Genomic DNA, 115,343 nt, shown 5'->3' on the forward strand with positions numbered 1-115,343 from the left:
TGAAGGTTCTCTTACCTGGTGGGCGATCGGTGCCTCATTGATTGCATCCAATATTTCTGCTGAACAATTTATTGGTATGTCTGGAGACGGCTTTCGTATGGGGCTTGGTATTTCGACTTACGAATGGATGGCTGCAGCGACACTGGTGGTGGTTGCAACGTTCTTTATGCCTATCTATTTAAAGAATAAGATATTCACGATGCCTCAGTTTTTGCGTCAGCGATACAATGAGACAGTGAGTACAACTATGGCAATCTTCTGGTTGCTGTTATATATCATTGTTAACCTTACTTCCATCTTATATATGGGAGCGTTGGCAATCAATACAATCTCTGGAATCAATTTCTGGTTTTGTATGATTGCACTGGCTGTGTTTGCTGTAATCATTACGTTGGGCGGTATGAAGGTGATCGGATTTACAGACGTAATCCAGGTATTCTTCCTGATATTGGGTGGATTAGCTACTACCTACCTGGCATTGAATCTGGTATCTGATAAATTCAATACAACGGGTGTAATCAATGGACTTACTTCTATGATGCAGCAAGCCGACGATCACTTTCATATGGTTTTCAAGAAGGATAACCCTAATTATCTGGACCTTCCCGGATTGACCATTATGATTGGTGGTATGTGGATTGTGAACCTGAATTATTGGGGATGTAATCAGTATATCACACAGCGGGCTTTGGGAGCTGACTTGCCTACTGCAAGAAATGGAATTTTATTTGCAGCGTTCCTGAAGTTGATGATGCCTATTATCGTTGTATTACCTGGAATTGCTGCTTATGTATTGTACCAAAATGGTGAATTCCATCAGGAAATGACTGTAGATGGTGCAGTTCGTGCAGATCGTGCCTATCCTGTATTATTGAACTTATTACCTACCGGATTAAAGGGATTGTCATTCGCTGCATTAACTGCTGCTATTGTGGCATCACTGGCTGGTAAGGCAAACTCTATTTCCACAATCTTTACCTTGGATATCTACAAAAAATATATCAATAAAGAGGCTGATGAGAAAACACTGGTGTCAACTGGACGTTTGGTGGTGGTTGTAGCGATGGTAATAGCTATAGCTATTTCTGATTTTCTAGGTATAGAAAAAGGAGGATTTAAGTTTATTCAGGAATATACAGGTTTCTTCTCTCCAGGGATCTTTGCTACCTTCCTTCTTGGGTTTTTCTGGAAACGTACTACGTCTGCGGCGGCTTTATTTGCAATAGTAGGTGGTTTTATTTTATCTATCATTTTCAAGTTTTTGCCAGGTTGGATGGATTTGTCTTTCCTAAGTCCGATGGGATTTGCTGTAGTAAATCCGGAATCTGGTCTGTATGAAATTCCATTCCTGGATCGTATGGGTTTTGTATTCTTAATCTGTGTATTGGGTATGATTATTCTCTCATTAGCAGACTCTAAAAGTAAAAACAATCCGAAAGGTCTTGAAATTGATCCTAAGATGTTCCGAGTATCCGGAAGCTTTGCCATTGGAGCCGCAACAGTTGTTCTTATCTTAATAGTATTGTATAGCCGGTATTGGTAATATACTATATCGGGATTTTATGAAGCCGTAGGGATTTCCTTACGGCTTTTTGATTTTCCATCTTGTGCATAGCTCTATTCAATCAGCAGTTTGTGGTGAATTCCGATCGAATTTTGTTTGTGTGGTGAACTATGCGCAAGATGAAAAAGTGATCGGAGTTCTGATCAAAAAATGTTTTGCCGTGAGTTATGCGCAAACAAAAAAATGAACAGAACTCTGTTCAAAATAAAAAGTGATTGGAGTTGTATGTAATCCCTTCATTGCTTAAACAGATTGACTTATCTTTTCAAAAAAAGTTTTTGCAGCGAACTATGCGCAAAACTTAAATTGGAGTGACTCATGTTTTTGATTTCCCCGTTCTTGTTTTACGGTTCAGCCTCCTGCATTTACGCCTCACCTGCATTCGGATTTTACTCAAAAGGTTTATCAATGATCTTTGAATCAGATATTTATACAAACCCATTTGAGAACTATGAAAGGCAATTTTTTTACTCTACTCTTCTTATTGTTTACAGGCAATCTTCTTGCCCAACAATCTACCCAGACTATTCGGGGAAAAATTACAGATGCGGCTTCAAAAATGCCTATAGTAGGAGCTGCTATTATGGTACTAGGCACTAATCCTCCAATTGGTACCAGTTCGGATGCAGATGGTAGCTTCCGCCTTTCAAATGTTAAAGTTGGACGAGCTAGTCTGAAGATAACATTTGTAGGATACGAAGATTTGTTTTTGGCCGATGTGATTATAAATGCAGGAAAGGAAACCATTCTGGATCTAAGCATGACTGAGAGTCTTCACACATTGAATGAAGTTACAGTGACGTATAAGCGAAGTGAAGATAACAGAGTGACAAATAACGAGATGGTCACTCTCAGCTCTCGACCTTTCAATCCTTCCGAAACACTGAAATATGCAGGTAGTTTAGGCGATCCTTCCCGTATGGCAGCCAATTTTGCAGGCGTAAGTGGTGCCAATGACGCTCGTAATGACATTATTGTAAGGGGAAATTCTCCTTCCTCTGTGCTCTGGCGATTGGATGGCGTAAATATTCCTAATCCCAATCACTTTAGTTCCTTAGGTACGACAGGTGGTCCTGTGTCTATGTTAAATGCTAATCTTCTGGCTAAATCTGATTTCATGTCGGGGGCTTTTCCTGCTGAGTACGCTAATGCATTAGGTTCAGTGTTTGACCTAAGGCTAAGAAAAGGCAATGATGAAAAAAACGAGTTTTTGCTGCAATCAGGATTTAATGGTTTGGAAGTTGGTGCTGAGGGGCCCTATTCGAAAAAGTCAAAAGCTTCTTATCTGATTAACTATCGGTATTCAGCAGTTGCTCTGATGTCCAGTTTAGGGTTTGAGATAGCAGGTACTCCGTATTATCAGGATTTTACATTCAAGACCGATATTCCTGTTGGAAAACGAGGTACACTGACAGCCTGGACAATTGGAGGGAAGAGCCATATAAACTTTTGGGGTAAAGATGTGGATACAGAAGGAGATGCTTACGGAGATGAAAATGAGAATACGCGAGTAAAGTTCTCAACAGGAATAGGTGCCATCTCGTATGAACATCGTTTCTCTGACCGTACCTATGGTAAGCTGACCGTATCTGGTTCACGAACTACTCAAAACTACGAAGGAGACACTGTAATTTATAATGGTGAGAATTCAAAAGATATACTACAGGAAATTCATACCAATACAGCTAGCTTTACAAATGAAAAATTATCAGCCAATGCATACCTAAGTCATAAGCTTAGTGCACGAGATAAAATTTCTGAAGGGATTATTGCAGATCTAAGTCAATTTAATCTTCAGAATAAAGAATTGTATCCTGAAACAAAACAGTTGATTGGTAATAAAGGTAATACGTTGTTATTCCAGGGGTATGCACAGTGGAAGCATCGCTTTAATGAAAAGCTAAGTATGAATACAGGTGCTAGTGTGCTTCATTATCAACTGAATAACAAGACGGTAGTTGAGCCCCGTATCGGCTTTAATTATGCCTTGACTCCTGGTAGTTCTTTAAATATCGCGTACGGTTTACATAGTAATCTGCAGCCTATCCTGGTGTATTTCTATCAGACAAAGCAGACAGATGGTTCGTATACCCAAACAAATAAGAATCTGGATTTTACCCGAAGCCACCATTTTGTACTTGGCTATGAACGAAACCTGACACAAAATCTGCATCTGAAAGTAGAAGCTTATTATCAGTCATTATATGATGTACCTGTAGAGCAGAGACCGAGTTATTATTCTATCTTGACAGAAGGCGCAAACTTTAACCCAATTAGTGTAGATAGTCTGCTTAATAAAGGAGCTGGCCGGAATTATGGCTTAGAAGTTACGTTGGAAAAGTACTTCTCTAAGAATTATTACTTTTTGGTTACAGGATCATTCTTTGATTCCAAATACAAAGGAAGTGATGGTATTGAACGTAACTCTCCTTTCAATAGCAAATATGTGGTCAATTTGCTGGCAGGTAAAGAATTCCATATCGGGAAGAAAGATAATGTGCTATCCATAAACTGGAAACTGACTACTACTGGCGGAAGATATATTCAGGTAATAGATATGGCTCGTTCGGTAGAAATGAATACTACTATATTTGATAACAGTCAAGCCTATACCAAACAACAAAGTGCCTATTTTCGGACAGACCTAAAAATCGGTTATAAAATGAACCGCAAGCATTCTACACATGAACTGGCAATAGACCTACAGAATATAACCAATAATCAGAATATATTCCAGCAGGCATATAATCCCCGGACCAATCGTATTGGAACAGCCTATCAGCAAGGATTCCTTCCTATTCCTTACTATAAGTTGACATTTTAATTAGTTATACTATGAACACTATCAAAACAATTGCTGCAATCGGGGCTAATGGGCATTTGCTATTCTGGCGGTTAAGGAGTTAGTAAATAAGCGTTTTCATGTAAGAACCGTTGTGCACAACCCTGCCAAAGCACAGATGGTTCTGCCTTCTGATGTAGAATTATTCAGGCAGAGCTGACAGATGTTGCATCCCTGACTCAGGCATTATATAAGACAGATGTTGTAGACATTTGAAGTATTTGAGGCCGTTATTTGATTACTTTGAGAATAACCCCGAAAACTTTTATGCACAAGAATCCTGGAAGGATTTAGGTAACCCAGAAATAACGGCTGAAGAGTTTGGGCTCAGAATGAAGGGAGAATATGCTCTGGCTTAGATACAATCCATGTATCCAGAAATCAGGTAGTTTTTGTAATTTACAGAACAATTGATCTAATCTGAAGTAATCAACTAATAAATGGCAACAGAGAAAGTAATCATAGATGATATGAAGTATCGATGGGTCGGTATCCCATTGATTGGATTGGTTATGCATTTTTTCTCACATGATACAAGAGGCGTTTCTTGGTTAAGTATTGATTTTCTACAAGGTTGGCTTACTGCTTGTGTATTTACATTTTTATATTGGGTTGGTAACGCATGGATTTGGAAGAAACTTACACATACGTTTCCACATTACTCACAAACCCGGAAACGACTGCTTTTGCTTGCTCTGTATAGCTTGCTGTACAGTCTTATCGTGCCGGGAATGCTGGATGTGATACTTATGTATTTTACAGATCTTGCATGTACCTATGATTCATTTATGGGAAGTTGTCTAGTTGGGTTAATACCTACATTTCTGTGTTTGCTGATTTACGAAAGTGTATTCTTTTTTGAGTCCTGGAAAGCGAATGTAAAAAAGACAGAAGCACTGGCACGGGAAAATGTGCAGTCACAATTGGAGACATTAAAAAACCAACTAGACCCCCACTTCTTATTTAATAGTTTGAATACACTTGCCTCACTAATAGATGATCAGAATACCCCCGCTCAGGAATACTTAGAGCGCTTGGCAGATGTGTACAGATATGTCTTGGTAAGTCGCGAAAAAAATACGGTAACGTTGGAAGAGGAAATGGACTTCCTGGATGCCTACATCTACCTTAACAAAGTTCGTTTTCGGGAAAATCTGAAAGTGGAGAAAAAAATCTCTTCCAACGCTTATCAACAACAGGTGGCGCCTTTGAGTATACAAATGCTGGTAGAAAATGCTATCAAACACAATATAGTTTCCAAAGACAAGCCTCTTACTATAAAGATATCACAAGAAGATGATAACTATCTAGCTATAGAAAATAACGTTCAGGAAAAGATAACTTTTGAAAAATCTACTAAGGTAGGATTACAGAATATTATTAATCGTTATAGCTTGCTTACAAACAAACAAGTTAACATACACAAAAGTCCGGATCTTTTTACTGTTCGGATTCCTTTGTTACAAGCCATATGAAAACCCTTATTATTGAAGACGAATATCCGGCTGCAGAACGGCTCGAAAAAATGATTCACAAAGCAGATGCTGATATTCAGATTATAGGTGTACTGGATAGTATTGCTGCTGCCGGAAATTGGTTTTCTGTAAATCCGCTGCCAGATCTGATATTTTCAGATATTCAACTTTCAGACGGACTTAGCTTTCAGATATTTGAATTGTTCTCTGTAAAGGCTCCTATCATTTTTACCACATCATACGATGAATATGCTATCAAAGCTTTTAAAGTCAAAAGCATTGATTATTTATTAAAGCCAATCAAGCAACAGGATTTAGAAGATGCACTGGCAAAATTCAAAGAAATGCAAAATGTATTTTCTCCTTCTGACTATGCACTTCGAATAGAATCATTGCTGGATAATCTGCACACTTCCGGAAAAAAGTATAAGAATCGTTTTTTGGTCAAACAACATGATCAGTTGATTCCCATAGCTCAGGAAGAAATTGCCTATTTTTTGACGGCTAACGAGATGGTTTGTCTTATACGCAAAGACGGCCGACAATTTTTAGTAGACTATACATTGGAAGAGTTAGACAAGTTACTAGACCCGCAACATTTTTTTCGCCTCAACAGACAGTTTATTGCGTCACTGTCGTCTATCACCCGCATTCATACCTATTTTAATGGAAAGTTAAAGCTGGAACTAAAGCCCGAGGCCTCTCAGGAAGTATTAGTTAGTAGAGAAAAGGCTCAATTGTTTAAAGACTGGATGGAAAGCTAAATATCAGAATCAGCGTGGTTACTTATTCATTGAAAAAATAATTCATAGAAAGCTTACAGAAAACTACAAAAGATCCGTTAAAGAATAGAAATCTTTATTACCAAACTATTCTGTCTCTATACTATGAGGTTTTCAACCCTTGAAAAATCATTTATGGCAGCTATTGCCATTGCTGTTCCTTTATTTGTTGTTGCCTCCCGCTTACAGAATCATCAATTTCAGAAGGCTGCTCTTATGGCCAAGAAAGTTGTAGTAGCCACACGGGTAGATTCCAGTACAATAGTTATAACACCCAAAGGTGACTATGCCAGACAAAAACAGGAGGTATCAGCAGCTCAATCACGGTTAAAACAGCTTTATTTACAGGCAAATACACAAGTCGAAAAAAAGAAAGTGCTGGACTCTGCCGGACGTTATCTGACAGACGCAATTGTGAACCATTTAGTCCCACATTGGTATGGTACTCCCTGGAGTTTTGAGGGATATACTGAAACACCCAAAAAAGGTGAAATTGCCTGTGGGTATTTCGTTTCTACAGTACTCAACCATGCCGGGCTAAAAATAAATCGATTCAAGATGGCTCAACAAGCCCCTGATAGTGAAATAAAAACCCTACATCAACAACCTATCGGAATTTTCTTTAACGCAGAAAGTGTCTCTGCTTTTCAGGATTCGGTGAAGACCCTACTTAAAGAAGGATTATACATTTTTGGTCTCTCCAATCACGTTGGATTCTTGTTGCATCAAAAAGGACAGGTATATTTCATCCATTCCAGCGGATATTTTCCTGACTATAAGGTAGTCATTGAACATGCATCGAATAGCCCTGTTTTATATTACCCCCAAGATTGTAGGCTAGGAGAGATCACTCCTAATGAAAAGTTGGTAAAGCAATGGTTATTAGGGGAAACCGTGGTAGTACAACAATAGGTTGAAAAGTATTAGATCTCAGATTACTCCTGAAGAAAAGGGAAATTTTGATTAGAGATACAGATAGACACAAATAAATGGATTTCTGATCAGAAGATGTTTTAACCAGAGTTTTGATCATGTGGGAAGAAATATCAAAATATTGATTATATTTTACAATTATCAGAATTCTGATTGTCCCACAAAAGTATCAGAACTCTGATAATCGTTTTATTTGAACTAAACTCTGGTTATTTTATGCTTTGGATTTTCTTTAATGTACAGTATTAGCCTTCTGTCGCAAAAAGTATTCTTAATAAGTAGTGAAAGCGAAGCTAATCAGATTTGCTCCCATACGTAAAGCCTGTTGGCGTTTATCTTCCGGATCATTGTAAACAGATTGATCCTCCCAGCCATTTCCAAGATCACATTCATAACTATAAAAGCAGACAAGGCGGCCCTGATAAAAAATTCCAAATCCCTGAGGTGACTTGCCATCATGTTCGTGTACTTTGGGCAGTCCCTTAGAGAACTCAAAACGCTGATGGTAAACCGGATGATTGAACGGGATCTCAACAAAGTTAAGTTCTGGAAATACCTTTTTCATTTCCAATCGTATAAACTTATCCAGACCATAGTTGTCGTCAATATGTAAAAAGCCACCTGAAATAAGGTATTTACGAAGGTTTTTAGCTTCTGCATCTGAAAATACCACATTGCCATGACCTGTCATATGGACAAATGGATAAGAAAATAATTCTGCACTACCTACTTCTACCACCTCTTCCTCAGGAGCCAGATTTAATTTCAGGTTTTGATTGCAGAAAGTAATCAGGTTCGGTAAGGATGTTTTGTTGGAATACCAGTCACCACCTCCATTATATTTCAACTTAGCGATTTTTAGTACAGGTTGTTGGGCTGCCAGGTGAAGTGTAAACAAAAGCAGGCAGAATGCGAAAACATGTTTATAGTGAGTATATCTCATATAATTACTTTTGATTAATAATGTTTAGAATATGGCAAGCCGCCATTGCTGCTGTCTCCGTACGTAAGCGACTTTCTCCTAAACTTACAGGAATAAAGCCCTGTTGTTGTGCCATTCCTACCTCTCTGGGTGAAAAATCACCTTCTGGTCCGATCAGGATACAGTATCGTTGATTGGGTTTGGCTATTTCCGAAAGATAGTATTTTTTCTGTTCATCCAGATAGCCTATAAACTTCTGATCCCAGAGGTCTGTTTTAGTAACGAATTTTTCAAAAGGAATGATATCTTGTATTTCGGGTAATTGTGCTTTCAGAGATTGTTTCATCGCTGAAACACAGATTTTTTCCAGTCGATCTGTTTTGAAATGCTTTCGTTCAGAATGATCACACTGAATAAAGCTAATTGTATCAATGCCCAGTTCCACACATTTCTCGACCAGCCATTCTGTTCGGTCTGGATTTTTGGTGGGTGCTACTGCTACATGAATGAAATAATCCCGTTTTCCATAATCCGACTGATGTTGCATTATCTGAAAGCGAGGTTTTTTTAAATCAGATGAGACAATTTTAGTAGTATATAAGTTGCCTTTCCCATCTGTTATATGTATGAATTCACCAGTCTCTAGTCGTAATACCTTTAAGGCGTGACGCGTTTCTTCTTCTGGTAATAGGGGTGAATCTGTTGTAAAATCAGGTGCGTAAAAAAGTAACACAGGCGCTTAAATGTTTGTTGTTTACCTGTCCAAAGGTACGATTTTCATACAAGAAAGCTATTTTTGAGAAAGTTGATAATAGTTTGTAATGTATTACATTAGCTCTAATCCTGGATCCCAGAATACTTTTTTGAAATTCTGCACCTGATTATCTTTTACCTCAATGCCTTCAGCCTCTAATAAAGACTGCATTCTGTCTGGCTTACCAAAAAAGTGCAGGCCTGTAAGGACGCCTTTATGATTGACAACCCTATGTGCAGGCACATCATCAATTGAATGAGCTGCATTCATAGCCCAGCCTACCATTCGTGCCGAACGTTTGGCCCCCAAATATTCTGCGATAGCGCCATAGGTAGTCACCCTGCCAGCTGGTACTAATCGCACTACCTCATATACATAATCAAAGAAATTCTTCTTCTTATCTTGTATGTCCATTTTGATTCGTATTTTGATTAAGCCAAAATCTTTCAGAGACTTTGTAAATGATCACAATTTAACCAATAAATAATATGCCTGGATTTGAATCTCCAAAATTCATTCGCACTTTCACAAATTCACCTGTTCTTTAACAACATATCATTCTTCTATGCAATCATCCCGTTTCTGGCAAACTACTACAGCGGTTGGCCTTTTCATTGGATATAGTGGTTATTATCTATGTAGGTCTAATCTGGCAGTAGCTACTCCTTTGATTATACAGGAATTTGGAGATCAGGGCATTGACAAAGAAATGATGGGCAAAATAGCTTCGGCTGGGGTGATTGCCTATGCTATTGGAAAGGTAATCAATGGATTGATAGGAGATGCAATAGGGGGAAAGCGTGTTTTCTTATTCGGAATGATTGCCTCTGTGCTAGCCACCATTTTATTTGGTTTAGGAGGAGGAATTCTGGTTTTTTTTGTGGCTGTAGTATTTAATCGGGCTGTGCAATCAATGGGATGGGGCGGATTAGTTAAAATTACAGCACACTGGTTTTCATATCGGAATTATGGGAAAGTTATGGGCTTATTAAGCCTGAGCTATTTATTTGGAGATATTGTCGCCAAATTATGGCTGGGCCAGTTAATCCGGTGGGGGCTAACCTGGCAGGAGTTATTTTTTGTGGCAGGAGGGACCTTGTTTCTCATTGCGCTATTTTGTCTGTGGGCTGTCAAAAATGATCCGGAGAGTATGGGATTTGATGCTCCTGAGGTTAACCCAAATAGTTTATTGAAGGACGATAGTAATGAAAAAAAAGCTTCGCTGGGAGAAATTCTTCGGACCTATTTTAGTAGTCTCTCTTTTATTCTGCTTCTGATTATGTCATTTGGCCTGACTGCTATTCGGGAAGCTTTTAACTTCTGGTTGCCTACCTATTTGTTTGAAGTTGCTGACTTATCAGAAGGGGCTGCTTCCCAATTCAGTTCATTATATCCTGTATTTGGTATGATATCTATACTTGCAGCAGGTTTTTTGTCAGATTCTGCATTGCGAGGTAAACGAAGTATTCTAATCCTGCTAGGATGTGTACCTATGACATTTGTCCTTATCTTGATGGCTGCTGATTTAAAAGGACAGATTGTACCTCTAATTCTTTCTTCTTTAATAGGTTTATTACTGCTTGGTCCTTACTCTTTTCTGGCAGGTGCTATGTCTATGGATCTGGGAGGGCGCAAAGGTTCTGCAACTGCTGTTGGATTGGTAGACGGCGTAGGCTATCTGGGAGGAACGCTTTCGGTTTGGCTGACTGGACGTCTGGCGCAATACAACGGTTGGAATAGTGCCTTTTGGGTGCTTGCCGTTATTACAGCATTAACAGCCATTGCTGCTGGTATTTTTTACTGGACTCAAGAGCGACAGAAGACAACTGAAATGGCTTATTCAGGGGAGAATTAATCACACCTTAATGGAATTATCCGGATAAAATTAGAAGTCAAAATACATTTCCGTGTGTTTGGCTAACTAAAAAACGAGCAAGAGGAGGCAGTGTTTTTAGAAAATGAACAGACATTGCTGTGAGCCGTTCATTGCCAAAAAGTTTTTGTAGATTACGCCCTATCCATACTCTTTTGGCAAATAATTTATTCCATTGCTGAGTATAAGTAGCCTCCAATTTTTCACGAGGCCATTTTTGTTCATCTGCTATAAGCAGTAAACCTGATAAAAGTTTAGCAGAATGGATTGCCATTGCCATCCCATTGCCACAGAGAGGTGTAATCATTCCTGCGGTATCGCCGGACATTAAAATATGATTTTCAACAGCTGTTTTTGGTGCAAACGATATCTCATTAATTACTTCAGGTTTTTCAAATAGAAACTTGGAATTGCTGAATATCTGACAAAGAAAAGGATTCTTTTGTACAATGCTTCTTTCCATCTCTTCGATGGATCCGCTTTTTTTTACGTTCTCACGAGTTGTGAGGTAGCAAAGATTGTATTTGTCTCCTTCAACAGCACTCAAACCACAATAACCATCTTTAAAATTATGAAGGGCTATGTAATTTGCTGGGAAGTCGGTCTGGATGTGATACTTTACACCAACATATGGAGATCGTTTATGTATGTAGCTACGATTTAATTGTTTATCCAGCTTTGCTCGCTTACCATAGGCTCCAATCACGAATCGAGCTGTATAACTGGTGTGGTCTGATAAAGTGACAGAGAAAGTGTCACTTGAAAAGATCACATCTTCCACACTTGTGCCAGTAATTATTGTAACTTGTGATTGTAGTGCTTTGAGATAGAGGTTATAATCAAGTGTATAACGGCTAATCCCAAATCCGCCCATATCTAAAGGCATGGAAAGCAGTGTACCGTTAGGCGCTGAAACCTGTAAATGGTTGATAGAAGAAGCTCCCCATTCCGTTGGATTAATATCTAGAGATGCTAAAAAAGGAAGTGTTTCATTGGAAATATATTCTCCACATACTCTGTGAAACGGATAGGTTTTCCGCTCTATTAATACTATTTTTTTTCCTGCTTTACTTAATACAATTGCATTAATCAACCCTGCTAAGCCACCTCCAATAATAAGAACATCATACATAACTTTTTATTACACTACTAAAGAATTACCTTACCCGAAAATTAAGATAAAAACCATTGAATAATACTATGTTTAGTAGAGATAATTATTTAACTAAACTTAAAAAACTGCAGAACTTAAGTTACAGACAATGATTTAACATTACGATAACAATACCCTGTAAAACTTCACTTATCTTGCAAAAGAAAACACGTTAATTATTTATGTTTGGATTAGAAGTCGGATTATTAATTCTCCTCTTGTTTTGTCTGTTCTGCGCCTGTGCTTTTGAGTTTGTCAACGGATTCCACGACACTGCCAATGCTGTAGCTACCGTTATTTATACCAACTCTCTTCAACCCTGGACGGCTGTTACTTGGTCTGGTATCTGTAATTTTGTAGGAGTGCTCACGGGTGGTATTGCTGTTGCTATGGGTATTGTTAATTTGTTACCTACCAATCTTCTCATCGATCAAAATGTCTGGCACAATGTGGCCATGATTCTGGCCTTACTATTCAGTGCGATTATCTGGAATCTGGGAACCTGGTATTTTGGTTTGCCTGCTTCAAGCTCACATACATTGATTGGCTCAATCTTGGGAGTAGGTCTTGCCTTTGGTTTAATGAATAACTCTGTTGAGTCTGTCAACTGGGGAAAAGCTGGCGAAATTGGTTTGTCTTTGTTGATTTCTCCTTTGTTTGGTTTTAGCATAACAATTGTTCTAATGTACATCTTGCGAAGAACGGTAGAGAACAAAGCAATATTTAAAGAGCCACCTAAAAAGCAGGCTCCTCCTTTATGGATTCGTATTATTCTCATTATCACCTGTACATTAGTAAGCTTTTTTCATGGTTCCAATGATGGCCAAAAAGGTGTAGGTCTGGTCATGTTAATTCTAATTAGTATTGTTCCTCTACGTTTTGCTATTGACAGCCGCCTGGATAAAAAAGAACTGCACACTCATGCTGCTTCACTACATGTATTAGTATCCAGTTTAGATACCACACGTTTGTCAAAAGAAGCGAAAGAAGCTATTACATTGGTTTCAAAAGAATTGGGAGAAATGGAACAGGCCATTCCAACAAAAGCAAATGAAGACATCGCTCCTGAAAAGAAACTTGAAATACGCAGAGATATCCTGTTGATCAATAAGCAAACAAGTATCATTAAGAAAGAGGTTGGACAAGAGGATACAAAAGCTATTGAGAAGGATATGGAGCGATTAAATGCTTTTACCAATTATGCCCCAACCTGGGTTACAGTGATGATTTCTATCTCACTTGGCTTAGGAACTATGATTGGTTGGAAAAGGATTGTTAGAACCATTGGTGAAAAAATTGGAAAGAGCCATTTGACATATGCACAAGGTGCATCCTCTGAATTAGTTGCTGCAAGTACAATAGGATTGGCTACAGGTTTGGGATTACCTGTAAGTACTACGCACGTTTTGTCATCAGGTATTGCAGGAAGTATGGTAGCCAGCAATGGTATCAAAAACCTTCAGCCTAAAACTATCCGGAATATTGCAATGGCCTGGATACTAACATTACCTGTAAGTATCTTCTTATCTGCAACCTTGTATGTGATTTTCCGTTGGATATTATAATAGAACTCCAGTCTATCTTCTATAATAAAAAATGCCCTGATAAGAGAATCAGGGCATTTTTTGTGTCTGAATAGTATCTTATCAGGTACTTACTGTGACAATCTGGTTGTTTTCTTTGGTATACAATGTAGTAATACGTTGGTTTCTTCCATCGAAATAGGTAGCATATTCTTCTGAGAATTGAGATCGTTTCGCAACAACTTCTTCAAAATTACCCTGAAGGCCAAGTATTAACTCACTCATCTCCCGAACGCTATGCATTTCATTGGTACTGGCATAATCAGCCAGATCTCTGTTTTTTACATAAGTAGCAAATAACGGGGCTGTATTTCTTTTTACCATTAACCGAAGACCTACTACTGCCGCAACGGAGAGATCTAATACATCATCAAATACAAAGGCTACTTCCTCAGGTTTTAGATTATAAGTTTGAAGTAAATGTTGAAGTGCCTCTCCTTTATTCTTTATTCGAAAATATACTGCATCAAAATGTTCTCGCTGAGCAAGTGCAATGCTGGAAAGGTTTTTTTCGCCAGTCATAATTCCTACAAAGGCATATTCCTGAGCATGGCGAAGCCAATGGCCAAATCGTAATAGATTAACCCCCATTGAGTCAAGTTCAGAAAACGGACTGCTTCCATCCGGAAACTTACTTCCATCTGTAAATACGCCATCCCAGTCGAAAAGATAGGCGCGAATTTTAGATACTTTCTGGATCAGTATTTCCGGAGAAGTGAAAACTTCTCCTCCATTTGCTGTAAATAAAGAGAGAATTGGATGCATAGAGTGTATATAAACAAAAAAGAGGAAAGAACGAAAGTACATACCAGATTGCAAAGATACTACAGGTGTGTACTTTCTTCTTTTCTCTTTTATATAATAATAGATCTCAGATTCTTAGATCAGATCCCACTTTGCCATATCCTGGATATCCAGCATACCCACTACCTGATCATTATCTGTAACAATGATTGTGTCGATTTGCTTTTCTTTAAAGATAGCCAGTGCTTCATTCAATAATGCATCTGCAGGAATAGTAGTTGGAGTCTTATATTCAAACGCAGACATTTTCTGGCTCATTAAGTTTTTACCATTAGATGCCAACTGGCGACGCAGATCTCCATCTGTAAAGATACCTAGCAAACGACCATCCTCTTTCATCACGCTAACAGCACCAAAACCAGACTGAGTCATTTGTACTACAGCATCCAATACTTCATCATGCAGTTTCACAACAGGATTTTTATCACTGATGATATCACGAACCCGCATAGTAACCAGACGAGTATGTTCAAAGAACTGTTGTGTACCTACTGTTGTAAAGTTATTGTCAGTTAAGATTTTCATTAACTTCCATGGTACAGTAATAGTATGGCAGCCCAGTTCGATAGCATTACGTACGTGTTCAGTATTACGTACAGAGGAGAACATTACTTTAGCATCAGAACCATAGTAGTTGATCATATCCACACACTCACGGATCAATTTCAGGGCATCATACCCCTGATCCTGCATCCGGCCTGCCAGTACACAAACATAGTTCGCTCCAGCTGTCATCGCCATATATGCTTGCTGAATAGTATATACCAGGTGCACATTGACCATCATACCACGATCACGCAGTGCTTTACAAGCTTTTACACCTTCCAGAGAAACTGGAATTTTAAATACCGTTTTAGCTGGATCAAGCCCCAGTGCTAATTGGCGTTCTGCATCTTTAATGATTTCGTCTGCTGTGCTACCCAACGCTTCAATCTGCAATACAGGCACAATTTTCGAAAGATTTACAATCATTGCATCTACATCCGTAACACCTTCACGGTGCATGAAAGTGGGAGTAGTTGTAAGGCCGGTCAGAAAGCCTAATTTCATCCCGGTTTCAATCTCTTTTAAGTCAGCAGAATCTAAGTATAATTCCATAGAGAAATAATTAACAAATAGTGATTTTTATAAATAATAGAGTGTTTTGCTTATTCCAGCATTGTTTTTCAGGTAGATAACAGTTTAGCAAAATAGGTTGTCATCCAGCGGGGCAAAGTTGGGGATTTTGATTTGATTTTTCCTAATTCTGCATACAAAACAATTCTGGGTGTTGAAATAATAGAGTTATCAATAAAAAGAAACCGATCAAATTTGGCAAAATGGTGATGTACATGAGTTATACCACCATTGAAATTAAGCTCAATACTGCCTGTATCTACATCATGCCCACCTTTTTCTACCCGTAAGGCAACCCTGCGTATACTTTCTGCAATAGAACCTATTCCCATATAAAACATATTGATCTCATAACCCTGTTTCTGAAACGCTAATGGCAAATCTATGCTACTTGGAAATGTAAAGTTGGTTTCATAGGCAAAGTCTTCGTGTTTTTCCAGCGCATCTGACCATCTCTTTTCAAATTCTCTGGCGGCAAGATGTTGTATTTGTTCCCAGGGAATAGCTTTGTATTTTAGACTTAATTCTTTTTGAAGAAGATCTCCATCAAATACATCTATATTGGCATTGACAAGCCATTTGGATAAAACACTTTTCCCTGCTCCATTTGGTCCTGCAATAACATAGAGTTGTGGTTTATCCATTTAGCACACGTACTACTGATTCTTTTCGGGTGTAAATATTAAAATGAATCAGGTGTTTGCTTCCATCTGCATATTCATTCACAAAATGAAATTCAGATTCACAACAGGTAGTATCTATGTAGGAAACAGGTAATCCTTTTTCGAATAACTCTTGTTTTATAGCAAGAACAGCAGGCAATAGCCTTTCTGTAAATTCACTTTCCGTTAATTCCCAGATGGGTTTGGATTCCTGCATATTCATATAAAATAAGTGATTGTTTGAAAAAGGATTACACCTTACTATTTGATATGATTAAACAGTAACTGCTTGTCTGTATTTTACCTCTACTTCATGTAGTTCAATCAAAGGCTTCAGAAACTCTTCCAGTTCATATACGCTCAACTGACTAGCTGCATCACAAAGTGCATGAGACGGATCAGGATGTGTTTCAATGAAAACACCATCTACACCAGCTGCTACACCAGCACGGGCAATCGTTGGCATTACCGGACGATTTCCGCCTTTTGGATCTGCACTTGGGATACCATATTTACGGATAGAGTGAGTAATGTCGAAAACAACAGGGAATCCGGTTTGGCGCATGAAATAGAAAGAACGAGGATCTACTACCATGTCATTGTAGCCAAATGTATACCCACGTTCAGTAAGGATAATCTGGTCATTTCCTGAGTCTACCGCTTTTTGAGCAGGTTTGCCCATGTTATCAGGAGCAAGAAACTGTCCGTGTTTAATATTGATTACTTTACCAGTCTTGGCAGCAGCTACCATCAGGTCAGTTTGCATACACAGATAAGCAGGAATCTGAATTATATCCAGTACTTCTGCTGCTTTCAATACTTGTTCCGGATAGTGAACATCAGACAGAAGTGGAAAACCAAATTCTTCTTTGACTTTGGCCAGTACTTCCAGACCTTTTTCCAGACCTGGACCTGTATAATAATCCAGAGAGCTGCGGTTATCTTTCTGATAAGAAGATTTAAAAATTAATGGGATGTTCAGCTTTTCAGTTACCTCTTTTAGTTTCTCAGCTGTACGCATCATAATGCTTTCATCTTCAATCACACAGGGACCAGAGATCAGGAATAATTGATCACTACCACATTCGATATCCGCCACTTTAACAATTTTCTTGCTCATAATTCTTTATAATGATAAATGTGTATGTAAACTATATCTTATCAAAACGACAATGTAAGCACTTTTGTGCCCTCTTAATCAGAATTTTGCTTTTCGGGCACGAATTTCTGTTTTTCTCACCGATAAAACAAAATTATAGCCAACTTATCGTTTACGGGTTTTTCAATTCTTACTTTTGGTATACTTTTTTGAGCTATTATAAAAACCACAAACTACTATGAGGTTAAAAACGATACTATTTACGCTTTTCTTATCAATAGGTTTTATCTATGCCAAAGGGCAGGATGTAATAAAAGGATCAGTCTCCCAAGAGAGATCTCAATTGAGTGATACGGTTGCCTTGAGTCAGGTTACAGTAGTCGGATATCAAAATAACAGATCTTTATTGGAGACGCCTGCTACAATTGGGGTGCTGAAGAATACAGATCTTCAACGTTTCTCAAATACTTCTTTTGTTTCTGCTGTGAATACACTCCCTGGTGTACGTATGGAAGAACGGTCTCCTGGTAGCTATCGGTTTTCGGTACGTGGTAGTCTGGTTCGCTCTCCATTTGGAATTCGCAATGTGAAATTTTACTGGAATGACATTCCCTTTACAGATGCAGGAGGAAATACATATTTGAATCTGATGGATTTCAATGCTATTGGAGCTATGGAGATCATTAAAGGGCCAGGAGGAAGCTTATACGGAGCAGGAACAGGTGGGACCGCATTGTTACAAAGTCCGGTTGCTGCACAAGGTACTACTATACAGTTAGGATCTATCGCTGGCAGTTATGGCTTGTTTGGAGTACATACCATGGTACAATCGGGGTCTGAAAAAATGAATGCAACAGCTTTGTATGCACATCAGGAATCAGATGGATACCGAAAACAAACCGCCATGCGTCGGGATATGGTTAGCCTGAGTACTAGATTCTTTAGCAGTGAAAACCGCACAATTTCAGTAAATACCTTTTATAGTGATTTGTATTATCAAACACCTGGAGGTTTGACCAAAGCACAAATGGATGCAGATCCGCGTCAGGCAAGGCCAGCTGCTGGAGTAAATAAAGGGGCTGAGGAGCAAAAAGCAGCTGTTTTTAACAAAACATTTAACCTCGGGGTATCTCAGGAATATGATTTTAACGCCAACTGGACTAATAAAACATCTGTATACGGAACCATTACACAGTTTGAGAATCCTACACTACGGAATTACGATAAACGAACTGAGCAGGGATTTGGAGGCCGCACAGTAACACAGTACCGTTTCGGAGGAGAGGCTATAAAAGGTAAAATCGTATTTGGGGGAGAGTTTCAATATGGATATACAGGCTTGCAAACCTATGGAAATCGGAATGGAAAAGTAGACACACTACAATATAATGATGAAATTCGGGTAAATCAGTATACTATCTTTGCTCAGACAGAACTGGATTTGCCACATCATTTTTTTCTGACAATAGGAGGGAGTTATAACAAACAGAACTATAATTTATTGCGATTCTATCCCGAAAACTCAGGTCCACAAAACCGACACTTTAATCCTATCTTTCTTCCAAGAGTAGCATTACTGAAACAATTAAATTCGAATCTGTCTGTATTTGGAAGTATTAGTTATGGATATTCTACACCAACCACAGACGAAATTCGACCTTCTACAGCCGCTTTTAATACTTCTCTGAATCCAGAAAAAGGGATAAATTATGAGATAGGCACACGTGGTAGTATACTAGGAGATATTTTAACCTTTGATATTACAGCGTTTTCATTTGGACTACATGAAACCATTGTAAGTCGTCGGACTGAGGCTGGAGCAGACTTCTATACAAACTCAGGTAAGACATCCCAGCAAGGTATTGAAAGCCGGATTGTTTTTCAACCACATATTCTCCAAAATGCTTTTGCCTCAACCAGAGTCTGGACATCATATACATACAATGATTTTCGATTCAAAGAGTATGTCCAAAGCAGTACAGATCTGAGTGGAAAGCAACTTACGGGCATTGCTCCAAATATCGTAGTCACGGGTTTGGATCTGGTTTCTACTATGGGTTTGTATTTAAATGCAACATTTAATTATACCGATAAACTTCCAGTAGACGATGCTAATACTTTTTTTGCAGCAGGATATAAACTTCTAGGAGGCCGATTGGGTTTTATGAAAGATATCAAACATTTTAATCTTAACGTCTTTGGTGGGGTGGATAATTTGTTAGATGAAAAATATAGCCTGGGAAATGATTTAAATGCAGTTGGCAACCGTTTTTATAATCCTGCTCCTGGTCGAAACTTCTACGGCGGACTTACATTAAAGTATAAAATATAGGTGTTCTTGCTGAACCTTTTGGGTAATCCCAGTAGCTTGTGCAAAACAAGTTACTGGGATTTTTTATTTCTACTAGTTTCCTATTCCTATACAAATCAGAAGTCGTTAGACAAAAATCTGTAACTTGCCTGCCCATTCCTGCATTGTATTATGGCTGAAAAACGTACCTCTGCTTTACTTTTTATATTCATTACTCTACTTATAGATGTTATTGGAATAGGTATTATCATTCCTGTAGTACCCAAACTAATCCAGCAAATGACAGGAGGCAGTGTTAGTGATGCCTCTGAATATGGAGGGTGGTTATTATTTGCCTATTCTATTATGCAGTTTCTTTTTTCGCCTGTACTGGGTGGCTTAAGCGATAAGTATGGTCGGCGTCCAGTGCTTTTAGCTTCTTTATTTGGATTTGGGATCGACTATCTGCTATTGGGTTTTGCGCCTAATTTAGGTTGGCTTTTTGCTGGACGACTAATTGCAGGAATAACGGGTGCTAGCTTTACAACAGCTGGAGCGTATATCGCTGACATCAGTAAACCAGAAGAACGTGCACAAAACTTTGGGATGATTGGGGCTGCTTTTGGGCTCGGATTTATTATTGGTCCTGCAGTTGGAGGAATATTAGGTCATTATGGCCCTCGGGTACCTTTCTTTGTTGCTGCCGGACTCAGCTTACTGAACTGGTTATATGGATACTTTATCCTACCAGAATCTTTGAAAGAAGAAAATCGCCGGGAATTTGACTGGAAAAGAGCCAATCCGGTAGGATCATTGCTACAATTACAACGTTACCCTATAATTATTAGTATGTTCGCATCGTTTGTGTGTATCTCTCTGGCAGGACATGCTACACAAAGTACATGGACTTATTACACGATGGAAAAATTTAAATGGGAAGAAGATTGGGTAGGATATTCACTAAGCTTTGTTGGGTTAATGGTTGCCATTGTGCAGGGGGGACTCAATCGGATTCTTATTCCTAAATTAGGATCCAAGCTGTCTGTATATATTGGGTTAGGGTTTTATGTCATAGGGTTTACCTGTTTTGCTTTTGCTTCAGAAGGATGGATGATGTTTGCGTTTATGGTGCCTTTCGCGTTAGGTGGACTAGCCGGACCTTCTTTACAGGGAATTATGTCCGGACAGGTGCCTCCCAATGAACAGGGCGAATTACAGGGAGCACTTACTGGTCTAATCAGTGTGACTTCAATTATTGGCCCTTTGCTGATGACCTACTTATTTGGCTATTTTACAAGTTCGCAGGCACCTGTATATTTTCCAGGAGCTCCTTTTATCATGGGAGCGGGTTTGACAGTATTAAGTATTATATTGGCTATTAATCCTTTATCTAAAATCAAAGACAACATACTCTTTGGCAGTGATAACACTGAACAACCAAAGCACTAGTGATACAGAAGATAAGGATACTGTTCTCATTATTATTTTATTTTTTTTATTGTGTATCGCAGAATATTCCTTCTCATTGTTGTAACTGAATGGATCTTCCATACAGCTTTTTCACAGGATATACCTATTGGTACATGGCGGACTCATGCTTCATATCAGTCTGCAAAGACGTTGGCTATTGCACGAAATACTGTATATGCAGGAAGTACAGGTAGCTTTTTTTCCTATGATAGTGAAACTACTCAACTACAGACTTTATCAAAGCTGGATGGCTTTAGCAATACCTCTATTAGCAAGCTGGCATATGATACTCAAACGGGTACATTAATTGTTGCATACAATGATGGCATTATTGACCTGCTTCAGGGCACTGAGCTATATACCATCACTTCTATTGCATCTTCGATCAGTATTACTACCAGCAAACAGAATAATCATATACTGATAAATAACAAGTTAGCCTATCTGGCATATGACTTTGGTGTGGTAGTGGTAGATCTTTTGTCGCATCAGATAAAAGAAACCTATCAGAATCTGGGAGTGAACGGAGCTACTCTCGCCATTTATGGAACGGCTATTTTGAATACAAAGATCTATCTGGCTACTGCCAGTGGAGTACTTTTTGCCCCACAAACAGGCGTTAACTTACTGGATTTTACCAGTTGGAACCGCATTTCTACCTCAGAAGGTGTTCCTGCTGGAGCTGCTACAATGATAGCTGTATTTGCTAATCAGATTTATGCCGTTTATGCTACCAATGAGATTTTTAAATTAGCTAATGAGAAGTGGTCAAAGGCAATAGAACTGCCTCAGAGTAAGCCTTTGTTTCTGAAGGTTTCTCAACAAAAGTTATTGGTCGGATATCCACAAAAAATAGTTGTGTGGAATGGACAAGCTGCTATAACATTGGCACATTCATTAATCTTATACCCTTTGGATGCTGAGTATACTTCCAGTGGCACTGTCTGGATTGCAGATGTTGTAAGTGGATTGTTGGGTAATGAAAAAGGTGACTTTCAACAATATGCTCCCAGCGGAACAATTCCAGGACCTTTTCAACGGCTGGAACATTGGGATAGTGAGATTGTTGCATTGCCGGGTGGTTACACAAACAGTTACACAGCAAAACAGGATACGGCTGGATTCAGTGTCTTCACTTCCAGTGGTTGGCAGAACTATATTTCACGATCCAATGATGTACCAAGACGTATTCCTGCTACAAAAGATCTGATCACTTCAACATACAATCCTGTTAATCAAACGTATTATGTCGCTTCTTTTGGAGAGGGTATTCTTGTCAAAAGTCCTGATAGCAACTGGCAGCGGTTGAGCGAGAATGGAGCACCACCTGCTTCAGCCAAAGTGACAGGAATGACAGTGGATACAAATGGAACATTGTGGGTTCTGATATACGGTGCATTTTCAGGTGAGCCTTCATTCTATGCAAGAACTGTAGAGGGTATCTGGAAAGCATATACCTTCAGTATTTTTGCTGCGCGACAAGCGCTTTCATTCGTAATGGATGACTATCAATATTTCTGGATGCAACTATCTTCTGGAGGATTATGGGTTTTTGATCCTGCTAATAATCGCGGGAAACTATTGTCGACCACTACTGGTCAGGGGGGATTACCCAATGCCAGTGTGTATGCAGTAGCTAAGGATTCGCTGGGGCAGATATGGGTGGGTACTGGAAGAGGTGCAGCCTATTTTTTCAACCCATGGGAAGTATTTGAAAGCCAATCAATAGATGCTATAACGCCTGTATACGACGGTCGGCAGGTACTTCGGGATGAGGTAGTGACCAGTATCTATATTGATGGTGGCAACCGCAAGTGGTTCGGGTCACAAAATGGTGCCTGGCTTTTTGATGCAGACATCACTAGTCAGCTGGCACATTTTACAAGTGCCACTACACCATTGCTATCAGATAATATTGTGGATATAGAAATACAACCTATAACTGGTGAAGTATTTTTTGCCACAGATGTTGGGTTGATCTCCTACAGAGGTACAGCTACAGCTGCTACAGCAACCCATAATCATGTTAAGGTATTTCCTAATCCTGTACGTCCGGGTTTTTCCGGAACAGTTGGTATTTCAGGACTAGCAGCAAATTGCATTGTGAAGATTACAGATATGGCTGGTCGCTTGGTATATCAGACGCGTGCCAATGGAGGGACTGCTATCTGGAATGTACAAAACTATAAAGGCCAGCGAGCGAGTTCCGGGATGTATCTGATCTTTTCGTCAAGTGATGATGGAACCGAAAAATTTGTAACCAAGATCGCCGTTATAGAATAAATCGCGATTTATTTCGTAATTTTAAGGTTAGTGTGTTATAATAGGATATAGAAGTATGATGAAAAGTATCTTGGCAGGAAGCTATATCCAACTATTCTATTTATTAAAATTCAGGAATTGATATTATGCTTTTTAAGACTCGTGGCATTGTCATCAACTATATTCGATTTAAGGAAACTTCCATTATTATAAAGATTTATACAGAGGAGTTTGGACTTCAAACCTATATAGAAAATGGAGCAAGAAGTTCAAAAGGGAAAAACAAGATGGCATTGTTTCAGCCACTTACTTTGCTTGACCTGGTAGTATATCATCGTGAGGGCGGAAACATTATGAGGCTTTCAGAGATCAAATGTTGTGATCCACTTACAGATGTGCCCTATAATTTTGTAAAGTCAGGCATTGCCTTATTTATGAGTGAGGTTTTTAACAAAGCTCTGAAAGAAGAAAGTAGTAATGAGTCTCTGTTTGAATTTCTGTACCAATCAATTCTGTATCTGGATCAGCAAACAGAACATTATGAAAACTTCCCTATTCAGTTTCTGTTAAGTTTTGCACAATATCTTGGGTTTGCACCTTCCGAAGCACGGGAGGTATTTGCCCAGATAGAAGAGTTTCAGTTATTAGATTATGCCAAAGAAGATGAAGAACGATTTGATAAACTAATTGAATCTCCCTATCATAAACATGTACCCCTTACCAATGGGCAGAGAAGACGTATTCTTGAATATGTACTTCTGTTTTATCGGTTACATGTCGACAATTTTGGTGAATTACGCTCTGTTTCCGTCTTGCGTGAAATGTTGGTTGGGTAAAATGGAGTAGGTCCAGGTTTTGTTCAATTCACTACTGAGTGGAAGATTATCACTGGAGTTGTACTCAAATTTTTTTCTGCGTTCTCAAAATCTGATTTCTACTCAGAAGAAAAAATATCACACCACTGATCAAATTTGAAAAATATCAGAATATTCATTACGGCCCTGAATTATCAGAGTTCTGATAATTTTTTTGTTTGACTGGAAGTCCGGTCAAAAATTCTGATGAACAGAACTTTGTTCATCAATGGATTGGATATATTAAAATGATAGTCTTGCAAAACAAAAACTCCTGCTATAGTAACGCAGGAGTTCAAAGTACTAATCAAAATAACTCTTCGTTATTTATCCGGATACAAAAGATATTTCTTGCGAATGGTGGCATATTTCTGCAAATCACTTTGCCAGGTAGCCCGGATTTGTTCTTCAGTCATACCTGCCAGAATCTGTTTTTTCAGTTCTTCACTTCCTGCCAGCAAATCAAAGTGTTTGGTGGTTAGAAAGAACTTGTTTTTATCTGGAGTCATGTTGTAAAAGTCAAGAAGATACTTTAGGGTCAAGTGACGCGTAGTATCTTGCCGATAATCCTTACCATAACATAATTGGTTTTCATGAGGTGGATTTTTAACAATTGCAGTTGTTTTGGGTGTGAATGTAAAAGATCCATAGATAGGATTTGGCGCTCCTGCTACCTGAAATGAAAAATCAGTTCCACGACCTAGACTAATAGTAGTTCCTTCAAAGAAGCAGATAGAAGGATACAAACGAATAGACGCTTCAGTGGGTAAACCAGGAGAAGGGCGTACAGGTAATACATAAGGGGTTTGATGAGTATAACCTTTCACCTGTATTACCTTTAGATCGCATTTAACGTTGTTAGCAAGCCATCCTTCTCCATTGATCATCTGAGCCAGTTCACCTACTGTGAGGCCATGCACTACAGGAATTTGGTGCATACCAATGAATGACTTAAAGGCAGGTTTTAGTACAGGCCCATCAAAGTAATGTCCATTAGGATTGGGGCGATCCAGTATCAGACACTTTTTTTTGTTTTCTGCACACGCTTCCATTACATAGTGCATAGTACTAATGTATGTATAAAACCGGGCTCCTACATCCTGAATATCAAATATGACTACATCTACATCCTTAAGTTGTTCAGGCGAGGGTTTCTTATTTTTCCCATAAATAGAAATAAGTGGCAGACCCGTTTTTTTGTCTATTGTATTACTTACATGTTCGCCGGCATCTGCATCTCCTCGAAACCCGTGCTCAGGTGCGAATATCTTTACAATATTTATTTTTTGGCTCAATAGTGTGTCTGCCAGATGGGTTTTGCCTACCAGAGAGGTGTGGTTTACAACCAGCGCCACTCTCTTCCCTTTTAAGTCTGCGATATACTCCTTGAATTGTTCTGCTCCTGTCTGAAGCGCTAAAACAGGTTTCTGGTTTACGGTAGAAGAAGGTTTTCTGACAGAAGTTTGCGAACTAACAGATGGCGAATGACAGGCGGTAGTTAAGATAAGCAGGCCTGTCAGGAGCGGTTGGTACGAAATAAACGACAATGAAAACATAAGAAAATACAATGATTTGAGATGCGGGAAAATACGCCGTTTATACAAAAGTAGCGAATTCAATCGAATCCTATCCATTGTTTATTTGATAAAAGCAATGTAACATTGGAGAAAAAACAGGGTGATTTACGTAATATGGATGTAATCCCATGTCTGTATTTTGTCTTTGGTGTAACATGATTTTGTCAGGTGACGGTATGGAATCATGTGAAAAAGTATAAACTATTACTATTATGAATATTGCGGCCTTTATTTCTGCCAGGATCAGACATACAGAAGGACAATCCTTTTCTGCTACCGTAGCAAAAATTGGAGTAGCCAGTGTTGCACTGGGACTAGCCGTAATGATTATCTCTTTTGCTATACTGGGAGGTTTTAAACGGGAAATCTATCAGAAGATTTTCAGCTTTGGGGGGCATCTGCAGGTATCCGAGTTTTCAATGAATCGATCCTACGAAGAGCCACCCATTACAATCAATACAGACCTGTACAAAAATTATAAGAATATTCCAGAGGTTGCTCATATACAAGGTGTTACTCAAAAGGCTGCCCTTATAAAAACAGATACTGAGGTGCAGGGGGTCGTCATGAAAGGAGTAGGATCTGACTTTGATCTACCTATGTTTGCTCCCAATCTGCGTGAAGGGAATTTTATACAATGGAAAGATACCAGTTTTTCCCGTGATATTGTGCTCAGCCATAAATTGGCCCGTCAGCTTAAACTGAAGATAAATGATGAAGTGCTGGTATATTTTATGCAAAATCCTCCACGAGTGCGTAAACTCCGGGTAAGTGGTATTTATGAGACGGGAATGGAAGAATTTGATGATAATACTGTATTCTGTGATATAAATCTTCTGCGTCGTATTAATGACTGGAGCCGTGATCAGGTAAGTACCTATGAGATATTTCTGAAGGACTTTACTGATATGGAAACTGGTACCAAGAAAGTATTTGACAAGATGGAGTACTCCATGAATCTGGTCAAAATCACTGATAAATACAATCAGATTTTTGAGTGGCTGCTTTTGTTAAACCGAAATGTTACTATCTTCCTTGCCTTAATATTATTTGTGGCATGCTTTAACATGGTGGCAATTTTACTGATTTTAATTATGGAACGTACTCAAATGATAGGTTTATTGAAAGCTGTTGGAGCACGCAACCTGAAAATTCAGGAGATTTTTTTATGGGGAGGATTACGGCTTATCGGTATGGGAATGCTATGGGGCAATCTGATAGGAATAGGCTTTTGTGCCCTTCAATATTTTTTCAAAATCATACCCTTGGATCCGGAAACCTATTATATGAGCACTGTACCCATTCAGTGGGATTTTCCTTTGATTCTTTTGCTGAATGCTGTAGTACTGGTTTTGGTGCTGGGCATATTAGTTATCCCAACACTTGTCATTACCCGAATTAATCCTGTAAAAGCAATCCGGTTTGATTAGTCTCTCAATCTGTTGAAAAAATGTATGCAGCGAATACGTTGGTTTCTATGGGTCTTGTGCATGCCACTGTCTGTATCTGCTTATACAGATATGGTTGTAGGTAAAAGAGATACCATGAAATTCATTAAAGTACATTTTTTGTATGGATCAAAGCCCAAAAAGGAATTTAAGTTCTTGGAAAAGAAATGGTTTGGAGGGATGCATGGTGGCCATGTAAGTATAGAAACAGATAGCATAGTAACTGGATTTGGCCCTAAAGGAAAATTTCATGTTTTTGGGTACAAAAAGAACTTTCATAGTCATTTTTTCTCTCAGGGAATGCTGGAGTGGATGGATGATTCTGTTGGGATGAAATATGTATCTGTTACTATTCCTTTAACCTTGATACAATACCAAAAATTAGATTCTATCCATAAAACTTATCAGAACTCACCACCTTATGATTACGCTTTTGTTGGAATGCGATGTGCTGCCGCTACCTATCATATCCTAAGCCAGTTGGATCTGGTGCCTGTTCGTGGCCATCATAGAATGGTAATCAACTATTTCTATCCCAAATTGCTTCGAAAACGCATTTTAAAGCTAGCTGTTGAAAAGAAGTATGCAATTCATCGGCAATCCGGAAGAATAACCCGTAAATGGGAAAAGGATTAATAGCTTAGTGTGGATTTACTGTTTTTTCTGCATATATAGCTGATGTAGTTCTGTAAGAAGAGGTGAGAGGCTAGGAAGAGTATCAGACAATGTAAAATTAATTGTATACACTTTGTTGTTAAGTTGTACCTCCAGCCATTCATTGCCACCAACCTTACAATCTGTGCAGGAAATATGATGAGACAATAAAGCTAATTGTTGTGTGTCGATCTTGTTTAGTAACTGATTCCAGATTACAGGATCTGTTTTCCAAGTGTAAGTAATAATCTTTTGTCCGTTGTTACTGATACGCTTTAGAGAAGATACCGATTGTTCAACAGACAGTTCTCCTGTGCAATATCCCATACATTCTGTGTAGCTTGTACCATTACGAATCACAATATTTGCCTGTTCACTATAAAACTGAACAGAAGTATCATGGTCTTTTTCACAGGCACCAAAGAGAGGAAGGACAAGGAGCCATTCTACATGCCATTTTCTCATACAACTTGGGGATTATTTACAGGAATAAGACACATTAAATATAGAAATGGTTGCAGTCTATAGAACATTATACTAGAAATACTACTTTTAGAGATTCGATCAACGATCTATATTTTATGTTAAAGACTATTTATGCCTATATACTCCTGGCTTTTTCTTTTGTCTCTGTATCATTAAACGCACAAACTACAGTTATTGTACAAGAGACTGATCAAAAAACTATAACAGAAATTGTTTCCCATCGTGACTCCTTAATTACCAAGGATCTTCCAATACGTATGGTTGCCATTGGTAAAATGCTGATAGGTAAACCATATGTTGCGAAGACACTGGAAACAGGTAAGGAAGAACAGTTGGTCGTGAATCTGCGGGGCTTTGATTGTACAACTTTTCTAGAAACAACACTGACACTAGCAAAACTTGTACAAATGGACAACCAGGATTTTACAGCCTATTGCCAGACATTAACAACTATCCGGTATCGTGGTGGGGAATCTGGAAAGTATACTAACCGGTTACACTATCTCACAGAATGGTTATCAGAAAAACAGAGAAGGGGGGAAATGGAGGACATTACGCAAAAACTGGGTGGTGTTCCCTATGAGAAGAAGATTGATTTTATGACAACTCATCCACAAGCTTATGTACAGCTAGCAGATAAACAAAACCTCGAAGCTCTTCAAGTCGTAGAAAGAAATCTGAATACACAAAAGCATTATTACATTCCAAAAGCATCCGTTGGGAAGATCGAATCTCAATTGCAGGATGGAGATATTATTGCCTTTACTACTAATATCAAAGGTTTGGATGTAGTGCATGTAGGCTTAGCCATTCGCAAAGGAAACCATGCTTATTTGCTGCATGCTTCGTCAGACCAGAAAAAAGTGGCTATAAGTACAGTACCAGTAGGGCAATATATTCTGAAAAATGCTGGGCAGAGTGGGATTATAGTTGCAAGACCACGACAGTGATGATTTCCCGAAATCAAGGCAATACACGAAAGTTATTGTCGTTTAAAAAAGATACTATTTTATCTGTTATCCAAGTTGCATTTTATAAAAGAAGAAAATAGTGGGTCCTCTGTAAAATAAGAGGTTGTCTAAATTAGTATTAAATAAGCGAACCTAAAAATATGCGAAAAATAGTTTTATTCTGTAGTGTTGCCTTTTTCTCCTGCCTTCTTTCCATGGCCCAGGTGGTTAACCCTGCCAATAAGAAGTTTAATGTTTATAAAATTGATATCAATCCTAATGCTACCAAAGAAGGAATCCGAGGTATTGCGGTGTTATTTAGTTGTGAGTTTCTGATTTCAGATGCTGAGTACAATGGTATGAAAGATAAGCAGGGCAAAGTACGTATGACATTCTATGCTGGTATTCGTGACGCCAGCAATGAGCCTGTTTATCAAGCGTATGATTTTCCGGGTTATAAGAAATCCAGTAACTATGTTGGTGTCCACTTTGCTGATGAAACTGTGCTAATGCCTCAAAACAAAGCACAGGGCTTACGAAATACAGGAATTGAGTTATTTATCCCATTTACGAGTACGGCATTGCCCGAAGGAGCAAGCAATATAACCTTCGCATTGAATGCCTATAATGAAAAAGCAGGGCGTTTTGAAAATATTCATACTCAGAAGGTGGCTATTACCAAGCCTGCTACCTATGCAGTTACATTACAGCCGCAGCAAATTGCCGTAATAGATAAAGCAGGAAAGCGTTACGAGGTTAGGCAGTTGGAACAAGACATCTTTGCACTGCCAGGGTCTAAAAAGGAAGCAAAAGATATTACCGCCTTTGCCAATGTGGATCTGAAAGACGAATTGCAGTTTACTTACTGTGAAGGAGACGTTATTCGGTTAAAACTTCAGAAAAGTATTGAGACCGGACTGATCCGATTAAATAAAACGCGGGTATTGCGTACTAAAGATGGCAAGCCGCTTCCATCCTTTGATAATGTAGCTGGAATAACCGGAGAATGGACTTTTGATACTAAAGCTGTTAAGACTACCTCTCTGAAAAACAATGGAGTAGAAATAGTGTTGGGCATTGAAAAATATAAAATTCCTGCGGTACAGCTATCTGCTTTCAAAGTTAATCCTTTTTCCACCCATGAAGGAGTGACCGGTACCAGTATAACATTTGACTATAAAGCAACTGTGGGAAGTAGCCTGCCTCCATTAACTGCCTGGTTGACCTATCAGCCCAGAAATACAGAAGAGATTGTAAATATCCGTAATGGCAAAGTAATTAGTGGACAGGCAAAGCTTGATTCAACCGGATTGCTTACCTTGAGCAAGTCATCTACAGGTGGAAAGATGGAGGTATTTTATCCTGCCTATCAGATTTTATTACAGGATCCTAATGTCCGCCAGCAGCCTGCCAAACAATTTTCATTACAAATTCACCTGGCCAACAACCCATACGTTATAGCCCGTAAGGAGGCCAAAACAGATCTGACCATACAAACAGTACGGGAAGCAGTATTACCTACTTTGTTAAAGTTGAAAGATACGTTAGTTGGTGGAGTCAATGGCGTTACTCTTTCACTTCCCTATACACTTCCCAAACTCTATTTCGATACCCGAGAACAGAAAGTCCTGGAAATTATAGATGGAGGTAAAGAAAATAAAGTAGCAGAACTGTTTCGGAAAATAACTGTACTAAATGAGGATGTAAAACGAATCAATCCCAATGCAAAAACTGCTGTAACTTATCAGATCAGTAAACCACAAAGTGCAATCAAAGTTTTCTTGCCGTACACGTCGTTGAATAAAGTGGAAGAGAAGCCATTGCCTTTTCGTATCTCCCTGAATATTACAGATGGTACTAACAAAGTAACTGCAGGTGAGAGTATCGCGTCCATTCAGTATCAGGTTGATCGTAGTAAGCTGCGATTTGTATCAGTAGGGATTGCCAATATAAAGTTAAAAGAAGCAAATACAGGTGATATTGCCTGGCGTATCCGGTCCAAGGACAAAATTCTATATGAATCAAAATTAATTCCTGCTGATAAGTTGATAGAGAATCTATACACAGATGCCTTCTACATACATGAAGATGACAAACTGATGGTGGAAATGTTAAAAGGAAAGAATGCTGAGAATCTCAAGGTGGCTGTTAGTTGGGAAAAACCAGTAAAAAGTCTGACTTCTGGTGAGCAAATTACTCTGGAGCCTTCCAAACTGCCTAACAATACAGATGATGGCGACACAAAGAGTTTAACGATAACATACACAGCTCAATAGAGTAACAAAAAAGCCTCTTACTTTCAGAGTAAGGGGCTTTTTTATGAGTAAATGTTGTTATGTTTTATTTCTTTCGGAGATAAATATTTCCACTGATAGTTTTTAGCACAAGCTTTTCTCCACCATTGTTTAACTTCAGATCCCGGTCATATTGACCTCCTACACGACTGAGTTCTCCATTTTTTGCTTGAGGAGACTCCAATGCAAGATTTGTGTATACATCACCTGTAATGGTATGAAGACTAAAATCACATTTTGTAGTTGCTGCGGTCTTTAAATCTATTTTTCCACTGATAGTTTCCAGTCGGTATTTTCCTTTCAGATAGTCTACCAATACATTTCCACTGATTGTTTTAACCAATAAAGCTGCTTGTTCAGGAATATAGATATCATAATCGATTATAATAAACACCTGTGGCCCCGAAGATATGTAGACTTTATTTTCATCATCCCAGAATCTATTGTCTCCATAATAATTTCCTCTACTATCACTTTGTACGTTTGTAGGGACCGTAGAAATAAGTTTCAGATCTTTAATGTTTCCTTTTATCTCAATCTGAGAATCTTTTGTAGTAGAGGACTCCAATACAAAATTGTCATTATTCGCATTATTGTTAATGTTGACAGATACCATGATGCCAATTTCATTTTTATCCCATGTTTTTATATGAATGTCTGAGGCATACTTAAGATTCAGATATATCTCTTTCCCATTCGTATAAGGAAACGTTTTTTCTACTTTCTTCTGAGCTGCCAGAGGAAGTGAACAGATAAGAAATAACAGGTAGAAGATTGTTTTCATAGATAGAGCGAATGTATACGACCAGACAGAGATGTGGTGTGCTTAACTGTCTGGTTGTATGGATTATATAAGTGATAAAGATATCTTCCTGGATGGTGATAATCTGTTATTTCTTTTTGCGCAGAAATACATTCTTGTAAGGAGACTCCAGATGTACTTCTACACCACCGCCATTGATTGAACCTGTTACAGTATGGCTGCTGATCTTTTCCAAATCGTCTTCTGATGAGGAGGGAGAGGATGATTTTACATCAAAATCTGTATAAATATCGCCATAACTTGATTCCATGCGCAGATTAGCTTTTGTATCAGAAGGGAGAGTTACATCCAGGTTATTGTAAGTAGCCACAATAGATATCGGTTTATCCTGATTGATCTTATCAAAAACGGCTTTGACTTTACCATATGTGGCATTTAACACAACAGGTCCGGTCACATTAGCCATTGCGACAGATGCGTATTCACTTTTAATCTCCAACTCGGATTTAAAGTTGCTAACTGTAATGTCTTTTGCAGACCATCCGGATGACTGTATGATCACATTCATCTTTTCAGGAATAAGAATTTTTACGTTATGATTTTTATTGGAAACACCTCTAACTACTACAGTGCCATTACTTTCCTGTATGTTCAGGCAATATCCATTGGTATTATCACTGATACCATCTCCGGAAATAAGTTTCAGCCCCTCTGTTCCTTCTTCATTTGTAAAACACTTGGTTCCTGTAACAATAATGTCTTTCCCTGTATGTCCTTCGACTGTAATATGTCCATGAATAGTTCCAATTTTAACTTTGTTGGCTGATTTTACTTCAAATTTAAAATCCTGTGCATAGCTAAGGACGGGAGCAGCAAGGAGAGTAAGGATAATGATAAACTTTTTCATAGTTGTTTGATCTTGTTTAGTCGATAATGGAATAGTTAATAGAGTCATTTTGATAATAATGAATAAGTAGTGATTGGATAATAATCTATTGGCCTGCATAAAAAATGCAGGTTTACTTCTAAGAACTTACTTTCTAAGAGGTTGTCTAAATAGACTGAAGTTCTTTGCGTATACTCTCCTTAATGTTTTGTGGAATAGGTTCTTTTTTCAGAAAATCTTCGATGGCTGGTTTTGCTTTTTTATCTTTCATGGCAATCATGATGTTGATCAGAGCAATCTTTACAGAAGGATCTTCCTGTTTTTTAATAGATTCAATCAGTGCAGTTCGTGCTTTGGAAACATCTTTGAATGTAAATAAGGCATTGGCTGCTGCCAGACGGACATTGGAATTTTCATCTGTATTAAGGGTTTCAATCAAAGCGTCAATTACTTCCGGACTTTTTTCTTTCATGTCATACACATAGTTCACTCCCTTGATGCGTTCACTGGCGGATGTTTGCTTAAGTTGTGATACTACAACTGTTTCCCGAAGTTTCTTCATCTCATTCTGCAAATCTGAAAGCTGTGGCTGACCGGATGGATTTTGTTTGCCACTGTAGAATCCTATCACAAACAATGTCACTCCAGCTGCAATACCTGCTGCCCATTGCCAATAGGCCATTCGTGGTTTAAGAGCAAGGACACGTGCTTCAGTTTGTATTTTGCGAGATAATTGAGCATCAAAATCTTCGCTTAGTTCCTCTTCCTTTTTCCATTCAGAAAACAAGCTAAATTGATCTTTGTATATAGCCAGATGTGCAGGAATATCTTTTGTTGTTGTGAAATACTCTTTTAACCTGCGTTCTTCGGCGATAGTAGTTTCGCCTTCCCAGTATTTCTCCAGTAGTGCTTCAATAACTTCCATGTATGTTCAATTGTATTAAGGTTTCTCGAAGTTTTTTTCGGGCGCGACACAGATTTACACGTACGTAGGCTTCATCTCGCTGAATAATTTCTGCAATTTCACTGAGTTCATATTCTTCAATATCTCTCAGCTGTAGTACAATGCGTTGTGTTGCTGGCAATTGTTCAATGATTTTCTCAATCAGTTTTTTGGTATCCTGAAGCTCAAATTTCTTGTCAGGCAATAGGGTAGAGGGCATGGTAACTACATGGTCACTGTGATCCTCAATGGACGAGAAATAATTCTTCTTGGATCGTAGCTTTCCCAGACACATATTTTTAGTGATCTGCATAGCCAGTGCTTCCACACTGTTATATGTGTCAAGTCGTTCGCGGATGTCCCACAATCGCATAAAAACATCCTGAACAATATCTTCCGCATCTGCCGAACTGCCCATGAATCGTTTGGCGAAACGGAAGAGTTTGTTTTTACTGGGAAGAACGCTCTGTTTGAAGTTTAGTAAGTCCATTTATATTGCCTTTCATAGTGTATGATACAAAATCAGATTGTTTGTTACAGGTAAAGTGAAAAAAATAATAAGAAGTTATATGTGAGCAGTTTGTAGCTCATATATAACTTCTTATGTAGAGGTATAGAAGGGGTTAAAATAAAAAATCCATCCAACATAAAATGTTGGACGGATAAAAGATAAACGATCAGTTATGTTTTATTGCTTGATGGCAACCGCTGTACATTGGTCGCTGCCTAAGTCTGTTATAGTAGCATTATAGTCGATTGTTAGTTTGCCACCACTAAGAGTACCACTACCTGAGATTGTTACAGTAATGGGTTCACCCTGATATTGGCCAGTAAACTCCTGAGAAGGAATTGTAATTTTATTTCCAGCTACAGTTGCTGTAGCATTGACACCTGGATAATAAAAATCCTTAATTTCAACTTCATTGTCGTCAAATCCCGCAGAAATGACAATTTCATACTCATATGGACTTCCGCTACATGTTTCTGTAAGATCAAATGTTCCCAGAAACTTATTTCGGTTTGCTTCCGGATCCGGATCATTTTTTTTACAGGAGCTCAGCAATGTAACTCCTAAGATAAAGAGAACCAATAATGGACGAAGGATGAAAGACGTTTTCATTGTGTAGTGTTTAGAATAGTAGTTGATTTGTTTGATGTACCAAAACAACTACTTTTTGGAGAGGTTCTCAATCCAGTGTTGAATCTACCTACATAAACAGTACATTAGTTGAGGAAAATGCCTGATGAATCGTAGAAGATAGAATAAGCTCCTGAAAAGGAGCTTATTAAAAATAAACAATAATTGTAGATTGAAATTATTGTTTATTGCCAATTGCTGTACATTCATCTATAGATGAATCATTAAACGTCACTTTGTAGTGAATTGTTAATTTGTTGTCATTTAAAGTGCCATTCCCGCTGATAGTAAAAGATCCGTCTTCTTCAAATGGATCCAGGACTTCCTGAGAAGGAATAGTAAGAGTGTTTCCGGAGATAGTTGCCTTTATTACGGTAAGTGGAAGATACAAATCCTCTATTTCAATTTCATTATGGGCCGTTCCCGAAGCTATAAATAATCCAACCTCTAAACTCAGATCGCCACAGGTTTCAATGAGTTCATATGAGCCTAAAAATTTCTCCCGATCAACTTTAGGGTCAGGATCATGTTTTTTACAGGAGCTAAATAGGGCTGCTCCGATCATGAAGCATGCCAGAAGAGAACGGAAAATGTGAAGCGTTTTCATAGTTAAGTGTTTTGTAGAAAATTTTATATGTTTCAAAACAATACTTTCTTGGTTGTGGAATCAATTGATTGTATGCTGATTAGGTGAGAATTCTATATTGATCGGGGAAAATGTTTGTTGAGCTGTAGTATCATCGTTGATTACTAAATCTTAGATTAGCCTTACTTATGTGACTTCTAGATTAACCTTGATACTATCAATAACTTTCTAGCTAGTATCTTCTTACAAAAGGCCTTCATCCATTTTTTTTTCCGTTTATACCCACATTCGTGCAACTTTCCTTTACCTATTGTAATCTTATTAGTAAAAAATTAACTTTCGTACATGGAAACCAAAACTGGAAAGATACTAGTCGTAGACGATGATACCGACGTGCTTAGTGCAGCACGACTTTTTTTAAAACGCCATTTTCTTCATGTAGATGTTGAAAGTAATCCAGAAAGTATACCATACCTGATTAATAATGATCGGTATGACGTGATTTTGCTGGATATGAATTTTACTAAAGATATTGGAAGTGGAAAAGAAGGGTTTTATTGGTTAGATCGTATACTGGAAATAGATCCGGCAGCAGTGGTTGTGCTTATAACAGCATATGGGGATGTTGAAATGGCTGTTCGAGCTATTAAAGACGGTGCTACAGATTTTGTGTTGAAGCCATGGGAAAATGAGAAATTGCTGGCTACACTAATTTCTGCCATGCGGTTACGCCAGTCACGTGAAGAAACAGCTACGTTAAAAGCAAAACAAAAAGGCCTGAATCAGGCACAAACTTCTTATACCTCGGATATCATCGGGCAAAGTCCAGCTATGCTTCGTGTGTATGAAGCAATTGATCGAGTAGCTGAAACAGATGCTAATGTATTGATACTTGGTGAAAATGGTACAGGAAAAGAACTTATTGCCAGAGCTTTACATCGGAAGTCTAAACGTACCGATGAGCCATTTGTTTCAGTTGATTTGGGTGCGATTAGTGAAACATTATTCGAAAGCGAATTATTCGGTCATACGAAAGGTTCTTTTACAGATGCCAAAGAAGATAGAGCCGGACGTTTCGAAACAGCTTCTGGAGGATCTATATTTTTAGATGAAATTGGAAACCTGTCTCTCCCTTTACAAGCCAAATTGCTTACTGTTTTACAAAGTCGTACTGTAACACGGGTAGGATCAAATAAACCCAAAACCATTGATGTACGTTTGATTTCTGCTACCAATATGCCTGTATATGATATGGTAAAGAATAAAACATTTCGTCAGGATTTGTTATATCGTATCAATACAATAGAAATTCACCTTCCTCCTTTACGGGAACGCCAGGAAGACCTGGTTCCATTGGCTGAGTATTATCTTCAACTGTATCGTAAAAAGTACAACAGATCTGTCAACACCCTGAGTCCAGCATTATTGAAGCGTATGCAAAAATATCATTGGCCAGGAAATGTGCGCGAACTGCAACATGCTATTGAACGAGCTGTGATTATGGCTCAGGGATCAGCATTGCAGCCAGAGGACTTTTTCTTTAGCAATGGGCATGAAGTACCTCAGGATGAAGAGAGTGCATTAGATGCTATGCCATTAGATGAAATGGAAAAAATGCTGATTCGGAAAGCCTTGAAGAAACACAATGGCAATATTACAGAAGCAGCTCAGGAATTGGGTCTCACTCGTTCTTCTCTGTATCGTCGTCTGGAGAAATATGGACTATAATATAGTAACTTTGTCTAATCCGGAGTTCAGTGAATGAGATGAAGATATATCTCCAGAAAAGATTTTACCCATTTCAAGCATACAGCTCTGAACAAGAGTAACTTTAGCGTATCTATCATTTCATTAATTGCATTACGGCGTGTTCAGAACTTTTAGTGCTGGTCTTATTATTCGGGTTCTGGCGTTGGTTGGGGCCATTTTTGCCAGTTGTTATACATTTCTGTTTTCTTTTAACTACCTGGTGGCGGTAGCCTTTCTGTTATTGATATCATTACAAACGTATAATCTGTATTTCTATGTTGATGGTACAAACCGAAAACTAATCCGGTTTCTGGAGTCAGTGAGATGGTCTGATTTTTCTATTGGTTTTGCAGCAGATAACAAACTGGGTTATAGCTTTCGGGTTCTGAATCAGCAATTCAATGAGGTGTTAGATGCATTCCGGCAGGCACGTGCAGAAAGAGAGGCTAACTTACAATACCTTAATGCAGTAGTTCATCACGTAAGTGTTGGATTATTGGCCTTTGATACAGAAGGTAATGTAGAACTTGTAAATAATGCAGCATTAAAATTATTAGGAATTTATCGGTTACGGACTTTAAGTGACCTTCAGAAAACACATCCCGAGCTTGTAGATCTGGTTCAAAAACTCCGATCTCAGAATAATGGCCTATACCAGACTCCCAGTGAGCAACAACTCTCCGTATATGCAACCGTAATACGTCTTCGTGGTAAAACAATCAAATTAGTATCCTTACAGAATATCCAGTCAGAATTGCAACAGAAAGAATTGGAAGCCTGGCAAAATCTGACACGGGTGTTACGTCATGAAATTATGAACTCTATTACTCCCATTACCTCACTGATTGCAACTATGCAGGATATTGTGACGTATGATCTGGATGTGAATTCTAATAATAGCGAAGCTGTAGGTGATCTTAAGGAAGCGCTACGAACAATTGAAAACAGAAGTGTTGGCTTACTGAATTTTGTCAATGCCTATCGTAATTTTACCAATATACCTAAGCCTGATCTGGCAGAAATGCAGGTTAGAGAATTAGTTGGGAGTATTGTACAGCTTATGCAAACTGATGCAAAGAATGCTGGGGTAAATCTTTCTTTTGAGATACAACCTGCCGATTTATCTGTATTGGCAGATAATGAACAGATTGAAATGGTGTTGATTAACCTTATCAAGAATGCCGTAGAGGCTTTATCCGGAAAAGAAGAGGCTTTTATACAAATAAGAGGGTATAAGGATGAAAATCAGCAAGTTTCTATCGACATCACAGACAATGGGCCTGGTATCATTCCAGAAGCTTTGGAAAAAATCTTTATTCCATTTTATACTACCAAGAAAACAGGCTCAGGTATTGGTCTTAGTTTATCCAGACAGATTATGCAAATGCATGGAGGCCTATTAAAGGTTGCTTCAGAAGTAAATGAAGGAACTACCTTTACCTTAAAGTTTAATAGCTGATACATGGAGGGTAAGTAAACTTACCTTCCATGTATCAGGTTTATGCGATTTCCGATAGTTTGGTCTGCATTACTCGTTCCAAATGAGCTTTCCAAAAAGAATAGCCATATGCTTTCCATCCATGACATCCCATAGGTAACTCGCTTAAGTCGTTTACAAATGGTTCAAAGTCAGGAGCTTTTTCACTAGGTAATTCAATGGCGAACTTATGAGCAACTTTTTCCGGAGCTACTCTAAAAAATGGATTCATTTGTGGCAACCGAAGGCTCCAGAATAAATCTTCCGTATAAACAATAGATGTATTCTTAATAACATATGAAAATCTACGGCTGTTTTTATAAAAGGAATTAACCTTTCTTAAGGAAAACCCTCCATTTTGTGCAGGAAAGCGTGGAATCATCCCAAATCTGCGCAGTAATTTTAGAAGAGAAGAGGATTGAATATATTCTTCGACAAAAGACTTGTTATAAATTACTGCTCCTATATAGTCATAGCCTAGCTTACACCAAGGTTCGAGTTCGGCCTTAAATGCAAAAGAGTCAAGATGAGCGAGTAAGATATATTCGTAATTCAAAAAACGTTCATAAAAATGAGGTGACACCAATAAACGTATGTATTGTTGATAACCTTTCCATGTAAATCGTTCAAAAGAGAAGTTAGTATGGCCTTGCTCTTTTCCAATCTGTTCATAGAAGCTTGTATCCAGGCCCTCTTGCGTCATAAATATAATAGGATACGACTCAAACAATCGGAAATAATAGCTCAATACCTGAGTTTCATCAGCATTAGGTTGTAACTCATATATAGGTATTACGACTGCCACTAATTTCTGCTTTTCCATGTATTCAGAAGGTTGTATGGTAGTTATGAAAACAATTAAGGGAAACAAGAAAGGGCTGTGTATTTAATCTTTTTATCCTTCTTAATTTTACTTATTTGGGATTAATTTGCCAAGTAACAGAAATATTTAATTTATGCAGCCACTACAAAAAAGATGTACTTGATAGCTTATTGGTATAGTTCAGTCATATAGTACAGATGCTTTAATCAACAGAGAATGAAACCACATAACTAACATTATGCACTCTTTTAACTACAAACTTTAAAATCAAATCCGAAACCTATTAAGAAAATCAAATATTCTTATTATAAGACAGGAGTTTGTATCTTTTTATTAATAAAAAAAAGGAAATTATGTAAACAGTTTTGTAGCGAAATTATACATCAAAATGCGTATTCTCTTAATAAATACTATCATTCTTAATGATATGGAAAAAGTGATGCTTCTTGTGTTGATTTTAACTAACCTTTGCCAGATTGTTAAATAGACCGAAAGATAAAGCCCTATAACATTACTGTCATAGGGCTTTATAAAAAGAATAATAGACTTTATCTTAAATATTAAAAGCTGCTTTTACGTTATCTACATAATCCAGTTTTTCCCAGGTAAATAATTCAACCTCTTTCTCTAGTTTTTTACCTTCTGGTGAAACAAATACCTTAGTTATCTTCTTTGGTTCACGTCCCATATGGCCATAGGCAGCTGTTTCAGAGTAAATAGGATTACGTAGTTTAAGACGAGTTTCTATTGCATAGGGGCGCAGATCAAAAATCTCTTCTACCTTTTTGGCAATTTCTCCATCTGTTAAACCTACTTTAGCAGTTCCATAAGTGTTGATATACAAACCGCAAGGTTTTGCTACTCCAATCGCATAAGATACCTGCACCAGTACCTCATCACACAAACCGGCAGCTACCAGGTTTTTAGCAATGTGACGGGTTGCATAAGCAGCACTACGATCTACTTTGGAAGGATCTTTTCCAGAGAATGCACCACCACCATGAGCACCTTTTCCACCATAGGTATCAACAATAATCTTACGACCTGTCAGACCAGTATCTCCGTGAGGACCTCCGATCACAAACTTACCAGTAGGGTTAATATGGTATGTGATCTCATCAGTAAACAATTTCTGAAGTTCTGGCTTTAATTTTGCCTTCACACGAGGAATAACAATGTTAACTACATCCTGACGAATCTTTTTAAGCATTTCCTCGTCTGAACCAAAATCATCGTGTTGAGTAGAAACAACAATCGTATCGATACGCTGAGGCTGATTATCATCAGAATATTCAATCGTTACCTGAGACTTTGCGTCCGGACGCAGATAAGGCATTAGAGAAAGCTCATAATTACGGATATAACTCATTTCCTGAAGGATCTTGTGAGCTAAGTCCAATGCAAGAGGCATATAGTTTTCGGTCTCTTTTGTGGCATAACCAAACATCATACCTTGGTCGCCAGCGCCTTGATCTTCAGGATTTTTTCTTTCAACACCCTGGTTGATATCAGGAGATTGCTCATGAATTGCTGAGAATATACCACAGGAGTTTGCTTCAAACATATATTCACTCTTGGTATATCCAATACGGCGGATTACCTCTCTAGCAATAGTTTGTACATCCAGATATGTTTTTGATTTTACTTCCCCTGCCAGTACTACTTGTCCAGTTGTTACCAATGTTTCACAAGCAACTTTGGATGTTTCATCAAAAGCTAAAAAATGATCAATAAGTGCGTCAGATATCTGGTCGGCAACTTTATCTGGATGTCCTTCAGAAACCGACTCGGAAGTGAATAGATACGGCATAGGTAATTAATAAAAGAATTTAAGAATGAAAGAATTACAAAAATTAAGTTAAAATGTATGTAAGAGCGGGTTCGTCTTAGTAATTGTAAGAAAGTAATTTCAAACAAGGATACAAATGCTACTTACGAAGTATATGTGTTATTAAATTCTTACAAATCTAAGAGTATTTTTGGGAAAAATAAAAGCGCATATATGCTAGGCATTTAAAATAAAATATCAATAGCCGCTTTGGTAAAAGTTGCCATAGGAACAGTTGACATAAGCCTCAGTTCTTCCGTAAATTTTGATTGTTCATCAAGAAAGTCAAAGATTCGTTCAATAGGATTATGCTGGTATAACTGAGTAAAGAACTTAGCTCCAGAATACCGTTTTTTTGTTAGTACATTCAATAGAATACTATCATATAAATGGAAGCGACTAGGCATATGTGTTGATTTGGTCAATGGTTCTACGCCAGTCTCCAGATTTCGAACTATAGTTTGCAGGTATCTTTGTGTACGGGCAAATGTGTAACCTGTTGCCGGACGTACATACCCTCCTGAAGTTCCAATTCTAATAATAGTATTATTTATCTGGGTTGTTATTTTACTATCACTCATAGGAATTATTCCAAACTCTTCTTCTTCTATGGTATATGCATCCAGACCTAATGTGTCTTTCAGATATTTTTTCAGTTCCACAGTATATTGTTCATCAGTTAGTATCTGGGAAGAGAAGATTGTAAACTCAATCAGTGCTTTTGTTTTACTGAAGGGTAGTATGTAGAAAAAACGGGCTGCGTCCCCATGTTGATTGATCCGGAAATCATGTAATGTAGCACAAGATTCATCAAAGTGGGGAGTGGGTGTAGTAATAACCCAGCCTTTGAAATGCTGTAAGAGAAAATGATTGCCTCGTTTGGTGAAATCAGGTTGAAAAGTACTATCAAAAATATAGGCTGCAGTAAAGGAAGCGTCCGGCGTTTGTACAATTGCTCCCTTATCAGTAGTGTTTATGGCAAGAATATCTTGTTGTATGAATGTAATATTAGGATGATCTGTTAATTGATTCCATATATAGTGATAAAAGTCAGCTCCTCTGATCATTTTGTAGAAGTAGCTATTCAGATGAAACCGTTTGAAAAAATCATCCCCAAAAAAATCTAATTTTTGCCATTTCCTATAGATTATTTTCTCAAATGGATTTTGTTCTCCTCTTTCCCAAAAGCACCAGGTTCTGTCATTGTAAGTCTTTTGTTCTTTATCCAGAATCAAAATCTTCTTATTGTTTAACACATTTGATTGACTTAGATAATAAGCCAGACTAAGCCCTGCCATACCACCACCTGCAATAAGGTAGTCAAAATGAGTAGTTGGATTTATGCTTATATCAGGATACACAAATAGATTTTCTTTTAAATTCAATGTTATCTGAATTGTTCAGTAAAGTTATACTTTTATCTGCCTAGTTTAGGCAAAGAAAAAGTAAATACAGATCCTTTGCCTGGCTCACTGGTTACACGTATAGTACCATTATTTTTCTCTAGAAGTTCCATGCAAAGTATCAATCCAAGTCCTGAACCTTTCTCATTGGATGTTCCCAGTGTAGTAAAATGATTACCTAACTGAAAAAGTTTATTAGTTGTTTCTGTGTTCATTCCTATACCATTATCAGCGACTGATATTTCTACTTGTTCAGGTGTTTCAGTTGCTAATATTTTAACAGTGCCTGCCTGATTGGTAAACTTAATTGCATTGACAAGAAGATTTCTCAATACCATCATAATCATTTGATCATCTGCAAACGCATATGTTCTGGGCGATACCTGATTCTTTATTACAATGGCTTTATCTGCAGCCATTGTAGCAATCTGTGCTACGCTTTCGTTGGTGAGATTATACAAATCTACAGGTGCTGGCATAAAATCAAGACGCCCCATCTGAAACTTTGCCCAGCTAAGCAAGTTCTCCAGTAATTTTTGTAGGTTCTGAGCTGCTTTATGCAGATGCAATGTCATTGATTTTTGATCTGCTTCGGCCAGATTCGGTTCCAACAGAAATTCAGAAAGGCGAACAATATTAGAAGTTGGTCCTCTTAAATCATGACTAATAATTGAAAAGAATTTATCCTTATTCAGATTTAATTCTGTGAGATTGGATTCCACCTTGAGACGTTCTTCTCTATCCCGGAAGAATATAAATAAACTGACTATACCAAAAAGCAAGGCAATGCTTGCAGATACAATATTTAAGTAAAGCGATCTTTTCTGTTGATTGATAGCCGCTCTACGGAAATTATCCATTTTAAGCGTTTCTAATTCTACTAGCTGAGCAGCAGTCTCTTTTATTCTGGATGTATATACAGAATCTGTTGGAGTGTTTTTCTTACTACTTCGATTCTGTTTTATCTTTTCCCAGCGATCTGTTATCAATTCTCCCAAAGTTGTAATATTTACTGTCTGATAGGGATCTGTTACAACAAAGAGAGCAATAGTATCAATTATATTTTCAACATTCTGATAGTCAATACTGTCATTTGGTGTATTATATGTGTAAGCTACACGTCCTGCTTCGTTTAGAAGAATAGTATGTACCAACGTTTCCGTATTATTTATTACTTGTTGCGATGCCATCATTTTTTCCAGATCGCCATCCTGGTTATAGAAACTTTTGTAGCTAAGATGCAACACAACAGCCAGAATAACTGTCACTATTAACAGTACAACAAGTATAAGACGATTCTTAGGAGGATTTTTTACAGATATGGATTTATTAAAAATTTCTGTTATTTTTTTCATTATTCTCTGCTATCGAAATAAGTATTCTTAAAAATACATTTAATTACAAGCCAATAGCTGTGCAAAACATGACATTACCTTACATTTTACAGAGAAGTTGTGAGTTAAGTGCTTAATCAAAAATAGAATATTTACAAACTAGAAACAAATAGACAATCTATTGAGAATGAAAGTGATAAAAATATAGTTGCTTTTTTGAATAGTACTTCCGTTTTACCTGTTTAGAGTATATTTTCTTTTCTTATTAATTTTGATATCATAAATAGAATCTAACCTACACCTACATTTTTTTTGTAAATATGAAAGCAACAGATTTTCCCAATATAATTATAAGAAAGGGTACACCTGAAGATATTCCATCCATGTTGAAGCTAGTCAAAGAATTAGCTGAATTCGAAAAGGCCCCACATGAAGTAGAAAATACAAAAGAGAAAATGCTGGAAGATGGTTTTGGACCACAACCAATATATGGATTGATTGTGGCAGAGCTAGAGAAGGAAATAGTGGGTATTTCTGTATATTATTTCAGATATTCTACATGGAAAGGAAAGCGATTATATCTGGAAGATATTATTGTGACAGAGCCACATCGGGGAAAAAAAATAGGACGTATGTTATTTAATGCGACCATGCAGGTTTCAATGGATACACACTGTAATGGAATGTTATGGCAGGTATTAGACTGGAATACTCCTGCCATTGAATTTTACAAGAAGTACAATGCACATTTTGATGGAGAATGGATTAACTGTAGTCTTAGCAAGTGGCAAATTCAAGAACAGCTTTCCTCTGCAAAGCATGAATAAACAAAGAGTATTGTCGTTAGACTATTCCAAGTTTGCCAAATAATAGATGTTTTTTTTAATTTTGTCGTTGTTAATAAAATATTTTTGCATTGATAGGTTGCTGTTAGTCAATAGAGTATTTGTACTTAAACAAAGAATAAGGTTTGGAAACAGAATACTACCTGGTTTTATTTTGCGTTATTCTAAAATAGTTAGAATAAAATATGTTATTTTTGCATAAGTAAAGATTTGTTTATAAGCAAATTTTAATTTTATAAAGAAAAAATTATATAACTAATTCCAGGTACCAAATTTTATTTTTTCACTCCATGGCTTTCAAACTTGATCAGATAGACCGTAAAATACTTGAAATTTTACAGGCTAATGCCAAAATTACAAATGCACAACTTTCCAAAGAGATAGGCCTTTCTCCAGCGCCAACACTCGAAAGAGTTAAGAAACTCGAAACAGCCGGACTAATACGAAGCTACCATGCCCAATTAGATACAGAGAAAATAGGCTTAGGCGTTACCACTTTTGTACAGGTAACTCTTGTTGGCCATAGAAAGTCATATATTGATGCTTTCGTACGTAAAATCAGTGATATTGACGAGATTATAGAATGTCACCATATTACAGGTAGCGGCGATTTTCTATTAAAAGTAATTACAAAGGATATCCCTTCTTATCAAAAGCTGATGCTGGAGAAGGTCAACGAAATCGAAGAAGTAGATAGTACACAGTCAATGGTGATTCTGTCTACCTTTAAGAATAGCAAAGTGCTGCCTATTCCGCCTGATAAGTAATAACCCTTATAGAGTTCCCTAGTCTGATAAAAAAATATTTTTTAATCAGATACTTATCTTTGTTTTCAACTTCAAACATTTTACCTCTTTTGACTACACCAGATCCTCAACCATGGAAGGTACTGGCATCCGAGTATATTGCCAAAGAGCCTTGGTTTACTGTTCGTAAAGAAAAAGTAGAAATGCCGAATGGCAGTCAGATCGCATCGTATTATGTATCTGAGTTTCCGGATTGGGTCAATGTAATTGCCATTACAAAAGATCAAAAGATAGTGCTTGTAAAACAATACAGGCATGGAATAGGTAAAGTAAGTTATGAGCTTTGTGCAGGTGTGTGTGATCCAACGGATCAGTCTCCGTTAGAAAGTGCTCAACGTGAGTTGATGGAAGAGACAGGATATGGAGGAGGTATCTGGCAGGAGTGGATGGTAATATGCCCTAATCCAAGTATACAAACAAATTTCACGCATTGCTTTCTGGCAACAGATGTAGAATGGCTTCAGGACCCAACATTGGAGCATACGGAAGATATAACGGTGCATCTGCTTACTAAGCAGAACGTGAGAGATCTGTTAAACAACAATGAAATTTTACAGGCACTGATGGCTGCTCCTCTCTGGAAATATCTGGCGTTATTTCCTTAAAGTGTAAAAGAAAATAGGCAATACTTGGTAGTATCGCCTATTTTCTTTTCTGTCTACGTTCTTCTTTTCTCAGCTCTTTTTCTTGTTTCTGTATATCTTTCAGATATCTCTCTGCTTCTTTACGCTGATCTGATTTCTTTTCTGCTCTTTTAACAACTACCTCCAGGTATTTCTTTGCTTCAGGCAAATTCTCCTCTTTATAATAGATCTTGCCAAGTGTAATCAATGCACTATGATAGTAGGCGCTTTCATAAGCCTTTGATAATTCAGAATATGCAATAGCCTTTTTAAACAGTGATTTTGCTACTTCTGTATTTTTGTGCAACTGGTATTCGATATATCCCAAATAATAGCTTGCATACCTTCCGCTTACTGCTTCGTAACCTGGCATATTCTGATCAATCTTTTCCAATATACTTCTCGATTCTTTTTCTACTTCTGGTATACGTCCCTGTGCATAGGCACTACGTGCATAATAGCGGTGGAAATAGGCGTTATCAGGAAACGTCTCATGTAGGTATTTCGAAAGCTCATAGGCTTTTTGTAGCTGATTTTCCACACTATAAATCCTCATCAGATGATATTGGGCTTCCGTTCGGGTATAAAAAGCGTTGTTGGAAACTTCTTTCAATTGCTTGATTCCTTCCTCTTTATTTCCTTTTGGAAATAGCCAAAGGATAGTTTTCAGAGCTGGAAAGTTTTCAGGGATCCAGTCTCTATAGTAGTTATAAAGTCCATCGCCAAACAAGAATTCCGGGCTAAGGTCTCCTTTGGAACGAGACTTCTCAAGGTATTTTAATGCATTTCTGGACGCCCAAGCCGCTTTTCCCCAATCTTTCCGGTCAGAATATAATCTACCTTTAAATGCATAGGCCGCAGCAAGGAAGAAGGATGCTTCTGTATTTTCCTCATTTTCTTCATAGAGCTTATCGGCCTTGGTAATAGAGGTATCCATATAAGCCAAAAATGTTTGGTCGTATTCTTCATTGTCTTCGTTAGGCATGATTTTCCACCAAGTGCTTAAACCCATGAGGAAATAGGGAAGTGGATGGTCAGGATATTTAAACTTGAACCAGCGGAATTCAGACTCAGCTTCGGCAAATTTGAAATTATACATATTGTTTACTGCATGAGTCGAAACAACCTGCATATCCATGTTTTCCAACAAGATTGGTGGACCTACATTTTTCTGGGCAAGTACTATGCAGGAATAGACCAAGGCAATAAGGGTAACAGTAAGCTTTTTCATTGTCTGATTTTTCTAGATCTCTCGCAATAATCGTACTACAATTATACATATAAAAAATTGTAAAAGCTTTATGTAATATTTCGCCGTTATTTTGTGTGTTTCAATTAGTTGTAAAAAAAATAAAGATTTATGTTTACTTTTAATCTATTTCATATACTAATATATGATACTGAAAATCTGATAGTTATAAAATTTAACTTGTTTTGTTTTTAGTTTTAACTACCTTTGCAACCGAAAACTTGCCTTTGTCAATTATGTAATAATTGAAGGCGATTTGTTCAAATAGTTTTTTTCTACTTTATGCGTAACAACCTAAGTAATGAAATCGCTGTATTGCTCAACGTCATTTTTGGTCGTTCTGGTTCGTTGGCAACGTTGCGTACTCCGTTTTCTGTAGCTGTAACGCAGAAACCTTTCCGCCCCAATTTTAAGATGTGGGCGGCTCGTTCGTACAAACCACTTACGGTATTTGTATTGTCCGCGTTGGTACTGCTTCTTTGTTATGTTAAAGCTGGTTTTGAGATTTTGAGTGTGGCTCAAACCGCTATCATGGCAGGAGCAGGTTGTATTATTTTAAGTATACTGCTGAGTCCGGAATGGACCAGAAAGGCAGTTATTAAATTTGCCAAAAGTGCCCTTTCTTTATCCTTGCAGTTATCTCCCAGCAAGGCATTTTCACATGTAGGCAGTCTGATTATTAGTATGAATGGTTTGATGTTGGTATATGCCAACCATCATAGCCAGTTTGCATGGACAGTTTATCCTACATTGTCTTTACTTGGTGGATTTGCATTAGGTAGTTCTGCTATTATGCTATTGATAAATGCATTGGATCGGGAAGATATACATAAGCCAGCAATGGTGCGTTCCGAGGTATTGAAGAAAGCACACCATCTGGGAGTAATGCCTGAAAGAATGGACGTTCTTGGCGGTGCTGTAGTAGCAGGAATACTTCTGGGTACAACTCTTGTCGAAATAAATACATCCAATATGGATGATTTAAGCCTTACAGCAGGTGTTGTTTGGCTACCAGTAGTATTGGCATGGTGTGGCATATGTACATCTGTTGTGATGGGTTATGTGCTAAAACATGCAGATCTTCCTGCTGCTATTAAACGTATACTGAATGTTTTGGTAATGATGGTAGTAGCATATACATCTGTTGTAACCATGATGCCTGCCTATTGGGTGGTAGAAGGAAAAGAAATTCTATCATCTGAAATCTTTCTTGCTGCTGGTATAGGTACTATTGGTAGTTTTCTTTTATGGGAAGCTAACTATGCCTATCAGTGGTTACGTACCCATTATTATGATTGGGTAATAAACAAGCTGCAAAAAGAATTCTGGTATTTACGTCCGCTACGTCATCTGTTTCGTATTATTTGTCTTACTATTCCAGTTATACTAATTGGATGGTTTATGAAACAGGCATTCGACCATGTTGGCTTATATGGAATTATAATTGCAACAATTGCATTGTTGTCTAATCTAAATGTGCAGTTGCCATTCAAAAGAACGATCACAATTTGATTTCAATTCACACTCATTTTATAAATAGCGGGCAAAATTATTTGTCCGCTATTTATATTTTTGCACCTTCATTCAATCCTCCTATTTTATGGTGCAGATCAAAGACAAGCAATTTGACATCTATATTCCTGAAAGTCGCATTCTGGAACGAGTTTCGGAATTGTCAAATCAATTGAACCAGGAATATGCTACCAAAGAACCAGTTTTTATTTCAGTACTGAATGGTTCTTTTATGTTTGCTGCAGATCTGATGAAAAGAATTTCTATTGCCTGTCATATCTCATTTATGCGGGTTAGTTCGTATGAATCTACTCAAAGTACAGGAAAGATTACCGAAATCATTGGCCTTCAAGAGAGTATTAAAGGTCGTCATGTAGTTATTGTAGAAGACATTGTTGATACAGCATTAACTATGTCACAGTTACTGGTTCAACTAAAACAGCACGAACCTGCATCATTAGAAGTCGCTACACTCTTATGCAAACGTGAAGCCATGCAGAAAGATATAAAGTTAAAGTATGTTGGCTTTGACATTCCCAATGCATTTGTGGTAGGTTATGGCCTGGATTATGATGGCTTGGGCAGAAATCTGCCAGATTTATATGTAGTAAAAGAGGAAGACTTCTAATCTCTCAGCTGTTCTATCAGATAAATAGAACAGCTTTAGTTTAAGGTCTATAAAGGACTACTTTACAGATAGCTTCTGACTGCTAACCAGCTTCTGATTTATCTATTCTAAAATCACTGTTTTTCATGTATCTTTGAATAAATTTAAAGAGGTAGAACCAGGGTTCTCAAGACTCTTCTCATTAGGAAATAACTCAGCGCAGTAAATTCAAAATCAAGAGAAACCAGTAAACAGCGATTAACCTAAATGCAGTTACATCAGTTAGAGATCAAAGGATTCAAAAGTTTTGCAGATAAGGTTCTCATCAATTTTGATAATGGTATTACAGGCATTGTTGGACCAAATGGATGTGGAAAGTCAAATGTAGTCGATGCTATTCGCTGGGTGTTAGGTGAACAAAAGACGAAGAATCTCCGATCTGAAAAGATGGAGAATGTTATCTTTAATGGGACAAAGCGCCGAAAACCTCTGCAAATGGCAGAAGTATCCCTGACTTTTAATAACACCAAAAACATTCTGCCCACTGAATACTCTCAAGTCACAATCAGCCGTCGTTATTATCGTGTAGGGGAAAGTGAATATTTGCTCAATGGGGTTCCCTGTCGCTTGAAAGATATCAATAACCTGTTTATGGATACAGGTATTGGTCCTGACAGCTATGCGATCATTGAGTTGAAGATGGTGGATGAAATTCTCAATGATAAAGATAACTCACGACGTGGATTGTTTGAAGAGGCAGCCGGTATCTCAAAGTTTAAAGTTCGTAAAAAAGAGACACTGAAAAAACTGGAAGATACAGATGGTGATCTGGAACGGGTAGAAGACCTACTTCATGAAATTACCAAAAATATGAAGTCTCTGGAGCGCCAGGCCCGCCAGGCTGAAGAATATTTCCAGATCAAAAATAAATACAAGAGTTATAGTGTAGCATTGGCTCATCAGTCTGTAAGTCGTTTTCAGGAAACACTGGATAAGTTAAAAGGGCAGTTGGATGCTGAAAGTGAAAAGCGTATACGGGTGCAGGCAGAAACAGCTCAAAAGGATGCTGGTATTGAAAAGCTGAAAGCTGATTTGTTAAACAAGGAGAAACTACTGGCATCACGTCAAAAAGCCTTGAATGAACATGTAAACCTGATCCGGCAACATGAAAGTGAAAAGAAAATTAAGAATGAACGCTTAAAGTTCCTGACAGACAAAGCACATTCGTTACGAAATCAGATTACAGAAGGACAACGCCAAAAGACAGAGGCCGAAGAGAAGATTACAAGACTGGAAGCAGAAAAACAAGGAATTGAAAGACAGGCCAATGAACTTATTGCTCAAGTGGCAGAACTAAAAAGTGAATACGAAGCACAAAAGGTAGCTACTGCTGAACTACAGCAACAGCTTACCAGCAAAAATGCTGCATTCCGCCAACGGCAGGATGAATTGTTTTCGTTGACAAAATCACTTGATATCAAGCAGGTTCAGATCTCAACCATTAAACAGGAGTTGGAGAAAACAACTTCTGACAATGCTGCGCAAACGGCTGATCTGGAAGCTATGGCAACCACATTAGGTGAAGCAAATATGCAACTCCGCCAGAAGATGGACGAATTGCAGCAGACTCAGCAGGAGATTGAAAGTATACAGGATCAACTGGACTCGCTGGAAACTGAGAATGAGTCTATTCGCCAGGAACAGATCACTGCACAACGGCAGCTGGATGCAAAGCAGAATGAATATAATCTGACCAAGTCAATGGTGGATAGCCTGGAAGGTTTTCCTGAGGCTGTACAGTTTTTAAGTAAAAATCCGAAATGGGATAAAAAAACGCCATTGGTATCGGATATCATTGCCTGTCCGGATCAGTATCGTGTGGCTCTGGAAAATTACCTGGAAGTGGTTCTGAACTACTATGTGGTGGAAACATCGGAAACTGCTTTCTCTGCCATTGCCTTATTAAGCGAAGCTGGCAAAGGTAAGGCTAACTTCTTTATTCTGGAAAAACTTCAGAATGCAACCTATCAGAAGCCGGATGCTATAGGGCTTCCTGATGGAGCTGTTTCTGTGCTGGATATTGTAGAGTATGATAGTCGTTATCAAAAACTGGCTGAACATCTGCTGGGAAATGTATTTATTGTTCCAGACCTTGCCATTATATCTAATAGTACTGGTAATCTTATCTTTCTTACAGAAAGTGGAAAGGTGATTAATCGTTCAGTAAGTATATCAGGTGGATCAGTAGGATTATTTGAAGGAAAACGGATCGGACGTGCTAAAAACCTGGAAAAGCTTCAGGATGAAATAGAGAAACTTCGATATACTATCGATAAAATAATAACCCGCCAATCAGACCAAAAAATTGCCAGAGAAGAGTTGCTGGTACGCAAAAATAGTATCCAACGCAAGGTGCAATCACTTCAGTCAGAGATTAATGATCTTAACCGTCAGCAGATTACCTTAAAAGCTCGTCAGGAACAACTGACACTTATGTTACAGAACCAGTCTTTGCGACGGGAAGATTTTCTGAATCAGCTGGAAACATTAACGGAAGAACTAGCTATATCTCGTCCTCAAACGGAAGCGAAACAAGCTGAACTCCGTGAAGTGGAACGGCAGATTATGGATCTGAACGAGGAACTGACATCACAGAATGAACAAACTTCTGTAAAGTCCAATGCCTATAATACTGAAAATATCCGACTGATTCAGCAGCAAAACCGGCTGAATAGCATGGAACAGGAAATTCGTTTCTCTGAGGATACACTAAGAAATAGCCAGTTTCGCCTTCAGAATAATCAGAATGAACTGGAACGTACAGAAACAGATATTTCGACGCTAACTGAGGCAGAGGAAGTAGGGGATGAGGAACTGGTTGAGATGTACAAAGAGAAAGAGGCGATTGAAGCAGGGCTAAATGAAGCAGAAAGAGATTATTATGCCTCAAGAGGGGAAATTGATAAAACAGAAAAAGAAGTTCGTGATCTGACAAGACAACGTGAACTGGCAGATAGCCTAACTATGGAGTTGCAAGGGAAACGAAATGAAACGCAACTACAGATTACAGCTATTAAAGATCGTTTGTCTGTTGAGTTCAATGTTAATCTGGATGCACCTGAAGAACCTTTAGAGGAAGTAGTAGAGCAGGAAGCAAAAGAACCACAAATAGATGAGAATGGAAATCCGGTTGTTTCAGAAGAACCTAAACCTGCGGCTTCTAAAAGCAAGATTGGTAAAACCTGGAATTTTGAAGAAGCAAGAACTTTGTTTGGAGAGCGTGAAGACGAACTTCGTACCCGGGTGAATGAATTAAAAGCTCGTCTGGATCGCCTGGGACCTATCAATCCAATGGCACTAGAGGCGTATGAAGAAATCAAACAACGGTTTGACTTTATAAACGGACAGAAAAATGATCTGCTAAATGCGAAGAATTCCTTGCTGGCTACCATTTCGGAGATAGATACAGTTGCCAGAGAAACATTTATGACTGCATTTACAACTATTCGGGAGCATTTTATCCGTGTATTCCGTTCGTTGTTCTCAGATGAAGATACCTGTGACCTGAAACTGGTCGATCCGGAAAATCCATTGGATTCCAGCATTGATATCATTGCCAGACCAAAAGGCAAGCGTCCTTTGACAATCAATCAGCTTTCTGGTGGAGAGAAAACATTAACAGCTATCTCACTGTTGTTTGCTATCTACCTGTTAAAGCCTGCGCCGTTTTGTATCTTTGATGAGGTAGATGCCCCACTGGATGATGCCAATATTGATAAGTTCAACAATATCATCCGTAGGTTTGCCAATGAATCACAGTTTATCATTGTGACACACAATAAACGTACAATGGCATCCACTGATGTGGTTTATGGTATAACTCAAACAGAGGATGATACAGGGGTATCTAAAGTGGTTCCTGTAGATTTAAGGGCTTTGGCATAAATAAAGGTTTTATAGAAAAAGTACACAATACGTTTACCTTTGGTGAAAATGGTTAATAATAGATTGTTTTTTGTCTATTGTTAACCATTTGTCTTTTATTATGCGTAGAGTTATTTGTATTTTATTCGTGTTTCTTTGTTTTGCATACGTTGGTTTTGCTCAGGATTTCTCAAATCTGAAAAACTATTCGTTATCTGCAAAAGAAGACTTTAAGAAAGCAGAGTCAGTAGTGCTTGAATGTAGTAAATATCTTGTAAGTCATCCCTTGAGTGAAACAGACCTTAATAGATTGTATGCCGTCCAGTTCATTATGCGATGGATGGAAGGTACGCCTGATTTTAGTTTTTCACTGGATGAAACAGCGGTGAAACTATCAAAGAGTAATACGGCTCTGCTAGGAATATATTTGGGAGAAATGAGTCAGCTTGCCATTCAGAATCCGGAGATGAGTAAAGATGCAAAACAGATAAAACTGAATGCCATAACTTCTGTACTGACTTACTGTGAAGACTCTTCCAATAGTGTAAAACTTGATAAAGAACTGAAGAAGCTTATTGACGCAAAAAATAAAGGAAAGTTGAAAGAGTATTTAAAAGTTTAGTTAAGACAACAGAAGTCTCCTTTGAGGAGTTTTCTAAGCTATTTTCAATGATACATATACACCCATCCCTCTTTCAGCCTATGTTAGAGGGATTTGTTTTATAACACTATTTAGGAGAATGGGTATTTTGAACGCTTTACTTGAGACTTATCTATAGGCCAACTCGTTCATCTACAGAAGAAAGAGAAGATGTAATGGTTATCCTGGAAAAATTTGTGCTATGGTGAGATGGAACAACAGCACCACTGTTTCGGGTAACGTAAACAAATGGAATGAAACGAGTTGTTGTTTCTGTCGGTTTGGGTAAAGATAGCGTTGTACGTTTCAGAGCCTTTTGTATTGTAGTTTCTTTCTGAAAATCGGCTTGCTTTATTTGTTTGACAAAGTATAGAGCTTTGAATAGTTCAAAGTCCATAAACTCATACTGCTCTTCCTGCTCAAGTCTCTTCCAGATATCATAGGCTGCCTTGGCACGGATACGCACCTGGTCACGTTTTAGTTCTTTGAGAATATATTTAGCTGCATTGTCTTTATCCTTTTTCTTTTCCAGCACAGCCAGATGATACTCATTGCGTTTGTATTGGGCATTGACCTCTTTATACTCTTTCTCTGCTTTTTTGAGTTGTTTGTCTCGTTCTTTGGAGGCAGGTTGAGCTTCCAGTTCCGCTTTTTGTTGAGTGGCATGAGCCAGTAGGGTAATGAGAAGAGTCTGGTTAGCAAGTGATTGCTCCTCATCTTTTTGAATGGCTTTGATACGTTTCAATAGATGGTGAAGCTGCTCATTTAAACGAGCTTCATGCGCCAATAGACGGTGGTATTCAGATTTATATTTGCGAATTGCAGTTTTGTTTGTATGATATTTTGGCATAAAATAGTTTCTCTGGTAATTAAGTTGTAGTGAATTATTGTGTTACAATATACATAAAAAATACGTGTGAATGAAGTGAGTGTGAAATAAAATATGTTAAGGAATGACAAGTTTACAATCAATAGAATATAGCTTTTGAGTGTGCATTAAAACGAGGATAGGACTTTGTTTTGAGCACTATATTTTATAATTAGAGTTAACTTTCATCAGATAGTATTAATCAAGCCATTGCTTATAACCTCATACATGATTCAATTCTTCTACGAACAGTCTGATAAGATTCTTCAACAAACCCTTACACATATTGGCTTAACCTTCCTAGCATTACTGGTTGCATTAGTTATTGGGGTTCCTTTGGGTTGCTGGATTAGCCATAAACCTAGAGTAGCATCCATTGTGATAGGTTTTACTGGAATTTTACAAACTGTACCCAGCATTGCTTTACTAGGTATTCTTATTCCTGTGTTAGGAATAGGAGTGAAGCCTGCTATTTTTGCTTTGTTTCTGTATGCCTTGCTTCCGATTGTACGAAATACGTATGTGGGTATCAGAGAAGTAGACGCCTCTGTTAGAGATGCTGCATTGGGACTGGGTATGAACCAATGGCAAATTCTAACCAAAGTTGAAATTCCCCTGGCAATGCCCGTAATCTTTGCAGGCATACGTACAGCAACAGTTATTAATGTAGGTGTAGCTACACTAGCTGCTTATGTAGCTGCAGGTGGATTGGGTGAATTTATTTTTGGAGGCATTGCACTTAACAACTCAGCCATGATTATGGCAGGGGCGATTCCTGCAGCCTTATTGGCTGTTTTATTTGATGGCTTGCTGGGATGGTTGCAAAAACGCACAGATTACAAAACACATAAGTTTGCAAAGTCAGGTCTAAAAATAAGTAGCTGGATAGTGGTAGGCATAATACTTCTGTCTGCACTCTATATAATCCCTAAAACAAAACAAACCCGTTTACTAGCAGGCTTTGCTCATGAGTTTGCTGGACGTGATGATGGTTACCCGGGACTAATAAAAACATATAGATTATCGATTAGTAATCTGCTGCTGGACCAGTCTCTCATGTATGAGGCTATTTTTCATGAGAACGTAGATGTAATCAGCGGGTACTCCACAGACGGACGTATCAAAGCTTATCACTTGCGTGTGCTGGAAGATGACAAGCAGGCCTTTCCTCCTTATCAGGCTGCCTGGGTAGTAAGAAGACAAACGCTGGTAAAATATCCTCAGCTACAAGCTGTATTGAGGGTGTTTGCACATTCGATCAATGATTCTGTTATGACAGCTCTCAACTATGAGGTAGATTACCTGCACAAATTACCTGCTGAGGTTGCCAAACAGTTTATACAGAAACAAAAACAATTTCATCTAGAAAAAAGTATAGGGCCCGAAGGAACTATCATTATTGGTTCCAAAGTTTTTTCAGAGCAATACATTCTGGCTGAACTCTTAAAGCAGTTAATCGAAGGCTACACAAATCTGGAGGTAGTTACCAAAACTGGTTTGGGAGGAACTAAGATTTGTTTTGATGCACTGAAAGCCGGAGCCATCGATTTATATCCCGAATACACAGGAACAGGCTTACTCGTTATTTTACAACCAGAAAACCAGAAACTGGATTCTCTTAAAGGAGATCCTACAAAAGTATATACATATGTTGCTCAGGAGTTTAAAAAGAGATATGAGTTGGAATGGCAAAAGCCTATTGGATTTAATAATGCCTATGCCTTAATGATGCGGGAAGCAGAAAGTAAAAAGCTACATATACAAACCATCTCTGAGTTACAAAGATACCTCATGTCTGGAAAATAAATTATATGTACAAGTAATCGGCGACTATTGATTGATATTATAGTGGAATAGACTTTGACAGTTTCGAATTTTTGATAACCTATTTTTTATGATTGCTTGTCTTGATGTTGACTACCGGGATGACCACGCTGCGGTAGCTTGCTTGCTCTTTACTTCTTGGACGGATGAAACGGAAGCCCAGCAGATTAGTAAGCGTATTGATGATGTCGCACCTTATGTATCTGGTGAATTCTATAAACGTGAATTACCTTGTCTGCTTGCTGTACTTGAACCTATAGCTGAAACACTGACCACTGTTGTCATTGACGGATACGTATATCTTGCTCCCGAAAAGAAAGGCTTAGGAGGATATCTGTTTCATGCATTGAATCAAGAGATTCCAGTTGTGGGAGTTGCCAAAACCAGATTTCACGAAGCTCCTGCTGTTGCTGTACTACGAGGTGATAGTCAGAATCCCTTATTTGTCACATCCGCTGGACTGGATATACAACAGGCAGGTGAGTATATAAAACAGATGCACGGTGAATTTAGATTACCTACTTTACTTAAAAAAGTAGATCGGTTATGTCGGGATGCTGTTTTTGCGTAATCTTGTGGCATCTAAGATTTTCTTTGATATAATTCCATGTCTGACATCTACATTTACAATACACCTGTTCCTGTAGGGAAAGCTGTTTCTATTAAGATTCCTATTGCACGGCTGCCATCACATACATTGATTGAACTGCCCGTATATGTATTTCGTGGCAAGACAGATGGTCCTGGTTTGTTATTAACTGCTGGAATTCATGGTGATGAAATTAATGGAATAGAGATAGTGAGGCGGCTTATCAATGAGAATTACCTCATGCCTGACATTGGAACTGTAATAGCCATCCCGTTGGTCAATGTATATGGATTTATTTTCAATTCCCGTAATCTGCCAGATGGAAAAGATCTGAATCGTTGTTTTCCAGGATCTGCCAATGGGTCACTTGCTAATCGCATGGCGCACATTCTTATGACAGAGATTTTACCTCATGTGCACCATGGGGTTGACTTTCATACAGGAGGTGATCGGATAGCTAACTTTCCTCAGATTCGTTGCAATCTGGATCATGTAAAGAACAAAGAGTTAGCGTCAGCTTTTGGAGCCCCCTTTATTGTCAATACTGAATTAATTGATAAATCATTTCGTAAAGAAGCCTTAAAAACAGGCAAATCAATTCTGGTTTTTGAAGGTGGTGAATCACTGCGACTGGATGAGCATGCTATTGCCGAAGGAAAAGCAGGTGTAAGGAGAATCATGCACTATCTGAAAATGCGAGACCAGGAAGAGAAAAAACAGATTCCAATTACTATTAAAAGTACTACCTGGATGAGGACCAAAGATTCCGGTATTTTTAATCCATTTGTCATTTCAGGCTCTAAAGTTGTAAAAAATCAGCCTTTGGCAACTATTACAGATCCATATGGTGAGTCTCAGGTAACAATTAAGAGTCCTTATGATGGATATATTATTGGCTTGAACAATATGCCAGTTGTAAACTCTGGTGATGCTCTTATTCATGTCGGAAAATAAATCATTCTCAGATCTGCTTATGAAAAAGCTGGCTTCTTGTCTGATAGAGGTTGTCTCAACTGTTCGTAAAGAAGCTCAACGAGCAGTTTTTGTAGATAACTTTAATTAACTATGAATTGAAAAACAGGTGCAGATAGAATACAAAAGATGCCTTTGTAGCCCTTACAAAATGATTTATACAGCCTCTTAAATTCTTTTAAAATTTTTTCTGCCAATAAATCTTTTGCTTTGAGAGAGTTTCCTTCCTAAAAACCTATTATTTTTTCTTTCTTATATTATAATTGTCTAGGTTTGTTCTAAAATTGAATGAAAACTTAACTGATTCATACATTGTTTAATCTGTACAAACGCTTTAGCAATTATGCTATAATAGAGCGTTTTGTAGCTTTGCATAAAATTAAGCTATTTTAAGATAAAAGTGGATTAGTTATCAGTTGTTTACCTTTTATTCAGAGATTCCATTTCAGGTAAAAGGGCATTTAAATAGATAAATATACATTCTAATATCATCTCTCAGAAAACTAGTGTTTTGTAATCATGGATAAATATTCTTACATCGCCAATGCGCATGGTGCGTATATTGACGAACTCTATCGGGCATACAAAGAAAATCCTGACTCGGTAGATACCAGCTGGCAAAAATTCTTTGAAGGATTTGAGTTCTCTAATCAATATGGAGGGAACGGCAATGGAACCGCAGTTAATGGTACAACTAAGACAGGAACAGATGTAAATATACAGAAAGAGATTGCAGTTCGAAATCTGATTCATGGCTATCGTATGCGCGGGCACTTAAAATCAGATACCAATCCTGTTCGTCAGCGTCGGGATCGTAAGCCTATGCTGGATCTGAAAGATTTTGGTTTGACGGATGCCGATCTGGATACCACATTTGAAGCCGCCAGAGAAGTATTAGGTGCACCAGCAACGTTACGGAAGCTGGTTGAATCCCTGAAAAAGATTTATGAAGGAAAGATTGGATTTGAGTTTATGTATATTCGTGAGCCTGAGGTTCTGGAATATTTCAAAGGGAAAGTAGAAAAAGAAGCGCTTGCGTTTACCTTATCTCTGGATGAGAAGAAACGTATTCTTACCAAGCTGAATGAGGCAGTTGTGTTCGAAAACTTCCTGCATACAAAATATATTGGTCAGAAACGTTTTTCACTGGAAGGTGGAGAAACTACAATTCCTGCTTTGGATGCGATTATCAGTGAGACTGCGGAACAAGGCGTAAATGAGGTAATCATTGGGATGGCTCACCGGGGTCGTTTAAATATCCTGGCCAATATCATGGGTAAAACCTATGAAAATATCTTTAACGAATTTGAAGGCGCTTATACACCTGACCTGACTATGGGCGATGGTGATGTGAAATACCACATGGGATATGCCTCTCAGATCGAAACGCCAAAAGGAAAGAAAGTTCAGTTAAAACTAGCTCCTAATCCCTCTCACCTGGAAGCAGTTAACCCTGTAGTAGAAGGATATTCCCGTGCAAAAGCCGATGTTCTGTATCAGAGTGACTATGATAAGGTATTGCCTATATTAATTCACGGTGATGCTGCTGTGGCAGGACAGGGAATTGTGTATGAGGTAACTCAGATGTCTGCACTACCAGGGTATTATACAGGTGGAACTATTCACTTTGTGATTAACAACCAGGTTGGTTTCACTACTGACTTTGAAGATGCACGTTCCAGCATCTATTGTACAGATGTAGCTAAAATTGTAGACGCACCTGTATTACATGTAAATGGTGATGATCCGGAAGCAGTAGTATTTTGTGCTAAGCTGGCTGCTGATTATCGTCAGCGCTTTAACCGGGATATCTTTATTGATATGGTGTGTTATCGTCGTCATGGTCATAATGAATCTGACGAACCGAAATTTACACAACCAACTTTATATAACGTTATTTCCAAACATCCTAACCCACGTGAAATCTATAACAAACAGTTGATTACACGGGGTGATGTAGATGCAAAGCTTGCGGAGAAGATGGATGAAGAGTTCCGCAACATGCTACAGGATCGTTTAAATATGGTTAAGCAGAAGCCTCTGCCATATTACTATCAGAAAAATGAAGAAGCCTGGAATGCATTGCGCAGATCAGCTCAGGAGGATTTCGATAAGTCTCCGGAAACAGGTATAAGTCTGGATGTAATAGAAAAAGTTGGTCAGAAATTAGTAAATATTCCTGCAGATTTCCGTCCGTTAAAACAGATTGAGAAGTTGTTGAAAGAAAGAAAGGAAATGTTCTTTGAGAAAAAACAACTGAACTGGGCAGCTGCAGAACTATTGGCATATGGTTCTATTCTGGCAGAAGGAAAGATTGTTCGTTTAAGTGGACAGGATGTACAGCGTGGTACTTTCAGCCATCGTCATGCTGTGTTGCATGATGCTGAAACCAATCAGGCATATAACAACCTTGACTTTACAGCAGAAGGAAAAAATAAATTCATGATTTATAATTCCTTGTTGTCTGAATATGGTGTACTTGGTTTTGAATTTGGCTATGCTATGGCAAACCCCAATGCACTGGTTCTTTGGGAAGCCCAGTTTGGCGATTTTGCTAACGGTGCACAGGTAATGATTGATCAGTTCATTGCTCCATCTGAAACCAAGTGGCAACGTATGAATGGGTTGGTAATGCTACTGCCACACGGCTACGAGGGACAGGGGCCAGAGCACTCAAATGCTCGTCCGGAACGCTTCCTGCAACTAGCTGCTGAAAATAATATCGTAGTAGCAAACGTTACGCAACCAGCCAACTTCTTCCATTTATTGCGTCGTCAGCTGGCATGGGAGTTCCGCAAACCATTGATTGTAATGTCTCCAAAATCAATGTTACGTCATCCATTGGCTGTATCACCGCTGGAAGAGTTTACAACTGGAAGCTTTAAAGAGGTAATTGCAGATACTCAGGCAGATCCTAAAAAAGTGAAGAAAGTTTTATTGTGTTCTGGTAAGCTGTATTATGAATTGTATGAGGCTCGTCAGGAACAAAAACGTGATGATATTGCTATCATAGCATTGGAGCAGTTGCATCCATTCCCAGCCAAGCAGGTACATAATTTGTTGATGCAGTACGACAAAAAAGCTAAAATCTGCTGGGTACAGGAAGAACCTGAGAACATGGGATACTGGTCATATGTAATGCGTACATATAAATATGTGGCTATGGAAGTGATTGCTCGTAAAGCAAGTGCTTCGCCTGCTACAGGATACGCTAAAGTACATGCTCAGGAACAAGCAGATATTATCAAAAGAGCTCTTTCATAACTATTTTTAAGAAACCTAATCATTCTATATTATATTCTTTATGGCTTTAGACATCAAAATACCTGCTGTCGGTGAATCTATTTCGGAAGTAACTATTTCGAAATGGAACAAGAAAGATGGCGAGACTGTACAAATGGATGAAGTTCTTTGTGAACTGGAATCTGATAAAGCGACCTTTGAATTAAATGCCCCTGCTGCGGGTGTATTACATATTGTAGTTCAGGAAGGTGAAACCATTGCGATTGATACTTTGATTGCTCGTATTGATGAAGCCAATGGACAACCAAAAACTTCTACACCAACTGCTCAGACTACAACTCCTGCTGAAGAAGTGAAGCCAGCTGCGGCCACAGGACAAACAGTAGAGATGAAAGTACCTACTGTTGGAGAGTCAATTACGGAAGTAACAATAGGAACATGGCATAAAAACGATGGAGATCAGGTGCAATTAAATGACCTGCTTTGCGAAATCGAGTCTGATAAAGCTACTTTTGAACTGACAGCTGAACAGGCGGGAACATTGCGTATTGTAGCTACACAGGGAACAACTTTGCCTATTGGTGGTTTGATTTGTAAAATTGAAGTAACCGCAGGTGGCGCACAACCCGTAAGCCAGGCTACGGCTACTCCTTCACAGCCTGTACCTGCTACTCAGACTGCTCCATCCGGAGATAAAACATATGCAACAGGTACACCTTCACCAGCTGCTAATAAAATTCTGGCAGAAAAAGGTGTTAAACCTGAAGATGTTCAGGGTACAGGTGTTGATGGTCGCATCACAAAAAATGATGCTGTGAATGCTCAGAAGCCGGTAGCAGCCAACAATGCGCAACCGTCGGTATCCAAGCCAGCTGAAAAAACTTCGGCTCCAAAACAACCTGTTGTAAGTGGAGAGCGTAGCGACCGTCGTGAGAAAATGACGTCTTTGCGTAAAACTGTAGCTCGTCGTCTGGTAGCTGTAAAAAATGAGACCGCTATGTTAACTACATTCAATGAAGTTGACATGAAGCCAATCATGGACTTACGCGCTAAATACAAAGATAAATTTAAAGAAAAACATAGTGTTGGGTTAGGCTTTATGTCATTCTTTACCAAAGCATGTTGTGTGGCTTTGCAGGAATGGCCAGCGGTAAACGCTATGATCGACGGAGATGAAATCGTATACCACCAGTATGCTGATATTTCAATCGCTGTATCTTCTCCCCGTGGTTTGGTAGTACCAATTATTCGGAATGCAGAACAAATGAGTTTTGCAGAGATCGAAGCGGAGATTGTACGTTTAGCTGGTAAAGCAAAAGAAAATAAACTGACAATTGATGATATGACAGGTGGAACATTTACTATCACCAATGGTGGTATTTTCGGTTCTATGTTGTCAACTCCAATCATCAATGCTCCTCAGACTGCTATTCTGGGTATGCACAACATTGTGGAACGTCCTGTAGTAGTAGATGGACAAATTGTGATACGCCCTATTATGTATCTGGCATTGAGTTACGATCACCGTATTATTGATGGACGTGAGGCTGTAAGCTTCCTGGTACGTGTAAAACAACTCCTTGAAGATCCTACTCGCTTATTATTAGAAGTCTAACAGATAGGCTGCTTTTGAGCCATACAAGATTACTATAATCTTGTATGGCTTGATTTTTCTGTACTATTCCCTCCTTTTGATAAGATGAAATATTTCTTATTGCCTTGCCTTATTATTCTATATCTGTTTCTGGCTACTTCCTGTAGTGAAGATCGTGACACATTGAGTCGTTCCTGGCGAATCATGAAGGTAGAAATGAAAGAGATAGAACTCAAACATAATGGCAGGAAGGATGTTCAGTTAAATAATCTAAATATTCAGGGTAGGCTCGATTCCATTTTTAAGAATACTCACATTCGTTTATACGAAAGAGGAGAGTATGCTATCCTTTTTCAGGGAGGAGACTATGTATCTAAAAATTGGCTCTATGACTATAAGACAGAACAGATAACTCTTGTAGGACATACACCTATGCAGGAATATGTTTTGAAAAAAATAGATTCAGGAAAGGATTGGATGCAAGTGGAATTAACCTTACCCAGAGATTTTAGTATAACAGCTGAATTTCCTGAATTCATAATAGGGAAAGTATCCTTATTATTTTCTGAAGATCACAAGTATGAAGAAGGAGAGACAGATTTATTAGAGCCTCATAGAAATGAATGGCGGATAAAACCTCTCAAAAAAGCTTCAAAGGAAGATATTAGAAAGCGACTAGTTGATCATTTATCTTATATACTGGATTATTTTCAACTGATCGAAGATAAACAGCAAAGCTATTTTGATACCCGTCTTTTGCAGTCACCATTGAAATTTTACAGTCATGGCTTGGGAGTAGCTTCTTCCAGCAATTTGCCTGAGCGATGGTCAAATACATTTTATGATCAGGAAGATGCTATCACAGCACAGAAAATGTTGGGAGATGCGCTTGATAGTACAGGCGATTATCCCAAAGGAAAAACCTTTATAGAAGAATACAGGAAGGTGATAGAAAAAATGCGGCTGTATTTAGAAAACTGAAAGGATTTTTCTAATAAAAACATATTATTTTTACGAGATTTGTTCATTCTTACATTCTACATTTTTAATTAAAAACATATGGATTTTGATGTAATTGTTATCGGCTCCGGACCAGGAGGATATATTGCGGCTATCCGTTGTGCTCAATTAGGCATGAAAACGGCTATTATTGAAAAGTACTCAGCATTAGGTGGTACCTGTTTAAATGTAGGATGTATTCCTTCCAAAGCATTACTTGATTCTTCAGAACATTATTATAATGCAGCTCATTCATTTGCTCAGCATGGAATCTCTATTAAAGACATGCAACTGGATTTTGGACAAATGATCAAAAGAAAAGAAGAAGTGGTTGGACAGATGACCAAGGGAGTAGAGTTTCTGATGAACAAAAACAAAATTACTACTTATATAGGGTTTGGGTCTTTTGTAGATAAGAATACTGTAAAAGTAAAATCTAATGATGGACAGGAACAACAGATCTCTGCTAAAAATATCATCATTGCGACAGGGTCAAAACCGTCGTCATTTCCAAGCATGCCAATTGATAAAAAACGGGTTATCTCTTCTACAGAAGCGTTGAAATTACCTGAAGTCCCCAAACACCTGATCGTGATTGGTGCTGGTGTGATTGGTGCCGAGCTAGGCTCTGTATATGCTCGTTTGGGTGCTAAAGTGAGTTTTGTAGAGTTTGCCGCTTCTATGATTCCAACCATGGATGGCACAATGGGCAAAGAGTTACAGAAATCAATGCGTAAACTAGGTGCAGATTTCTACTTCAGTCATAAAGTAACTTCTGTAGAAAACAAAGGAGACAGTGTAGTTGTACGTGCTGAGAATAACAAGGGAGGATTGCTGGAACTGGAAGGGGATTATTGCCTGGTATCTGTAGGACGTCGTCCTTATACAGATGGTCTGGAACTTGAAAAAGCAGGATTGAAAACGGATGAAAGAGGCCGAATCGCTGTAAATGATCATCTTCAGACAGAAGTTTCCAATATCTATGCTATTGGAGATGTGATTCGTGGTGCTATGCTGGCACATAAAGCGGAAGAAGAAGGTGTATTTGTGGCAGAAACAATTGCAGGACAACATCCACATATCAATTATCTTCTGATACCTGGAGTAGTCTATACATGGCCGGAAGTGGCAGCAGTAGGATATACTGAGGAAGAATTGAAAACAAACGGCACTCCTTATAAAGCAGGTACTTTTCCATTCAAAGCTTTAGGCAGAGCCCGTGCCAGCATGGATACCGATGGTTTGGTAAAAGTATTGGCTCATGCGGAGACTGACGAAATCCTAGGCGTACATATGATAGGTGCTCGTGTAGCAGACATGATAGCAGAAGCTGTAGTAGCTATGGAGTTTAGAGCTGCTGCAGAAGATGTAGGTATCATGTCTCATGCTCACCCAACATACACAGAAGCATTTAAAGAAGCTTGTCTGGCTGCAACTGGAAATCGCGCACTAAATATTTGATTTTCAAAACTGTATCTTTTCTATGAGAGAGATTTTTCTGATAGTTCGGGACAGTTGTTAACAGTAGCAAAAAAGTTTTCCGTGTAAGAAACTTCTTCTTTTTGAAACAGGTAAGCTATTCTGATATAGCTTACCTGTTTTTTTATTTGTGACTAAGTTGTTGATTTTCATTGATTTATATTGATCAGTGCCGGTTGGTGGCCTTGAGAGTTGCAATTAGCAGGAGTTAGGACTTTACTTTTTAATAAGCTGAGTTTGTTTGTTTTAGCAAACAATAAGAGAGCCGTTTCACTTTTTGGTGATATTGATAAGGCAAACTTACACGTTTCAAAGCCCCTGATTTTAAGGACAGATTACTATTATCTAAATAATAATGATATTTCGGATAGGAAAGAAAATTATGAGCTATATAATATCAAAATCAACTGTTTCAGTCTGTCATGAATATTAGAGATTTGTCTATTCGGAAAAAGTTAATTGGAGGGTTCTCACTGCTTACAATTATGTTTGTTGTCAATGCAGTGATCAGTCTTTGGACACTAAACAAAAGCGCTTCTATTATTCAACATAATATTGAAGTAGCTGATCCTTCAACGTTGGCGTTAAGAGATTTGCGGAATGTTATTATCAGTTCCAAAGGATATATCACTAACTGGATCTATCAGCAAAGTAACCAGGAAGATAAAGATGCACTGAAACAGTTGCAGGCAACAGCCTATCCGAAAGTAAAAGAAAGTATTAACTCTCTGAAAAAGCATTGGCCTAAAGCTCAGCAGAATTTGGTTGATAGTGTATTAGCTCAATACGATACTGTAGAGATAAAAGAAAAGCAAATCATGACAGATTTGGCTGATTTCGAAGATTACGAGAAAGATGGCGGTATTGTTAAGTTTAATGCAACCACAATTCTTGAAACAGAGGTATTACCAATCTCTCAGAAAGCGCTTGAGATGTTGAACCGGGTTATTGTTGATAAGGGGAAAGAGGCTGTATTGTCAGATGAAGATTTATTAGGAAACTTCTCTTCTGTAAGACAGGTTGTGATGATTTCAGCTCTTATCGTTATCCTTTTTGCTATAATTGCAACAATTGTATTAAGCCGTGATATAGTACTTCCTATTAATTATGTACGAGGTATTATTCAAAAACTTAGTCTGGGTGAACTTCCTGAGAAACAAAATCGCAAATTTAACCGGGATGAAGTGGGCGAAATGGCTGATGCGGTAGAAAAACTGGCAAATGGTTTGAGAGAAACGTCATTGTTTGCTGAAAATATCGGGAAAGGCAATTATAAAGTAGAGCACCAGCCATTGAGTGATAAAGACGTATTGGGTAACTCTTTGATTAATATGAGAGATAACCTGAAACGTGTAGCCGAAGAAGATAAACGTCGTAACTGGGCTACAGAAGGCTTGGCGAAGTTTGGAGATGTATTACGCAAAAACACATCAGATCTGGATGAATTGTGTGATCAGATTATTTCTGGCCTGGTAAAATATACTAATGCAAATCAGGGTGGTCTTTATATTATTAACGACGAAATACAGGGTGTTGAGCCTTATCTGGAATTAAAAGCATGTTATGCATGGGATAAAAAGAAATATCTTGAACAAAAGATTTATCCAGGTGAAGGTTTAGCAGGACAGGTTTGGCAGGAAGGTGAGTATGTATATATGACAGAAGTACCTACCAATTATATCACAATTACTTCTGGTCTTGGAGAAGCAAATCCTCGTAGTATTCTGATTGTACCTTTGAAAGTAAACGATCAGGTATATGGAGTATTGGAGATTGCGTCATTCAATGATTTTGCAGACTTCGAAATTGAATTTATTGAGAAGATGGCAGAAAGCATTGCTTCTACACTTTCTTCTACTAAAGTAAATATTCGCACACAAAAGCTCCTTCAGGAATCAACTATTCTTACAGAGCAAATGCGTAGTCAGGAAGAAGAGATGCGTCAGAACATGGAAGAACTAATGGCTACTCAGGAAGAGATGGAGCGTAAACAACACGAATCTGCTCAACGTGAAGAAGAATTACTGGCAGAAGTTGAGTCGCTTAAATCTGAAATACAGAGAAGATAAAGCTTTAAATATCGATATTGAAAGCGTGGGAGTTATCTCACGCTTTTTTTGTTTTTACATATTCATACACATGAGTGAGAAAACATACTATTTTCGCAGTCTATTTATTGGCTAAACTGATCATATATATGAAGTATATCTGTGGAATCTTTGTGGGTTTTTGTGTTGGTTTGGTAGCTTGTAATACCGGGACCAAACTGGATAATAAAAAAATTGCGGAAGAGATGAAAAGCCGGAAGGTAATGCACATCACACCTATTCAGCTGACAGAAAATACTTTTCGGGAAGGTAAAAAGACAGCAAATTGGTTAGATAAGCGATTGCTAAACCAATTAGAAAGATTTCCTGACAAAGAAGATCTTGTTAAATGGGGTTCTGTCTGCAATCTTCGGTTGCTAGGAGTAGATTCGTTGAAAAAACAGTATGGTATAACTATTCAACGGTTAGCACTACGAAATAGCCCGGAAAGACTGGCTGTAAGCAAAACTGCTTTGCAAGTGTGGGATGCCTATCGTTATAATGCAGAGAAAAAACTACCAATGGATGCGAATGTGCAACAAGAAGATGCGATATATATGTTATATTCTCAACCTGTAATATTGGCTTCTACAACCTGCCTTCAATGTCATGGTACGGTTGGGAAAGAACTAAATAGAAAAGACTTTGAAGCATTAAAAGCTTCTTATCCCTCTATGGATAGCTTGACAAACTATACATTGAATGAACCTATTGGAATATGGAATGTTTTATTCCCTAAAAACAGGCTGGCACAGCCAATGGATATAAAATAATCCCTACTAACTGATTTCTCTTGACGAGTTCAGTTGTTCAAATTCTGATTTTTGCGTTTGTCTCTTTATCTTTGAACAGTTTTAAACTTTATTCTTTTCCTGTAATGCATTTGCATGCGGATACTACACTATTCTAAAAAATATTGCTCATGAAAAATTTATCACTTGCATTAAACATTGTTTTGTTGGTTGCGGTTGCGGTCTTATACTTTTTACACTTTAAAAAATCAGATACTTCCGGGCAAGGAGCTAAATTGGTAGATTTAAAGAAAGATACGCTGTCTTCTGCCGCTGCGGCTGAAATTGCGTATGTAAACACAGATACTCTTATGGCCAAATATGAGTACTATAAAACTACATTGGATAATCTGAAAAGCCGTAGAGAGAAAATGGAGCAGGAAGTAAATGGAAGAGCTCGTTCATTGCAAAATGAAGTAGCAGCTTACCAGAGAAAAGGTAATTCTATGAGTGTAGAGCAACTACAGGCTGCTGAGCAAAACCTTCGCATGAAAGATGCTGAATTAAGACAGTATAGCGAAAAGCTAGCTAACGATCTGGCCAAAGAAGAGCAACAGAAAACAGATGAGTTGCTGGAAAGAATCTCTGAGTATCTGAAAAAATACACTAAAGGAAAGCCTTATAAGTATGTATTTGCCTATACTAAAGGGGCAAGTGCTATTTTATATGCACAGAACAATCTTGATATTACACAGGAAGTATTGGATGGCTTAAATACGGAATACAAGGCAACACAAAAGTAAAATGAAAAGAGGCTGTTTCATAAAAGAAACAGCCTCTTTTGTTTCAAACAATTTTAACATCCAGAAGCTCTCCCAGTTCTGTGAAGTACTTTAGCCATCGTTGAGCTGAAGAATCTCCTTTCCTTGCCAGATCCCGCATTTCTCCATAATAACGGTTGCCGACAAAGAAATAGATATTTTGTGATATCCATAGGTCTAATGTCATTGGAAATTGTTTTAGCTCACGCATCCACTCCGCCAGGTATTTTACCTGATCCAGACTAGGAGTAGACTCCAGCTCTTTCATAAGGAGATTTAATCGTTTTACGGCCGTAAAACCAACTGTATCCGGATTAGGTTTGATATGCCACCGTTTTACTTCCTTAGCTAGCCTTCTCATCTCATCCATATTGGGGCGCTCAGATTCAAACAAATCCCGCAGATTGGCTTGTACTACTACCTCAACAGTTGTTTTAAATACGCCTGGTAGGGACGAATCTGTCGTATTCATCAGATTCATCATATGATAATTATGCTCATAGATTTGTCTGAATGAGTTTTCGATAGATTCCAGTGTGTTTTGAGTAATCTTTTTTAATACTCTGTGTTGGTCATCTTTTGAGAGATAAGGAAGAGAAAATAGCTCCGTACCGAAAAACTGATCCATGGAATGAATGACTTCTCCTATGTGTCCAAGAGAAAAAAGCTCCCGAACGACCCTATGCATTTCCATAAATTCTTCAGAGGGCATATTTTCCCGTGCATGGGCAATAATTGTTTGCTGGCCCAGATATAATACGGCAAAGCTCACTACACTTTCTTCCATTGTCAGTGTAGAGATTACTTTTGTTATTCCAAGTGCTAGCTTCTGAAGTCCAGCTTCCAGCCGATCGTATACTTCACTTTCAAAAATATAACTGTTAGCAGTTTGATGATCTGGCTCCTCTTCAAAAAGGGAAATGATAGCTTGCTGTGCACAAACCCGGGTCATTGTCAGTCGTGCAGGTTTTACTTTTCGTTCATAGATAACTGCTGCATTTCCAAGTTCAGACACATTACTCGGAACTAATAAGAGTTTTTCCAGAAATTTTTGCTCCAATAAGGAAGGTGTATTTTTAGGCTGTATTTCTTCTGCCAACTGGATGGCTCTACTGGCATATTGTAAAATTTGTATAGTCTCAATTCCGGATACTTCATCAAAGAACCACCCACAACTGGTATACATCAGCATTGCCTGACGCTGCATTTCAAGTAGCTTTACAAATACTATTTTATCTGCCTGACTAGTGTTTGGGCTCAGATGTGTTGTGAGAAACTTGTGTAGTGACTCCTGTGACCGATTGAGAATTACATCAATATATTTGTTCCGGATATCCCAGGGATCTTTGACGAAGGTTGCCATTGCTTTGGTATACAAAGGAATTAATTCATCGCGTAACCAATCAAGTGCTTGTCGTAGTGGCGCTCTCCACTCCTGATTCCATTGAGGATTACCTCCGGAATTACATCCACAATTGTTTCGCCACCGTTCTACTCCGTGCACACAACTCCATGAACTGTTCTCAAAGATCTGAACTTCCTGTGTAGGAGGGAATTTATCCAAAAATTCGCCGTAGTTAGTAACTCTGGCTAGATTGTGGGTTTCAATATGAGTCATGCAGTAGGCTAGTGCCATGTCTCCATGGCGGTGATGATGTCCATAGCTTTCACCGTCCGTTGCAATATGTACCATCTGAGCTGATTCCTGATCATGTTCAGGAAATGCCTGTACCAAACGATCTGCAAAATGTTTGCCGTTTTTAAGCAAACCTTTGAAGGCTACATCCTGGGATACCAATCCATCATAAAAGAATAGCACAATAGATCTTCCAGAAGGAAGGCGACATAAGTAAGGAATACGAGGATTAATTCGATCTCCCGATACATCAGTCCAGTGTTCAGTACCTATAACTCGTACAGATTTGGCCTGGCGAGGTGCCAGTATGGTAAATCTGATATTATTTTCAGCAAGAATTTCTAGTGTTTTTGTATCAACTGCCGTTTCTGCAAGCCATATGCCCTCAGGCTTTCGCTGAAACCGATACTCGAAATCACGTATACCCCAGATTACCTGTGTGCGTTTATCTTCGTCATTGGCTAGAGGCATTATTATATGATTGTATACCTGTGCCAGGGCTGAGCCATGTCCTGAGAAATTATCTAAACTTTCTTTGTCTGCCTGGAGAATAGCCTGGTAGGCCTCTGGATCTTGTTGCTCCAGCCAAGAAAGTAGGGTAGGGCCAAAGTTGAAACTAATACGTGAGTAATTATTAATAATATCTACAATATCCTGATCTTGTCCAAGTATACGGGAGGCTGTATTAGCGGCATAGCACTCATATGTAATGCGTTCATTCCAATCATGGAAGGGAAATGCGGAATCTTGAGTTTCTATTGCTTCCAGCCAGGGATTTTCACGGGGTGGCTGATAAAAATGGCCATGTATGCAAATGTATTTTTGTTTGTGATTCATAAATACTATAATTCACTTAATTAGTTTTACAGAAGTCCTATAAAAAAAGCAAAGTAACTGGTATTCTATTTAAAATATTGGCAGAGTTATATTAGTAAGTTGTTATATCAATTGAAATAAAAAGGCTCTGTCTTGTTGTATTTTATATGTTGGAAAGATTTCATTTGTCAATATATGGTCATTTATAGTAAAAATAACAATATGTAGATGCATTTTTGTTATGATGAATGTAGTAAAAAAGTCATATTTAATCAGAAATGATATTGTCTGTACCATTTCAATCATCTACATTCGTAGTATACTGAACAGGCTTGAAATAGTAATAAATAGGGGTGTATGTTTAAATTTTTAGTAGGTTTTGTAGTGTTTGCATTATGGTCAGTGTGGGCCAGATCCATATACATCTGTGAGATAAGACATATGTGTCAGCAAGAGATATTTGTAGATTCTTCATTGGGGACGACTGCTAGTCTCCGGATTAGTCGTCAGGGTGAAATTATAAGCGGTGAAGGGCAATTCATGTATAGCCTGGCGAGTAATTATGTGCCTTTTACTGCTGCAAATCGTTTCTTTCTCCAGAAAGTAAGTAAATATATAAAGCCTAACTCTTATCTTCTGTTGACAATAGAAGGCAGATATACACGTTCAGAAAAAAATGTACCTGCTGGAATGTATGAAAACCTTGGTTTGGCAAGAGCTGCTTTGATAAGAGATAGTCTGGTCCAATATTACCAGATTAAAGCAAAACAGATAATTATTACTTCAACATTGGTAGAAGATACAGATCTTGAAGCAGCTACAGCTCCTGAAGAGCCGGTACGTTTTCTACTAAGTAGAGATACCAAAGAAGATGTTATCCGCTATGAATTTATGAATATGTCATTTGCTGAGAACAACTTCAAAAACCATGGTAATGTATTTACACCCAGGCTTCCTTTTATAATTTACACCGATTCGCTAAAAGGATACCTGAAAGCTTATCCGAATAGTTCTGTGTTTATTTCTACCTATGTAACAAAAGAAAATGGAGGGCAGAAGAAAGCTCAAAGTAGGGCCCAGGCAGTACGAACATATCTGATGAGGACAAAAGGAGTAGCTGCTCCTATTGTAATTGAGACTCCTGTAATAAACACGAAAAAAACAGATAGGCAAAGTCTTACTGTCCGGATTTCAGAAGTCAGATAGAAAATTGGCATCTATTTTGAGTTTTCCTGTTGGTTCTGGCAATTATAGTATAGTACAAAAGTCGTATATATGGAGATTCCACATATTTTTGATGAGTTTTTTAATGAAACCAGTGTCTGGTTTTTGATTTTTATGCTCGTCTCCTTTCTGATAGGCTATGTGACTGCATGGTGGATCTATCGTCTAAGCATGCGGACTATGCGTAAACAATTGAGACGGCTGAAAGAAGAAATAATCGAAGGTCGATTACTGGAAAGTAAAAGCTCAGAAGAAACACAAAACCAACATCCTTCAGCACACTAATGCTGAAAGATGTTGGTTGAACAGGTAATAGAATAGCTTATTGTTCTTTTAAAAAGACAACTCCTAAAGGTGGCAGTGTAATTGTGATGGAAAATGGCTTTCCATGATGCATGATAAGTTCTGTTGTTGCAGAGTGCCTATTTAATGAATCACTACCTGCATATTCTCTGGCATCACTGTTGAATATTTCTACCCAGGTTCCTTTTTCCGGTACGCCTATTCGGTAGGATTTATGTGTTTGAGGAGTAAAGTTACAGATAACTGCAATCTTTTCTTTGCCAGAACTATCTTTCCGTAAGAAGCTGATCACACTATTATCCGCATCTCCATAATCAAGCCACTCAAATCCATTGGTATCAAACGATAGTTCATATAATGCCTTCTCTGTTTTAAACAAGTGATTGAGTTGTTTTAACTCATTCATAACTCCCTTATGAAAATCGTATTGGGTCAAGTGCCAGTCTAAACTTCTGTCGTGATTCCATTCTCTTGTTTGGGCAAACTCATCTCCCATAAAGAGTAGTTTCATCCCAGGATGGGCAAACATGTATCCATATAATAATCTAAGATTTGCGAACTTTTGCCACTCATCGCCAGGCATCTTATAAATTAGTGGGTTTTTACCATGTACCACCTCGTCATGAGACAATGGAAGCATAAAGTTTTCATGGAATGCATAAATAATGCTAAAGGTAATTTGCCCTTGGTGATAACGTCTGTAAAGAGGGTCAGTTGACATGTACTTGAGTGTATCATGCATCCAGCCCATCATCCATTTCATACCAAATCCTAGTCCTCCTGTGTAAACCGGACGAGATACGCCTGCGTAGGCTGTAGATTCCTCGGCAATAGTATGTACATCAGGATATTCCTGATAGACAGTAGTATTGAATTCTTGTATCAATGAAATTGCTTCTAGGTTTTCGCGTCCACCATATTGATTGGGTATCCATTCACCATGATTACGGGAATAATCCAGATAAAGCATAGAGGCTACTGCGTCAACCCGAAGTCCATCTGCATGATACTTATCAAGCCAGAAAATGGCATTACTGATGAGAAAGGCTCTTACTTCATTTCTACCATAATTAAATATCAGGCTTTTCCAATCGGGGTGCCAGCCTTTACGGGGGTCTGCATGTTCATATAGATTAGTCCCATCAAAATAGGCAAGCCCATGTTGGTCTTCTGGAAAATGAGAAGGTACCCAGTCAAGTATTACACCTATGCCTGCCTGATGGAAGGATTCTATCAGGTGCATAAAATCCTGAGGTGTGCCATAACGACTGCTTGGTGCAAAATATCCCGTAATCTGATATCCCCACGATCCATAGAATGGGTGCTCCATCACTGGTAAAAACTCGACATGTGTAAAACCAAGTTCTTTCACATACGCAGGCAGTTCATCAGCCAGCTCACGATAGCTTAATGAACGGTTACCTTCTTCCGGGCTCCGTTTCCATGATCCCAAATGTACTTCATAGACCGAATAAGGCTGAACCTGTCCAGCTTTTGCACGGCGTTGCTGTAACCATTCTGTATCATTCCATTGATAGTTGATGTCCCAGATAATAGAAGCTGTATTGGGAGGCGTCTCCCATAACAATCCAAATGGATCTCCTTTCTCTACTTCATATCCTTGGTTATGTGAGCGAATAAAATATTTGTATAACTCTCCCTGGCCTATATTAGGGACAAAGCCTTCCCAGATACCCGAACCATCCCAGCGGGGATATAGTGGGTGAGTGGTTCTGTTCCAGAAATTAAATGTACCTACCAGAGAAACACGTTCAGCATTCGGTGCCCATACGGCGAAGTAAGTTCCTTGAACACCATTATGAGTGATTATATGTGCTCCTAATTTTTCATAGAGCTTAAAATGTTTACCAGAGCGGAATAGACTAATATCAAAGTCTGTAAATAAGCTTACACCTGAAATAGTATAAATTTCAGTAGAAGTGTAGGCGTCAGATGAATTTTCCAATGACATAAAAAATAGGATGTAAAATGTAGTAGTATGAATAGTATGTGTTCTTCAAAAATTTAAAAAAATCTTGCTCAGTTCTTCAAAATAAACTGCCTTGTATTACCTGAGGGAGAGGTGATGGTCCTTTCACATCCATCTGACAATACTTCTCTAATTGTTTTGTCAGATATACTGCCAGTTCAGGAGCAAGTGTGTTTGGATCAGGTTCATGAACAAAAAAGTACAATGTATGCAGTCCTTGCTCAAACCAGGATTTTATACGTATCACCCAACTATCAATACGTTCGTAGTCAGTTGGATGTAGCCCATTGCCCACAAATCGAATCATAGCAGTTGGAGTTGTGAGATGCATATGTAAGACATCCCTGCGTCCTGCAACATCTGATAGTACAGTACCTATATAGTTTTCCTGTAACATTGCAAAAGTTTCTGCCACCTCTGGATTGTTCTTAAACCAGTCAGGATGGCGAAACTCAACAGCTAACGGTACTTTTGGGGTAAATGTCTTTACGAAATGTTCCAGAATATCTGCTTGCTGAGGCGAAAAGTGTGGCGGTAATTGTAAAAAAGAGACTCCCAGCTTTTCGTTCAGTGCTATAATATTTTCTCCAAATACCTGGATTGCAGATTCTGTATTTATTAATAACGCTTCATGGCTAATCTGCTGAGGCCATTTAGGGCAAAACTTAAATCCCGGTTCAGATGTCTCATACCAGCGCTGTATAGTAGTTTTATCAGGAATGCGATAATGGGTTGTATTTAATTCAATAGTATTAAACTGACGCGAGTAGTAATGTAGATAGTCTTTCTCTTTTGCTGTCAATGGATACCACTTTCCAACCCATTCTTTTGTTGACCATACAGGACATCCTATATAAATTTGGGGTATATGGGCTTCATTTTTTGCCTTATTTAATAAAGACAAAGTTGCAGTATGATCGATTGGTAATGTAAAATCAACCTTTTCAATAGAAGGAAGTTTACCAAAATCCATGGTTTTAATGGGTTTGTTTCAATTTTAAATCAACAAACTGAAAAATATGATGCCAGTAAGGCAAACCAGCAGGTTGTTGATTAGGGAGCCAGTTTCTCCTGATACATAGATAGATGAAAGTCCCTTTGTTTACAACTATTTACCCAAGTTTAGATGATTTTAGTCAACATTAGCTTTTCTTCTAGCTCCTGACTCAGCATATCACAATATGACTGAACCCGTTCTATTGTGCGTCTTATTATTTTACTATCACTTATCGGATTTTCAACTAACCTCATTCCAAACATAATTTCTTCCTTTATCCCTGTAACTTCCAGAAACGTGAAAGGTGGTTCAATATAATTAAGAATAAAACGAAGCTGACCCAGATCTGCTGCCAGCAAGGTAGTTTCGTAATCTACTTTCAGTTGTTTGAACAGCCGTATATAAGAATGAGTTAACAAGCTTCTATATTCTACATTGTCTTCAGTCAGGTTTACTATTTTCTGATAGTTTAATGTAGGTCTATATGCCGATATGGGAGTTGTAATAACTGTTTCCTGAATGGCAATTGGTGGATTTTCTGTAAAATCGGAGTACTTGGAAAGTTTGGAGAAAAGATCTTCAGGCTGAAACGGTTTTAATACATAATCATTCATTCCTGCTTCCTGGATTTTATCTTTAACCTCAGAGATTGGCGCTGCTGTCATGGCTAGTACGGGTGCCTGGCTATATTGTCTTATCTGACGTGTTGCTTCATAACCATCCATTTCAGGCATTTGCAGATCCATTAGAATTAAATCATATTGTTCAGCTTTTACTTTTTCCAAGGCAGCTCTTCCATCTTCTGCATAATCATAAACCATATCCCATCTTTCCAGAAATTTGGCTGTCACCATACGATTAATGTCATTGTCTTCTACTATCAGAATACGTATTCCATTTAATGACTGAGGTCCGGGTATAGTAATAGATGGTATTGAAGGCAATGGTAATAGCTTCTGAGAGACAGATTTTTTCAATCGCAAAGTGAAATAAAATCCGGAACCAGAACCCACTTTACTCTTTACATAAATTATGCTGTTCTGCATTTCCAGCAATCGTTTGGTAATAGTAAGTCCAAGACCAGTGCCACCATATTTTCGGGTTGTATCTGTGCTGGCTTGTGTAAAACTTTCAAAGATAACATCCAGCTTATCTTTAGGAATTCCAATACCCGAATCTTCAACAGAGAAATTAATATCTACAAAATTCTTCTCTTCATAATTGATCTTTGCTTCAAGCTTCACCCATCCTTTTTCTGTGAACTTAACTGCGTTACTAATCAGGTTGTTAAGCACCTGAGCCAGACGAACTGGATCTCCCGATAACAGGGTAGGAATTGCAGAGTCTATTTCGCAGATAAACTGAAGATTTTTTTCAGATGCACTGTATAAATGTGTTTGCTGTACACGGTTAATCGCTTCCCGAAAATTAAACTCAATCTCCTCAAACTCGATTCTTCCAGCCTCTATTTTATTCAGATCCAGTATATCATTAACCAGGAGGAGAAGGTTTTCAGCAGAGAATTGCAATATCTCCAGATTTTCTATCTGCTCTGCTCTTGGATCATCCTGCAGGAGATAATGAGACATACCCAAAATAGCATTGATAGGGGTGCGTATCTCATGACTCATGGTTGCGAGAAACTGTTCTTTGGCTATAGATGCCTGTTCTGCCTGATTCTTTGCCTTGATAAGTTCTATTTCCCGTAATTTTCTTTCTGTGATATCCTGAATAGTGCCTACAATCCGACGGGGTTTGGCATTGAGCCCAAAAACAATTTTACCTATCAGTTGGATATAAATCAAGCTGCCACTGTCTGCTTGGGTAGCTCTGTATTCCATTCTGAGAGTATCTGCTTCTGGTGTTGCCTGTTCCAGCATTTCCTGCAGAGTTAGGCTGTAGCCAGGTTGCATACGTTCTTGGAAGAGTGAAAACGTAAAGGGTTGCCCTGGTGCCAGATCAAATATTCTGTAAGTCTCTTCAGATACTTCACCTTGTTGAGTATGTAAATCAAACTCAAAGCTGCCTATTCGTGCCAGATTCTGAGCTTCACGTAAGGCAGCCTCTTTTTTACGAAGTTTTACATTGGCAATTCGTTTTTCAGTAACATCGGTGATACGAATTAAATAGAGAGACTTTCGCTTTATACTGATCCAAGTAATACCTACATCTCCCCAAAAAACCTTTCTGCTAGCTGTGATAAATTCACGTTCCTGTACCCAACGCCTGGAACGTCTTAATGTATTTAAGATTTCCTGTCTTTCTTTTAAAGTAAACGGCTTCTTTTGAAATAGGTTGCTATCTTTTCCTATCAGTTGTCCTTTATCTGATAAGTCAAACAATGTAATGGCTTTCTGATTACATGCCTGTATTTCGTTGGTCCTTGGATCGACTAAAGCAATGGCATCATAGGAATTCTCAAATATCGCCTCTAATTGTTGTTGTGCAGTAACAGCAGATTCCTGTTCTCGTATAGTTAACGTATTAAAATAGAAAGCAAATAATAGAGAAAGCGATATGCTGATAATCAAAGACAGGTAATACATAAAGTGCAGAAGCTTGGGAGACAACTCCTGCACAACGAATAAAGAGTAGTTTGTAAACTCAAGTACAACGATGCATGAGAGCGGTACTGCCAGACCTAGTATAAGAAATAAACCTCTCTTATGCAGGTTGTAAAATAGCATAACCCCCAATAAGGCTGCATAATACAACAAATGAAATCCGCTTTCATATCCGAGAGAAGAGGCTGTAAAAAATATGTTGGCATTGATCACAAGAAAAAGAACTGCCTTTGAGACACGATAAAACCACCACTGTGCTTCTCCCAGAAAGTTCAGCCCTATAGAGGCTAATAAAACTATAAAGGTGACATATTCAGTTATAAAGAGACTACTAATGGATAAGATGTAATAGAGAACAGCCAGAGGAATAGTAAATATCGCCGCTGTTACACTAATTTGGTTAGTGAGAATTACACTTTTGTAATGTTTGGGTGAAAGTTTGTCGTGTGCTCCTTGTTGTGAAACAAACTCCCAGATGGCGACAAGCGTCATATGGATACAGGTTGCTGTAAAAATACCAGGACTTTATTAAATTTATAAAAAACACAAAAGGCTAATGGACTCGCTGGTAGTTTTGTGTTATTGCTAATATATTGTATGCAGTGTTATGTCCTCTGCAAAGCTCCTTTTCCACAAATTGGTAAGCTCGCTATCTTCATTTGTTGGCTTTGATCTCAGAAAGATAAATAAATCACGCCTCAGTTTATAAAATAGAACCTGTTTAGATAGGAAACTTTACAAAAGTAGGCAATAAAACATGTTAGAGAAAGCTTGTTTTTTACTATTGTAGTTCTTGATCAACTTTATTTTCTGCGACGTTTGCTTTTATTGGTAATTTGTTCAATCCTGGTATTCCTGATCCATTGTAAATAATCATGTAATCTTTCAGAAGAACGTAACGCCTGGATAGTATGAAAGTTTTTTTTCAGCTCCTTATTGCTAAACAGATTATGTATTGTAGAGTGACAGGGTTGACAGAGAGGAACCGTTTCTGTATATCTACCTCCTTCCTCTTTAGGTACTAAATGATGTAAAGTGACCTTGCTTACTTTCCGTTCACATAATGCACATATTTTTTCTGTGTTTGACATAGGATAAGGTAACCTTGATCAATTAGACGTAAATGTAATGCCACAATGAAAAATTGCATAAACTAATTGCTTTTTTCAAGAATAAAGACCTATTTTTGAAACCGTTTGTTTTAGTACAATGCATTATTTCTAGAGATAAAATTCTGAGGAGACCCAAATCTGCTGATTTTAAGATTCTTATATTATTGGGTTTCGCTTTTCGTAGATAGTTTAAAGAGTTTCGTCGAAAAAATAATGTGTGTAAGAAATAATATATTTAGCTTTGAGTATATAGGTAGCAGAGCCGCTGTCTTTTTATAAACTGTTTTTATTTGACTATTTTTTCTGATTTCTATACATGGAGCATGCCCCAATTAACAATGACTTAGTCAAAGCGTGGCAAGGAGAACAAACGATTCTTTATAACCAACAACAGGAATGGATTCATTATCGGACAATGAGTGATTTGTCTAATTCAAAATTTTATCTTAAAACATTGTCTGGGTTAGTTATTTGTGGTGAACTGGTTATTAACAATGCACAATTGAAAGAGATAAATAAAAACAAGATTACAATGCTGCGTAAGCGTATCAATGAAGTATCTGCAAGAGTTGAAGCTTTTAGAGAGTTATTAAATGGATTCTACAAACCATTCGGCAAACAGAAGTAAAAAACTAAAAATAGAAGTTACAAGTACCAAACCACCTACAATTCTTAAATACTAAAGAGGCTGCCTTGTATAGGGCAGCCTCTTTAGTATTTACTGGTTTATGGGATATATCATTTTTATCTATTTGGCGTTCATGCTTGAAAGCTGTGATTTTAAAAATCTTTTAACTAAAGAATTAACAAAATCTAAGATGGTATTTGAGTCTTTTTTCCAGAAATTTGGCAAAGATTCTGTTTATTAGAAGCAACATATCTTATTTCCCTTTCCGTATTATGAATGGGGCATTGAGGATAAATTGTCAAAAGAAATCATCAGTAAGGATGAATGGTACTTTATTGGTTTTTCAAGAGATAAATATATGTCGGCCAGAGAAGTAGATGCTTATACACAAGTATCTGTACAGGAAAAAGATACATTAGTTTATATAAGAAATGGAACAGATAACGGAATTCGAATTGAGTATTTTTTTACTCAAAAAGACAAAATGTGGTATCTGGTCAAGATTATTGACAAGTCAATGTAAGTGTATCACAGTATAGCAAATGCTCCTTAATACAAGAATGAGATAACAAAATGGTTTTACTGAAGTTTAATTTACAGTGATAGCTACAGTTTTTAATTGTTGGGTATATTTTAAATGACTTTTTTCAAATGCACTAAGGTTCATTTCAAAGCGGGGTTTTCCTCCTTCAGATACAAAGTTTATTAGACTTCCAAATTTGGCAGCACCATCTTTGTTTGTAATAACAAGCATTGAAGATCCTTTTACTTTTTGTAAAACAGTACTAAGGCCATCAGAATGCTCTGCTGCAAGGTATAATATATGGCATGTCTTCTCAACTTCGCTAGCATTTTTAAATAGCTTAACTGTTATCTTTCTGCTGCTTGTAGTACGAGCAGTAGCCATTTTTTTCAATTCTATTTCCATTTCCGTGTTTCCCAAGACTCCGATTACAATATTATTATTGTTATAAGTGTCAGGCCACTGAATTTCTTTAATAAAGTTATAAATATAGATACTATGTACCCGATAAATTACTTCTCCCGGTCCATCTTGTCTGGTAATAGTGACAGGGGGAACAAGAGAGTATAGCAAAATTGATATGTTTAGTAAGATTGTTTTCATTTTATTGACAAAGCACTATCTACCCAAAATACGCTTAATACTTGTTTTCCAGTAACTTGATTTTATTTTGTACCTGTTGGAATCGTTCCCTGTCGTTCAGGTAATGATAAATACCGCTCAACGCCTTTAGTGAATTAATATTTTGCGGAGATAGTTGCGATGCTTTTTCGATATACGGCTTTGATTCAACAATAAGAGAAGAGATTACTTCAATGCGTTGGTTGAACTGGGTAATTGTTTCCTGGTATACGTCTGGCTTATTAATCAAATCTACAGCATGATTATAAAAGGCAATTCCCATGTTATAATTTGCCAGGAAGTTATTGGGTTCTTTGACTAGGATCTTTTTATAGATGGCCAATCTTTTCTGGAAATATGCTTCTTCTTTTGTAGTGTCTTTTTTTGCTATAGTTTCATAGACACTTCCTGCTACCATCATGGCATCTGTATCACTGGGATTGGTTTTTAGATAATCTTCAATGAGTTTCTCTGCTTTAGCATATTCCTTTAGTTGAAGATAAAAGTTTATTTCACTTGTCCGGAGATTTGAATCATCTGGGAACAGCTTTCTGCCAGTAGTAATTGTTTCTACAGCTTTTACTTTATTATTTGCTGTAAGATAGATCTGAGATAAATCGTCATAGAGCAAAGGACTTTTATATCCTTTTTGTAAAGCTTGCTCATAATATTGCTGTGCTTCTGCCTTTTTATTGAGAGAGAAAGAAATAAAGCCTGCATGATAGAGTGCCTCTGCATAAAATTCATCTGGCTTAGTTTTCGCTCTGTACTCAATAAAGAGCTTCAGATTTTTTAATGCTTTTTCAAATTGCTTGGCATTTAACAAGTCAATACCCTCATTATAGTAAGTACCATAAAGATATTCAAGCGCTGTTTCGGATGAACCTGTATAGGTTTTTTTTGTGTCTAGCGTAATGCTTTTACTTAGGGATTGAACGGCTATTTCCCGATTGTCTCCAACCGCAGGATTTTGTTTGTATAGTTCTTTATATACAAAGCCTTTCAGATACCAGGTTCGTGGATCGTTTTTGGTTGCCTCATTTTGAGAGGCAAGCTCAATGGTTTCTTTAGCCGACTGAAAATTATTTTGTTTGAGGTACTCTGCTGTTTTATCCAGAAGGGTTGTTTGGCCAAACCCTTTGTAAAAAAGCAAAATGAATAAAAAAATGAGACAAAAACTTTTACGGAAGAACATTTGGCTTATACAGTTGAGACAAACCTGTTTAAAATTTCATGTTCTTACAAAGAACGTAGGTTCTCTTATTCAATGTGCTACATAAAAGGCCAATTCTTTACAACGTAAGTTTTTTATTTGTAATGTAATTCTCTAACACACAGATATATATATGAGTCTGCTATAAAAGAAAAGACCTGCTTTGTAAGCAGGCCTTTTTAATAAACTTTATTATGGTCTGTTATTAGGCAACTTCTTCGTGTTTATACTTTCATTTGGAATTGTATACGCAGTTACAATTGTTGCTACTACCAGTACCCCAATAATAATAAGCCAAATCATAATTGTTGTATGTTAAAGTTTAATACGAAACAGATTGATTTAATTCCCAAAAGTAGTAAAAAGCCAGTCTGTAGTATAATTGCTTGCCACAATTATTTTGCAGCAAGGAGCAAATCTGCAATAAGACGTGTTGTTTCTTTCAAATAATCATCTTTTTTCAGATTATATAACTTCTTTTTAGGCTCCTCACTATTAGTAGAAGCAGCTTCTGTATCTACCGGATTATCCTGAACATCTTCTTCCGCTGCTGCCAGCATTTTGTTTTTCTTTTCTGCTTCTTCTCTTTCCTTACGACGTTTTGCTTCCTGCAAAGATACCTTTGTATTGGAACGTGCTTTCTGTGCGTCGTTAATTTGCTGTTGTAGCTCTTTCAGATCTGCATCAGATTGCAGTCGTTTCTCATAATTTTTCTCAAGTACAGATACTAGTTTCTCTGAAATATTGTTTACAGGCTTAAAGTTAGAAGCAGGAATCTGATCCCATGGCAATGCATGTGGTTGTGAACTTTCACCAAACTCTGCTGCACTAAATACAGATGGAAGTTGTACATCCGGTGTAACACCTTTTAATTGGGTGCTGTTTCCTGTTACACGATAGAACTTAGCAATTGTCAAATTCACCTGACCCAGTTTGTCTGTACCCTGCATGTATCTGTTTAGGTCCAGCTGGCTTTGTACCGTTCCTTTGCCGTAAGACTGTTCTCCTACAATTACGCCTCTTTTGTAATCCTGAATAGCTCCTGCAAAAATCTCAGAAGCAGAGGCACTAAAACGATTAATTAAAACAGCCAATGGACCTGTATAAGCCTGAGACTTGTCATTGTCCTTCAATACATCTATTGATCCATTGCTGTTACGTACCTGTACTACAGGACCATCCGGAATGAATAAACCTGTCAGATCAATGGCTTCAGATAGTAGTCCACCACCATTGTTACGAAGATCAAGCACAAGGGCATCCATCTTTTGATTTTGTAACTCTCCAATAATACGTTTTACATCATTGGTAGTGCTTTTGTAATTGGTTTCACCTTTCTGACGGTCTTCATAGTTTGCATAAAAGGCCGGAATTTGAATCACACCTAAGCGAAAAGGCTTTCCATTATGTGTAATTGGCACAATTTCACCTTTAGCAGAAGACTCTTCCAGCTTAATTTTATCCCTTACCAGACGTAATTCACGAGGAGGGGCTGTTACATCAGCATTGGAAGATAATAGTTGCAGACGTACAATAGTACCTTTTGCTCCTCTGATGAGTTTTACTACCTCATCTACTCTCCAGCCAATCACATCAACCATTTTCCCATCATCACCTTGTGCTACTGCCACAATCCGATCACCTTTCTGTACTTGTTTGCTTTTAAATGCAGGCCCACCAGGAATAACTTCAGTCACTGTTGTATAATCATTTTGCTCTCTCAGTTGAGCTCCGATCCCTTCCAGAGAGCGAGTCATATCTATTTTAAAATTAGCCGAGCGTGCTGGAGATAAATAGCTGGTATGTGGATCGATGTTTTCTGCAAATGCATTCATATAAGCTTCGAACACATCTTCACTTGTTGTTTGCGAAATAATTTTATCTATATTTTTATAACGCTCACCTACTACTTTCGAAATTTCATCCCACTTCTTATTGTTAAGTTTTAGACGTAAGGCTTGTTCTTTAATATTCTTACGCCAGAGGTCGTTTAACTCATCTGTATTTTTGGGCCAGGAAGCCTTTTCCCGATTTGTCTCATAATACTCATCCACAGTGAAATCCATTTCCTTTTCAAGGATCTTAGCTACATAAGTATCCCGTTCTAGTGCTCTGTTCTTATAGATCTGATAGATTTCATAAGCTGCTGCCAAATTTCCATCTTTCAGATCATTATCTAATTGATAGCGATACTTCTCAAAGCTTTGTACATCAGATGCAAGGAAATACATCCGATTATAGTCCAGATTTTTCAGATAGTTATCCAGCAACTGAGAAGACAAAGAGTCATTAAGGGTTGTTTTTTGATAATGTCCCTGAGAAAGAATTTGAGCAATCAATACACTTACCTTGCTCTGGTCACTTGTAGGTGTCAGATCAGTCTTAGGCTGATTATCAAAAGTTTGTGTATAAATAAAGTTGGCGCCTACTAACAAAGGTAATAGCACCAACAGCGATTTTTTCACGATCATACTCTATGGAAATAACAGATGATTAATAAAAAATAAAGATAGAGGATTTATGAAACCCGATATTTGCTACTAGCTCAACAAGAGTATCAGAATAACGTATTTTCCTGTAAAAGAGTTGTATTTTGTTTTACTTAATTCATTCTCAATGAAATATAATTTTACGGTAAATTAAAAATATTTCCGGTTTTAATCTACAACAATTTCTATGCGAGACTAAACCAGATGTAAGAAATAAAATAGATAACAACAATAGTGAAGCTATAAGCAGATTTATATTTTATTTTAAGAAATATATGAATGATGACCAAAAGGATAAGAGAATTAGATTTATACTAGCATTCATTAAAAATGAACAGGTACATATAATAGATTAATAAATACTAGCAGACGGAAATATTCTAATCAAACGCTATATTTAGCGACGTATTTTACTAAAACGTATTTTTTATCAGGTAATATTTCAGTTAATGTATAAATAGTCTCTGTTATAGGAAGTCGCTCTCAAACATAATTACATTTTCTATCAGACATATTTTGGAGCAGTACGTTAAATCTTTGCTTAAACAACTGCTTGGCTGATTATTTATTATTGATTTAAAATTTAAAAGTCACTTGTCTGCAACGCACTACTTTGTTGTACTAGATAACATTTCTATAAGCTATCTAGGTAAGTCAACAAGAAATAGTTGAGCTCATTCTTTCGGCCTACTTTCTTCTATGATCATTTATATACAAATTCTCTAAACTAAGAGTTGTTAAATAAAATCAATATAAAATACTATAATGTACATAATTGCTATAAATAGTATTTGTGTAATAAAAGTACTGTGTATGGTTCTTATTTGAAGTAAGTTATCATGAAATTTGTCTAGATCCCCTTTGATTACCAAGTAAATGAGCAATCAGATGAATATACTAAATATAATTGTCGGTATTGGTGTTAAACCAACACAAACTGAATATATACAGGATAAGATCCGTATCTCTAATGCAGTTGCATTGATTGGTTTTATTGCTTCATTTGTTAATATCTTTGTTGTTTATAATCATTCGGATATACTTAGAAATGGCTATATTACTAATGCTTTATTCTTTGGAGTGATTGTCGCTTTTAATGCTTTAGGACTCTTTTCATTTTCAAGAATACTTACTTGTCTGTTTACAAGTATATCCACTACAGTATTATACATTCTTCTCCAGCCTGCCAATGGTGAATATATAACTGGGTTGTTGATTGTAATGGTTGTTATTACGATTATTCCATGGTTATTATTTGATTTATCTGAAAGATGGAAGCTTACATTCACACTAGGCATTCATGTTCTCTGTTTATTGGCTATTCATATTGGTGGGGGCTGGGTCGAAACAGGAGTGGATTATTCTTTTATTCAAACATCCGGACAAATTTTCTTATATGCCTTTGCTAGTATTATAGTACTTTCTGCAGGGTTGTATATATTACAAAAAAGTCATCAGAATACTATTAAGAGTAGTAGCAAGTTTATCGATACAATGCAAACTCAACAGCTGCTCTTACAGGAAAAAGAAGAAAAACTGAATAGCTATATTAAAGAAGTAGAAGATAATCAACGTATAAATCAGCAGCGGCAATGGGTATCAGATGGACTTGCCATGTTTGCAGATATCCTGCGGAAAGAAAGTAATGATACAAATCGACTCTATGAGATATTAATTTCCAAGTTGATAAAATATATTCATGCAAACCAGGGAGGGTTATTCCTAGTCCAGCAAGAGAATACTCAGGAAGGATTTATTGAACTGGTTGCCTGTTATGCATATGAACGTAAGAAGTATCTCAAAAAAAGGATTGAAATAGGAGAAGGTCTGGTTGGACAGGCTGTACAGGAATTGGATACATTATACCTAACAGACGTTCCACAAGACTACATACAAATCACATCTGGATTAGGCAAAGCAAATCCTACCTGTTTAACAATTATTCCTCTTAGAGTAAATGATAAAGTAGAAGGTGTCTTAGAAATAGCTTCATTTGAAGCGATTCCAACTTATCAGCGGGAGTTTCTGGAAAAGGTAGGAGAAAGTATAGCCTCGACCATTGCCACAACAAGAGTCAATGAACGAACCCGACAACTGCTGGAGGCCTCCCAATGGCAAACAGAGCAAATGCGTAGTCAGGAAGAAGAGATGCGTCAGAACATGGAAGAGCTAGCAGCAACACAAGAAGAGATGGAACGAAAAACAAGAGAAATGGAAGAGTTGTATGCCCAATCAAAAATAAGGGAAAATGATCTTATAGATAGTCTGGAGTTGTTGGAAACAACCCGAAAGGAAATGGAAACAAAACAGCTTGAGATAGAACAATTATTACATGAAGCTCACACTAATGAGGAACAATTGCGCCAACAGGAAGAAACGCTGAGGGCAACATTGGAAGAAATTCAACTCACAAAAGAAGAATTACAGGTAAAGAACACAGAGATTGAACGTACAAAGCAAGAAGAGAAAGCCCGTGCCGATGCTTTGATTGAATCTCAAAAGAAGATTATGCAGAAAGTACTTGACAAGCAAAAAATAAAAGAAAATGAAATGCTAAAAAGAATAGATCTCTTACAGCAGGAACTCGAAAGCCATCGCAGAAAGTAGCAAGAGAGATAGAAAAAAGCCTTTGATTACTTTTGAAGGCTTTCTATCTCTCTTTGCAGTTCTGCCACTAATGCAGTTAGTCTTTCCAATGGTAAAGAGGTTTTGGGCTCTGGCATAGATAAACTTATATATTGGCGTGCTTCCCATAGTTCCAATACGTCTTTTACTGGCACTTCAATGGTAGGAATAGCAGCAGAGTCAGACAGTAATAAGATCGTTCCCTTTATTTTAACATGATTATAAATGCGTCTATACAAAACTCCTTGTTTGTGTAAGACAATGATATAATGCTGTCCATCACGAATGTCATACCAATTTGGGGTAAATTCGCCAATGACAGTAGATCCCATTACAGGAAAATCGCTTCCAACTTCAAACGCCCGATATTTTCCAGCTGGTAGAGTAGGGATGGAAATTTGTGGAAGCTTTTCAAGATAATCTTTATAGGCATAACCTGTCAGATAGCCTGCTATATCTTTATGTGCAATCCAGAAAACTTCTTCATTCAGGCTTTTCTGAAATATGGAAGGTTGTGGTTTTTGAAAAAGATCATTAGCCGGAGGTGTATATGGCGTGTTTACTGGCTCCGTTTTTTGTGTAGATGTAAATGATGAAGGAGTAAGTATTGGATTATCTGATTGTGGTTGATAATATTTATCAATAATAGATGCCAAAGGCTTAGGTGGAGTAGGATCATTCGGCTCCATTAATTGTGGAGCAGGCTGAGGGATCGGAATACCTTGTTTTTCGCGTAAGTTCCGTATATCATTCTTTATCAGATTATCTACTGTAGTGCCAAACATCTTGGCTATATTAGTAAGGTTTTCCAGGTTTGGATTTGCTCTACCTTCTTCATAGGCTCCCAACAAAGATCGTTTTATTCCAATCTTACGGGCAAACTGTTCCTGCGTTAACCCGATAGTCCTACGCAGATATTTGATATTATTGGCAATGACTTCAGACATAGAGCACCTGTTTGATAAAAATTTTAGCAAAAATAGTAAAAACTTATTAGTTGCTGTTGAATTAAGGAACAGATAGATATCGATAGATATTTATTTTTCTGTTGCTGTTAGTACATATACAGGTACTGTAAACCAAAATGTGGTCCCTTTCCCTACTATACTATCAACTCCTATCTCGCCGCCGTTTCTGTTTACGAACTCTTGACATAATATTAATCCTAGCCCTGTACCACTTTCATTAGCAGTGCCGTTGGTTGTATGGTAGGTGTCTATTCTGAATAATTTCTGTAAATCATTCGGCGAAATACCGATTCCATTATCTGTAATCGCAATTTCTACCAGATTATCTTTGACATTTGTTGAAATAGACACATTATCACCTATATGAGAAAACTTAATAGCATTATCAGTTAAATTCCTTAATGTAAACAACAGCATATTTTTATCTGCATAGATGTGAATATCTGAGGAGATATCTAAGAGAATGTTTATTCCTTTATTAGACGCCATTACACTTACAGTTGATAATAACTCATGCATTATATGATCCAACTCTAGTAATTCAGGTTCATACCGGATACCTCCACGTTGTGTCCGGGACCAGTGAAGAAGGTTTTCAACCAAATCCAACACACTTTTCACACTGGTATTCATATCCTGAACAAACTTCTTCAACTCATTTTTATCAAAATGGTCAATATGGTTTATCAGAACCTGAAAAAGACTTGCTAATGAATTTAATGGACCACGCAAATCATGTGAAACAATTGTGAAGAACTTGTCTTTGGTAGCAATTAAACTTCGCAAGCTAGCTTCTGATTCAGTTAATTTGAGATTAGTCTGCTGCAATTCTACATTTTGAGTATGAATAATCTGGTTTCTGCTTTCCAGTAAGTGACCTGAACGTTGTTTTATTCTGAAACGGCTTATTAATACTATGGCTAAAAATAATAGAGCAACCAGCAATACACCCATAAGGTATGTCAGGTTTCTATTTTCTCGCAGTGTAATTGTGTTGATACGTTTCTCCTTTCTGAGAAGCTCAACTTCCTGCTGCTGATTTTCAAGTAAATATTTGGCCTCTACCTCTGCAATTTCAACATTTGTCCGGGCATTGAATATAGAATCCCTAATCTGACTATAAATGCGATGATTAATATATGCATCTTTGTAATTCTTTAAGGCATCCTGACTTGAAGCAAGCCCAAGATAAGCATTCATCAGAGGATCTCTGGTTTGTGCCCTGCGACCTTTCACAATTGCTTTTTCATAGTAGAATATAGCTTGTTGATATTTGCTTGTTTCATAATAACAAGCTGCAATACTGTTGTAACTACGTGCTACCGCATGCAAAAGCTGAAGCCGTTGTTCCCGTTTTAAAGCCCGGAAATAATAATTAATTGCAAAGTCATATTTTTTCTGATGGAAATAGACCTCTCCTATAGAATGCAAAGCCTGACTGATACCTCTTTCCGACTTCTGTTTCTGATAAATAGATAGGGAATTTGCTAGATATTCCAGAGCTTGTGTATACTCAGAACGTTTATCATATAATTGTCCCAGATAGTTATATACAATTGCAAGGCCTGTAGTATCTTCTAGTGCTGTCCATAGCTTTAAAGCTTTCTGATAGTATTCAAGAGCCTTATCCAGTTTACCTGATGCTTCATATACACTACCTATCAAGGTTAAAGATTGAGCCGTTCCTTTTTTATCCCGGATTTTTTCGCGAATACGTAAAGACTTAAAAAACAGGCTTAGCGATTGGTCATAGTCTCCAAAGCCAAAGTAAGCTTGACCAAGGTATTCGTAGGCATCTGCGGCTTCGGGATCTTGTCTTCGTATCAAGGCTTTATCCAAGGCTTGAGAGAAGTATTGAAGTGATTTTTTATAATTATTAAGGCGATAATATCCTTGTCCTGCCAGATTTAGTGCTTTGGTATGCCCTGACAAATAATTTGTTTTGAGAGCAAGCTGCACTGATTGTAAACTTAACCGCAGAGATTGCTCAGGAGAATTTTCAAGTAACTGTTGGGCTTGTGCATTTAATGTATCCACATTAGGTGTTTGTGCAGATAATACAATTGAGTTTACTACCAAAACGGCAATAAACAATCCTATTCTAGCTGTTTGCCAGAAGTGCAAAGAGTTGTTTTTAAGAGAAAAAGAAGAAAAAAGACACACTGCCATTTATCTGCAAAAAAATTTGCAAAGAATAAGTCACAGCTTCAAAAACTGCCATTGACTAACACTTATGATTGTAAAAAAGAAAGACTTAAGTCCAAATTACTAAAAATGTGTTAATATAAATAGCAATCTGAACCCAATGTTTCTATAAAACCACTTTAATCTTACTTATATAGTTGATAAATAGCTACATGAATCGTAACCTAATAGATAAGGTATTAAAGAAAATAGTTAATTTTAGCATTCTTTCGAATCATTCCTTTATATATGAAGAATCAGACAAACTCTCAGGCTGCTACTGTTTATGATCAGGCAAAAGAGCACTTTCTGGGAAAGTTTCCTAGTGAACTGCCTATCGAGCAAGCATATTTACATATTGGGATATATATTGGCTGGATGATTGAGAATCATCTCTATAGTGAATTCTTTCTAGATGAATCTGAAATTCAAATGTTTCGCTTTCAGAATCGTCAGATAAGCTGTACTGTACTAAGTGAGATCTGGGATGGACATCTAGGGCCTGATATGTTTAATAAGGAAGGAAATGACTTTTCTGAAGACTATTACCTAATAGGGGATTATGTAGATGACTATATCGCTACTTTATGTAAATCATACCCTACTATGTATCACGTAGAAGATAGCTGGGAGAACTATGATCTTATGAAGAAAAAAATAGATGAACGTTTTCAGGAATGGAAAAAAAATAATGGTTAAAAATAATAATAAATTTATACTCTTTGTTAGTAAAAAGAAGGGCTGGTACTATTGAGATACCAGCCCTTCTTTTTATCCGGTTTTCTTTGCGAGAATAGTGTCGTACAATTTCTTATAATGACGAGCTTGTGATAAGAGTTCAAACATTTGTTCAGCTTTCTGATGAGAGTTAATACGTAGTGCATGACTCTCATCAGCCTGTAATACCCATCGGATACCTTCTGCCAGAGACTCTGGTTCAAATGGCGTGGCCAGGTAACCGTTATGTTTATGATCAATAATATCAGGAATTCCACCAACATTAAATGCAACTCCTGGTGTTCCACAAGCTAGTGATTCTACCAAGGTATTAGGAAGATTATCTTCTAAAGATGGAGCAATAAAGACATCTGCTGCAGAGTATGCCAGAGACAATGAAATGTTATCATTTAGACGTCCCAGAGAATTAATCTTAAACTCTACATCCTGCATTTGAGTAGAGGCTGCTCCAAATACCATTAACTCTATTTTATCTTTTAATCCATTGCTATGTAATTTGTCCAATGCAGGTAATAGTAAATGCATACCTTTTCGGACATCCTGTACATTGGCCGCTCCAAATAAAACCAAATGTTTATCCTGTGGAAGATTCATCAATTGGCGAGCCATTTTTTTGTCAACAGGTTTAAATTCACTTGTATCTAACCCGTTAGGTATCACTTCTATTGGTAGTTCACCAAACAGAGAGCTTTCCCTTGCACAATTTGCCATCCAGTTACTGGGGGCAGCTATTGTAAGATTCAGATTTTTCCAAGCTTTACTTTTCCGCTTCCAGATTGTTCGGGAAAGATCATTTTCTTTCTGACTACCTAAGGCAGGGCAATTTCCACATTGGTTTTTGTATGCTGTACACTCATTGCTATAATGACAACCTCCTGTAAAAGGCCACATGTCGTGAAGTGTCCAGACTATTGGCTTATGCAGTTTGGCAAGTGCCTCAATGTTAATAAATCCGTGATTAATCCAGTGAAGATGAATAATATCCGGATCACGTTCCTTAATGACTGTTACAGGTGATTCAAGTGCAAAAGACGGAGAAAAATGTCCGTCCGTTTTATCCTGGTATAAACGTAGCGGAAGATGCGCAATATGTTCGCTAAGTTTAAGTTTCGCAGAAAGTTTACCAATCAGAGATTGTGGCGATGAAACCCACTCGTCATCTGAGGTTTTGACTTGTACAAAAGCAAATGATTCAACTTTGTTAGCTCGTAGCCCCTGATGCAGGCGCATCATTGCCCGACCTGCACCTCCGTCATCCCGTTGATTAAAGTGTAAGATTTTCATAGCGGCTTGGTTACAAAAGCACTTTCTGTAGCTTGCGTTTTACTCGTTTAAGTATACTTGGGTGATAATCAAATAATGTATTTTCAGTAAAAGCATCCGCTTCTTTGTTTCTAATCAGGTAGGGAGGATGTTTTAATGGGAATGTCATTGGATAAGTCTTGGCAGCATTATATGGACTATGTGTATCCATAGTATTGCTAGCACCTTCGCCAAAGCCAATATTAGAGATCAGATTTACATCTGATAATATACTAAGCCCATTCTGCATCCAGCACGCAAACGTAAATTGATAATCCCAGGCCGGTAATTGTCCTTCATATGTTTTTTGAAGAGTATCCGTCCAGCTCTTTAATCCTTTCTCATTTTCGAAAACACTTGCTAGCAAATTGTTCTCCCGAGCCTCTGGCCAAAGTTTCATTTGGAAGTCAAAATGTTGCCAAGCACGACGCCAGGTTGCCCATCCCCATCCATGGTTATATCGCGAGAAATAGTAACTGTAAGGAGTTCTGCTTTGACCAAACTGTACATTCTGTCCGGAGATACACATAACACGTGAATCATATCTGTAACGCTCCAGTAATTCGTCGCAAAATCTGAAGAAACTAGGATCTGGAAGACAATCGTCTTCAAGAATAATAGCTTCTTCTACTATGCTGAATGCCCAGTCAAAACCAGTGGCTGGTCTTTTACCGGCTCCCAGATTCACTTCTGAATAATTGGTCAGGACCTGACAGTCCCAATCTACGCGATTAATGATTGCACGTGTAGCAGCACATTTCTCAATATCTTCCGGCCTATCTGGTCGAGGCGCATCTGCCACAACCAATAACTGCTTAGGTTTTGCTTCTCGTATCGCATTAAAAACCTTTTCTGTAGTATCAGGCCGATTAAAAATAATGAAGATGATTGGGGTTTTGAGTTGATATTCCATTTCTATATAAAAAAGGTTTGTTAAACAAACCATGAGGCTACACAGCTCAGATTATTACACAAAGAAATTTATAGATATAATCACTTAGAACCACACATTCCTCTTTTACATAGTATTTTCCGAACTATATACGTAAAGCAAAGAAGTGAGGTTGTATAAGTAGTAAGTATTTTACTAATCTGTAGTAAAAATAATGCCTTGATCACATTTGGTTTCATACTACTATTACCCAAACGGAAGTTAGTCTTTTAAAGAGCTTATAGGTAAACGTATAGGACATATAAAGCTTTTATAAAAACTCAAAGATATTTTAATAGAAGGTTCATACAAACTTAAAGATAATTTTTGGATTTAAAAGAGCACAATAGTTCTAATTATTATGAATAAAAAAGGATTTCTATGAGTATCCCATTGATTCTTAATTTTATATTAAATATCTAACAATAAGAGACATTACTATTTTTTTGATGATATTGGTAATTTTCTGAGGCTGTTCCTATATATGGCAAATAAACTAGAATATAATTTTTCCATCTTAATGCACATAAATACATTAGGTACGTTTTCTCTGTATAGTGCAATAACATACTTAATGCTTTAATTGGGAGAATTGGTAAACGAGAATGTTCAAAGAAACAAAAGCTGGCGAATAGGAACTAGATAATACGAATAGGATTGCTATTTGAAAAGGTTTAATGGAAAACCATCCACTAATGTTAGAATGTTTATGCCACTTGTCATCAAGCAATCTGAAGATATAAGAAAAATTTAATCCAATAATACCACCAGACAGTACTAAAGCTCCCTTCTGTTAGAGGTTACTAAGAAAATGTTGTCAAATTTATTCTATAGTAAGTCATAAGCATAGTTTATGAAGAAGAAATAGTACAAATTTTTAGTTGTCCAGCAATAAAAAATAACCTTATCATTAAATTATTAAAAATGTAGGCTTATAGAATAAGACTAAAGAGTTATTGTTTGTCTCTATTACCCAAACAATTATTTATGTAGAATTTTTGCCACACTTTTTCTGTATCCACAAGATACCATTTGTTATCTGATTTCATTTTCAGAAATGAAGTCTTCTTATAATTTGTAGCGGTAATCTTTTGCAATGTATCCCATAAAGAAGCATCTGCTGTGATCTCTTCTATTTGATCTAATAATGGGAAGGGTACTGGCTCAAATGGAAAAAATTCCTTTATCTTTGCAGTTTTCATTTCTAAGATCATCCGATGATCTGATAAAAATTTGGTCACAAAATCATGGGAAGGCGTTAAGAGTAATTCTTGAGAAGAACCCATCTGCTGGATCTGCCCATTGTCCATTATTCCTATTTTATTACCAAGTTCAAATGCCTCCTGTATATCATGAGTCACTAATACAATAGTTTTATTCTTGAGTGCCTCTAGTGTTTTAAATTCCTTACGAATGGCATTTCTGGTTAATTGATCTAAAGCACCAAAAGGTTCATCCATTAATAAAATAGGAGGATCGGCTGCAAGAGCTCTTGCTAAACCAACCCGTTGTTGCTGACCACCACTAAGTTGAGAAGGATAATATGTCAGAATGGACTCTGGAAGACAAAACATTTGTAGTAACTCATATATTCGCAATTGAATGTCTTCTTTCTTCCACTCTAATAATTTAGGGACAATCGCAATATTTTCTGCAATAGTATAATGAGGAAGTAATCCAACCTGTTGGATTACATAGCCAATATTTTTTCGTAGTGTCTCTGGAGATTGAGAATATATAGATTGATTAGAAATAAAAATATCACCTTTGTCAGCCTCAATAAGGCGATTGATCATTCGTAGTGTGGTTGTTTTTCCAGAACCACTTGTTCCAAGTAAAACCAATGTTTCCCCTATAGAAATTTCAAAGGAGACATCATTAACAGCAGCTTTATTGCCAAAGTATTTGGTAACCTTTTCTACTTTAATCATAGAAATACAAGATAACAAACTGTAAATAGGCCAATCTAACCTTTACACACAAGTACTTCTACATAATAATGGCTAATAGATAAGTAAGAATAAACCAGGATAAACTATTCTGTTATTTTTACTCCTTTCCAAAACGCTATATAATCTTTTATCTGTTGGGCCGCTTCCTTAGGTTCCTTATAATACCAGGCAGCATCTTTATTCTGACTATTTTCAACATCTAGCGTATAGTAAGAGGCAATCCCCTTCCATGGACATGTAGTATGAGTTGAACTAGGTATAAAAAATTCTGTTCGAACTGATTGAGGAGGGAAATAATGATTCCCTTCTACAACTATAGTCTGATCACTTTCTGCAATAATTTGTCCGTTCCAGATTGCTTTCATAAAATTTTAAAATTTCACTTTAAAATAGTATACACAATAAAAGCAGACAGGTAAGCAATACCTGTCATATATACAAGCTGAATGATAGGCCATTTCCACCCTTTGGTTTCACGATATACAGTTGCGAGAGTACTCATACACATCATGGCAAACGCATAAAAGAGAAGAAGTGAGGAAGCTACTGCTGGTGTATACATAGGACCATTTGTTTGGGGATTAACCTCAGAGCGAAGCCGATCCTGAATAGTAGTCATATCTTCGCTTTCACTGCCTACACTATAAATAGTAGATAATGTTCCAACAAAAACCTCCCGAGCTGCAAATGAACTGATCAAGGCAATCCCTATTTTCCAATCATATCCCAGCGGACGTATTGCCGGTTCGATAAATTTACCAAAATGACCTGCATAGGATGCTTCCAATCTTGCTGCTGCAACACGATCTTCCAATTCTGTCGATTCTTTAGCCTGGCTCCGAACAACTTTTTCTGCTTCAGCCATCTGATTACCTGGCCCATAGGAAGCCAGTACCCATAGTACAATGGCAATAGCAACAATTACCTTGCCTGCCTCAAATACAAATGTTTTTACTTTCTCCAGTATCGTCAAGCCAACATTCCCCCATCTGGGTGTTTTATAATCAGGAAGTTCCATGATCAAAAAACTGCGGTCTTTCCGCTGAAGGAAAAATTTCATAATCCATGCAGAAACAAGTGCTGCAACAAAGCCCAACAGATAAAGAGCCATTAATATAATACCCTGAAGATTAAATATACCAAACACTTTTTGTTCAGGTACAACCAGCGCTACCAGAATAGTATAAATAGGTATTCGAGCCGAACAACTCATTAACGGAGTGACCATAATGGTAATGAGACGTTCTTTCCAGTTGTCTATATTACGGGTAGCCATAATAGCAGGAACGGCACAGGCAACACTGGAAATAAGTGGTACAACACTTTTACCATTCAATCCAAAAGTACGCATGATACGATCTGTAATAAAGACCACACGTGCCATATATCCTGTTTCCTCTAAGATGCTGATAAAAGCAAATAAGATAGCAATTTGTGGAATAAAAATAAGTACACCTCCAACACCTGCAATAAGGCCATCTGTAAGCAGATCCGTTAGCATACTCTGGGGTAATACAGAATGTAGCCATCCTGTGAATTGAGCAATACCTGCATCAATAAAATTCATCGGGTATTGAGCCCAGGCAAAAATTGCCTGAAAGATGAAAAATAGAATGGCAAAAAAGATAACAAATCCCCAGACTCTGTGTAGTAGTATATTATCTAGTTGCGTGGTGAGAGGATTTTGTTTAGAGTTAGCAGGTTTATGCACTGCATCAGCTACAATCCGGCGAATTTTAGCATAGCGGGCTAATGTTTCTTCTGTTTGCCATTGGCGGGATTGAAAACCGTATCTTTGTCGCTGTTCCTCAAGAAATTGTTGGGAGTAATCATCCAGAAAGCGCGCATCCTGTGCCTGATGGGCATACTGGACTGCTGTGTAGTCATTAGGCAGAGCAAACTTTGCCCGGATATTTTGTGTAAGACCTTCCGGAAAATGAATAGTATCTACAAATATTTCTGAAGATAATTGTAGTTTCTTTTCTGAAAGAGTAGTAATAATTTGCTGTTTTAGTTCTTTAATTCCTTCTCCACTACGTGCATTGGTTGTAATAACTGCCACTCCCAAGCTATTTTGTAAAGAGGAAAGATCTATGTGGAAACCAGATTTTTTTACTACATCCATCATATTGAGTGCCAACATAACAGGGATTCCTAAGTCTTTTACTTCGCTAAATAACAACAGATTACGCTTGAGATTAGAGGCATCAGCTACTACAATAATCATATCTGGATACCACTCATCTTTGGGATTAAGAAGTATATCTGTAACAACCTGCTCGTCCGGCGATTTTGGAAAGAGACTATACGTACCAGGTAAATCAATTATTTCAGCAGTATGTACATCATTGAGATGACATGTTCCGGTTTTTTTATCAACGGTAACACCAGGAAAGTTACCTACTTTCTGACTTAAACCCGTTAGTTGATTAAATAATGATGACTTACCAGCATTAGGATTTCCTACTAATGCTATTTTATAATGAGACTTCACAGGTACAACAAGCTAAATAACTAAATAAATTATGAAACCCAGTTAGAGGTTTCCTTCACAGAAGTATGATTATCGGATGGTCCTGAATGACTTTTGCCATTATCTAGTTGAATTGCTGAAGCTTCCCTCTTGCGTAATGACAAACTGTACCCGGAAACCCGAATACAAATAGGGTCTCCTAATGGTGCTATATGTTGAAGCGTAACAGATTCCCCTGGCAGACAGCCCATTTCCAAAAGCTTCAATGCCAACTCATTATCAACAATCTTAGATATGATAGCTGTTTCACCTTTACGTAAATCTGCTATGGTTTTAATCTGTATGGACTCCAATGGCGTTTAACTTTGGATTGGTATTTAGAATTATTATAAACAATGCAAGGTAGGATAAAACGCCTTCTTTTCAAAAAGTTTTGTGTGGGTTGTAAAAGGTTATAATACAGTAAACCACTAAATGAACTAATAAACTAACCTGTGAATAATAGGAAGTACAATTTTAACTATTAAATATCTTTCAGTTTATGATTATACATCTTCTTGTAATAACAAGTAACCTTGTAGACAACATCATTTATTCTACCCATAATTTGTTGGACTAAAGAAGTTGATCGGATTTTACATTACAGAAATCTGTGTGTTGAACTATATGCAAGTGAAAAAGATCGGAAATCTGGTCAAAATAAAAATTGCAATGAGTTATGCTCAAACACAAAAATGTTGTGAATAAAAAGCAATCTGTTTACTGGACGATGATGTTGTTGTGCCCTTGCAAAAAAGTTTTATCGGGAACTATGCGCAAAACAAAAAATGCAAGTAAAGGGCAGTCGTATACCTTTACTTGCATTTAGGATTATGGGTACTAGCTTATTTTACAACAGCACCAAAAATTACTGTAAAACTTGAATTAGTTCCACCACCAATGCTGGGAGCAGAATTATCGATATTGAAAACCCGACCATCTGTAAGAGTGACAGTAGGATATAAGATCAGCTCGTCATCTTCTCCCATATCGGCAATGCCATTTGGTAAACCAAATGCTGTAGCAACCTGAGTAGCTGTGATTACACCTCTGGCTTTTCCATTCGTAAAGTCAGCCTGAGATAAAGAAAGCACTAGTTTGCCTGTGATGGTATCTTCTGCACTGGCATCAATATAATCTCCGATAAACTGTACGGTACTTAGATTTTGATTGATAGAATAAGCATCAAACTCAATGGCTGAATTACTGAGATCATCACTACTGAAGTCACTTTTGTCTGTATCAACAATAATACGCATGTTAACACCTTCTTCAACTTGAGGTATGCGAATACGGTCATCATCCCGACAGGAGAAAGTGAATAGTGAAGTTACGAGTAAAATTATATAGTAAGCAGATGTTGATTTCATAGTATAAAAGTTAGATTATGAGAAAGGTTAGTCTACATCCCAGAAAACTTTATCTGTGGCAATATTTCTTGGTGCAGGAGCATTAGGATTAATTTGTAAGTCTGTGACCGAATAGGGTAGAGAGAGTATAAAGCTTCTGTTAAGGACTGTAAAAGGGTTGTTATCTGTGTTGGGATCAAAAGGTTTGGGATAACCTGTTCTGCGAATGTCATTATAGGCCTCCAATCCAAATCCGAAGTTGGCAATCCATTTTTCTGTCAAAATCAACTCAAGTTTCTTTTCTGTATTCGCAGCTGTATATAAAGCCAATACCTGTGAAGCATAGTTGCTGATTTCAGTAGTAGACAATGTAGGCGCACCTGCCAAGTCTGCAATCTGATTTACCTCTTTGAATGATTCTGTTATGGCTTGTTCAAACAACTCCTCTGCATTCTCTCCGGTATTTTTAGTGAGGGCTAACTCGGCTCGTACATACAGACTATTAGCATAGGTAAAGAGCCGTTGGTAACCAGCTCCCTGTAATCCGCTACTTTGATTCACAACACCTCCTTCTCCATCGTCATATTTTCCTCCTACTGGATATAAACCCAGCATGGTTTGTGACTGATCCTGGTCAAAGCCTTCATTGGGGTCAATGTTTAAAGAGGCGAACCATATAGACAAAAATGCTCCATCTCGGTAGGAGACAGGGTTCTGTGCAGGTTGTGCAGGTGTAAGCTGATTAAAGAAATAATAGGGTATACGAGGATCTTCAATGCCAGATAAGATTGGGTTGAGTGTGCTCTTTCCCTGCATAATCTGATAGAAGTAAGGACTTATATTATACTGAGGACCCTGTACATATTCCTGGATAAATGAAGGATGTCTGTTTTCAGGAGCTGTAGTGCTACCATACCGCAATTCAAAATCATTGGAAGCTGCACTCATCAAATCTCCTTCTGCAATCAATGCTTTGACTGCAGCATCGTCATATAGACTGGTTAGTCTTATCTGATTATATAATTTGAGTTTCAGGGTTTTGGCTAGTTTTCGCCAACGATCTGTATTCCCACTGAAAAATAAATCACTGGTTCCTGTTGACAGAGAGGATGTTTTTGCCAGATTAGCAATACCTTCATCAAGCAAAGCAAATAGCTTCGGATAAATCTCTTGACCAGCGTCAAATTCCGGATAAGGGTTTTCTGCTCCAAGCGTTGCATTTGTATAGGGAATATCCCCCCACACATCTATCATAGCGCTTGCTGCATAGGCTTTTAATATTTGAGCAATACCAACAAACTGCCAGGCTTCCTGTTCTGTGCCGAGGTTTATAATCTGGCGGATATCTGTGAATGCACCTGCATATAAGTTATCCCAGGATTGTTGAATAGGAAAATCATCTCCTACAATGAAATAGCTATTCCAGTTGTCTCTAACCACAATCTGATGAGAGAAGCTGGAAAGGGGTTCTGAAAGCCCCGATGGGCCTATGCCTAATGAGTTGGTTATGTTGAGCTGAGCATAAGGCAATAACTGACGTAAAGGAACGACAGTTGGATTATTAGGATCTTTATTAATATCCAAAAAGTTGCTTTCACAACCAGCTCCCAAAAATATTACTGCCGAAAACATCAGTATTTGTATATATCGAACGATCTTTTTCATATATAGAAAATAATTGTGTCTAGAAAGTTAATCTCAGATTGACTCCAAAGCGACGCACAGAAGGTGCTGTACTGTATTCAAATCCTTGTATGTTTAAGCTTCCAAAGGTGCTGGTCTCAGGATCAAATCGAGTGTATTTAGGAAAGTTGGGAGCTTTATACCAGATATTACGGCCGGTAAAAGAAATTTTTGCTGAACCAAATGGAGTTTTTTGCATAAGTTGTTTGGGAAGTTCATAGCCTAAACTCACTTCGCGTAAGCGAATAGTAGTAGCATCAAAAACACTCCATTCATCAGCTCCATTTACGGCAAATGTATCACCAAAGTATAGATCATTCATCTCTACCTGGATGTTGTTAGGAATGGCCTTTCCTTCACCATCAAGCAGAGGTTTTTGTGTATTCGGATCGCCCAATACCCCTGGAATCACATAATTCATTTCTCTTTTCTCTGTATCTTTGGTTACACCGCGGCCCAACATTGCTTGGACAGTGGTAGAATACAAGTCGCCGCCCTGACGATAATCAAATACAGCACCTAAGGTGATTCCTTTCCATGTGAATGAGTTGGTGAGCCCGATGATAAAATCGGGATTGGGATCTCCTATAATCTCTGGAGTGGATGATCTGATTAGTTGGCCATTGGATGGGTCAATCAGTAAGTTTCCATTTTCATCTCGCGCAGAGACACTACCGCGAATTACACCATAAGGTAAGCCGGGACGTAATACTGGGACTACACTACCACCAAATAATCCCTGGATTTCTATTTCCTGCAGGCCACTTACTAACTTATCTACGCGATTTACGTTTTTAGTAAAGGTGCCATAAATATTCCATCTGAATCCATTACTTAAAGAGATCGGAGTCACATCAAGGCCAAGTTCAACCCCTTTGTTAGTCATTGTTCCGAAGTTAGTAAGTAGGAAGTTGAATCCTGAGGCACGGGGGAGTGAAAGAAAGCCAATCTGTTCAGTAGTTTTAGTATGGTAGAACGTGAAATCTATACCTAACCGATTGTCTAATAATCTTAATTCTGTCCCTAATTCAACAGAGCGGGTGAATTCCGGTTTCAGATTAGGATTATAATCTGTATTGGAAAGAGTAGCTGCTGGAATCCCTTTGAATGGAAAATCATTGTCAGGAAGTGCACCTATGAGATTTGAGCTGGCTCCCAGATTTAACTGATAGGTTGGGAAAAGCGAATAAGGTGGTGCGTCATTTCCTACTTTTGCCCAACTGGCTCGTATTTTACCGGAATTCAGAATCTTGGATTGTATACCGAAGGCTTCTGTAAATACAAAAGATCCATTTACTGCTGGGTAAAAGAAGCTTCGGTTAGACTTCGGTAAGGTTGACGACCAATCATTACGTCCTGTTACTGTCAAGAAAGCATAATCCCGATAACTCAGGGTTGCATCGGCAAAAATACCATATAACCGACGTCTCTGATAGGTGCCACCAAACGGAATCACACTATTGGTATTATCAAGATCAAGAATGTCAAAATCAATCATGCCTGACCCCTGAAAACTTTGTGTTTGTGTAGTACGTTGATTCACATTGTGTCCTATTACTACTTTCAGGCCAAGGTCATCAGATAGTTTGCGACTGGCAGATAGCAAGAAATTAGATTCTATTTCTGTGAATGTTGTATTTGTCTCTGTAATTTCTCCGATTCCGCCACCCCCCCTTGAGCCAGGGCGGTACCATTCCAAATCCCGTTGGCTATAGGTATTGATACCAATTTTGTAGGATGCAGTCAGCCAGTTAAAAATGTCATAACTTGCATTGATACTGGCTAATACACGGTTGATGTTTGCATTAAATCCATCGTATTTGGTACTCCAGTATGGATTAGTAGATTGTCCGGTGGACACAAAAAATATATTCGCATGTGTAATCGGATTTTCAAAAGGTTGGCCCTGAAGATCCCAGTTTCGTCCAAGAAACATAGTACGACCAAAGGCCGACGCATTTCCAATGGCGTTGTTTGCTCCACCCGCAGGCCCGGATTGCAGGCTATTGGTATAGGCAAAGTTACCTCCTATAGTCAAACCATTCTCAAGGGTGGTTCCTCCTCCCAGACTTAAATTGGTACGTTCAAATTTTGAATTAGGTATATAGCCATCCTGATTCATTTTAGATAAGGTTGCAGTTAGATTGCCTTTACTTGTACTACCTGCCACAGTAATGGAGTTCTCGAATACCCTTCCTGTTTTGAAAAAATCCTTTACATTGTTAGGGTAAGCCCGATAAGGGACTTTTGTTCCCGCAAGTTCAGGAAAGGCAGTAGGAATAGATGGCCATATAGGTATGGAGTCAATGGTAGGATAAGGAACTGCACCTTGAAAAGGAGCACCCCACGAACCATTAGATGCTGCATAGACAAAGCCAGTTCCTGTACCATAACTATTTTGGTATTTAGGCAGATTGGCTATGTTTTCAATAGAATAAGAGGAAGAGAAGGTGACTTCTAGTCCCTTCTTTGAGCTTTTTCCTGCACCAGTCTTGGTTGTAATGACCACAACCCCATTGGCAGCACGAATGCCATACAAAGCTGCTGCTGCACCTCCTTTCAATACCGTCATGGATTGAATGTTATTAGGGTCCAGATCTGCTATACGACTTGAATATGCTCCACCTCCTGACAACTGTGAATTGCCTCCCGCATTTGCTCCATTGGTCGAATTGTCATATGGAATACCATCTACTATAAATAAAGGCTGGTTATTTCCAAAAAAGGATCGGGTACCTCTGATTGTGAGGCGTGTTGCACTACCTGGTACGCCACTGGAGCCTATGATATTAACTCCGGGAACTTTCCCTTGCAAACCTCTAAGTACATCGGGTTCAGATACTTGTTGTACTTTGCTGGCATCTACTTTCTCAACAGAATATCCCAGCGATTTTTGATTACGTTCAATACCAACTGCAGTAACTACCACTTCACTTAATGACTGAACATCAGGAACAAGAGATATGTCAATAGTAGTACGGTTGGCTATCTGTACTTCCTGATTCAGATAACCAACAAAACTGAATAATAACGTTGCATCACGGGGAGCGCTGATACTAAACTTTCCTTCTGAATCTGTGATAGTACCAGTAGTAGTTCCTTTTACAGACACACTTACACCAGGTAAGGCAGACTTGTCTTCTCCGACTACTGTCCCTGTTACCGAGGTGTTTTGTGCCCATATAGAACTACTAATCAGAATCCCGATGCAAAACATGAGTAAGATCTTTTTCATAGGCAAAAAATTGGGTTTGTATATATGAAGTATGCACGCTAACAGAGCATGATTATCAAATATAGACACTGTGAAAAGGGAAAAAATCACACAGATTGGGTGATTTTTGAGTGAGAAAGATGTGTGGTTAACAGGTTGTTACACTATAAGGATTAAATGGGCAGATTACACTAGACAGAAACAATAAAACCCGGATAAGTCCGGGTTCGTGAATAGAATATATAGCTGTGCTAGTTTAGATAAGCCGTTCCTGTACGGCTTTCTCGATAGCCTCTGCTTTGGTATGTACCTCAAGTTTCCAGTAAATATTTTTAATATGAGTACGAATCGTTTCTTTATTTACAAATAATTCTTCTGCAATGTGTGTATAGCTCTTTCCTTTAGCTAATAGTTCCAGTACCTCCGTTTCACGCTGTGTAAGTGGAGTGTTTTGATTCTTGTGAAAAGATGCCACTACTCTTCGGGCAATGCTGGTGCTCATTGGTGCGCCACCTTCCTGAATATCTTTAATGGCTTCAAGAAGCTTGGCGGGTTGTACACTTTTGGTTAAATAGCCTCCTGCACCTGCACATAAAGCCTTAAAAATCAGTTCGTCATTTTCGTATACTGTAATCACAATGACATTTGTTTTGGGACGAGCTTTTTTAATTTTTTCGATCCCTTCGATCCCATTCATCCCACTTGGCAGTTCAATATCAATCAGGACAACATCTGGAGAATCCTCACACAAGTTTTTGATGGCCTCCTCACAGCGATTGTAGGTATTAACAATCCGAAAGCCAGGTGTTCCATCTATAAGCATTGAGAATCCGTTCCGGATAATGGTGTCATCTTCTACAATACATACCTTGATTGGGGTAGTACTTTTTATATTTTGCATAGAGATCATAGGTGTAGGTAGCGTAAACATAGTTGTTCGAATTAAAGATGCATAGTGATTAAAAAAGTCTCATGGCTTGTATAAATGGTTTGATAGTTATATAAAAGGTGATTTCAGTGTCTGGATGGACAAGGATCTCACATTTTAATCTATTAAAAGACAGGATTGCCAAGGTCACCCATTTTGGGGGATTTTAGGGAGAAGCGGATTTCTGTACCCACATATATTTCTGAAAAAATTTCTATAGCTCCCCCAATCTTATGTGCTCTGGTTTGCATATTAATTAAACCATTGGAGTGGTTGGACGTTTGGAGATCAAATCCTTTCCCATTGTCTTGCCAGCAAACTGAAATCAAGTCTTGGGTAGAGGTAAAGGAAAGGAGAGTTTTTGTTGCTCCGGCATATTTGAGTGTATTACTCATCGCCTCCTTGAAAATCAGAATCAGGTGCCGACTCATTCCCATAGGGAAGCTAATCTGTTGAAAATGATCTGAAAGCCCTGTTATATCAAATTCTGTATGTGTTTTTTCAAAAATATCATCACCAAAATCTTTGAGTCGAAGAGCTATTTCATAGAAATTATCATTTTCAGGATTAATAGTCCATATAAAATCCTTAGTTCCCTGGTAAAGGCGTTGGGCGTTATCATTGATCTTTTCCAGAAGATAACGGGCTTCGGAAATGTCATTATTCAGGTTATTTCTAGTTAGTTCGGTTAGTACTGCAATACGAGTAAGGCCATTTCCAAATTCGTCATGTAAGTCTTGGGCAGCTAGTTTTCGTACTCGTTCATTCTCTTCGATTTTGATTTGTTGTACGGCCAGTGCCCGTTCTACTTTTAAGCGAACTCTATACCGGTAGATGATGAAAATTATTGCGATAGTAGTGAGGACCACAAGTACATAGAAGCCACTACTTAGCCAGAAAGGAGGAACAACATAGATAGGAATACTTAATATGTCTTTCTCATTCCAGTATCCTTGATTGTTTGAGCTTTTAACTTTTAAAGTATAGTGGCCTGGTTTGATATCTGCTATGCCTAAGAATCTATTTTCAGAATACATCCACTCATCCTGCAATCCTTCTAGCTTATAGGCAAATAAGTTTTTTGAAGGATTGTTGTAATCCGTGGCAGAAAAGAAAAAAGAAACGAAGTCTTTATAGTGAACTGTTAACTGTCCTTTGGTATGTAAAATACTATCCAGGTTTATTTCCTGCTGAAATAATTGGAAAGAAGATATATTTACTTTGGGCAAATGCTTGTTTTCCACCAGTTGCTCTGGATAAAAGCTTACCATAACGCTATGTCCACCAAAAAACAGTTCGCCATCCTGACTTCGATGAAATGCACCAGAATTAAATTCCCGACTTGTGAGTCCATCGTTGGTATCATAGTTTTTAAACCTATCTGTAGTAGGGTCAAAACAGGATAATCCCGCATTGGTGCTAATCCAAATTTTACCTTGTTTATCACCTAAAGCTCCATATACAAATGAATTAGGCAAACCATGTTTACGGGTATAGTGTATAAACTGTGTGGTTGAATCTGTTTCTACAAGCCGGCTTAATCCTTTCGATGAACATATCCAGAGATTATGATCTGTGTCCTGATAGATATCAAGGACCATATTTCCAATAAGGCTGCCAGGATTTTCCGGATGGTTTGTGAGATGAAGAAACTTACCAGAAGAAGGGTTCCACTTGATTAAGCCATGATCTGTTCCAAACCAAAAGTTTCCTGAAACATCCTCAGATATCACATTAATACCAGATAATGTCAATGTATCTGTAGTATTTGTTAAATTTCTTATAAGGTCCCTACAGGCTAGTTCTTTGTCTAATTTTACCAGATATTCATATGTTGCAATCCATATATTTCCCTTTGTATCTTCAAAGATATCTTTTACCAGGGGCTGATTGTTATTCTTTGTGGCTGGTAGTCTGATTTTTTCAAAGTGATTGTGAGATCTGTCATATATGTATAATCCATTATTACTTCCAACCCATAGATTCTTTCTGCTGTCTTCCTTGATTGTGGAATAGTAATTATTACCACTAGTTGTCTTATCCAATAGCAACTTTTTGTGTTTCTGTGTTTTTCGTTCTATCTGAAAAAGTCCTTGTAGTGTTCCAACCCACACATACCCAAAACTATCTGTACAGATAGAAAAGATAGAAGACTCCATCGCTCTCTTATCATCAGATAATACATTATTCCATTGATAAAAACTGTTCTTTGAGCGACTGTAGGAGTGCACGCCTGCTTCTCGGGTACCAATCCATATAATATCCTCATTTGCGTCATCCCCCTCATATAGAGCATAAATGGTCCCACTTTTTAACCCGTTTGGTTGAATGCGTTCTTCTTGAATATGTTCCAGTAGTGTTAGTTGGTCGTCTGCTGATTTATGATAACGGAATAATCCGTACCCATAGGTCCCAATCCATATAATTCCAAATCGATCTACACCCAAAGCTGTAATGGTTAGTTCTGAATCACATGGCTGCCAACATAGGGTCTTTACAGAAAAGTCTTTCAGAGAAATAGTAAGCAGATGGTTATCAGAGGAAAGTAAAATATAGTCACTGGTGCCTGTGATCCGTTGTATGGGAAATTGTAGCTTTTTGTAGAGGGTACTATTAAAAGTAGATGCGTTTTCAAAAGAAATGTGTTGTTGTGAAGAGGTATGAGGACTTATAAGTATTCTGTTTAATCCGGAAGGAGTAGCTACCCATATATTTTCAAGGTTGTCTTTGTAAATTGAATTGATTAAATCATAGTTTAGCCCCTGACCTACAGTATACAGCGTTGCTATATAAGGAGTATCTTGTTTTTCTTGTGGTATGAGCCTCCATAGTCCATTTTTTGTTCCAACCCATATGGCTTTCCATCGATCTTCGACAATACTTGTCACAGTATACGCCCATGAAGGCTTTCCCTGGCCAAATAGGTAGGTATAATGTATGAAAGAGTTATGTAAACGATTATATACGCAGATTCCGTGAGTAGTTCCTACCCATACCTGTTGTTGCGAGTCTTCGTATAAATATGTAATCTCATCACTAGGTAAGGTATTTTTATCAAATGGATCGTTGTGAAACTGTTTTATATGAAAACCATCATATCGATTAAGCCCATCCTGGGTGCCAAACCACATGTATCCCTGACTATCTTGTAGAATAGCTCTGACTTCACTTTGACTAAGTCCATCATTCAATGAGATTTGATCCAGATGGTTATTGGGGACAGCAAGTGTCTTTGAGATAAAGAACACTCCTATAAGATAGTACAGTATTTTCATACCAGAGGCTTGGGAAAGCGTTTTTTATTTGTACAAATAAAGGCACAGGTTCTAAGTTAATGAATTAGAAAGGTCATATTGTAATAATTACATGAGTGGTAATACTCACTAATGAAGTCTATTTTCCCTGTAATACTCTGTAGGATCTACTATGTATAGAGTAGGCTGTAATATTTTCTTTGTTTAAAAGGACTCATTATTAAATGAGGAGACAGTGTCAGACAGATTATTTCCTCAATCAGAAAAATGATTTTAACTTGGGGCGTAGAAAGTATCTTTTTAACAAACCCCCTGAACATAGTTATGCAATACAGAAGATTTGGAAAAACAAACTGGAACGTAAGTGAAATTGGCTACGGCATGTGGGGACTGGCAGGCTGGACAGGTACAGATCAGAAAGAAATGGAGGCTGCTTTAGATCGTTCTGTTGAGCTAGGTTGTACCTTTTTTGATACTGCATGGGGATACGGAGCGGGAAAAAGTGAAGAAATTCTGGGAGACTTAATGAAACGTCATGCTGCAAAGAGATTGTATTTTGCTACTAAAATTCCTCCTATGAATTTTAAATGGCCATCCAAACCTGAATACACGTTGGAAGAATGTTTTCCTGCCAGTCATATCATTGAATACACTGAAAAAAGCCTGAAGAACCTGAACGTAGAGTGCATTGATTTGCAGCAGTTTCATGTTTGGGAAGATGCATGGTATGATAAAGATGAATGGAAAAATGCTGTAGAGAAGCTAAAAAGAGAAGGAAAAGTAAAACACTTTGGTATAAGTGTAAATCGCTGGGAGCCAGATAATGTATTAAAAACATTGGAAACTGGGTTGATCGATGCTGTACAGGTTATATATAATATTTTTGACCAGGCTCCTGAAGATAATCTGTTTCCTCTGTGTCGTAAACTGGATATTGGAGTAATTGCCAGAGTGCCATTTGATGAAGGTACACTTACAGGTACATTGACGAAAGACACTGTATTTCCAAAAGATGACTGGCGTTCAACTTATTTTGTTCCGGAAAATCTGAATGCAAGTGTAGATCATGCAGAGGCTTTAAAGCATTTAATTCCAGAAGGAATGACCATGCCCGAGTTGGCACTGCGTTTTATTTTGGGTAATGATGATGTGCATACTATTATTCCTGGCATGAGAAAAATTCGCAATGTGGAAGCGAACATAGGAACAAGTGATGGGAAGAAACTAGAAAAGGCTCTACAGGTAAAGTTGAAAGATCATCGTTGGGATCGTACTCCGACAGAGTGGTCGCAATAGGTCTTGCTGATCCTGTTAAAACAGGATTTATCTCAACTGTAAGTAAATGACTGTGGTTTTTTGAATACAGTTTCTGATTGTGCATAGTTCACTGCAAAAACTTTTTTCGAAAAGGCAAGGCAAACTGTTCAATCACTGAAGAGATCGCATATAACTCCAATCACTTTTGAGTTTGACCGGAGTTCCGATCATTTTCTTTGCTGCGCATAACTCACGGCAAAAACTTTTTTGAACAGAACTTCGATCACTTTGTCTCTTGCGCATTATTCACTGCAAAACAAAATCTGATCAGAATTCACCGCAAAGTTTTTCTTGCTGTGAATTCTGATCAGGCTATTTTAAGTGAGACAAGTTCGGTCTGGTAAAATCCAACAGTTGAGATGCCTCTGTTTTCATCCAGTTATCAATCATTGTAAACGTGTGTATAGCACCATCAATGATCTCCTGTTCCCAACCAGGTGTTTGGGCTGCAAGTGAAAGTTGTTGCAGAAAATCTTTCCATTGTGACCCTATTTGTGAACCATACGCAGAAAAATAGCTTGAGCCTTCAAAATCAGGCAGAGATTTTATCAGGTGCTTTTGAATTACCTGTCCACCTAGGGTAGAGCCTTCTAATACATACATCCCTCCCCAGGCGGCAGCTTCTGTAGTATAAAATGTTGTAAAGTCTTTATCTGGTAATACAGCAATAGTGTCTGTTGTATTCTCTGCTGAAATGTCTTTCATAAGCAAATGAGCCTTACGCCTTTCTGAAATAGTAGGTAAACTACGTTCTAACAGCGGAAAAACATTTTTTTCAAACCCGGATACAACCCCATATAGCTTTTGCAGATATATTTTATAATCTTCCATTGATACATTATTACTCAGCAAGGCTACTGAATAGGAGTTCTCTTCCAATGCTTTGTGGCAATCGGCAGTTTGAGTGCGTAAGTTCTGTAAAAACACGGCTGATGGCTTAAAGAGGTAAATAATCGGATAATGATACCAGGAATGTTATGCTATGATCTATGCTATCGTATTAATGATCCGTGCATAGATACTATAAACTTTTTTAAGTGTGAATATTCAGTTTATAAAATTCTGTGCCTTACAGAAAGATAATTTGTTTTTCTTAGAAAAAAGTTGTATATTATAGTAAGGTGTACTTTGTAAGTATACCGGATTAATTTATAAAACTTACTATATTATTCTATGAACAAGTACGAAAGGCTCAAGGTAGAACTTGAGACTAATGGTGAAGGTAAAATGAAAGCATTTGGTGATTCGATGCTTCCAATTTTAAAATCAGGCTCATTGTTAACCTTTAAGCGACAGCAAGAGTATCAAATTGGTGATATCGTTTTTTGTAAAGTAAAAGGTCGATACATTGATGCTCACAAAATCACCAAGAAAGACCCCAACAAAGGATTTATGATTGCTAACAATCATGGATTTGAAAATGGCTGGACGAAGCGGATATTTGGGAAGGCTGTTCTGGTAGAACACACAGGCGAAACTAGAGAACTCTAAGTTTCGCCTGTTTTGTTTTATAGGAGTACTATCACTGACCTTTGGTCCCTTTAAGCACAATATCCCGATCTCCCGCCCATTGATTTAAGTCTTGCTTGGAAATGGCTGCAGCCATCAGATCCGGAAACATATCTGGAGTACAGGCAAATACAGGAACCTCATGAGTTGCCAGAAACTTAGCATTGCCATGATCATACGAAGGAGCTCCCTGGTCATCCAGTGCCAGCAAACATACTACCTGTACACCTGAACTGACAATCTCTTCTATCTTTCTTCGCATTTGTTGCTCATTACCTCCTTCATACAAGTCGGTTATCAATACCAGAATTGTATCATTGGGTTTGGTAATAATCTCCTGACAATAACCTAATGCTTTATTAATATCAGTTCCGCCTCCCAGCTGCACACCAAATAATAAATCTACCGGGTCTTTTAAATCTTCTGTCAAATCGGCTACAGCAGTATCAAAAACAACCATTTTGGTAGAAACACTGGGTAATGATGCCATAACAGCGCCAAAAATGCCTGAGTATACTACAGAGGTACCCATAGAACCAGACTGGTCAATACATAATACAATGTCTCTCAGTGATTTTTTGGTTTTGCGTCCATATCCAATACGAACTTCCGGAATAATGGTCTTGTAATCTTCCTGATAGTGTTTCAGATTTTTACGAATAGTCGTATTCCAGTCAATCTCATTGTAACGGGGTCTGCGGTTCTTTACAGAACGATTGATAGCTCCCTGAATGGCCTGAATTGTATTTTGAGCTAGCTTCTCAAGCAATTCATCTACTACTTTCTGTACTACACGGCGGGCTGTATCTTTGGTTTTACTAGGTATGAGTTTACCAAGCTCCATCAGGGTTGCAACCAGATGCACATCAGGGTTAGCCTGTTCCAGAATTTCAGGCTCGAGCATCATTTTTTGTTTAAGACTCTCATTTTTTAAGGCATCATTCTGCATTACCTGAACTACCGATTGAGGAAAATATTTGCGAATGTCTCCAAGCCAGCGGGCTACACTTGGATTAGAGCCTTCAGAGCCACCCTGCTTACTTTTTTCACCATATTGAAATTTGCCTTTCCGCTCAAACTCATATAAGGCACCTAGTGCAGCATCCATCTGTGCTAATTCTCCTTCCAACTGGGCTCCTGTACCATCTGCATCTTCTCCACCCAACATCAGTCTCCAGCGTTTTAGTGTTTCTTCGTGTTGTTGCATGTATAGTAAACTATTTTTCGTTTCGGAATTGATTCTCAATGTACTATCGCATTATTCATCTTCAGACATAATAACATCTTTGAAGCGTACATATAAAAATGAAATAATCATAAGCAATATACCCAATCCCAATAAAGCAATAATCTGGCTCAATCTTGAGATTAAAGAAATATCCATTGCAAAAAGTTTAATCAAGGTAATTGCTAATAGTAAAATACCAATAAATCGGGTAGTTCTATCTTTCATACGGATACCCGCAGCTACCAATCCCAGAGCATAACATCCCCATAGGATGCTTGTTCCTGCTTTCAGAATGCGTTCCCCTGCTTTTACAGGATTATCACTAAGAAGCATTACTATATTTCGTAGTTCAAAGCTTAATACGCTAATAAAAAAGAAATGGATCAGGACAGATAGTGCTTTTCGCCCAAAATCTTTTCGGGTGTAGATCTCCTGTCCCTGAAGATACATCAGGTAAAGACAAAGTCCTGTAGCCAGGTAGACCACATACCGCAAACTTAATGCTGAACCTGTAGCATTGTTCTTTAAAAACAATGACCGGATCTCTTCTGCAGATGACAAATGTACAATAAACCAAGCGAACACAATTACATAGCCCAGCAGCAGAGTTAATATCTTCCATCCTTTTTCTTTCAAATATCGTTTACTTATCCATAGAAGAGCGCTGACATATACAGCAGAGAAAATAAGTTGCCAGATGGACTTTTCATCTGATAAAAGAGTAATACCTGCAAAGATATCTTGTGTTTTAGATACCAGGAATATCTTATGATTAAACCAGTGGTTTATCTCCAGAGAGATAACTCCATAAAGCAAAAGTATTGCCCAACCTGCCAGTCCATTAGAAAAAATGGAATAAACAGGAAGTGGAAGTAAGGGATTATTGTCTGATGTATCTTTTTTAGTCAACCAGAGCATTCCAGCCTGAGAAAAAACAACACCCATTCCAGACCAGAAATACCGATTGGTAAAGAAACCTAATTCATTCGATTCTACGTAAGCTGTTTCCCATAACTGAAAGAGACTCAAAGTACTGATAACAACAAGAATAACTGATGAATAAATATAGAAAGCTGCTCTGCTTTTGATGGCTACCCAACACAGAACCAGTGCTTCTAAAGCCCATAGTAGAGAGACTGATAAACCATTAAAGTAAAGGTCTATAGACATTGTAAAAAACAACAACGATAAACCTACTGCCAGATAAAATAAGATAGCAGAAAGCTTTTTCTGGTGCATAAGCCAGGCTACGATAGCATGCACCAAAGAGATCCCCAGGCTAAAGTATGCAGTTTGATGAGTATAATGTGCTTGTTCCAGAGCAGAATATCCAATAAGAAAGA

The 115,343-nt window shown here is 37.9% G+C and carries 89 protein-coding genes (2 of these 89 running past the window's edge); 42 read left to right on the forward strand and 47 right to left on the reverse strand.

What is annotated here, in order from left to right:
- The 5 genes from QNI22_RS27980 to QNI22_RS28000 form a co-directional block, all read left to right on the forward strand.
- A protein-coding gene (locus QNI22_RS27980) for a sodium/sugar symporter (protein ID WP_314515955.1) crosses the window boundary here: on the forward strand, positions 1-1,543 show its 3' portion. It extends 131 nt beyond the left edge of the window; 1,543 of the gene's 1,674 nt are visible here — the last part of the coding sequence; its start codon lies beyond the left edge, outside the window; the stop codon is at positions 1,541-1,543.
- 472 nt (positions 1,544-2,015) lie between these two features.
- Entirely contained in the window at positions 2,016-4,388 is a 2,373-nt protein-coding gene (locus tag QNI22_RS27985; RefSeq protein WP_314515957.1) for a TonB-dependent receptor, read from the forward strand.
- 458 nt (positions 4,389-4,846) lie between these two features.
- Complete coding sequence (locus QNI22_RS27990; protein WP_314515959.1) at positions 4,847-5,881, forward strand: sensor histidine kinase; 1,035 nt, start codon at positions 4,847-4,849, stop codon at positions 5,879-5,881.
- Positions 5,878-6,645, forward strand: a complete 768-nt coding sequence (locus QNI22_RS27995; RefSeq protein ID WP_314515961.1) for a LytR/AlgR family response regulator transcription factor — start codon at positions 5,878-5,880, stop codon at positions 6,643-6,645. The genes QNI22_RS27990 and QNI22_RS27995 overlap by 4 nt, the downstream gene beginning before the upstream one ends.
- Before the next feature lie 123 nt (positions 6,646-6,768).
- Entirely contained in the window at positions 6,769-7,575 is an 807-nt protein-coding gene (locus QNI22_RS28000; protein WP_314515963.1) for a hypothetical protein, read from the forward strand.
- Between the two features lie 292 nt (positions 7,576-7,867).
- Here QNI22_RS28000 and QNI22_RS28005 read toward each other — a convergent pair whose 3' ends face one another.
- The 3 genes from QNI22_RS28005 to QNI22_RS28015 all read right to left on the reverse strand — a co-directional run bounded on the left by QNI22_RS28005 (position 7,868) and on the right by QNI22_RS28015 (position 9,686).
- On the reverse strand, positions 7,868-8,539 hold the full coding sequence (locus QNI22_RS28005) for a DUF4159 domain-containing protein (RefSeq protein WP_313995495.1): 672 nt from the start codon (positions 8,537-8,539) through the stop codon (positions 7,868-7,870).
- A 4-nt stretch (positions 8,540-8,543) separates the two neighbouring features.
- The gene (locus QNI22_RS28010) at positions 8,544-9,251 is read right to left on the reverse strand and encodes a 16S rRNA (uracil(1498)-N(3))-methyltransferase (protein ID WP_314515965.1); all 708 of its coding nucleotides are present in this window, start codon (positions 9,249-9,251) and stop codon (positions 8,544-8,546) included.
- Positions 9,252-9,344: 93 nt separating this feature from the next.
- Positions 9,345-9,686: an MGMT family protein gene (locus tag QNI22_RS28015; RefSeq protein ID WP_313977252.1), complete on the reverse strand. Its 342-nt coding sequence runs from the start codon at positions 9,684-9,686 to the stop codon at positions 9,345-9,347.
- 151 nt (positions 9,687-9,837) lie between these two features.
- Here QNI22_RS28015 and QNI22_RS28020 point away from each other — a divergent pair, with 151 nt between their 5' ends.
- A complete protein-coding gene (locus QNI22_RS28020; RefSeq protein WP_314515966.1) occupies positions 9,838-11,127 on the forward strand; it encodes an MFS transporter in 1,290 nt (429 codons plus the stop codon).
- A 37-nt stretch (positions 11,128-11,164) separates the two neighbouring features.
- Here the strand turns inward: QNI22_RS28020 and QNI22_RS28025 are convergent, their stop codons facing one another.
- On the reverse strand, positions 11,165-12,277 hold the full coding sequence (locus QNI22_RS28025) for an NAD(P)/FAD-dependent oxidoreductase (RefSeq protein ID WP_314515967.1): 1,113 nt from the start codon (positions 12,275-12,277) through the stop codon (positions 11,165-11,167).
- 203 nt (positions 12,278-12,480) lie between these two features.
- Here QNI22_RS28025 and QNI22_RS28030 point away from each other — a divergent pair, with 203 nt between their 5' ends.
- On the forward strand, positions 12,481-13,863 hold the full coding sequence (locus QNI22_RS28030) for an inorganic phosphate transporter (RefSeq protein ID WP_314515970.1): 1,383 nt from the start codon (positions 12,481-12,483) through the stop codon (positions 13,861-13,863).
- 81 nt (positions 13,864-13,944) lie between these two features.
- Here QNI22_RS28030 and QNI22_RS28035 read toward each other — a convergent pair whose 3' ends face one another.
- From QNI22_RS28035 to kdsA, 5 genes are all read right to left on the reverse strand, one after another.
- Positions 13,945-14,646 carry a phosphatase gene (locus tag QNI22_RS28035; RefSeq protein ID WP_314515973.1) on the reverse strand — a complete coding sequence of 234 codons (702 nt, stop codon included), beginning with the start codon at positions 14,644-14,646 and terminating at the stop codon, positions 13,945-13,947.
- A 114-nt stretch (positions 14,647-14,760) separates the two neighbouring features.
- Positions 14,761-15,783: a transaldolase family protein gene (locus tag QNI22_RS28040; protein ID WP_314515975.1), complete on the reverse strand. Its 1,023-nt coding sequence runs from the start codon at positions 15,781-15,783 to the stop codon at positions 14,761-14,763.
- 68 nt (positions 15,784-15,851) lie between these two features.
- Positions 15,852-16,445 (reverse strand): ATPase, encoded by a 594-nt coding sequence (locus tag QNI22_RS28045; RefSeq protein WP_314515977.1) that lies wholly within the window; start codon positions 16,443-16,445, stop codon positions 15,852-15,854.
- Positions 16,438-16,686 (reverse strand): hypothetical protein, encoded by a 249-nt coding sequence (locus tag QNI22_RS28050; RefSeq protein WP_314515979.1) that lies wholly within the window; start codon positions 16,684-16,686, stop codon positions 16,438-16,440. The genes QNI22_RS28045 and QNI22_RS28050 overlap by 8 nt, the downstream gene beginning before the upstream one ends.
- Positions 16,687-16,737: 51 nt before the next feature.
- On the reverse strand, positions 16,738-17,583 hold the full coding sequence (gene kdsA, locus QNI22_RS28055) for a 3-deoxy-8-phosphooctulonate synthase (protein WP_314515982.1): 846 nt from the start codon (positions 17,581-17,583) through the stop codon (positions 16,738-16,740).
- Between the two features lie 217 nt (positions 17,584-17,800).
- Between kdsA and QNI22_RS28060 the strand changes: the two genes are divergently transcribed.
- From QNI22_RS28060 to recO, 4 genes are all read left to right on the forward strand, one after another.
- Positions 17,801-19,894, forward strand: coding sequence for a TonB-dependent receptor (locus QNI22_RS28060; protein WP_314515984.1), 2,094 nt, complete (start codon positions 17,801-17,803; stop codon positions 19,892-19,894).
- A 150-nt stretch (positions 19,895-20,044) separates the two neighbouring features.
- A complete protein-coding gene (locus tag QNI22_RS28065) occupies positions 20,045-21,301 on the forward strand; it encodes a TCR/Tet family MFS transporter (RefSeq protein ID WP_314515986.1) in 1,257 nt (418 codons plus the stop codon).
- Positions 21,302-21,352: 51 nt separating this feature from the next.
- The gene (porZ, locus tag QNI22_RS28070; RefSeq protein ID WP_314515989.1) at positions 21,353-23,605 is read left to right on the forward strand and encodes a type IX secretion system anionic LPS delivery protein PorZ; all 2,253 of its coding nucleotides are present in this window, start codon (positions 21,353-21,355) and stop codon (positions 23,603-23,605) included.
- Between the two features lie 125 nt (positions 23,606-23,730).
- Positions 23,731-24,420 (forward strand): DNA repair protein RecO, encoded by a 690-nt coding sequence (gene recO, locus QNI22_RS28075; RefSeq protein WP_314515991.1) that lies wholly within the window; start codon positions 23,731-23,733, stop codon positions 24,418-24,420.
- Positions 24,421-24,761: 341 nt separating this feature from the next.
- On the opposite strand, the gene QNI22_RS28080 is transcribed toward recO, so the two are convergent.
- A complete protein-coding gene (locus QNI22_RS28080) occupies positions 24,762-25,994 on the reverse strand; it encodes an exo-beta-N-acetylmuramidase NamZ family protein (protein ID WP_314515993.1) in 1,233 nt (410 codons plus the stop codon).
- Positions 25,995-26,227: 233 nt separating this feature from the next.
- Here QNI22_RS28080 and QNI22_RS28085 point away from each other — a divergent pair, with 233 nt between their 5' ends.
- Both QNI22_RS28085 and QNI22_RS28090 read left to right on the forward strand, forming a co-directional pair.
- Positions 26,228-27,445, forward strand: a complete 1,218-nt coding sequence (locus tag QNI22_RS28085; protein ID WP_314515996.1) for an ABC transporter permease — start codon at positions 26,228-26,230, stop codon at positions 27,443-27,445.
- Between the two features lie 24 nt (positions 27,446-27,469).
- Positions 27,470-28,099 (forward strand): hypothetical protein, encoded by a 630-nt coding sequence (locus QNI22_RS28090; RefSeq protein ID WP_314515997.1) that lies wholly within the window; start codon positions 27,470-27,472, stop codon positions 28,097-28,099.
- A gap of 15 nt (positions 28,100-28,114) precedes the next feature.
- Here QNI22_RS28090 and QNI22_RS28095 read toward each other — a convergent pair whose 3' ends face one another.
- On the reverse strand, positions 28,115-28,582 hold the full coding sequence (locus QNI22_RS28095) for a hypothetical protein (RefSeq protein ID WP_314515999.1): 468 nt from the start codon (positions 28,580-28,582) through the stop codon (positions 28,115-28,117).
- Positions 28,583-28,698: 116 nt separating this feature from the next.
- On the opposite strand from QNI22_RS28095, the gene QNI22_RS28100 reads away from it, so the two are divergent.
- Both QNI22_RS28100 and QNI22_RS28105 read left to right on the forward strand, forming a co-directional pair.
- Positions 28,699-29,553: an N-acetylmuramoyl-L-alanine amidase-like domain-containing protein gene (locus QNI22_RS28100; RefSeq protein ID WP_314516001.1), complete on the forward strand. Its 855-nt coding sequence runs from the start codon at positions 28,699-28,701 to the stop codon at positions 29,551-29,553.
- Between the two features lie 161 nt (positions 29,554-29,714).
- The gene (locus QNI22_RS28105; protein WP_314516003.1) at positions 29,715-31,829 is read left to right on the forward strand and encodes a hypothetical protein; all 2,115 of its coding nucleotides are present in this window, start codon (positions 29,715-29,717) and stop codon (positions 31,827-31,829) included.
- Between the two features lie 64 nt (positions 31,830-31,893).
- On the opposite strand, the gene QNI22_RS28110 is transcribed toward QNI22_RS28105, so the two are convergent.
- The 6 genes from QNI22_RS28110 to QNI22_RS28135 all read right to left on the reverse strand — a co-directional run bounded on the left by QNI22_RS28110 (position 31,894) and on the right by QNI22_RS28135 (position 36,184).
- Positions 31,894-32,631, reverse strand: a complete 738-nt coding sequence (locus QNI22_RS28110) for a DUF4097 family beta strand repeat-containing protein (RefSeq protein ID WP_314516004.1) — start codon at positions 32,629-32,631, stop codon at positions 31,894-31,896.
- Between the two features lie 106 nt (positions 32,632-32,737).
- Entirely contained in the window at positions 32,738-33,517 is a 780-nt protein-coding gene (locus QNI22_RS28115) for a DUF4097 family beta strand repeat-containing protein (RefSeq protein WP_314516006.1), read from the reverse strand.
- Between the two features lie 145 nt (positions 33,518-33,662).
- Complete coding sequence (locus QNI22_RS28120; RefSeq protein WP_314516009.1) at positions 33,663-34,421, reverse strand: HEAT repeat domain-containing protein; 759 nt, start codon at positions 34,419-34,421, stop codon at positions 33,663-33,665.
- Positions 34,408-34,929 (reverse strand): RNA polymerase sigma factor, encoded by a 522-nt coding sequence (locus QNI22_RS28125; RefSeq protein WP_314516010.1) that lies wholly within the window; start codon positions 34,927-34,929, stop codon positions 34,408-34,410. The genes QNI22_RS28120 and QNI22_RS28125 overlap by 14 nt, the downstream gene beginning before the upstream one ends.
- A gap of 198 nt (positions 34,930-35,127) precedes the next feature.
- Complete coding sequence (locus QNI22_RS28130; protein WP_314516011.1) at positions 35,128-35,559, reverse strand: hypothetical protein; 432 nt, start codon at positions 35,557-35,559, stop codon at positions 35,128-35,130.
- Between the two features lie 196 nt (positions 35,560-35,755).
- Complete coding sequence (locus tag QNI22_RS28135; RefSeq protein ID WP_314516013.1) at positions 35,756-36,184, reverse strand: hypothetical protein; 429 nt, start codon at positions 36,182-36,184, stop codon at positions 35,756-35,758.
- A gap of 324 nt (positions 36,185-36,508) precedes the next feature.
- On the opposite strand from QNI22_RS28135, the gene QNI22_RS28140 reads away from it, so the two are divergent.
- Complete coding sequence (locus tag QNI22_RS28140) at positions 36,509-37,891, forward strand: sigma-54-dependent transcriptional regulator (protein ID WP_314516015.1); 1,383 nt, start codon at positions 36,509-36,511, stop codon at positions 37,889-37,891.
- A gap of 139 nt (positions 37,892-38,030) precedes the next feature.
- Positions 38,031-39,371: a sensor histidine kinase gene (locus QNI22_RS28145; RefSeq protein WP_314516017.1), complete on the forward strand. Its 1,341-nt coding sequence runs from the start codon at positions 38,031-38,033 to the stop codon at positions 39,369-39,371.
- 40 nt (positions 39,372-39,411) lie between these two features.
- On the opposite strand, the gene QNI22_RS28150 is transcribed toward QNI22_RS28145, so the two are convergent.
- The 4 genes from QNI22_RS28150 to QNI22_RS28165 all read right to left on the reverse strand — a co-directional run bounded on the left by QNI22_RS28150 (position 39,412) and on the right by QNI22_RS28165 (position 44,798).
- Positions 39,412-40,212, reverse strand: a complete 801-nt coding sequence (locus QNI22_RS28150) for a DUF5672 family protein (protein ID WP_314516019.1) — start codon at positions 40,210-40,212, stop codon at positions 39,412-39,414.
- 553 nt (positions 40,213-40,765) lie between these two features.
- The gene (gene metK, locus QNI22_RS28155; protein ID WP_314516020.1) at positions 40,766-42,022 is read right to left on the reverse strand and encodes a methionine adenosyltransferase; all 1,257 of its coding nucleotides are present in this window, start codon (positions 42,020-42,022) and stop codon (positions 40,766-40,768) included.
- A gap of 203 nt (positions 42,023-42,225) precedes the next feature.
- Positions 42,226-43,425 carry a lycopene cyclase family protein gene (locus QNI22_RS28160; RefSeq protein WP_314516023.1) on the reverse strand — a complete coding sequence of 400 codons (1,200 nt, stop codon included), beginning with the start codon at positions 43,423-43,425 and terminating at the stop codon, positions 42,226-42,228.
- A 32-nt stretch (positions 43,426-43,457) separates the two neighbouring features.
- Positions 43,458-44,798 (reverse strand): sensor histidine kinase, encoded by a 1,341-nt coding sequence (locus QNI22_RS28165; protein WP_314516025.1) that lies wholly within the window; start codon positions 44,796-44,798, stop codon positions 43,458-43,460.
- Between the two features lie 299 nt (positions 44,799-45,097).
- On the opposite strand from QNI22_RS28165, the gene QNI22_RS28170 reads away from it, so the two are divergent.
- The 3 genes from QNI22_RS28170 (at position 45,098) to QNI22_RS28180 (ending at position 47,033) form a co-directional block, all read left to right on the forward strand.
- Positions 45,098-45,604 (forward strand): GNAT family N-acetyltransferase, encoded by a 507-nt coding sequence (locus tag QNI22_RS28170; RefSeq protein ID WP_314516026.1) that lies wholly within the window; start codon positions 45,098-45,100, stop codon positions 45,602-45,604.
- A gap of 308 nt (positions 45,605-45,912) precedes the next feature.
- Positions 45,913-46,389, forward strand: coding sequence for an Lrp/AsnC family transcriptional regulator (locus tag QNI22_RS28175; RefSeq protein ID WP_313976947.1), 477 nt, complete (start codon positions 45,913-45,915; stop codon positions 46,387-46,389).
- A gap of 89 nt (positions 46,390-46,478) precedes the next feature.
- Complete coding sequence (locus QNI22_RS28180) at positions 46,479-47,033, forward strand: NUDIX hydrolase (protein ID WP_314516029.1); 555 nt, start codon at positions 46,479-46,481, stop codon at positions 47,031-47,033.
- Between the two features lie 37 nt (positions 47,034-47,070).
- Here QNI22_RS28180 and QNI22_RS28185 read toward each other — a convergent pair whose 3' ends face one another.
- Entirely contained in the window at positions 47,071-48,282 is a 1,212-nt protein-coding gene (locus QNI22_RS28185) for a tetratricopeptide repeat protein (protein ID WP_314516031.1), read from the reverse strand.
- 300 nt (positions 48,283-48,582) lie between these two features.
- Between QNI22_RS28185 and QNI22_RS28190 the strand changes: the two genes are divergently transcribed.
- The 4 genes from QNI22_RS28190 to QNI22_RS28205 all read left to right on the forward strand — a co-directional run bounded on the left by QNI22_RS28190 (position 48,583) and on the right by QNI22_RS28205 (position 54,965).
- Positions 48,583-49,812: a hypothetical protein gene (locus QNI22_RS28190; RefSeq protein ID WP_314516032.1), complete on the forward strand. Its 1,230-nt coding sequence runs from the start codon at positions 48,583-48,585 to the stop codon at positions 49,810-49,812.
- 88 nt (positions 49,813-49,900) lie between these two features.
- A complete protein-coding gene (hpt, locus tag QNI22_RS28195) occupies positions 49,901-50,440 on the forward strand; it encodes a hypoxanthine phosphoribosyltransferase (RefSeq protein WP_314516034.1) in 540 nt (179 codons plus the stop codon).
- A 246-nt stretch (positions 50,441-50,686) separates the two neighbouring features.
- On the forward strand, positions 50,687-54,364 hold the full coding sequence (gene smc, locus QNI22_RS28200; protein WP_314516036.1) for a chromosome segregation protein SMC: 3,678 nt from the start codon (positions 50,687-50,689) through the stop codon (positions 54,362-54,364).
- Positions 54,365-54,464: 100 nt separating this feature from the next.
- Complete coding sequence (locus tag QNI22_RS28205) at positions 54,465-54,965, forward strand: hypothetical protein (protein WP_314516038.1); 501 nt, start codon at positions 54,465-54,467, stop codon at positions 54,963-54,965.
- A gap of 151 nt (positions 54,966-55,116) precedes the next feature.
- Here QNI22_RS28205 and QNI22_RS28210 read toward each other — a convergent pair whose 3' ends face one another.
- A complete protein-coding gene (locus QNI22_RS28210; protein ID WP_314516040.1) occupies positions 55,117-55,833 on the reverse strand; it encodes a hypothetical protein in 717 nt (238 codons plus the stop codon).
- A gap of 246 nt (positions 55,834-56,079) precedes the next feature.
- On the opposite strand from QNI22_RS28210, the gene QNI22_RS28215 reads away from it, so the two are divergent.
- The 10 genes from QNI22_RS28215 to QNI22_RS28260 all read left to right on the forward strand — a co-directional run bounded on the left by QNI22_RS28215 (position 56,080) and on the right by QNI22_RS28260 (position 70,172).
- On the forward strand, positions 56,080-57,657 hold the full coding sequence (locus QNI22_RS28215; RefSeq protein ID WP_314516041.1) for an ABC transporter permease/substrate-binding protein: 1,578 nt from the start codon (positions 56,080-56,082) through the stop codon (positions 57,655-57,657).
- 88 nt (positions 57,658-57,745) lie between these two features.
- Positions 57,746-58,246, forward strand: a complete 501-nt coding sequence (locus tag QNI22_RS28220) for an endonuclease V (RefSeq protein ID WP_314516045.1) — start codon at positions 57,746-57,748, stop codon at positions 58,244-58,246.
- Positions 58,247-58,282: 36 nt separating this feature from the next.
- Complete coding sequence (locus tag QNI22_RS28225; protein WP_314516048.1) at positions 58,283-59,218, forward strand: succinylglutamate desuccinylase/aspartoacylase family protein; 936 nt, start codon at positions 58,283-58,285, stop codon at positions 59,216-59,218.
- A 537-nt stretch (positions 59,219-59,755) separates the two neighbouring features.
- On the forward strand, positions 59,756-62,500 hold the full coding sequence (locus tag QNI22_RS28230; RefSeq protein WP_314516050.1) for a 2-oxoglutarate dehydrogenase E1 component: 2,745 nt from the start codon (positions 59,756-59,758) through the stop codon (positions 62,498-62,500).
- Positions 62,501-62,540: 40 nt separating this feature from the next.
- Positions 62,541-64,094, forward strand: coding sequence for a 2-oxoglutarate dehydrogenase complex dihydrolipoyllysine-residue succinyltransferase (odhB, locus tag QNI22_RS28235; protein ID WP_314516053.1), 1,554 nt, complete (start codon positions 62,541-62,543; stop codon positions 64,092-64,094).
- A gap of 84 nt (positions 64,095-64,178) precedes the next feature.
- Positions 64,179-65,054, forward strand: a complete 876-nt coding sequence (locus QNI22_RS28240) for a hypothetical protein (protein ID WP_314516055.1) — start codon at positions 64,179-64,181, stop codon at positions 65,052-65,054.
- 78 nt (positions 65,055-65,132) lie between these two features.
- On the forward strand, positions 65,133-66,533 hold the full coding sequence (gene lpdA, locus QNI22_RS28245; RefSeq protein WP_314516058.1) for a dihydrolipoyl dehydrogenase: 1,401 nt from the start codon (positions 65,133-65,135) through the stop codon (positions 66,531-66,533).
- Between the two features lie 440 nt (positions 66,534-66,973).
- Complete coding sequence (locus QNI22_RS28250) at positions 66,974-68,620, forward strand: GAF domain-containing protein (protein ID WP_314516060.1); 1,647 nt, start codon at positions 66,974-66,976, stop codon at positions 68,618-68,620.
- A gap of 128 nt (positions 68,621-68,748) precedes the next feature.
- Positions 68,749-69,411, forward strand: coding sequence for a c-type heme family protein (locus QNI22_RS28255; protein WP_314516062.1), 663 nt, complete (start codon positions 68,749-68,751; stop codon positions 69,409-69,411).
- Between the two features lie 149 nt (positions 69,412-69,560).
- Complete coding sequence (locus QNI22_RS28260; RefSeq protein ID WP_314516064.1) at positions 69,561-70,172, forward strand: OmpH/Skp family outer membrane protein; 612 nt, start codon at positions 69,561-69,563, stop codon at positions 70,170-70,172.
- A gap of 43 nt (positions 70,173-70,215) precedes the next feature.
- On the opposite strand, the gene QNI22_RS28265 is transcribed toward QNI22_RS28260, so the two are convergent.
- The gene (locus tag QNI22_RS28265; RefSeq protein ID WP_314516065.1) at positions 70,216-72,663 is read right to left on the reverse strand and encodes a DUF3536 domain-containing protein; all 2,448 of its coding nucleotides are present in this window, start codon (positions 72,661-72,663) and stop codon (positions 70,216-70,218) included.
- Between the two features lie 336 nt (positions 72,664-72,999).
- Here QNI22_RS28265 and QNI22_RS28270 point away from each other — a divergent pair, with 336 nt between their 5' ends.
- Entirely contained in the window at positions 73,000-73,848 is an 849-nt protein-coding gene (locus QNI22_RS28270) for a hypothetical protein (protein ID WP_314516067.1), read from the forward strand.
- A 69-nt stretch (positions 73,849-73,917) separates the two neighbouring features.
- Positions 73,918-74,151, forward strand: a complete 234-nt coding sequence (locus QNI22_RS28275; RefSeq protein ID WP_314516069.1) for a LapA family protein — start codon at positions 73,918-73,920, stop codon at positions 74,149-74,151.
- 37 nt (positions 74,152-74,188) lie between these two features.
- Here the strand turns inward: QNI22_RS28275 and glgB are convergent, their stop codons facing one another.
- The 4 genes from glgB to QNI22_RS28295 all read right to left on the reverse strand — a co-directional run bounded on the left by glgB (position 74,189) and on the right by QNI22_RS28295 (position 80,811).
- Complete coding sequence (gene glgB, locus QNI22_RS28280) at positions 74,189-76,141, reverse strand: 1,4-alpha-glucan branching protein GlgB (protein WP_314516071.1); 1,953 nt, start codon at positions 76,139-76,141, stop codon at positions 74,189-74,191.
- Between the two features lie 76 nt (positions 76,142-76,217).
- Entirely contained in the window at positions 76,218-77,132 is a 915-nt protein-coding gene (locus QNI22_RS28285) for a DUF72 domain-containing protein (protein ID WP_314516073.1), read from the reverse strand.
- A 149-nt stretch (positions 77,133-77,281) separates the two neighbouring features.
- Positions 77,282-80,212 carry a response regulator gene (locus QNI22_RS28290; protein WP_314516075.1) on the reverse strand — a complete coding sequence of 977 codons (2,931 nt, stop codon included), beginning with the start codon at positions 80,210-80,212 and terminating at the stop codon, positions 77,282-77,284.
- 311 nt (positions 80,213-80,523) lie between these two features.
- Complete coding sequence (locus QNI22_RS28295; RefSeq protein ID WP_314516077.1) at positions 80,524-80,811, reverse strand: HNH endonuclease; 288 nt, start codon at positions 80,809-80,811, stop codon at positions 80,524-80,526.
- A 337-nt stretch (positions 80,812-81,148) separates the two neighbouring features.
- On the opposite strand from QNI22_RS28295, the gene QNI22_RS28300 reads away from it, so the two are divergent.
- Both QNI22_RS28300 and QNI22_RS28305 read left to right on the forward strand, forming a co-directional pair.
- Complete coding sequence (locus QNI22_RS28300; protein ID WP_314516078.1) at positions 81,149-81,460, forward strand: hypothetical protein; 312 nt, start codon at positions 81,149-81,151, stop codon at positions 81,458-81,460.
- A 358-nt stretch (positions 81,461-81,818) separates the two neighbouring features.
- Entirely contained in the window at positions 81,819-81,983 is a 165-nt protein-coding gene (locus QNI22_RS28305) for a hypothetical protein (protein WP_314516079.1), read from the forward strand.
- Between the two features lie 66 nt (positions 81,984-82,049).
- Here the strand turns inward: QNI22_RS28305 and QNI22_RS28310 are convergent, their stop codons facing one another.
- From QNI22_RS28310 to QNI22_RS28320, 3 genes are all read right to left on the reverse strand, one after another.
- On the reverse strand, positions 82,050-82,586 hold the full coding sequence (locus QNI22_RS28310) for a YfiR family protein (protein ID WP_314516081.1): 537 nt from the start codon (positions 82,584-82,586) through the stop codon (positions 82,050-82,052).
- 34 nt (positions 82,587-82,620) lie between these two features.
- Positions 82,621-83,757, reverse strand: a complete 1,137-nt coding sequence (locus tag QNI22_RS28315; protein WP_314516083.1) for a tetratricopeptide repeat protein — start codon at positions 83,755-83,757, stop codon at positions 82,621-82,623.
- Positions 83,758-84,212: 455 nt separating this feature from the next.
- The gene (locus QNI22_RS28320; RefSeq protein ID WP_314516084.1) at positions 84,213-86,288 is read right to left on the reverse strand and encodes a carboxy terminal-processing peptidase; all 2,076 of its coding nucleotides are present in this window, start codon (positions 86,286-86,288) and stop codon (positions 84,213-84,215) included.
- A 906-nt stretch (positions 86,289-87,194) separates the two neighbouring features.
- On the opposite strand from QNI22_RS28320, the gene QNI22_RS28325 reads away from it, so the two are divergent.
- Complete coding sequence (locus QNI22_RS28325) at positions 87,195-88,913, forward strand: GAF domain-containing protein (protein WP_314516086.1); 1,719 nt, start codon at positions 87,195-87,197, stop codon at positions 88,911-88,913.
- A 26-nt stretch (positions 88,914-88,939) separates the two neighbouring features.
- On the opposite strand, the gene QNI22_RS28330 is transcribed toward QNI22_RS28325, so the two are convergent.
- Positions 88,940-89,878: a helix-turn-helix transcriptional regulator gene (locus tag QNI22_RS28330; RefSeq protein ID WP_314516087.1), complete on the reverse strand. Its 939-nt coding sequence runs from the start codon at positions 89,876-89,878 to the stop codon at positions 88,940-88,942.
- A 90-nt stretch (positions 89,879-89,968) separates the two neighbouring features.
- Positions 89,969-92,023 carry a tetratricopeptide repeat protein gene (locus tag QNI22_RS28335; protein ID WP_314516089.1) on the reverse strand — a complete coding sequence of 685 codons (2,055 nt, stop codon included), beginning with the start codon at positions 92,021-92,023 and terminating at the stop codon, positions 89,969-89,971.
- Positions 92,024-92,332: 309 nt separating this feature from the next.
- Here QNI22_RS28335 and QNI22_RS28340 point away from each other — a divergent pair, with 309 nt between their 5' ends.
- On the forward strand, positions 92,333-92,782 hold the full coding sequence (locus QNI22_RS28340) for a DUF7832 domain-containing protein (RefSeq protein ID WP_314516090.1): 450 nt from the start codon (positions 92,333-92,335) through the stop codon (positions 92,780-92,782).
- A 72-nt stretch (positions 92,783-92,854) separates the two neighbouring features.
- Here the strand turns inward: QNI22_RS28340 and QNI22_RS28345 are convergent, their stop codons facing one another.
- From QNI22_RS28345 to QNI22_RS28395, 11 genes are all read right to left on the reverse strand, one after another.
- Positions 92,855-94,105: a glycosyltransferase family 4 protein gene (locus QNI22_RS28345; protein ID WP_314516092.1), complete on the reverse strand. Its 1,251-nt coding sequence runs from the start codon at positions 94,103-94,105 to the stop codon at positions 92,855-92,857.
- 10 nt (positions 94,106-94,115) lie between these two features.
- Positions 94,116-95,036, reverse strand: a complete 921-nt coding sequence (locus QNI22_RS28350) for a glycosyltransferase family protein (protein ID WP_314516094.1) — start codon at positions 95,034-95,036, stop codon at positions 94,116-94,118.
- A 971-nt stretch (positions 95,037-96,007) separates the two neighbouring features.
- Positions 96,008-96,985 carry an ABC transporter ATP-binding protein gene (locus QNI22_RS28355; RefSeq protein WP_314516097.1) on the reverse strand — a complete coding sequence of 326 codons (978 nt, stop codon included), beginning with the start codon at positions 96,983-96,985 and terminating at the stop codon, positions 96,008-96,010.
- Between the two features lie 104 nt (positions 96,986-97,089).
- Positions 97,090-97,371, reverse strand: coding sequence for a DUF427 domain-containing protein (locus QNI22_RS28360; protein ID WP_314516099.1), 282 nt, complete (start codon positions 97,369-97,371; stop codon positions 97,090-97,092).
- Between the two features lie 14 nt (positions 97,372-97,385).
- Complete coding sequence (feoB, locus tag QNI22_RS28365) at positions 97,386-99,500, reverse strand: ferrous iron transport protein B (protein WP_314516101.1); 2,115 nt, start codon at positions 99,498-99,500, stop codon at positions 97,386-97,388.
- Positions 99,501-99,529: 29 nt separating this feature from the next.
- Positions 99,530-99,832 (reverse strand): FeoA family protein, encoded by a 303-nt coding sequence (locus tag QNI22_RS28370; protein WP_314516104.1) that lies wholly within the window; start codon positions 99,830-99,832, stop codon positions 99,530-99,532.
- 531 nt (positions 99,833-100,363) lie between these two features.
- Positions 100,364-100,888, reverse strand: coding sequence for a hypothetical protein (locus QNI22_RS28375; protein ID WP_314516106.1), 525 nt, complete (start codon positions 100,886-100,888; stop codon positions 100,364-100,366).
- A gap of 27 nt (positions 100,889-100,915) precedes the next feature.
- Positions 100,916-102,532, reverse strand: a complete 1,617-nt coding sequence (locus QNI22_RS28380; protein ID WP_314516109.1) for a SusD/RagB family nutrient-binding outer membrane lipoprotein — start codon at positions 102,530-102,532, stop codon at positions 100,916-100,918.
- A gap of 19 nt (positions 102,533-102,551) precedes the next feature.
- Positions 102,552-105,785: a SusC/RagA family TonB-linked outer membrane protein gene (locus QNI22_RS28385; RefSeq protein ID WP_314516112.1), complete on the reverse strand. Its 3,234-nt coding sequence runs from the start codon at positions 105,783-105,785 to the stop codon at positions 102,552-102,554.
- Between the two features lie 235 nt (positions 105,786-106,020).
- The gene (locus QNI22_RS28390) at positions 106,021-106,695 is read right to left on the reverse strand and encodes a response regulator (protein WP_314516115.1); all 675 of its coding nucleotides are present in this window, start codon (positions 106,693-106,695) and stop codon (positions 106,021-106,023) included.
- Between the two features lie 122 nt (positions 106,696-106,817).
- Complete coding sequence (locus QNI22_RS28395; protein ID WP_314516118.1) at positions 106,818-109,967, reverse strand: ligand-binding sensor domain-containing protein; 3,150 nt, start codon at positions 109,965-109,967, stop codon at positions 106,818-106,820.
- A 303-nt stretch (positions 109,968-110,270) separates the two neighbouring features.
- Here QNI22_RS28395 and QNI22_RS28400 point away from each other — a divergent pair, with 303 nt between their 5' ends.
- Positions 110,271-111,242: an aldo/keto reductase gene (locus QNI22_RS28400; RefSeq protein ID WP_314516120.1), complete on the forward strand. Its 972-nt coding sequence runs from the start codon at positions 110,271-110,273 to the stop codon at positions 111,240-111,242.
- A 333-nt stretch (positions 111,243-111,575) separates the two neighbouring features.
- Here the strand turns inward: QNI22_RS28400 and QNI22_RS28405 are convergent, their stop codons facing one another.
- The gene (locus tag QNI22_RS28405) at positions 111,576-112,190 is read right to left on the reverse strand and encodes a biliverdin-producing heme oxygenase (protein ID WP_314516122.1); all 615 of its coding nucleotides are present in this window, start codon (positions 112,188-112,190) and stop codon (positions 111,576-111,578) included.
- Between the two features lie 246 nt (positions 112,191-112,436).
- Here QNI22_RS28405 and QNI22_RS28410 point away from each other — a divergent pair, with 246 nt between their 5' ends.
- Positions 112,437-112,754: a S24 family peptidase gene (locus QNI22_RS28410; RefSeq protein WP_314516125.1), complete on the forward strand. Its 318-nt coding sequence runs from the start codon at positions 112,437-112,439 to the stop codon at positions 112,752-112,754.
- A gap of 31 nt (positions 112,755-112,785) precedes the next feature.
- Here the strand turns inward: QNI22_RS28410 and QNI22_RS28415 are convergent, their stop codons facing one another.
- Positions 112,786-113,979, reverse strand: a complete 1,194-nt coding sequence (locus QNI22_RS28415) for a VWA domain-containing protein (protein WP_313995328.1) — start codon at positions 113,977-113,979, stop codon at positions 112,786-112,788.
- Positions 113,980-114,030: 51 nt separating this feature from the next.
- Positions 114,031-115,343, reverse strand: the 3' portion of a protein-coding gene (locus QNI22_RS28420) for a DUF2339 domain-containing protein (RefSeq protein ID WP_314516126.1). It continues 1,042 nt past the right edge of the window; the window shows 1,313 of its 2,355 coding nt (coding positions 1,043-2,355); its start codon lies beyond the right edge, outside the window; it ends in the stop codon at positions 114,031-114,033.

The organism is Xanthocytophaga agilis, assembly GCF_030068605.1.
Taxonomy (GTDB): domain Bacteria; phylum Bacteroidota; class Bacteroidia; order Cytophagales; family 172606-1; genus Xanthocytophaga; species Xanthocytophaga agilis.

Excerpts from the sequence above, each read along its gene's own strand:
- QNI22_RS27985 (WP_314515957.1), top strand. The coding sequence starts at position 2,016 with ATGAAAGGCAATTTTTTTACTCTACTCTTCTTATTGTTTACAGGCAAT.
- QNI22_RS27990 (WP_314515959.1), top strand. The coding sequence starts at position 4,847 with ATGGCAACAGAGAAAGTAATCATAGATGATATGAAGTATCGATGGGTC.
- QNI22_RS27995 (WP_314515961.1), top strand. The coding sequence starts at position 5,878 with ATGAAAACCCTTATTATTGAAGACGAATATCCGGCTGCAGAACGGCTC.
- QNI22_RS28000 (WP_314515963.1), top strand. The coding sequence starts at position 6,769 with ATGAGGTTTTCAACCCTTGAAAAATCATTTATGGCAGCTATTGCCATT.
- QNI22_RS28005 (WP_313995495.1), bottom strand. The coding sequence starts at position 8,539 with ATGAGATATACTCACTATAAACATGTTTTCGCATTCTGCCTGCTTTTG.
- QNI22_RS28015 (WP_313977252.1), bottom strand. The coding sequence starts at position 9,686 with ATGGACATACAAGATAAGAAGAAGAATTTCTTTGATTATGTATATGAG.
- QNI22_RS28020 (WP_314515966.1), top strand. The coding sequence starts at position 9,838 with ATGCAATCATCCCGTTTCTGGCAAACTACTACAGCGGTTGGCCTTTTC.
- QNI22_RS28025 (WP_314515967.1), bottom strand. The coding sequence starts at position 12,277 with ATGTATGATGTTCTTATTATTGGAGGTGGCTTAGCAGGGTTGATTAAT.
- QNI22_RS28030 (WP_314515970.1), top strand. The coding sequence starts at position 12,481 with ATGTTTGGATTAGAAGTCGGATTATTAATTCTCCTCTTGTTTTGTCTG.
- QNI22_RS28035 (WP_314515973.1), bottom strand. The coding sequence starts at position 14,646 with ATGCATCCAATTCTCTCTTTATTTACAGCAAATGGAGGAGAAGTTTTC.
- QNI22_RS28040 (WP_314515975.1), bottom strand. The coding sequence starts at position 15,783 with ATGGAATTATACTTAGATTCTGCTGACTTAAAAGAGATTGAAACCGGG.
- QNI22_RS28045 (WP_314515977.1), bottom strand. The coding sequence starts at position 16,445 with ATGGATAAACCACAACTCTATGTTATTGCAGGACCAAATGGAGCAGGG.
- QNI22_RS28050 (WP_314515979.1), bottom strand. The coding sequence starts at position 16,686 with ATGAATATGCAGGAATCCAAACCCATCTGGGAATTAACGGAAAGTGAA.
- kdsA (WP_314515982.1), bottom strand. The coding sequence starts at position 17,583 with ATGAGCAAGAAAATTGTTAAAGTGGCGGATATCGAATGTGGTAGTGAT.
- QNI22_RS28060 (WP_314515984.1), top strand. The coding sequence starts at position 17,801 with ATGAGGTTAAAAACGATACTATTTACGCTTTTCTTATCAATAGGTTTT.
- QNI22_RS28065 (WP_314515986.1), top strand. The coding sequence starts at position 20,045 with ATGGCTGAAAAACGTACCTCTGCTTTACTTTTTATATTCATTACTCTA.
- recO (WP_314515991.1), top strand. The coding sequence starts at position 23,731 with ATGCTTTTTAAGACTCGTGGCATTGTCATCAACTATATTCGATTTAAG.
- QNI22_RS28080 (WP_314515993.1), bottom strand. The coding sequence starts at position 25,994 with ATGTTTTCATTGTCGTTTATTTCGTACCAACCGCTCCTGACAGGCCTG.
- QNI22_RS28085 (WP_314515996.1), top strand. The coding sequence starts at position 26,228 with ATGAATATTGCGGCCTTTATTTCTGCCAGGATCAGACATACAGAAGGA.
- QNI22_RS28090 (WP_314515997.1), top strand. The coding sequence starts at position 27,470 with ATGCAGCGAATACGTTGGTTTCTATGGGTCTTGTGCATGCCACTGTCT.
- QNI22_RS28095 (WP_314515999.1), bottom strand. The coding sequence starts at position 28,582 with ATGAGAAAATGGCATGTAGAATGGCTCCTTGTCCTTCCTCTCTTTGGT.
- QNI22_RS28100 (WP_314516001.1), top strand. The coding sequence starts at position 28,699 with ATGTTAAAGACTATTTATGCCTATATACTCCTGGCTTTTTCTTTTGTC.
- QNI22_RS28105 (WP_314516003.1), top strand. The coding sequence starts at position 29,715 with ATGCGAAAAATAGTTTTATTCTGTAGTGTTGCCTTTTTCTCCTGCCTT.
- QNI22_RS28110 (WP_314516004.1), bottom strand. The coding sequence starts at position 32,631 with ATGAAAACAATCTTCTACCTGTTATTTCTTATCTGTTCACTTCCTCTG.
- QNI22_RS28115 (WP_314516006.1), bottom strand. The coding sequence starts at position 33,517 with ATGAAAAAGTTTATCATTATCCTTACTCTCCTTGCTGCTCCCGTCCTT.
- QNI22_RS28120 (WP_314516009.1), bottom strand. The coding sequence starts at position 34,421 with ATGGAAGTTATTGAAGCACTACTGGAGAAATACTGGGAAGGCGAAACT.
- QNI22_RS28125 (WP_314516010.1), bottom strand. The coding sequence starts at position 34,929 with ATGGACTTACTAAACTTCAAACAGAGCGTTCTTCCCAGTAAAAACAAA.
- QNI22_RS28130 (WP_314516011.1), bottom strand. The coding sequence starts at position 35,559 with ATGAAAACGTCTTTCATCCTTCGTCCATTATTGGTTCTCTTTATCTTA.
- QNI22_RS28135 (WP_314516013.1), bottom strand. The coding sequence starts at position 36,184 with ATGAAAACGCTTCACATTTTCCGTTCTCTTCTGGCATGCTTCATGATC.
- QNI22_RS28140 (WP_314516015.1), top strand. The coding sequence starts at position 36,509 with ATGGAAACCAAAACTGGAAAGATACTAGTCGTAGACGATGATACCGAC.
- QNI22_RS28150 (WP_314516019.1), bottom strand. The coding sequence starts at position 40,212 with ATGGAAAAGCAGAAATTAGTGGCAGTCGTAATACCTATATATGAGTTA.
- metK (WP_314516020.1), bottom strand. The coding sequence starts at position 42,022 with ATGCCGTATCTATTCACTTCCGAGTCGGTTTCTGAAGGACATCCAGAT.
- QNI22_RS28165 (WP_314516025.1), bottom strand. The coding sequence starts at position 44,798 with ATGAAAAAAATAACAGAAATTTTTAATAAATCCATATCTGTAAAAAAT.
- QNI22_RS28170 (WP_314516026.1), top strand. The coding sequence starts at position 45,098 with ATGAAAGCAACAGATTTTCCCAATATAATTATAAGAAAGGGTACACCT.
- QNI22_RS28175 (WP_313976947.1), top strand. The coding sequence starts at position 45,913 with ATGGCTTTCAAACTTGATCAGATAGACCGTAAAATACTTGAAATTTTA.
- QNI22_RS28185 (WP_314516031.1), bottom strand. The coding sequence starts at position 48,282 with ATGAAAAAGCTTACTGTTACCCTTATTGCCTTGGTCTATTCCTGCATA.
- QNI22_RS28190 (WP_314516032.1), top strand. The coding sequence starts at position 48,583 with ATGCGTAACAACCTAAGTAATGAAATCGCTGTATTGCTCAACGTCATT.
- hpt (WP_314516034.1), top strand. The coding sequence starts at position 49,901 with ATGGTGCAGATCAAAGACAAGCAATTTGACATCTATATTCCTGAAAGT.
- smc (WP_314516036.1), top strand. The coding sequence starts at position 50,687 with ATGCAGTTACATCAGTTAGAGATCAAAGGATTCAAAAGTTTTGCAGAT.
- QNI22_RS28205 (WP_314516038.1), top strand. The coding sequence starts at position 54,465 with ATGCGTAGAGTTATTTGTATTTTATTCGTGTTTCTTTGTTTTGCATAC.
- QNI22_RS28210 (WP_314516040.1), bottom strand. The coding sequence starts at position 55,833 with ATGCCAAAATATCATACAAACAAAACTGCAATTCGCAAATATAAATCT.
- QNI22_RS28215 (WP_314516041.1), top strand. The coding sequence starts at position 56,080 with ATGATTCAATTCTTCTACGAACAGTCTGATAAGATTCTTCAACAAACC.
- QNI22_RS28220 (WP_314516045.1), top strand. The coding sequence starts at position 57,746 with ATGATTGCTTGTCTTGATGTTGACTACCGGGATGACCACGCTGCGGTA.
- QNI22_RS28225 (WP_314516048.1), top strand. The coding sequence starts at position 58,283 with ATGTCTGACATCTACATTTACAATACACCTGTTCCTGTAGGGAAAGCT.
- QNI22_RS28230 (WP_314516050.1), top strand. The coding sequence starts at position 59,756 with ATGGATAAATATTCTTACATCGCCAATGCGCATGGTGCGTATATTGAC.
- odhB (WP_314516053.1), top strand. The coding sequence starts at position 62,541 with ATGGCTTTAGACATCAAAATACCTGCTGTCGGTGAATCTATTTCGGAA.
- QNI22_RS28240 (WP_314516055.1), top strand. The coding sequence starts at position 64,179 with ATGAAATATTTCTTATTGCCTTGCCTTATTATTCTATATCTGTTTCTG.
- lpdA (WP_314516058.1), top strand. The coding sequence starts at position 65,133 with ATGGATTTTGATGTAATTGTTATCGGCTCCGGACCAGGAGGATATATT.
- QNI22_RS28250 (WP_314516060.1), top strand. The coding sequence starts at position 66,974 with ATGAATATTAGAGATTTGTCTATTCGGAAAAAGTTAATTGGAGGGTTC.
- QNI22_RS28255 (WP_314516062.1), top strand. The coding sequence starts at position 68,749 with ATGAAGTATATCTGTGGAATCTTTGTGGGTTTTTGTGTTGGTTTGGTA.
- QNI22_RS28260 (WP_314516064.1), top strand. The coding sequence starts at position 69,561 with ATGAAAAATTTATCACTTGCATTAAACATTGTTTTGTTGGTTGCGGTT.
- QNI22_RS28265 (WP_314516065.1), bottom strand. The coding sequence starts at position 72,663 with ATGAATCACAAACAAAAATACATTTGCATACATGGCCATTTTTATCAG.
- QNI22_RS28270 (WP_314516067.1), top strand. The coding sequence starts at position 73,000 with ATGTTTAAATTTTTAGTAGGTTTTGTAGTGTTTGCATTATGGTCAGTG.
- QNI22_RS28275 (WP_314516069.1), top strand. The coding sequence starts at position 73,918 with ATGGAGATTCCACATATTTTTGATGAGTTTTTTAATGAAACCAGTGTC.
- glgB (WP_314516071.1), bottom strand. The coding sequence starts at position 76,141 with ATGTCATTGGAAAATTCATCTGACGCCTACACTTCTACTGAAATTTAT.
- QNI22_RS28285 (WP_314516073.1), bottom strand. The coding sequence starts at position 77,132 with ATGGATTTTGGTAAACTTCCTTCTATTGAAAAGGTTGATTTTACATTA.
- QNI22_RS28290 (WP_314516075.1), bottom strand. The coding sequence starts at position 80,212 with ATGACGCTTGTCGCCATCTGGGAGTTTGTTTCACAACAAGGAGCACAC.
- QNI22_RS28295 (WP_314516077.1), bottom strand. The coding sequence starts at position 80,811 with ATGTCAAACACAGAAAAAATATGTGCATTATGTGAACGGAAAGTAAGC.
- QNI22_RS28300 (WP_314516078.1), top strand. The coding sequence starts at position 81,149 with ATGGAGCATGCCCCAATTAACAATGACTTAGTCAAAGCGTGGCAAGGA.
- QNI22_RS28305 (WP_314516079.1), top strand. The coding sequence starts at position 81,819 with ATGTCGGCCAGAGAAGTAGATGCTTATACACAAGTATCTGTACAGGAA.
- QNI22_RS28310 (WP_314516081.1), bottom strand. The coding sequence starts at position 82,586 with ATGAAAACAATCTTACTAAACATATCAATTTTGCTATACTCTCTTGTT.
- QNI22_RS28320 (WP_314516084.1), bottom strand. The coding sequence starts at position 86,288 with ATGATCGTGAAAAAATCGCTGTTGGTGCTATTACCTTTGTTAGTAGGC.
- QNI22_RS28325 (WP_314516086.1), top strand. The coding sequence starts at position 87,195 with ATGAATATACTAAATATAATTGTCGGTATTGGTGTTAAACCAACACAA.
- QNI22_RS28330 (WP_314516087.1), bottom strand. The coding sequence starts at position 89,878 with ATGTCTGAAGTCATTGCCAATAATATCAAATATCTGCGTAGGACTATC.
- QNI22_RS28340 (WP_314516090.1), top strand. The coding sequence starts at position 92,333 with ATGAAGAATCAGACAAACTCTCAGGCTGCTACTGTTTATGATCAGGCA.
- QNI22_RS28345 (WP_314516092.1), bottom strand. The coding sequence starts at position 94,105 with ATGAAAATCTTACACTTTAATCAACGGGATGACGGAGGTGCAGGTCGG.
- QNI22_RS28350 (WP_314516094.1), bottom strand. The coding sequence starts at position 95,036 with ATGGAATATCAACTCAAAACCCCAATCATCTTCATTATTTTTAATCGG.
- QNI22_RS28355 (WP_314516097.1), bottom strand. The coding sequence starts at position 96,985 with ATGATTAAAGTAGAAAAGGTTACCAAATACTTTGGCAATAAAGCTGCT.
- QNI22_RS28360 (WP_314516099.1), bottom strand. The coding sequence starts at position 97,371 with ATGAAAGCAATCTGGAACGGACAAATTATTGCAGAAAGTGATCAGACT.
- QNI22_RS28375 (WP_314516106.1), bottom strand. The coding sequence starts at position 100,888 with ATGAAATCAACATCTGCTTACTATATAATTTTACTCGTAACTTCACTA.
- QNI22_RS28380 (WP_314516109.1), bottom strand. The coding sequence starts at position 102,532 with ATGAAAAAGATCGTTCGATATATACAAATACTGATGTTTTCGGCAGTA.
- QNI22_RS28385 (WP_314516112.1), bottom strand. The coding sequence starts at position 105,785 with ATGAAAAAGATCTTACTCATGTTTTGCATCGGGATTCTGATTAGTAGT.
- QNI22_RS28390 (WP_314516115.1), bottom strand. The coding sequence starts at position 106,695 with ATGTTTACGCTACCTACACCTATGATCTCTATGCAAAATATAAAAAGT.
- QNI22_RS28395 (WP_314516118.1), bottom strand. The coding sequence starts at position 109,967 with ATGAAAATACTGTACTATCTTATAGGAGTGTTCTTTATCTCAAAGACA.
- QNI22_RS28400 (WP_314516120.1), top strand. The coding sequence starts at position 110,271 with ATGCAATACAGAAGATTTGGAAAAACAAACTGGAACGTAAGTGAAATT.
- QNI22_RS28410 (WP_314516125.1), top strand. The coding sequence starts at position 112,437 with ATGAACAAGTACGAAAGGCTCAAGGTAGAACTTGAGACTAATGGTGAA.
- QNI22_RS28415 (WP_313995328.1), bottom strand. The coding sequence starts at position 113,979 with ATGCAACAACACGAAGAAACACTAAAACGCTGGAGACTGATGTTGGGT.